The organism is Pseudomonas sp. MM213 (assembly GCF_020423045.1).
GTDB lineage: Bacteria > Pseudomonadota > Gammaproteobacteria > Pseudomonadales > Pseudomonadaceae > Aquipseudomonas > Aquipseudomonas migulae.
Genome location: NZ_CP081943.1, coordinates 5,844,309 through 5,959,199, shown reverse-complemented (window position 1 = coordinate 5,959,199; position 114,891 = coordinate 5,844,309). Strand labels below are relative to the sequence as shown.

Sequence of the window (114,891 nt, the reverse complement as noted above, 5' to 3'; positions counted from 1 at the left end):
TGGCTCGGCGCGGCTCTGGGCCCGTGCACCGATTGGGTTCAGAAAGGTCAGACCTACAAGTGCAAGGCCGGCAACGTGCCAGTGACCTGGCTGCCGAAAGCGGTAGGAAAATGGAACAGCCTGTACCTGGAAAGCGACCAGACCCCGTGGGAAGACGACATCGCCTGCGCCCGCGCCGCGTTTGCCGCGCTGAACGTAGAAGTACGTTGTGCGCCGGGCAGTTGGGTCGAGGAAGAAGGTGAAGAGACAGCGGATCGCTGGATGCGCATCAGCGCCGATGGCGAAGAAGAGATCACCTGGAAAACTGCTTAACCCATCACACCACGAACCTGTAGGAGCGTGGCTTGCCCGCGAAGCTTTTAGCGTCAGTGATGACGCCTTCGCGGGCAAGCCTCGCTCCTACAGTGGGTTTTGGGTGATCTGGAGGGTGGGTTTACAGCCCCACCACATCCTCAGCCTGCAAACCCTTCTCCCCCGTCACAACGCCGTACTCGACCTGCTGGCCTTCAGTCAGCGAACGATGCCCCTCACCGCGAATCGCGCGGTAATGCACGAACACGTCCACCCCGTCCTCGCGCTGGATGAAGCCATAGCCCTTGGCGTCGTTGAACCACTTCACGTTGCCGGTTTCGCGTGTTGCCATTTGTTCATACTCCCTTTTTATTATTGATCGGGCTTTTCGCAGGAAAGCCTCGGGAACGTCAGCCTGCGCATACCGGTCCCATGAGGGTGACGGCGACAGTGCGCCGAGTATATGTCAGACATTTAATCTCTCAATAGCACTTTGATTGCCGCTTTTTTGCCGATTTTCAGTGAATCCGGCACACTATCGACCGCCCGAGCAAACGCTCGGTTTATTCCACTCATGCAGAAGCCGTATGACCCGTTCCCCGTTCCGCCGTCTTGTGTTTGGCACCCTGCGCCGACTGCTCTATCTCTGGGTTCGCTCGGAGACGATCAATCAGTCGTCGTTCACCCTCAACCTCGACCGCAGCCGTCCGGTGTTCTACGTCCTGCAAAACCCTTCGCTGACCGACCTCGCCGTGGTCGACACCGAATGCAGCAAGGCGGGCCTGCCGCGCCCGGTGCTGCCGGTGTCTGTCGGCAATCTGCTGGAGCCTGCCGCGTTCTTTTACCTGACACCTGAGCCCGACTGGCTCGGTCGCCAGGACAAACGCGGCGCGCCACCGACCCTGACCCGACTGGTCAGCGCCCTGAGCCAGAACGCTGCCGAAGACGCGCAGATCATTCCGGTCAGCGTGTTCTGGGGCCAGTCGCCGGACAGCGAATCGAGTCCATGGAAGCTGCTGTTCGCCGATAGCTGGGCGGTTACCGGGCGCCTGCGCCGCTTGCTGAGCATCATCGTGCTGGGGCGCAAGACCCGCGTGCAATTCTCTGCGCCGATCCACCTGCGTGAACTGATCGAGCACAACAAGGGCCACGAGCGCACCGTGCGCATGGCCCAACGGATTCTGCGGGTGCACTTCCGCAACCTCAAAGCCGCGGTGATCGGCCCGGACATTTCCCACCGTCGCAACCTGGTCAAAGGCCTGCTCAACCAGCCGCTGGTCAAGCAAGCGATCCTCGACGAAGCCGAACGCGGGAATATCCCCCCCGAGAAAGCCAAGGCCCAGGCCCTGCGTTACGGCAACGAGATCGCCTCGGACTACACCTACACCGCGATCCGCTTCATGGAAGTGGTGCTGAGCTGGTTCTGGAACAAGATCTACGACGGCATCAAGGTCAACAACATCGAAGGCGTGCAGAAGGTCGCACCGGGTTACGAAGTGATCTATGTGCCGTGCCACCGCAGCCACATCGACTATCTGCTGCTCTCGTACCTGCTGTTCCGCAACGGCCTGACCCCGCCGCACATCGCCGCCGGGATCAACCTCAACATGCCAGGGATCGGCGGCCTGCTGCGTCGCGGCGGTGCGTTCTTCATGCGCCGTACCTTCAAGGGCAACCCGCTGTACACCTCGGTGTTCAACGAATACCTGCACACCCTGTTCACCAAAGGTTTTCCGGTCGAGTATTTCGTCGAGGGCGGCCGCTCGCGCACCGGGCGCATGCTGCAACCGAAAACCGGGATGCTCGCGATCACCCTGCGCAGCTTCCTGCGCTCCTCGCGCATGCCGATCGTGTTCGTGCCGGTGTACATCGGTTATGAACGCGTGCTGGAAGGCCGGACTTACCTTGGCGAACTGCGTGGTGCGAGCAAGAAGAAAGAATCGATCTTCGACATTTTCAAAGTCATCGGCGCCCTGAAGCAGCGTTTCGGCCAGGTGGCGGTGAACTTCGGCGAGCCGATCAAACTGGCGGAATTCCTCGACAGCGAACAGCCAGACTGGCGTCAACAGGAACTCGGCCCGCAGTTCAAACCGGCCTGGCTTAACGAAACCACCAACCGCCTCGGCGAGAAAGTGGCGCAGCACCTGAACGAAGCGGCGGCGATCAACCCGGTCAACCTCGTGGCGTTGGCATTGCTGTCCACCAGTCGTTTGGCACTGGACGATCGCGCCATGGCGCGGGTGCTGGATCTGTATCTGGCGCTGCTGCGCAAGGTTCCGTACTCGCCGCACACCACGCTGCCGGAAGGTGACGGACGTGCGTTGATCGAGCATGTGAAGGACATGGACCTGCTGTCCGAGCAAAGCGATGCGCTGGGCAAAATCCTCTATCTGGATGAGCAAAACGCCGTCCTGATGACTTACTACCGCAACAACGTGCTGCACATTTTCGCGTTGCCGGCGTTGCTCGCGAGTTTCTTCCAGAGTGCGTCGCGCATGAGCCGCGAGCAGATCCTGCGCTACACCCGCGCACTGTATCCGTACCTGCAATCGGAGCTGTTCATTCGCTGGTCGCTGGACGAACTGGATGCCGTGATCGATCAATGGCTCGAAGCGTTCGTCGAGCAAGGTCTGCTGCGTTTCGAGAACGACGTTTACCTGCGTCCGGCACCAAGCTCGCGACATTTCGTGTTGCTGACGCTGCTGTCGAAGAGCATCGCCCAGACCTTGCAGCGCTTCTACATGACGGTTTCGCTGCTGCTCAACAGCGGCCAGAACAGTATCAGTGCCGAAGAACTGGAAGACCTCTGCACCGTCATGGCCCAGCGCCTGTCGATCCTGCATGGCCTGAACGCGCCGGAGTTTTTCGACAAGAGCCTGTTCCGCCACTTCATCCAGACGATGCTCGACCTCGACGTGCTCAAGCGTGACGAGGCCGGCAAGCTGAGCTATCACGAACTGCTCGGCGAACTGGCCGAAGGCGCGGCGAAACGGGTGTTGTCGGCGGAAATCCGCTTGTCGATCCGTCAGGTGGCGTTGCATCGCAGCGAAGATGCGGCGGATCTGGTCGCCACACAGCCCGAGACATAACGCAAAACCCCTGTAGGAGCGAGACCGGCTTGCCGGCGAAAATGGTTCAGTCACCTCATCGCTGACTGACACACCGCAATCGCCGGCAAGCCGGTCTCACTCCTACATTAGATTGGAGATATTCGATGAAAAAACTCTCTCTATTGGCCATGACCGCTTTGCTGGGGGCCTGCCAGTCCATGCAACCCACCGCCAAAACCAGCCTCGATGGCGAAGTCTTCTACCTGCAACGCATCGCCCTGCCGCCGACTGCCACCCTGAGCGTCAGCTTGCAGGACGTATCGCTGGCCGACGCTCCTGCCGTGGTACTCGACGAGCAGAAAGGCCCGGTCAAAGGCCAGGTGCCACTGCCGTTCCATCTGAGTTACGATCCGGCCCAGGTCAAACCCGGCCATCGTTATTCCGTCAGCGCGCGAATCGAAGTGAATGGCCAACTGATGTTCATCACCACCGAACATCACGCCGTACAACTGAATGGCAGCGACCCGCAGCCACTGAAAATTCGCGTCGACGCCGTCCGCTAATTCTTTTTTGAACAAGGAAGCCGCCATGTTCCGCCCTACCCTTCGCTTTGCCGGCCTGTGTACAGGTTTGATGATTTCCGCCAGTGCCATGGCGCTGTCGCTCAGTGACTTGTCGCAAAAGGACGCTACCGGCGGCCTCAAGGATGCCCTGACCCAAGGCGCGCAACTGGCCGTGAAACAACTCGGTACGCCGGGCGGCTTCAGTAACAACCCGGACGTGAAGATCGAACTGCCGGGCAAACTGGGCAAGGTCGCCAGCAAAATGAAACAATTCGGCATGGGTGATCAGGTCGATCAGCTGGAAACCAGCATGAACAAAGCAGCGGAAACGGCCGTGGTCCAGGCTCAGCCGATCCTCGTGGATGCCGTGAAGAAGATGACGGTCGACGATGCCAAGGGCATTCTCAGCGGCGGTAATGACTCCGCCACGCAATACCTGAACAAAACCAGCCGCGAACAGATCCGCGCCAAGTTCCTGCCGATCGTCAAACAAGCCACCGACCAGGTTGGCCTGGCCAAGCAGTACAACTCGTTCGCCGGACAAGCCGCGACCATGGGCGTGGTGGATGCGAAAAGCGCGAACATCGAAAGCTACGTGACCGAGCAGGCCCTGAACGGTTTGTTCGAGATGATCGGCAAACAGGAAGAAACCATTCGCCAGAACCCTGCGGCGGCGGCGACCAGCTTGGCGAAGAAGGTGTTTGGTTCGCTCTAAGCCTCAACACAACGCCATTGTGGGGGCGAGACCGGCTTGCCGGCGAATACAGAGTATCAGTCGAATTTGATGTCGATTGACACACCGCGTTCGCCGGCAAGCCGGCTCCTACAAAGGCGTGGTACATCCGCGAAAACAGGTCGGCTGTCAGGCCGCCATCGTCGGAACACCGCCCGCAGCGAGCCGGCTCCTACAGGGGATCGGCGTACACTCGCTTCTCACCACTCATCAGGCCGAGCGTTAGCTCGCCTGCAGCTCTTGATCTTGATCCACCCGCCCCTTCGGGAGGCCGAGTGGAGGTTCTGCGCAGTGGGCAACCCGGCATGGATGCCGGGTTAGCCGCCCCCGGCCATGGATGGCCGATGGCGGCGGGCCCACGGAGCAGGACCGGAGCGAGGGTACGCCGAGCCTTAGCGAGGAGCCGGACGCCGGGGCGAGCCTTTTTGGGTACTTTTTTGGCGTTTGAAAAAAGTGCCTCGCCGTAAGGGCGAAACCATAAGCGGCCGTAACCGCAGAAATGGATATGTACTTAATAACCAAGAACCTGGTCGGCCCGAAGGCCGCCAAGACCACACATCAAACCGTTTCTTTCTTGATGCGGAACCATGCCGCATAGAGCGCCGGCAAAAACAGCAACGTCAATGCCGTCGCGACAATCAATCCACCCATGATCGCCACCGCCATCGGCCCGAAGAACACGCTGCGGGACAGCGGGATCATCGCCAATACGGCGGCGAGCGCGGTCAGAACGATCGGCCGAAAACGACGCACCGTGGCTTCGATAATCGCCTGCCACGGTTTGAGCCCGGCGGCGATGTCCTGCTCGATCTGGTCTACCAGAATCACCGAGTTACGCATGATCATCCCGGACAGCGCGATGGTCCCGAGCATGGCCACGAAACCGAACGGCTGGCGGAACACCATCAGGAACAGGGTCACCCCGATCAATCCCAATGGCGCTGTAAGAAACACCATCACCGTGCGTGAGAAGCTTCGCAGTTGCAGCATCAACAACGTCAGCACCACAACGATGAACAGCGGCACACCGGCCTTCACCGAATTCTGCCCACGGGCGGAATCTTCCACGGTGCCGCCGACTTCCAGCAAGTAGCCGTCAGGCAGTTCCGCGCGGATCGGATCGAGCGTCGGCATGATCTGCTGCACCAGCGTCGCCGGTTGTTCCTTGCCATAGATATCGGCGCGGACCGTCACGTTCGGCAAGCGGTTGCGGTGCCAGATGATGCCCTCTTCAAAACCGTATTCCAGCGTCGCGATCTGCGACAACGCCACGCTGCGACCGTTGTCGGTCGGCACCGCCAGGCTCGGCAGCAACGACAGTTCAGTGCGCTCATGCAACGTGCCGCGCAGCAGGATTTCGATCAACTCGTTGTCTTCGCGGTACTGACTGACGCTGGAACCGGTCAGCGAGCTTTGCAGAAACTTCGACAGATTCGCGGTGCTCACGCCGAGCGCGCGGGCGCGGTCCTGATCGACATTCAGATAAACCACTTTGCTCGGCTCTTCCCAGTCCAGGTGGACGTTGGCCACATGGGGATTCTCGCGAACCTTGGCCGCCACTTTTCGAGCCAGGGCGCGGACGTCCTCGATGTGTTCGCCGGTGACCCGGAACTGCACCGGATAGCCCACTGGCGGGCCGTTCTCCAGACGCGTCACCCGCGAACGCAGGGCCGGGAATTGCTCGTTGAGGGTTTCGATCAGCCAGGTGCGCAGGGTCTCGCGGTCCTCGATGGTCTTGGCCAGGACGACAAACTGGGCGAAGCTCGCCGCAGGAAGTTGCTGATCCAGCGGCAGGTAAAAGCGCGGCGAACCGGTACCGACGTAGGCCACGTAATTATCGATGCCGGCGTGATCCTTCAGTAAACCTTCAAGGCGTTTAACCTCGTCGGCGGTGTTGCTCAGCGAAGCGCCTTCGGCCAGTTTCAGATCGACCATCAACTCCAGTCGTCCCGAGGCCGGGAAGAACTGCTGCGGTACAAAACGGAACAACACGATGGAGGCGATAAACAACACCACTGTCAGCGTGATCACCGTTTTGCGCCAGCGCACGCACCATTCCACCAGGCGTCGGACACGTTCATAAAAAGGCGTGGCGTACGGATCAGGCTGACCAATGCCGTGTTTCGCTGCATGAATCTTCGCCAGGTCCGGCAGGAGTTTTTCCCCCAGATACGGTACGAAAACCACAGCGGCAATCCACGACGCCAGCAGCGCGATGGTCACTACCTGGAAGATCGAGCGCGTGTACTCGCCAGTGCCCGATTGCGCAGTGGCAATCGGCAGGAAACCGGCGGCCGTGATCAGCGTGCCGGTGAGCATCGGGAACGCGGTGCTGGTCCAGGCATAACTCGCGGCTTTGATCCGGTCAAAGCCCTGCTCCATTTTGATCGCCATCATTTCCACGGCGATGATCGCGTCGTCCACCAGCAAGCCCAACGCCAGCACCAGCGCGCCAAGGGATATCTTGTGCAGACCGATGCCCAGGTAATACATGCAGGCGAAGGTCATCGCCAACACCAGCGGAATCGCCAGCGCCACCACCATGCCGGTGCGTACGCCGAGGGAGAAGAAGCTCACCAACAGGACGATGGCCAGGGCTTCCACCAGCACTTGGACAAACTCGCCGACACCGGTTTTCACCGCGGCGGGTTGATCGGAAACCTTGCGCAGCTGCATGCCGGCCGGAAGGTTTTTCTGGATCCTGGCGAACTCGATTTCCAGCGCCTTGCCCAGCACCAGAATGTCGCCGCCCTCCTTCATCGCCACGGCCAGACCGATGGCGTCTTCGGCCATGAAGCGCATGCGCGGCGCCGGAGGATCGTTGAAACCACGACGCACGTCCGCGACATCGGAGATACGGAACGTGCGATCACCGACGCGAATCGGGAAGTTTCTGATCTCTTCGACCGTCTGAAAATTCCCCGAAACCCGTAGCTGCAATCGCTCACTGGTGGTTTCAAAGAAACCGGCCGTGGACATCGCGTTCTGCTCTTCAAGTGCCTGCTGCACCGCCGCCAACGGCAAACCGAGGGTGGCGAGCTTGACGTTGGAGAGTTCGATCCAGACCTTCTCGTCCTGCAACCCGAGCAGGTCGACCTTGCCCACATCCTTGACCCGTTGCAGCTGAATCTGGATGCGGTCGGCGTAGTCCTTGAGCACCGCGTAATCAAAACCGTCGCCGGTCAGCGCGTAGATGTTGCCGAAGGTGGTGCCGAATTCGTCGTTGAAGAACGGGCCCTGAATGCCCGGTGGCAAGGTATGACGAATGTCGCCGATCTTCTTGCGGACCTGGTACCAGAGATCCGGAATCTCCACCGAGTGCATGGAGTCACGCGCAACGAACGTCACCTGGGATTCACCCGGTCGAGAGAACGACACGATGCGCTCGTACTCGCCGGTTTCCATCAACTTCTTTTCTATGCGTTCGCTGACCTGGCGTGACACTTCCTCGGCGGTTGCCCCCGGCCAGTTGGTGCGGATCACCATGGCCTTGAAGGTGAACGGAGGGTCTTCGCTCTGGCCCAGTTTGGTGTAGGAAAGTGCGCCGACGATGGCCAGCAACAGCATCAGGAACAGTACGATCTGGCGGTTACGCAGCGCCCATTCGGAAAGATTGAAACCCATCAGGGATTACTCCTTGCCCGCTAGATTGACCACGCGGTTGGAGCGATCCACCGGGCGCACTTGCTGCCCGTCGTGAAGCACATGCACACCGGCCGCCACCACCCAGTCACTGGCGTTCAGGCCTTCGAGTACCGGCACGGTTTTCTCGCCGAACGGGCCGACCCGGACCGGCGCTTTCTTCAGGGTGTTGTTGGCGCTGAGCACCCACACGTAGGTGGCACCGTTTTCGGCGGTAACCGCCGAGAGCGGTACCGACAGCGCCACGACGTCGGCAGTCTGGATAAACACCCGGGCGCTCTGGCCGAGCTCGGCCGGAACCTTGCCGGCGTTGAAGGCAATGCGGGCAGCGAAGGTGCGGGACTTTGGATCAGCGGCGGGTGACAACTCACGGATGCGCCCGGCAAAACGCTGGTCAGGTTGGGTCCAGAGTTCCACCGACACCGGCTGGCCGACCTTGAAACGACCGAAGCTCTGTTCCGGCAGGCTGATCAACACTTCGCGCTCGCCATCGGTGGCGAGGGTAAACACGGTTTGACCGGCGGCGACGACTTGCCCGACTTCCACCGCACGCTTGGCCACGACGCCGTCCTGTGGCGCACGCAGCACGGCGTAGCTGGCCTGGTTGGTCGAGACGTTGAATTCGGCCCTGATCTGCTTCAGGCGCGCTTCACCGGATCTGTATAGATTTTCGGAATTGTCGTACTGCGAGCGGCTGACCATCTGACGATCCATCAGGGTCTTGTAGCGATCGCGCTCGGCACGTACGAGATTGAGATTGGCTTCGGCCGCCGCGACCTGAGCGCGGGTGGCTTCCAGTTGCAGGCGGACGTCCTGGGGATCGAGTTCGGCCAGCGGTTGATCGGCCTTGACCCGCTGTCCTTCTTCGACCAGTCGTCGGCTGACTTTGCCGCCAATGCGAAACGCCAGATCCGGCTCGTAGCGAGCACGGACTTCACCGGGATAGCTTTCCATCGCCTGTGTCGAAGGCTCTGGCTGCACCACCATGGCCGGTCGGACGGTGACTTGCGGTGCCTCTTCGTGACCACACGCAGACAATAAAAGCGCCAGACTGACTGGCAATGCGAGGGGCAAGGCATAGCGGAACATGGTGAAGGACCTTTCGCTAATGGTGCTTGGAATAATTATACTGACCAGTATGTTATTAATAGCAAACTCACCAGTCCAGTATTAAAAGCGAATAATGCCGAACAACTTTTCAGCACCCAATGGTCCGGGCCGCCCCAAGGATCTGGCCAAACGCCAGGCAATCCTCGATGCGGCGAAAATCCTGTTCCTGAGCAATGGCTATGCGAGCACCAGCATGGACGCCGTCGCGGCTGAAGCGGGCGTGTCGAAGCTGACCGTCTACAGCCATTTCAACGACAAGGAGACGCTGTTCTCCGCCGCCGTTGTCGCCAAATGCGAAGAGCAATTGCCTACGCTGTTTTTCGAATTGCCTGACGGCATTTCAGTGGAGACGGTGTTGTTGAATATCGCACGCGGCTTTCATCACCTGATCAACAGCGATGAATCGGTGAACCTGCACCGGTTGATGATGACGCTGGGCAGCCAGGACCCGAAACTCTCGCAGATCTTCTTCGAGGCCGGGCCGGAACGCATGCTGCATGGCATGGAACGGCTGCTGACCAAGGCTGATCAGAGCGGTGTGTTGAGCATCGACAAGCCACGTAACGCGGCGGAGCATTTCTTTTGCCTGCTCAAGGGCGCGGGGAATTTTCGGTTGTTGTATGGCTGTGGCGAACCGTTGACCGGGGATGCGGCGGAGGAACATGTGCGGGAAGTGGTGGAGTTGTTTATGCGGGCTTATCGACCCGAGACAGCCTGATAATTATTGGTTGTCTGGTTTGGCCTCTTCGCGGGCAAGCCTCGCTCCTACAGGGGCCGCGGTGCTTTTGTAGGAGCGAGGCTTGCCCGCGAAGGGCGCGACTCGGTTTTAAGGCTTGAGCGCCTTCTTCGGATAAATGTCATACCGACTGGATTTCCCGTCCAGCGCATGACTCGGCTTCGGCCCGGCAATGCACGGTGCCTTGCGCGGACGCTTCACCACCACCCGGTGGCTGGCCAATGCCAACGCCGCTTCGAGCAACGCCGGTGCATCCGGATCATCCCCCACCAACGGCCGGAACAGGCGCATTTCCTTCTTCACCAGCGCAGTTTTCTCACGATGGGGAAACATCGGGTCGAGGTAGATGACCTGCGGCGGCTCGCCTTCCCAGTTGCGCATGACTTCGATCGAGTTGCCCTTGAGCAATCGCATGCGCGCCACAATCGACGCCACGTCGAAATCTTCCGCGCCGCGTGCCAGGCCATCTTCAAGCAAGGCGCCGATCAGCGGCTGACGTTCGATCAGGCTCATCTCACAACCCAGGCTCGCCAGCACGAACGCGTCCTTGCCCAGCCCCGCCGTAGCGTCCAGCACCCGCGGACGCACGCCCTGGGCGATGCCGACCGCCTTGGCGATCATCTGACCGGTGCCACCGCCGAACAGGCGGCGATGGGCGGCTCCGCCCTCGACGAAGTCCACCCGCACCGGTCCCGGTGCGTCCGGGCCGAGCTGTTGCAGTTGCAAACCCTGTTCACCCACCTGCAAGGCAAACTCGCCGTCATCGACCTGCAAAGGCAGGCCCAGGCGCTCGGCCCATTGCTCGGCCTGTGGCTGAAAAGCCGTGCCCAGGGCCTCGACATGGATGCGGCAAGCCGCCGGTTGCTCAATCATGGGAAAACACGCTCAAAAAAATTAATGATCGGCAGAAACGGCCGATAACAAAGCTAACGAGCATTTTGCCAGAGCTGAGCGTCGACCGAGAGAAATGTCAGACATTCAACGCACATCGATAGGTTACATCTCGCCCCACGGCGATTTTGGCCTGCGAAACTCCCAAGCACTGAGCGGCGTCAGTCACCTGTGGCAGGATTTCTTTGCCCAGGCCCTGGCCGATCAGTCGGGCGATGTCGTGCCGGCGTCTCTCAACTTTCCACCGGTCGATCTCGAAAGCCCGGAAGAACCCACGGTTGGCAGCGAACTGCTGGCGCACATCGTTTCCCAGCGCGAATGCGATGTGAAGGAAACCCAGGTCAAGCCACCCGAGCCGCTGTTCCTGCCGATCGCCGAGTTCGAAATGGACCTGGCCGACAAACCATTCCCACCGTTCCCACCGGAAGAAATCGCTGCCCAGCAAAAGCAGCAGAACTTCGAAAGCGGCTGGGTTCGCCCGATCGTACTGACGGCAGGGCAACCCGTGCCAGAAGCCGGCCCGGCGCCGCAACCACGCCCACTGCACCTGCCAATCGCCGAATTCGAAATGGACCTGCTGGACAAGCCATTCCCGCCGTTCCCGCCGGAAGAGCTGGCGGAACAACAGAAAAACTTCGATTTCGATATCGGCTGGGCGCGCCCGATCGTGCTGCAGAACCTGCGCATCGCCGCCTGACCCTCAGCGACACCCTCTCCTCACGCAGCCGCATCAGCTTGTAGCGGGTGAGCGATCACCCGCAAAAACCGCGTTGTCAGCCTTTGAACAATTGATTGGCCTGTGCGTACGGCATCGACCGCGAGGTAAAGCCGAACGTGCCCGAGGTCTTGATCTCTTCGGCTGCTCGGTAGAATTCACCAAGCGCTGCCAACGCAAGCGCCGAACCGACGCTGATGCGCTTGACGCCCATTTCGCTCAACTGCTCGACCGTCAGTTTCAACCCGCCGGACATCAACACATTGACCGGTTTCGGCGCCACGGCGCGCACCACCGCCAACACGTCTTCAGCACTGCGCAATCCCGGCGCATAGAGCACGTCGGCGCCCGCTTCGGCAAAGGCCTGCAAGCGGCGAATGGTGTCGTCCAGATCGGGATTGCCATGCAGAAAATTCTCGGCCCGGGCCGTCAGCGTGAACGGGAACGGCAAACTGCGGGCGGCGGCGACGGCGGCTTCGATTCGCGCCACTGCATGCTCGAAGCAGTAAATCGGCGCGTCTGCACGTCCCGTGGCGTCTTCGATCGAACCACCGACAGCGCCTGCTGCAGCGGCTCGCAGAATGCTTTGGGCGCATTCGGCGGGATCGTCGGCAAAACCGTTTTCCAGATCGACCGCAACCGGCAGGTCCGTCGCCGCGACAATCGCCCGAACGTTCGCCAGGGTATCGTCCAGCGTCAGCCCGCCATCGGGTCGCCCCTGAGAAAAGGCAAAACCGGCACTGGTGGTCGCCAGCGCCTCGAAGCCCAGGTTGGCGAGCATTTTCGCCGAGCCGGCGTCCCACGGGTTGGGAATGACAAAAGCCCCGGCGCGTTCATGCAGTGCTTTGAAGGCTTGGGCTCGAAGGGTTTGCGCATCCATTGGCAGGCTCCTGAAAAAGGCAGGGAATCCGCCTCAGAGCAGGCCAAGTTGCTCGGCGGCGGGCTCTCTGTATAGCTCAGGCAGCGGCGGCAAGCCAGGTAAACGCAGCATCAGCTTTGCGTGAAAACGTTGCGCCAGTTTCGCCGCCAGCAGGTTGTCGGCGGTGTGCAGAAAGATATACGGCGTGCGCCCCTCTTCGATCCACAGGGCGATTTTCTCGACCCAGGGCACCAGGAACGGGTCGTTGGCTTCCAGTTGCGGATGGCCAATGAAGCGCACTTGCGGGAATTGCGTGAAGGCCGCCGGACGTGGCGGAACCCTGGGTTTCTTCGATTGGGCGTGGAGCACCGAAGGATCGGTGGACGTGCAACTGAACAACGCCCGCGGATCGAGGCAGATGCGTTCGACCCCGCGATCCAGCAGCAGGCGATTGAGCGAGCGCTCGGCCTCACCCTTGGCGAAGAAATCGTCATGCCGCACTTCGATGGCCAGCGGCCGGTCCACTGCGTCGATAAAACCCGCCAGCTCGTGCAATCGTTGCGGCGTGAAGCTTTTCGACAACTGCAACCACAGCGGCGACACCCGCTCCCCCAAAGGGCTGAGCAATTGCAGGAAGGTTTCGGTGGCGGTCAATTGTTCGCGCAGGTCACCGCCGTGGCTGATGTCGCCGGGAAATTTGGCGGTGAAGCGAAAGTGTTCGGGCATGGTCTCGGCCCAACGCTGCACGGTGCTGGCAGCCGGGCTCGCGTAGAAGGTCGTGTTGCCTTCCACGGCGTTGAACACTTGAGAATACAGATTGAGAAATTCGGAGGTTTTCGCGTCTTGCGGATAAAGATAATCGCGCCAGGCGTTTTCACTCCAGGACGGGCAGCCAAGGTAGTAAGGCAGCCGCATCAGATATACAGGTCGAGACCCATCACATCCGAATCCCAATCGACAAAATTGGCGGTGCTGAGGTAGCTGGCCAGGGCCATCGCGACGCTTTTGCTCATGGCGCGGTGGTAAATCATGTCTTGTTGGCGCGCCGGTAGATTGCTCAGGCGTTGCGCGGAGGCTTTGGCGGCGCGGGCGGCCATTTGCTCTTCCGAAGGGAACTCCAGCTCGCCCTCGATATCGACGGAATCGTCCTCAACCACATGCCCTTTGCGAGGCTTGCGCTTGATGGGGTAGGACTGAGAGGAAAGGCCGTCTATGCGCATAATGTCATGCTCGGTATCAGTGATGGCAGTTTAGTGGCGCATAGCCCACTTCGCAAACCGCTTGGTGATAACTAGAACACAGAATTGCGAAAAGGTTTAAAGGCGGGGGGATAAAACGACGATTGGTTACATCCCCTAAATCGCCTTCGCGGGCAAGTCGGACCGCCGCACCGCTCGCTCCTACAGGGGCCGCGCAAACCCTGTAGGAGCGAGGCTTGCCCGCGAAGGAGACAACTCGGTATCGCTGATTAACGCGCCTTGGGCGTCGCAACCTTGTCCCGCAGATAAACCGGCTGCGCCTCGTCCGCCACAATCGCTTCACCCCGTTCCCAGGCAAATCGCGCCAGGGTCAGCAGGTCTTCGGCGTGAGGCAGCATGCCTGCGTCCTGACCGCTCAGGCTGACGGCGATGCGATCGGCATAACCCCAACCGGTGCCGGCGCCAAACCAGTCACCGCTGGCATCCGCCGGCAACGCCGCCACTTCCGGCGGCAGCACGGCTTCGTTGCCGACCAGACGCATCTCACCCACCGTTTCGCGGTAGCAGCCCCAATACACTTCATCCATGCGCGCATCGATGGCGGCCGCGACCTGGCTCACACCGTGTTCGCGATACGCCCGCTGCGCCAGCACCGCCAGGTTCGACACCGGCAGGACCGGGCGATCCAGGGCAAACGCCAGGCCCTGTACCACGCCGATGGCGATACGCACGCCAGTGAATGCGCCCGGCCCACGGCCAAAAGCGATGGCATCGACCGCTTGCAAGGTGGTCCCGGCATCGGCGAGCAATTGCTGGATCATCGGCAACAGCTTCTGCGCATGCAGGCGCGGGATCACCTCGTAATGGCTCGTCACTTTGCCGTCATGCAGCAAGGCAACGGAGCAAGCTTCAGTCGCGGTGTCCAGGGCCAGCAAGGTGCTCATCGATGTTTCCGTAAGAGAGGTCAGAAAAAGTGCGCCAGTATAAACAACTACGGCCCGCAAGCGGGCCGTAGAAGATGAAGCGGTTCAGACTTTTCAGCTCAGCGCTTCAAGCACCTTGCCGGTGATCGCTTCAACCGAACCGACGCCAGCAATGTGGCTGTACTTCGGTTTGCCTTGAGCCGCCGACAGCTTCTGGTAGAAATCCACCAGTGGCTTGGTCTGCGAGTGGTAGACCGACAGGCGATGACGCACGGTTTCTTCAGTGTCGTCCTTGCGCTGCACCAGATCTTCACCGGTGATGTCGTCTTTACCAGCAATTTTTGGCGGGTTGTAGACGGTGTGGTACACGCGGCCGCTGGCCTCGTGAACACGACGACCAGCAATACGCTGAACGATTTCTTCGTCATCGACCGCGATTTCGACCACGTGGTCCAGCTCGACGCCGGCCTTCACCAGGGCTTCAGCCTGAGGAATGGTGCGCGGGAAACCGTCGAACAGGAAACCGTTGGCGCAATCCGCCTGGCTGATGCGTTCCTTGACCAGATTGATGATCAGGTCATCGGAAACCAGGCCACCGCTGTCCATGACGCTCTTGGCGATCAGGCCCAGCTCGGTGCCGGCCTTGACCGCAGCACGCAGCATGTCGCCGGTGGAGATTTGCGGGATGCCGAACTTTTCGGTGATGAACTTAGCCTGAGTACCTTTACCGGCCCCGGGAGCTCCCAGCAGAATGACGCGCATCGATGTGCTCCTCAATTTTTATATAGATAACAAAGGATTCGCCTCGTGGGGCCAATCTCAAAACAGGGTCGTGACCGCCCAAACGGCCAAAGGCTGATCAAGATACACAGCAGATCCTACGCACACAAGCCGTCGAAAGTCGGAGAAACCCGCGCCTTGCGTGACCTTGCAACGGGGTACCCCAAGTCGCAACCCCATCATTAAGTGTCGCCTTGCAGCACTTTCCAACCCCGCGCAAACCGGCACTCGACGCCCGCGTCGAGTGCCCGAACCCACGACGAAAACCTTAGCCGGTATTTCGCAAACCGGCGGCAATCCCCGCCACAGACACCAGCAACGCCTGTTCTACCGGGCTGCCCTGCGCCACTTCCTGCAGGCGCGAACGTGCCAGCAACTCCGCCTGCAATAGATGAAGCGGGTCGAGGTAGGTGTTGCGCAAGCGGATGAATTCGAGGGTAGCTGGGCTATGTGCCAGTAGCTGCGACTGACCGGTCAACCCCAGAACAATCGAACACGCCTGCGACAATAGGTCGCGTAAGTGCGCACCCAAAGGCAGCAGATCCGGCTCGACCAGCCGCTCATCGTAGGAGCGGGCAATATCCGCGTCGGCCTTGGCCAGGACCATCTCCAGCATGTCGATGCGCGTACGAAAGAACGGCCACTGCTCGCGCATTTGCCCCAGCAGCTCGCCTTCGCCGCGCGCCAGCGCCTTGCTTAACGCGGCTTCCCAGCCGAGCCAGGCCGGCAACATCAAGCGTGTCTGGGTCCAACCGAAGATCCACGGGATCGCCCGCAGGCTTTCGATCCCGCCGGCGCGGCGCTTGGCCGGGCGACTGCCCAGTGGCAGGCGCCCCAACTCCTGCTCCGGGGTGGACTGGCGGAAATACTCGACGAATTGCGGATTTTCCCGCACCACGGCGCGGTAAGCACTGACACCGTCTGCCGCCAATTCGTCCATCAAATGGCGCCAGGCGGGTTGCGGTGGTGGCGGTGGCAACAACGTCGCCTCCAGCACCGCCGCCAGGTACAGGTTGAGATTTTGCTCGGCGATGTCCGGCAGGCCGAATTTGAAACGAATCATTTCCCCCTGCTCGGTGGTGCGGAAACGCCCCGCCACCGAGCCCGGCGGCTGCGACAGAATCGCCGCGTGCGCCGGACCGCCACCACGCCCCACGGTGCCACCGCGACCGTGGAACAACAGCAGTTCCACTTGCTGCTCGCGGCAGATGTCGACCAGACGCTCCTGCGCCCGATATTGCGCCCAGGCTGCCGCCGTGGTGCCGGCGTCCTTGGCTGAGTCGGAATAGCCGATCATCACTTCCTGCGGGCCTTGCAGGCGCGCGCGATAACCCGGCAGCAGCAACAGTTTTTCAATCACCGGGCCGGCGTTATCAAGGTCGGCAAGGGTTTCGAACAGCGGCACCACGCGCATCGGCCGCAAAACACCAGACTCTTTGAGCAGCAGTTGCACAGCCAGCACGTCGGAAGCGGCGCCGGCCATGGAGATTACATACGAACCAAGCGAAGCGCCCGGCGCGGCGGCGATTTCCCGGCACGTGGCGAGCACTTCAGCGGTGTCGGCGGAGGGTTTGAAGTAAGTCGGCAACAACGGCCGACGGTTGTTCAACTCGCGCATCAGGAAGGCGATGCGCTCCTCTTCGCTCCAGTCTTCGTAGCGACCGAGGCCGAGGTAATCGGTGATTTCCGTCATCGCCGCCGTGTGACGGGACGAGTCCTGACGCACATCGAGGCGCACCAGGAACAAGCCGAAGGTCACCGCACGGCGCAGGCAATCGAGCAGCGGCCCATCAGCGATCACGCCCATGCCGCACTCATGCAGCGACTGGTAGCAGAGCTCCAGCGGGTCGAGCAAATCGCGGTTGTTTTGCAGCACATCGGCGGGGGCCGGCGTGGCGGTCGTCAAGGAAGTGTGGGCCCAGCTTCGAGTGGCGCGCAGGCGTTCGCGCAGCTGTTTAAGGACGGCACGATAGGGTTCGGCGCTGTCGCCTGCCTTGGCTTTCAGCGCGTCGTTGGCCTGTTGCATCGACAGCTCGGCGGCGAGGTGATCGACATCGCGCACGTACAGATCGGCGGCCATCCAGCGTGCCAGCAGCAACACCTCACGGGTCACGGCAGCCGTGACGTTGGGGTTGCCATCGCGGTCGCCGCCCATCCACGAAGCAAAGCGAATCGGCGCGGCTTCCAGCGGCAAATGCAGGCCGGTGGCGTCATGCAGGGCTTTATCGGCCTTGCGCAAATAGTTCGGGATCGCTTGCCACAGCGAATGTTCGATAACCGCGAAGCCCCATTTGGCTTCGTCCACCGGGGTCGGGCGGGTGCGACGGATTTCTTCGGTGTGCCAGGCTTCAGCGATCAGGCGCTGCAATTTCGATTGAATCTGCTCGCGCTCGGCGCTGGTCAGGTCGCGGTGATCCTGAGCGGCAAGTTGCGCGGCGATGGCGTCGTATTTCTGGATCAGCGTGCGGCGCGCGACTTCGGTCGGGTGCGCAGTCAACACCAGTTCGATTTCCAGGCGCCCCAACTGTCGTGCCAGGGATTCGGCCGCATGACCTTCGGCCAGCAGGCGCGTTAGCAACTCCGGCAATACGCGCGCCTCGAACGGCGCGGGCTGGGATTCTTCGCGGCGATGGATCAGTTGATATTGTTCGGCGATGTTGGCCAGGTTGAGAAACTGGTTGAACGCCCGCGCCACCGGCAGCAACTCGTCTTCGCTCAGTTGATTGAGGCTGGCGCTCAGTTCGGCGTCCATCGAACCGCGACGGTCGGCCTTGGCGCCTTTGCGGATCTGCTCGATCTTGTCGAGAAAATCGTCCCCGTACTGTTCACGAATGGTATTGCCCAACAGCTCACCCAACAGGTGAACATCCTCGCGCAAGCGTGCATCAATATCGGTCATCAGCCGTTCTCCAGCGAAAAATCCGGGGTGCCTTGTGGTTCAAGAGTGCCGCCGTAAAGCGCTTCTTACAAGCACACGACGAAGGGACTTTAAACCCCGGGCACGCAAGCTAGTCTGAAGAGTAAGCCGCACAACGGCTTTCGCCGGCCATGGCCGGACACTTACCCGCCCTGCCATGAGCAGGCGTGCCATGAGGTTTTTATGAAAATCCGCGAGCTTGCCCATCATTGGGAAGAAAACGCCAAGGGTCGCCTGACCGACACCGGCTACTCGATTCATCTGGATGTGGAGGCCGCCGCGCGCTTGGCGGCGATCATCGAGATGTACCCCAAGCGGCACCCTGAAGAACTGCTCGGCGAGTTGATCGGCGCGGCGCTCGAAGAGCTGGAAAAGAGCTTCCCGTACGTGAAAGGCTCGACCATCGTGGCCACCGACGAAGAAGGCGATCCACTGTACGAAGACATCGGCCCGACCCCGCGTTTTCTCGCGTTGTCCCGGCGGCATTTGCATGATTTGTCGTCTGGTGAGGACAAGCAGAAACACTGAATTCACCGCAGAACCTGTGGGAGCGAGCTTGCTCGCGATAGCGGTGTGTCAGGCAACATCAATGTTGAATGTTAAGCCGCCATCGCGAGCAGGCTCGCTCCCACATTTGACCTGCGTGACTTTCAACAATTGCGTGTTTCCGCCCTTGGAATACCCCCTCCTATCGCCAAAGTTCCCGATTTAGAGCCTTGTCCGTTCGGTCAAAGTTTTTTCGGGCGACAGGCCATATTCTCTGAACTTTTAAAAAATGCCTCGGGTCGTAACCAGTAACCACGCCTGGGACGGCCGTTTCAAAACGCTTCGGAAATTGATGGTTGCGGCTCCTTGCCCAGGATGGATGTTCAGTTTTTCAGGAGTTATTCCAATGGAGTTGAAGACCATGAAGATCAACACTGCCAAGCCCGCTTCCACCCCCCTGCGCAGCCTGAAACTGGCCGCCCTGGCCATCGGCAGCAGCTTCGTTCTGGCCGGTTGCGCCGGTAACCCACCGACTGAGCAATACGCCGTGACCCAATCGGCCGTGAACAGCGCCGTCAGCGCGGGCGGCACCGAATTCTCGGCGGTTGAGATGAAGTCAGCCCAGGACAAGCTCAAACAAGCCGAAATCGCGATGCACGACAAAAAGTACGACGAAGCCCGAGTGCTCGCCGAACAGGCCGAGTGGGACGCGCGCGTCGCCGAACGCAAAGCCCAGGCGATTAAAGCCGAACAGGCCGTGAAGGACTCTCGGATAGGGGTTCAGGAACTGCGTCAAGAAAGCCGGCGCACCGTGCAATAAGCGCCGCCACGACGTACTTCTTACTCGACTTAAAAGGACGATACCCACATGCGCAATCAATTGATGATCCCTGCCCTGCTGGCCGCAAGCGTTGCACTGGCTGCCTGCTCCACGCCGCCTAATGCGAACCTGGAACAGGCCCGCACCAACTACAGCGGCCTGCAAGCCAACCCACAGGCGAGCAAAGTCGCGGCGCTGGAAACCAAGGACGCCAGCGATTATCTGGACAAGGCCGACAAGGCCTATCTGGACAAGCGAGACGCGAACGAGGTCGATCAACTGGCCTACCTGACCAATCAGCGTGTTGAAGTGGCGAAGCAAACCATCGCCCTGCGCACCGCTGAAGCCAATCTGAAGAACGCTGCCGCACAGCGCGCCCAGGCACGTCTGGATGCTCGCGACGCGCAGATCAAACAGTTGCAGGACAGCCTGAACGCCAAGCAGACCGATCGCGGTACGCTGGTAACCTTTGGTGATGTGTTGTTCGCAACCGACCGTGCCGACCTGAAGTCCAGCGGCCTGGCGAACATCAACAAACTGGCGCAGTTCCTTCAGGAAAACCCGGACCGCAAAGTGATCGTCGAAGGCTACACCGACAGCACCGGCACGGCGTCGCACAACCAGTCGCTGTCCGAGCGTCGCGCCGGTTCCGTGCGCACGGCACTGGTGAAAATGGGCGTTGATCCTGCGCGCATCGTTGCCCAGGGTTATGGCAAGGAATACCCGGTTGCGGAAAACGGCGACGCTTCGGGTCGTGCCATGAACCGCCGTGTAGAAGTGACCATCTCCAACGACAACCAGCCGGTGATCCCGCGTTCGGCGGTGAGCGCCAACTAAGCTTCATGCCTGAACGCAAAAGCCCCGCCTGATCGGATCAGGCGGGGCTTTTTTGTTTTCGCGGTTTGGCAGAACACCGCGTCGCGTCCATCGCCAGCAAGCCGGCTCCTACAGGATCAACGCAAACCTGTAGGAGCCGGCTTGCTGGCGATGAAGGCAACGCGGTCTGTGTGATTTAACCGCGTTACAGTTACTGCTCCAGCTTCTGCGGGGTTTCCTGGCCCATGCAGCGCACGGCTTTTTTCTTGTTGTTGACCAATACGCCGGTCAGGCCTTTCTGTTCGGTGTCGAACATCACCAGCACGCCATCGATGCACTGGGCCACTTGTGGAGCCGGTTCCAGGGAGACTTTGTAATCTTCGCCCGGCACGGTCTTGAGCATGGTGAAGTCGCTGAGCAGCAGCGCATCTTCGGGTTTGGCGAAGTGCAGGTAACCGTAGTACCACAGGGCCCCGACGGTGCCGAGGATGCTGCAGATACCGGTGATGATCAGCGGGATGGCGTTACGTTCTTCACTCATTGCGGACTCTCTGGTGGTTCATCTTCTGAATTCGGGGGTGCCGGGTAGTTGGGAATTTCACCCAAGCGGCGCAGACCGTTGAAATGCTGCGGGTCATCAAGGTATCGCAGCATGACCTTGCGCCAGACCGGGTCGGCAAACGTCTGCACATGACCGCCACGGGTCAGTTGCAGCACTCGCGGCGGCGGCGCAGCTTGATACAGACGGATGCCGTTGGAAAGGGGCACGATCGGATCGTCGATGCTGTGATAGATCAGTTTCGGCACGTCGTTGAGCTGCGTCATCGAGTGAATCGCACTGTCACCGTCCGGCACCAGCCACGAAAGCGGCACCTGGAACGCCCATGTCAGCCAGGAATTGCTCAAGGCGAATTGGCCGATGCTGCGATAACTGGCGGGCACGCCATCGAGGACGAAGGCCTTGAGTTGTTTCTGGCGTTCGGGATGCTGAACCAGGTAATGCACGGCCATTGAGCCGCCCAGACTTTGCCCGAGCAGGATTAACGGTTTGCCTTTGACCTCCGGCGCCTGGTCGAGCCATTTGAACGCGGCGTCGATGTCCTGATAGATCGCCGGCAAACTCGGTTCGCCTTCGGACAAACCGTAACCGCGATAATCGATCAGCAGCACTTGATAGCCTTCCTCCGGCAACCACCAGCTGCCACCCAGATGCATCGGCAGATTGCCGCCGTTGCCGTGCAGGTGCAGCACCGTGCCTTTGACTTCGACGCCTTTTTTCGCCGGCAGCCACCAGCCATGCAGCTTGAGGCCATCGGCCGTGGTGAGGGTGACGTCGCGGTATTCGAGTTTAGCTTTTTCCGGGGTGAACAACTGTCCGGGCTCGGGGTAGAACAGCAAAGAGCTGCACCCGCCGAGGGTTAGAAGCAGGAAGAGGATGCCGAGGATTCTCATCCGTTGAAACCTCGCTTTTAGGATTGATAGCAAGTCCTGTAGGAGCGAGGCTTGCCCGCGAAGGCGGTATAACATTCAACAGGCATGTTGACTGACACAACGCCTTCGCGGGCAAGCCTCGCTCCTACAAGGTATGCGGTGATTACAAAATGTTGGAGTAATCCGCTTCGATCCGGTCCAGGCTCAGGTGGTTCAGGAAGTTGGAGAAGCACATCCACGCCGACAGCGCGTTCATGTCACGGAACTGTTCCGGCAGGTATTTCGGCGGTACCACCAAGCCTTCATCGACCAACTGGCGCAAGGTGCGCATGTCTTCCAGCGTGGTCTTGCCGCAAAACAGCAGCGGCACTTGCTCAAGCTTGCCTTTACGCACGGCCAACTGAATGTAGTTGTAAACCATGATAAAGCCCTTGAGGTAGGACAAGTCTTTGGTAAATGGCAGACCATTCGGCACCGAACCACGGAAAACCCGACTGGCGTTGCCGTAGCTTTCCGCCATTTCAAAGCCCTGCTCGCGGAAGAACTCGAAGATCTGCAGGAAGTCCGCGCCCTCCTCCACCATGTGAATGGCGCGGGTGCGGTTGGTCAGTTTGCGCAGGCGGCTCGGGTAGGAGGCGAAGGTGATGATTTCCATCAGGATCGCCAGCCCTTCCTGGGTCACCGTCGACGAGGGCGGCCCCTTGGACAGGAAAGTGCAGATCGGCTGGTTCAGACCGTTGAGCGTAGTGCCGACATGCACCAGCCCTTCGTGGACTTCCAGCGCACGCACATCGCGCTCGTTGAACATCGCGTCGGTGCGGATCTTGATGTAGTCGGCGCCTGCCGCCGCATCGGCTACGATGCCGTCGGACTCGAACACCCGAATGGTTTCCTCGGCCTCGCCAAACACTTTGCTCAGCCGGGTCTGCAACAGATGCACGGCGTCCTTGGCGGTGAGGATTTTCGGCTCGTCCTTCAGGTCACCACGGCCATCGATGTTATTCAGATAGTCGGAGAGCATCAGGCCGAGGTCGGACAGGGTCGGGTCACCGGCGTGAAACGCATCGGATGCCGCGCCATACAACTCTTGGGAAATCAGGCCGAAATCCTCGGTGCCGCGCGCTTCAAGCATGCGCACCACCATCCGGTATTCCTTGCACATGCGCCGCATGATCTGGCCGACCGGGTTGAACTGGCCAAGCTGACGGGTGATGTCGCGCTCGATGTTCTGGAATTCCAGTTTCACTTTGCTGGAGTCGAAGGACAGCGGCCGGTTCAGGTAGTAATCACGGTCCACCGCCGGCATTTCCTTGCCCTTGGCCTTGAGGAAACCCTTGCGGATGCTGTCGTCCCACTTCACTGCATCCAGGACGCGAATCGGCGTCTGCGCCAGCACAATGCGATCGGACAACATGCGTATCGTCTGCTGGTAATCGTCCACCCGAAACTCCTGTAGAAAAACCGTTATGTGCTGGGTTTATTTGGCTTTGGCCAGGCGCTGATAGCGCACGGCTTCGACGAAGACATCGGAATTGGCCGGATCGTCGAGGTAAGCGAAGACCTGGTCCATGCGTGTGTTGATCAGCACGCCGTCACCGTCGTCGGTCTGGAAACCTTCGCCGCTGAGGATTTTTTGCCCCAGGGCCTGGTTGATCTGCTCGAGGTCGAGGTTGTAGACCACCAGTTCATGCTTGTCGGTGAGTTCGAAACCGGCAATGGTGAAATGCCCGCCAAACTGCGCCGGGACTTTTGCCGACAGGTACCAACGGTTGCCATGGCGCGAGACGGTGAAGGGATAGGCTTCGCGTTCCTTGGGTTTGGCCTTGAAGTAGCTGACCGCCTGATAGCGATTGTCGCCGATGCGCGTCAGCTCCAGATTCAGCGGCTCGCCCCAGGCGTTGGTGCTGGTCCATTTGCCGAGTAATCCTTTGGGCGCGGGGTCGCTCGTGGGCAATGGCTCCCTGAAGGTCACCAGACAGCCACTGAGCAGCAGGATCGACAAGGCGATCACAACGACGCGCCAGGCTTTCATTCAATACTCCCTATGAACACAGTCCCCCGATTGCTCACTGTCCCTGTAGGAGCGTGGCTTGCCCGCGAAGGCGATGCGTCAGTCAACACATCATCTGTTGAATGTTAAATCGCCTTCGCGGGCAAGCCTCGCTCCTACAGGTTCATCGCAGGATCACACCGACGCCAGTACCAAGTGCATATACCGCGTCAGGATACCGAGCATTTCAGCTTCGGCGTCAGGCTCGGCGTCGTTGAGCAGCCCCTGATATTCCATCCGTCCGATAATCGCCGTCAACACTTTGGCATCCTGGTGTGGTTCACGGGAACCCAAAACCTGGAAAAGCTGACACGTACCCTGCAGGAGAATCTGCTGATGCGAGCGCACCAGCTCCGCCAGGCGCGGGTTCAGCAGCGCTTCCTGACGGAACGCCTGTTCGGCCATCAGGTGTTCGCGACGGTTGATCAGTTGCCGGTGAACATAGTCCGCCATCAACCGTGCAATGTCGTCCGCCAGTTGCGAGCGCGACTCGGGGCTGCCGTCGCCGCTGACGACCATCTCGCGCAGCAACCCTTCATTGTTCACCCACAACTTGGCCATGAACGCCGCGCTGCGTTCCACATATTGGGCAAAGGTATCGGTGAGCAAGTCATCGATGTCCTTGAAATAGTAAGTGGTGGCCGACAGTGGCACACCCGCTTCTGCGGCAACCGCACGGTGACGCACGGCCCGCACGCCATCGCGCACGACAATGCGCATGGCCGCATCGAGAATCTCCTGTCGACGCTGCTCGCTGCCCTGACGGCTGGCCTTGCGGCCCTGGTACTGAACACTTTCAGCGACCGCAGTGGCGATACCCGCTGCACCTTCTTGAGCCATTGCACGGTTCACGACAGGAATTCCTCTCTCATTTCAAAAGTAACCAATTGATACGTTTGTACCAGACAGGCAATAAAAAGCCGCCTGTTATAGGCGGCTTTTTAATTGAAACATTTACGCTTGCGGCCGCATGTGCGGGAACAGGATCACGTCGCGGATCGACGGGGAGTTGGTCAGCAGCATCACCAGACGGTCGATACCGATGCCTTCACCGGCCGTTGGCGGCATGCCGTACTCCAGCGCGCGAACGAAGTCGGCGTCGTAGTGCATGGCTTCGTCGTCGCCGGCGTCCTTGTCGGCCACCTGCGCCATGAAGCGCTCGGCCTGGTCTTCCGCGTCGTTCAACTCGGAGTAGGCGTTGGCGATTTCACGGCCACCGATGAACAATTCGAAACGGTCGGTGACGTTCGGGTTGTCGTCGTTGCGACGGGCCAGCGGCGACACTTCGAACGGGTACTGGGTAATGAAGTGCGGCTGCTCCAGCTTGTGCTCGACCAGCTCTTCGAAAATCATCACCTGCAATTTGCCCAGGCCTTCGAAGCCCAACACCTTGGCGCCGGCTTTCTTGGCGATGGCACGGGCCTTGTCGATGTCATTCAGATCATCGGCAGTCAGCTCAGGGTTGTACTTGAGGATCGAATCGAACACCGACAGACGCACGAACGGTTCGCCGAAGTGGAACACCTTGTCGCCGTAAGGCACGTCGGTGCTGCCCAGAACCAGCTGCGCCAGCTCGCGGAACAGTTCCTCGGTCAGGTCCATGTTGTCTTCATAGTCGGCGTAAGCCTGGTAGAACTCCAACATGGTGAATTCAGGGTTGTGACGAGTCGAAACGCCTTCGTTACGGAAGTTGCGGTTGATCTCGAACACTTTCTCGAAGCCGCCAACCACCAGACGCTTGAGGTACAGCTCCGGCGCGATACGCAGGAACATTTCCATGTCCAGCGCATTGTGGTGCGTTTCGAACGGCTTGGCCGCTGCGCCGCCCGGAATGGTTTGCAGCATCGGCGTTTCCACTTCCAGGAAGTCACGTTGCATCAGGAAGCTGCGGATGTGGGCGATGACTTGCGAACGCACGCGGAAGGTCTGGCGCACGTCTTCGTTGACGATCAGGTCAACGTAACGCTGACGATAGCGCTGTTCGGTGTCGGTCAGGCCGTGGTGCTTGTCCGGCAGCGGGCGCAGGGATTTGGTCAGCAGGCGCACGCTGGTCATTTCAACGTACAGGTCGCCCTTGCCGGAACGGGCCAGGGTGCCTTCGGCGGCAATGATGTCGCCCATGTCCCAGGTTTTCACCGCGGCCAGGGTTTCTTCGGACAGGGTCTTGCGGTTGACGTAGACCTGGATGCGACCGGTCATGTCCTGGATCACCATGAACGAGCCACGGTTGAGCATGATGCGACCGGCAACCTTGACCGGGATTGCAGCCTCTGCGAGCTCTTCCTTGGTCTTGTCCACGTACTGTTTCTGCAAGTCTTCGCAGTAGTTTTCGCGGCGGAAGTCGTTCGGGAAGGCATTGCCCTTGGCGCGCTCGGCAGCAAGCTTTTCCTTGCGCAGGGCGATCAGGGAGTTTTCTTCCTGTTGCAGGGCTTGCGGGTCGAGTTCTAGGTCGCTCATGTCTTTAGATATTCCATCTGGTTCGTTGCCCCCGGCCTGCGGCCGGGGATCGCCAGCGAGCTGGCTCCTACAGGGGATCGGGGGGTGTCAGCCGATCCCGTATTGCATTGCTTACAAGCCCGACTTCAGGCTCGCTTCGAGGTATTCATCGATATCACCGTCGAGTACCTTGTCGCAGTCACTGCGCTCGATGTTAGTGCGCAGATCCTTGATGCGCGAGGCATCGAGTACATAAGAACGGATCTGATGACCCCAGCCGATATCGGACTTGGTGTCTTCCAGCGCCTGGGACGCCGCGTTGCGCTTCTGCATTTCCTGCTCGTACAACTTGGCCCGCAGCATTTTCATGGCGGTGTCCTTGTTGGCGTGCTGGGAACGTTCGTTCTGGCAGCTGACCACGGTGTTGGTCGGTACGTGGGTGATACGTACGGCCGAGTCGGTGGTGTTTACGTGCTGACCACCGGCACCGGAGGAGCGATAGGTGTCGATCCGCAAGTCTGCCGGGTTGATTTCGATTTCCACCTTGTCATCGATCTCTGGCGAGACGAAAACCGCCGAGAACGAAGTGTGACGACGGTTGCCGGAGTCGAACGGGCTCTTGCGCACCAGACGGTGTACGCCGATTTCGGTACGCAGCCAGCCGAAGGCGTATTCGCCCTTGATGTGCACGGTGGCGCCCTTGATACCGGCGACTTCACCGGCCGACAGTTCCATGATGGTGGCGTCGAAGCCGCGTTTGTCAGCCCAGCGCAGGTACATGCGCAGCAGGATGTTGGCCCAGTCCTGGGCCTCGGTGCCACCGGAGCCGGCCTGGATGTCCAGGTAGGCGTTATTCGGGTCCATTTCATGGCTGAACATGCGGCGGAATTCAAGCTTGGCGAGGTTTTCCTCGAGACGGGCCAGCTCGGCGACGACATCGCCCACTGCGCCTTCGTCGTTTTCTTCGACGGCCATGTCCAGCAGGTCGCGGCAATCGGCCAGACCGGTGTTCAGCTCGTCCAGGGTATCGACGATCTGTGCCAGCGCAGAGCGCTCGCGGCCCAACTCCTGGGCATATTCAGGTTTGTTCCAGACGCTCGGATCTTCAAGCTCGCGATTGACTTCGGTCAGACGCTCGTGCTTTTGATCGTAGTCAAAGATACCCCCGAATAGTTTCGGAGCGCTCGGACAGGTCCTTGATGGTGTTAAGGATCGGGTTGATTTCCATGGCGGGCAGCACTCGTTGGCGAACTTTTGAAAGCCGGCGAGTATAACGGCAAACGGCCGGAAACGGCAGCCCGCTTGGCCGAAAAGGCCCGATGCGTTTTCGGAGCGGCCGTACACCGATCAACTGTAGGAGCCGGCTTGCTGGCGATGGCGGACTGATAGCCGGCCTGTGTTTTCGGTCGGAGTACATATCCGTTCTTTTGGTGACGGCGGCTATTGGTTTCGCCCTTACGGCGAGTCACTTGGAAGAGCCCCAAGTAACCAAGGGCTCTTGCCCCTTTCGTTCGGTGCCTCGCCATGGCTCGGCATGCCCTCGCTCCGGTCCTGCTCCGTGGGCCCGCCGCCATCGGCCATCCATGGCCGGGGGCGGCTAACCCGGCATCCATGCCGGGTTGCCCACTACGCAGAACCTCCACTCGGCCTCTCGAGGGGGCGCTCAGATCAAAAGCGGAAGGCGAGCTAACGCTCGGCCTGATGAGTGGTGGGAATCAAAAGCGTACGCGATTTCCTGTAGGAGCCGGCTTGCTGCGGGCGGCGTTCCGACGATAGCGGTGGGTCAGTCAACCTGTTTATTGGCTGGACGGACGCTATCGTCGGAACGCCGCCCGCAGCAAGCCGGCTCCTACAGGGGATGAAGTCCCTGTTACTCGATACCCACCTGATTGCGCCCATTGTTCTTCGCCAGATACAGCCCCTTGTCAGCCGCCGAGATCAATTGACGGCAATCGGCGCCCGGTTGCGGGGTCATGGTCGACAGGCCGATGCTGATGGTCAGGCTTGAGCCTTCGCTCGGTGAAATGTGCGGGATTTTCAGTGCCGCCACGGTCTGGCGCAGTTTTTCCGCCACCAGTCGCGCACCGCCCGGTGATGTATTGGGCAGGACCAGCGCGAATTCTTCACCGCCATAACGGGCCGGCAAGTCAGAAGGTCGGGCGCTGGCGTCGCGGATGGCCGTGGCGACTTTGCGCAGGGCTTCGTCGCCTTCGAGGTGGCCAAAGTTGTCGTTGTAGGACTTGAAGTAGTCCACATCGATCATCAGCAACGACAATTGGCTCTGGTCGCGCAAAGAACGTCGCCATTCCAGTTCCAGGTACTCGTCGAAGTGACGACGGTTCGACAGTCCGGTCAGGCCGTCCGAGTTCATCAGGCGTTGCAGCACCAGGTTGGTGTCGAGCAACTGCTGCTGGCTGACCCGCAACGCGCGGTACGCCGCGTCACGCTGCAACAGGGTCATGTAGGAGCGCGAGTGATAGCGGATGCGCGCCACCAGTTCGATGTTGTCCGGCAGTTTGACCAGGTAATCATTGGCCCCGGCCGCGAATGCCGCGCTTTTGATCAGCGGGTCTTCCTTGGTCGACAGCACAATGATCGGAATGTCCTTGGTGGCCGGGTGATTGCGGTATTCGCGCACCAGGCTCAGGCCGTCGAGACCGGGCATGACCAGGTCCTGGAGGATCACCGTCGGCTTGATCCGGATCGCCTGCGCAATCGCCTGATGCGGGTCGGCGCAGAAGTGGAAGTCGATGTTTTCTTCATTCGACAAACCGCGGCGCACCGCTTCGCCGATCATGGCCTGATCGTCCACCAACAACACCATGGCGGCGTTTTCGTCGGTTTTGAAGCCGTCGAGCTGTAAGTCATTCATGTGCGGTCACCTGAGTACTGCCTGGGCCAGGATTGCTGCTGAGCATAGTCATTTGGCAAAAATCTCCAGCAATCGTGGCGCTATCTTTTCCAGCGGGCGAATTTCTACAGCGGCGTCGATGGCCGCTGCCGCTTTCGGCATGCCATACACCGCGCTGCTTTGTTGGTCCTGAGCGATGGTCAGGTAACCCTGTTGGCGCATGAGTTTAAGCCCCTGCGCGCCATCGCGTCCCATGCCGGTCAATAAAACCCCTACGGCATCGCCATTCCAGTAACTGGCCACACTCTCGAAAAACACATCGATCGAGGGCCGATAGATCTCGTTGACCGGCTCGGCGGTGTACGCCAGCGTGCCGTTTTTCAATAAACGAATATGGTGGTTGGTGCCGGCCAGCAGCACGGTGCCCGCCTGCGGTGGCTCGCCTTCCTGGGCCAGGCGCACGTTCAGGCCGCTGGCGCCGCTGAGCCACTCGGCCATGCCAGCGGCGAACACCTGGTCAACGTGTTGCACCAGCACAATGGCGGCGGAAAAATTTATCGGCAGTCCTTTGAGCAGTATCTCCAGGGCTGCCGGCCCGCCTGCGGAGGAACCGATGGCGATCAGTTTTTGCCGGGAACCTGAGTGGCGCAACGGGCCCGGCGCAGGTCGCACGCGATTGCCCTTGTCGCCGATCAGCCAACCGATGTTGAGGATTTTGCGCAGCAGCGGTGCCGCTGCTTCCTGGGCATTGCCGGCACCGATTGCCGGCGTATCGACCACATCCAGAGCGCCGTGGCCCATGGCCTCGAACACCCGGTGCACGTTCTGCTGGCGGTCGACCGTGACGATCACGATGGCACACGGCGTCTCGGCCATGATTCGCCGCGTCGCCTCGACGCCATCCATCACCGGCATGATCAGGTCCATCAGGATCAGGTCCGGGGTGTTTTCCACGCAACGCTGCACCGCCTCGGCACCGTTGCTGGCGACCCAGATCACTTGATGCTCCGGCTCAAACGCCAAGGCGCGACGCAGGGCCTCCACCGCCATGGGCATGTCGTTGACGATTGCGATTTTCATGCCCGCGCTCCTCCTATGAGCTCAACCACTGCATCAAGCAGGGCGTCGTCGTGAAAACTGGCTTTGGCTAGATAATAGTCGGCCCCGGCGTCCAGTCCACGACGACGGTCTTCTTCGCGATCCTTGTAGGACACCACCATCACCGGCAGCGATTGCAGGCGGTTGTCACGGCGCAACAAAGACACCAGTTCGATACCGTCCATGCGCGGCATATCGATGTCGGTGATCAGCAGATCGAAATCCTCGGAACGCAGGGCATTCCAGCCATCCATACCGTCCACCGCCACGGCCACGTCGTAGCCGCGATTGAGCAACAGTTTGCGTTGCAACTCGCGGACGGTCAGCGAATCGTCGACCACCAGAACCCGTTTGCGCGCAGCTTCAGCCGCCTGATTGCTGTGGCGGGCAATCCGCTCCAGACGCCCGGTATTGAGCAGTTTGTCCACCGACCGCAACATGTCTTCGACATCGACGATCAGCACCACCGAACCATCGTCGAGCAAGGCGCCTGCGGAAATGTCCTGCACTTTGCCCAGACGCTCGTCCAGCGGCAAGACCACCAGCGTGCGCTCGCCGACAAACCGCTCGACCGCCACACCGTAGATCGCATCTCGCTCGCGGATGACCGCGACCTTGAGGGTTTGCTGACTGTTGGTGCTCGCCGGACGCTGAAGCAATTGGCTGGCCGCAACCAATCCGACATGCCGGCCTTCGTACCAGAAATGCTGACGGCCTTCGACCTGCACGATGTCTGCCGGCTCCAGGTCGCACATGCGCTCGATGTGGGCCAGCGGAAACGCATACGCCTCTTCGCCGACCTCCACCACCAGGCTGCGCACCACCGACAGGGTCAGCGGCACTTCGAGATGGAAGCGGCTGCCCTCGCCCGCCGTCTGCTCCAGCACCACCGCGCCGCGCAACTGGCGGACCATGTGCTGAACCGCGTCGAGGCCGACGCCACGTCCGGACACTTCAGTGACCGCGTCGCGCAGGCTGAAACCCGGCAGGAACAGGAACGTCAGCAACTCCTCTTCGCTCAACTGCGCGGCGGTGTCGGCCGGGGACAACTGACGTTCGATGATGCTGCGGCGGACCTTTTCCAGGTCGACGCCGTTGCCGTCATCGCTCAGTTCCAGCATCAGCAGACCGGCCTGATGCGAGGCGCGCAGGCGGATCACACCTTCTTCCGGTTTACCGGCCAGTAGCCGTTGCTCCGGGGATTCGATGCCGTGGTCGACGGCGTTGCGCAGCAGATGCGTCAGCGGCGCTTCGAGTTTTTCCAGGACGTCGCGATCGACCTGGGTTTTCTCGCCCTCGATCTCCAGCCGCACCTGTTTACCGAGGCTGCGCCCCAAGTCGCGGACCATGCGCACTTGCCCGCTCAGCACATCGGCAAACGGCCGCATGCGACAGGCCAGCGCGGTGTCGTACAGGACTTGCGCGCGTTGACTGGCCTGCCAGGCGAACTCGTCCAGCTCGACGTTTTTTTCCACCAGCAATTGCTGGGACTCCGCCAGCAACCGACGCGCATCGTCGAGGGCTTCCCGGGCTTCCAGGCTCAAGGTTTGATCCTTGAGATGGACATTGAGGTTTTCCAGCGCCCGCAAGCCGTTGTTCTGCATGCGCTTGAGGCGTTGCATGGTGGCCAGATGCGGTTTGAGCCGCAGGGTTTCCACCAGGGATTTGCTCGACAGGTCGAGCAGGCTGTTCAAGCGTTCGGCCGTAACGCGCAATACGCGCTCGCCACTTTCGGTGGTGCGTTTGGTCTTGGGCGAGGGCTCGGCGGCAGCTGCCGAAGGGGCTTGCGTGGCGGCCGGCATGGGCGACTCAACCGTGGCCGTCGGCGGCTCCAGCTGCAGTTCTGCCATCGGCGGCGCGATGGGGGCAACCGTCGCCATGTGAACAAGCAGCCGTCCCATCAAGACGACATAAGCTTCGATATCCGCAGGCGCCGGTGCGTTGTTCGGCGTCGCGATGCGCATCAGCAAATCGGTGCCCTGCAGCAAGGCATCAATGTGCTCGGGCCGCAGATACAACCGGCCTTCCTGGGCGCTGACCAGGTAATCTTCCATCACATGGGCAACGCTGACGCCGGCATCGACGCCAACAATTCGCGCCGCGCCTTTGAGCGAGTGAGCCGCGCGCATGCACGATTCAAGGTAATCGGCCTGGGTCGGATCGCGTTCAAGCGCCAGCAGCCCCGTGCTCAACACCAGGGTCTGGGCCTCGGCTTCGAGGCTGAACAGTTCCAGCAAAGAGGCGTCGCGCATTTGCTCGGGGGTCATGTGAGGCTCCGGGTCACGGCGGACAGCAGCTGTTCTTCATCCAGCCAACGCAGGCTGCGACCTTTGAATTGCAATACGCCACGGGTGTATTTGGCGCTGGCCTGCGTACCGGAACGCGATGCGGCCTCAAGGAGGCGCTCGTCGATGGCATGGATCCCGTCGACTTCGTCCACTGGCACCACCACCGGCCCGCCGTGGGCCGCGATGATCAACATGCGCGGCATCACGCGCGCACCAGGCGCCACGCTGCTCACGCCGTCGAGCCCGAGCAGTTCCACCAACGACAGGCACGCCACCAGCGCGCCGCGCACATTCGCCACGCCGAGCAAGGCCCGGGAGCGCTGGTGCGGCAAGGAATGAATCGCTTGCAGCGGCGCCACTTCCACCAGGCTGCGGGTGGCCAGGCCCAACCATTCTTCGCCGAGGCGGAACATTAGCAGCGAGCGGGTTTTCACCTCGCTTTCGACCGCGACCGAGACTTGTCCGCGGTCTTCCTGTTGCAACGCATAACGGTCGAGCAAACGCGTAGCGGCCGCCGAGTACACCGCGCAATTGCGGCAATGAATGTGTTCGATCAGCAGCGGGCAGGACTTGTCGCCGTGGATACCGATACGGTTCCAGCAATCGTCGATGGCCTGGGCATCTTCATGGGTGAGGCTAAAGCTGTCGGCGGCATTCATCGTTTGCGCTCACTGTTTGCGCGCTCGCTGCGGGCGGCGCGGTCCTGCAATCGTTTGGCGCCCGCCGTGTCACCCTGTGATTGCAGCAAGGCCGCCAGGTGCATCAACGCGTCGGGATGTTGCGGTTCGAGGTACAACGCCTTGCGATAAAAGCCCTGGGCTTCGAGAGCGCTGCCGGCGACATCGCTGAGCAGTCCCAGCCAGTAAAACACCTGGGCTACCGGTTCATGGCTGCGCAAATAACTTTCGCACGCGGCGCGGGCTTCGGCGCTTTTGCCTTCATTGGCCAGTGCGGCGATGTTTGCCAGCAACGTAGCGGCGTCGGGACTGGCGGCTTTTGTCGCCACCGGCAGCGGCGTCACCGTTGCGAAGGGCCGCAGGCGTACTGGCGCCGGTGTGACGTTGCGCACCGGTTGGCGCACTGGCAACGGCGTCGGCACGAAGGCCGCAAAAGGCTCGGGCTCTGGCGCGCTCTGGCGACTGAACGCAAATGACTGTGGAATACCAATCGAACGCATGCCCAAGCGCCCCAGCAAACTGCCCTCGGCCGGGCCGATAAACAGCACACCCTCGACATGGGTCAGGCGCTTGAGCACTTCGAACACTTGTTGTTGCGTCGGCTGATCGAAATAGATCAGCAGGTTGCGGCAGAACACGAAGTCATAAGGCGATTCGTTGGCCAGCAACGACGGATCCAGCAGGTTGCCGACCTGTAAACGCACCTGTTCCAGCACGCGCTCGCTGAGGCGATAGCTGTCGTCCTCGGCGGTGAAATGCCGCTCGCGAAACGCGATGTCCTGGCCGCGAAACGAATTCTTGCCGTACTGCGCGCGCCTGGCTTTCTCCACCGACAGCGGGCTGACGTCCATGCCTTCGACTTTGAACTGATGTGGTTTGAACCCGGCATCGAGCAAGGCCATAGCAATGGAATAGGGTTCTTCGCCGGTGGAACACGGCAGGCTGAGAATCCGCAATGCGCGCATGTTGTTGATATCGGTCAGGCGCTTGGCCGCCAGTTTTGCCAGGGCGGCGAAGGATTCCGGGTAACGGAAAAACCAGGTTTCGGGAACGATCACCGCTTCGATCAACGCTTGCTGCTCATCCTGCGAGCCCTGCAAGGTGTGCCAATACTCATCGGCCGTCAGCGCGCTGGACGCCGTGCTGCGCTGGCGCACCGCACGTTCAATGATCGCGGGGCCCACCGAGGTGACGTCGAGGCCGATGCGCTCTTTGAGGAAATCGAAGAAACGCTGATCGCTGCTCATGGCTGCACCTCAAGCTGCGCCAGGTCCAGCGGGGGTGACGGAAACAGCAGCGCCCGAACCTGCTCGTCCAGCAGATCGGCGACGCGCACCCATTGCAGCAAACCTTGCGCGTCTTCACGCACCGGTCCGAGGTACGGCGCCTGGCGATTATCGAGGCCGTACGGCTGAAAATCCGCCGGGTTGCAGCGCAGCGTGTCGGTGGCCTGCTCCAGGATCAGCCCGAGCAATTGCGCCTCGGCGGTTTCATCCGCACGGTAATTGACCAGCACCAGGCGCGTGCTGGTGCGCGCCTGGGCCGGTACGCCAAAAGTCAGTGCACTGAGGTCAATTACCGGCACTACCGCGCCGCGATAGGCGAACACCCCGGCGACCCAGTCCGGCGCGCGGGGTATCGGCTTCAATGGCAGGCGCGGCAGCACTTCCGCCACCTCGATCGCTTGCAAGGCATAGCGCTCGCTGCCGATGCGAAACACCAGAAACAATGCATGCATCGCCGGCTTCACGGCGGTGCGTTTGGCCGTGAGTTCGCTCATCAGACTTTGAATCGCGAAACGCCACCGCGCAGCCCGACGGCCACTTGGCTCAGTTCGTCGATGGCAAAACTGGCCTGACGCAAGGACTCGACGGTCTGGCTGCTGGCATCGCCCAACTGCACCAGCGCATGGTTGATCTGCTCGGCACCGGTGGCCTGGGCCTGCATGCCTTCGTTGACCATCAACACCCGCGGCGCCAGCGCCTGAACCTGATGGATGATCTGCGACAGCTGCTCGCCGACCTGCTGCACCTCGGACATGCCGCGACGCACTTCTTCAGAGAACTTGTCCATGCCCATGACCCCGGCCGACACCGCCGACTGGATCTCGCGCACCATCTGCTCGATGTCGTACGTGGCCACGGCGGTCTGGTCCGCCAGGCGCCGCACTTCGGTGGCAACCACAGCAAATCCACGACCGTATTCACCGGCCTTCTCGGCTTCGATGGCAGCGTTCAGCGACAGCAGGTTGGTCTGGTCCGCGACCTTGACGATGGTCACCACCACTTGATTGATGTTGCCGGCCTTCTCGTTGAGGATCGCCAGTTTGGCGTTGACCAGATCCGCGGCGCCCATCACCGAGTGCATGGTCTCTTCCATTCGCGCCAGGCCCTGCTGCCCGGAACCGGCAGCTACCGAGGCCTGATCGGCAGCGGTGGAGACTTCGGTCATGGTCCGCACCAGGTCACGCGAGGTGGCGGCGATTTCACGGGAAGTGGCACCGATTTCGGTGGTGGTGGCGGCGGTTTCAGTAGCAGTGGCTTGCTGCTGTTTAGAGGTGGCGGCGATTTCGGTCACGGACGTGGTGACCTGCACCGACGAGCGCTGCGCCTGAGACACCAACGAAGTGAGCTCGGCCATCATGTCGTTGAAGCCGGTTTCCACGGCGCCGAATTCGTCCTTGCGCTCCAGGTTCAAGCGGCCGCTGAGGTCGCCGGTACGCATGACTTCGAGGATCTGCACGATGCGGTTCATGGGCGCCATGATCGCGCGCATCAGCAGCAGGCCGCAGAGACCGGCGGCCAATACCGCCACCAGCAGGGAAATGCCCATGATGACTTTCGCGGTGAACACCGCATCATCAATGTAGGCCATGTCCTGATCCGCCACGGCTTTGTTTTCGCGCAGGATGTCATTGAGCTTCATGCGCCCCGCCGTCCAGGTCGGGGTCAGTTGTTCATTGAACAACTTGATGGCCTCGGCTTCCTGATTGCGCTTATGCAAGTCGAGCACTGCGGCCAGGATCTTGCCGTAATTCTCATGGAATTTTTCGAAGGCTGCGAATTCGAGCTTGTCTTCATCCGTGGTGACGGTGGCGCGATAGCTATTCATCGCGTCCTGCACGCGCGCTTCAAAATTCTTGAAGTCTGCGGCGTCCTCGGCACTGATGCCCTGCCCTTCCTTCAAGCCCAGCATTTCCTGGGTCTGGAGATAGCTGTCGACCCAGGCGCCACGAATCATCGAGCTGTAATACACCCCGGGGAGCGCATCGTCACGAACGCTGACTTCGCTGGCCTCGATCTTCAACAGCCGGGAATACGAGACGACGACCATCAGCAACATGATGGCGATAATTACCGCAAAGCTCGCCAAAATGCGTTGGCGCAACGTCCAGTTCTTCACAGTCAGTCCTCGGGGCCATTTCAAATGCTGCGCAGTATAGCCGAGGGCGGTGTTTCATTTATAAGACGGATGCGCGGCGGTTCACATCTCGGCGAATGAGGGTTGTGGCGGGGCTGAAAAGGCTATCGCCAGCAAGCTGGCTCCTACAGGTGATCGGTGTCGGGCACGAATGTTGTGCGCACCGATATTCCCTTGTAGGAGCTGGCTTGCCGGCGATGGCGGCCTTGAGGGCGGTGCAGGATTTTAGGGCCTCATCGCCAGCAAGCTGGCTCCTACAGGGGATCGGTGTCGGGCATGCATGCTGTGCGCACCGCAGTTCCCTTGTAGGAGCTGGCTTGCCGGCGATGGCGGTCTTGAGGGCGTGCTGGATTTTAGGGCCTCATCGCCGGCAAGCCGGCTCCTACAGGGGATCGGTGTCGGGCACGAATGTTGTGTGCACCGCAATTCCCTTGTAGGAGCTGGCTTGCCGGCGATGGCGGTCATGAGGGCGGTGCAGGATTTTAGAGCCTCATCGCCAGCAAGCTGGCTCCTACAGGGGATCGGTGTCGGGCACGAATGTTGTGCGCGCCGCAATTCCCTTGTAGGAGCTGGCTTGCCGGCGATGGCGGTCATGAGGGCGGTGCTGGATTTTAGGGCCTCATCGCCGGCAAGCCGGCTCCTACAGGGGGGCGGTGTCGGGCACGAGTGTTGTGCGCACCGAAGTTCCCTTGTAGGAGCCGGCTTGCCGGCGATGGCGGTCTTGAGGGCGGGGCAGGATTTGAGGGCCTCATCGCCGGCAAGCCGGCTCCTACAGGTGGTCGGCGGCGGGCACGAATGCTGTGCGCGCCGAAAATCCTTTGTAGGAGCCGGCTTGCTGGCGATGGCGGTCTAGGGAGCGAAACAGGATTTGAAGTCGGTTTCTACATGGAGGCCTGGCGCACCTGTTTTTCCAGCTCGACCTTCAACGCTGGCTCAAGCTTGAGTTGGCGCGCCAGTTCGTCCAGGTAAGACTTCTCCATGAAGTTCTCCTCGTCCACCAGCATCACGCTCGCGATGTACATCTCGGCCGCCATTTCCGGCGTGCTGGCGGCGCGCGCAACATCGGTTGGATCGAGGGGTTTGTTCAGTTCGGCGTGCAGCCAGTGTTGGAGTTCCTGATCATTGTCGAGTTTGGTGAACTCACCTTCGATCAACGCACGCTCGCGCTCGTCGACATGACCATCAGCCTTGGCCGCCGCCACCAGCGCCTTGAGAATCGCCTGGCTGTGTTGCTCGACCTGCGCCGTCGGCACGCGGTCCACGGTTTGCGGCTCTTGCTTCGGTGCAGTGCCCTGCTGGGCCTGCCAGTTGCCGTAAGCCTTGTAGGCAATCACGCCCAATGCCGCGAGGCCGCCGTAGACAGCGACTTTGCCGCCGACTTTGCGAGCCTTCTTGTTACCCATCAACAGGCCCATCGCGCCAGCGGCCAATGCACCGCCACCCGCGCCTGACAACAAACTGCCAAGGCCGCCCGAACCACCGCCACCACCAAGCAATCCGCCCAATCCACCGCTGGACGCCTTGTTCTGCGCGCCACCGGTCTTGTTCTGCAACAGGTCCTGGCCGGATTTGAGTAATTGATCGAGCAATCCACGGGTATTCATTCTTGCCGCCTCCACAAAAGGGGTTAACCGGACACATAAGGCCACCAGCCTAGATCGAAAGTGCCCAGCCCTTCCCGGCGAGAGTGCTTCCAGATGTTGCTCACCTTCTGTAACGCTAAAAAGCCCATCGATTAAAAAGATATACACTCAAGCGAATCTATAAAAACCGCCCACCGGGTACTTCTTCATGATGACTTTGCGTCAAATTCGTCATTTCATCGCCGTGGCCGAGACCGGCTCGATCTCTGCCGCCGCGCAAACCGCGTTCATTTCCCAATCGACATTGACCCTGGCCATCCAGCAACTGGAGCAGGAAATCGGCGTCGGGCTGTTCAACCGCCATGCCAAGGGCATGACGCTGACCCACCAGGGCCATCAATTCCTACGCCAGGCACACCTGATTCTGGCAACGGTGGACAACGCCAAACGCAGCCTGCAACAAAGCACCGATCAGGTCGCCGGGCAGTTGATCGTCGGTGTAACCAGTCTCGTCGCCGGTTATTACCTCGCGGACCTCCTCACCCGCTTTCAACGCGCCTACCCCAACGTCGAGATCCGCGTGATGGAGGACGAACGCCCGTACATCGAGCATTTGCTGGTCAGCGGCGAGATCGATGTCGGTGTGCTGATCCTCTCCAACCTCGAAGACCGCCACGCCCTGCAAACGGAAGTGCTGACCCATTCGCCCCATCGTTTATGGCTGCCGGCCCAGCATCCGCTGCTGGAACACGACAGCATCAACCTGGCCGACGTCGCCCGTGAACCGCTGATTCAACTGAACGTTGATGAAATGGACCGCAACGCCCAGCGCATGTGGTCGGCGGCGTCGCTTCAACCGCGCATCACCCTTAAAACCGCTTCGACCGAAGCGGTACGAAGCCTGGTGGCCGCAGGGTTGGGCGTGTCGATCCAGCCCGACATGACCTATCGCCCCTGGTCATTGGAGGGCGACATCATCGAAGCGCGGCCGATTGCCGACCTGAGCCAGACCCTCGATGTCGGCCTGGCCTGGCGCCGCGGTACGGCACGTCCGGCACTGGTCGACCCGTTCCTGACCGTCGCGCGCGAGCAGCCCCACGGCGGGCGCAAGCCATCTATTTAATCGAACGCCACCTTCAGTATTTAGTATTTGTCGACCTCGGATCCGGGCACTAGTCTTGGAACATCTATAAGACGGCCGGGCCCCAGTCACAGGGAGCAGCATGGCCACACAAGAAAAGAGAACCCGAAAAATGGCTGGCGCGCAGACCCCGTTGTTCACCGCGTTGTTGATCGATGGCGAACTGGTCGCGGGTCAGGGTTTTGTCGAGCCGATCCTCAACCCGGCCACCGGTGAGGTGATAACGCACATTGCCGAAGCCAGCACCGAACAAGTCGAAACCGCGATCCTCTCCGCGCACCGTGCGTTCGCCAGTTGGTCGCGGACCACGCCGCAGCAGCGCTCGAACCTGCTGCTGGACATCGCCAACGCCATCGAAAAACAAGCCGACCTGCTCGCCCGCCTCGAATCCCTGAACTGCGGCAAACCGTTGCACCTGGCGCGTCAGGACGACTTGAGCGCGACGGTCGACGTGTTCCGCTTTTTCGCCGGTGCGGTGCGCTGCCAGACCGGTCAGCTCAGCGGCGAATACCTGCCGGGTTATACCAGCATGGTGCGTCGCGATCCGATTGGCGTGGTCGCCTCGATTGCACCGTGGAACTACCCGATCATGATGGCCGCGTGGAAAATCGCCCCGGCCCTGGCTGCCGGCAACACGCTGGTGTTCAAGCCTTCCGAGCACACGCCGCTGTCGATCCTGGCCCTGGCGCCCGCGCTGGCCGAGATCCTCCCACGCGGCGTGATCAACATTATTTGCGGCGGCGGTGAAGGCGTGGGCAGCCACTTGGTCAGCCACCCGAAAATCCGCATGGTGTCGCTGACCGGCGATATCGTCACCGGGCAAAAAATCCTCCAGGCCGCAGCGAAAACCCTGAAACGCACGCACCTCGAACTCGGCGGCAAGGCCCCGGTGATCGTCTGCAACGATGCCGACATTCAGGCGGTGGTCGAAGGCGTGCGCACGTACGGTTACTACAACGCCGGCCAGGATTGCACCGCCGCCTGCCGCATTTATGCACAGGCCGGCATTCATGACCGCCTGGTGGCCGAACTCGGCGCGGCGGTCAGCAGCCTGCGCTTCGCTGGTAAACGCGATGCCGACAACGAAATCGGGCCGCTGATCACCACCCGCCAGCGCGACCGCGTGGCCAGTTTCGTCGAACGCGCCCTGGGTCAGCCGCACATCGAGCGCGTGACCGGCGCGGCCGTGCATTCCGGCGCCGGCTTCTATTACCAACCGACGCTGCTGGCCGGCTGCAAGCAGAGCGATGAAATCGTCCAGCGCGAAGTGTTCGGGCCGGTGGTCACCGTGACCCGCTTCGATGGGCTCGAACAAGCGGTGGACTGGGCCAACGATTCGGAATACGGCCTGGCTTCCTCGATCTGGACCCAGAACCTGGACAAGGCGATGCAGGTCGCCGCGCGCTTGCAGTACGGCTGCACCTGGATCAACAGCCATTTCATGCTGGTCAGCGAAATGCCCCATGGCGGCCTGAAACGCTCGGGCTACGGCAAAGACCTGTCCAGCGATTCGCTTCAGGACTACAGCGTGGTGCGGCACATCATGGCGCGCCACGGACAGCATTTATAAAAGCGCACTACGCTAACAATTAGCCGTAAAGGCATTAGCGCAGAAACGCTGGAACACCGCGAATCCTGTAGGAGCCTGGCTTGCCAGCGAAGGCGTCCGTCCAGTTGACCATCAGGTTGACTGACCCACCGCTATCGCCAGCAAGCCGGCTCCTACAGGATCGTGTTTACAACGCTGAACCACGTTCAAAACTGCCCCGACCATAATTTAAAGAAGAGGGAATTCCCATGTTCGTGCACAAGACCGCACTGCTCAGTGCAATCACCACAGCGCTGTTGGCCAGCGCCAGTATCCAGGCCGCCGAACCGCTGAAAGCCGTCGGTGCCGGCGAAGGTCAGCTGGATATCGTGGCTTGGCCCGGCTACATCGAACGTGGCGAAAGCGACAAGGCCTACGACTGGGTGACCAGTTTCGAGAAGGAAACCGGCTGCAAGGTCAACGTCAAAACAGCCGCCACTTCCGATGAGATGGTCAGCCTGATGTCCAAGGGCGGTTACGACCTGGTGACCGCATCGGGCGACGCGTCGCTGCGGCTGATCGTTGGCAAACGCGTGCAGCCGATCAACACCGCGTTGATTCCGAACTGGAAGAACATCGACCCGCGCCTGAAGGATGGCCAGTGGTACGTCGTCAACAAACAAACCTACGGCACCCCGTATCAGTGGGGCCCGAACGTGTTGATGTACAACACCAACGTCTTCAAGACCGCCCCGGACAGCTGGGGCGTGGTGTTCGAGGAACAGAACCTGCCGGACGGCAAGTCCAACAAGGGCCGGGTCCAGGCCTACGACGGTCCGATCTACATCGCCGATGCAGCGCTCTATCTCAAGGCGAAACGGCCGGAACTGGGGATCAAGGACCCGTACCAGCTCAACGAAGAACAGTACAAGGCCGCGCTGGACCTGCTTCGCAAGCAACAGCCTCTGATCCACCGCTACTGGCATGACGCGACCGTGCAGATGAGTGACGTCAAGAACGAAGGCGTCGTGGCGTCCAGCACCTGGGGCTACATGGTCAACGGCCTGGTGGCGGACAAACAGCCGGTGGCCTCGGTCATTCCGAAAGAAGGCGCAACAGGCTGGGCCGACACCACCATGCTGCACGCCGACGCCAAGCACCCGAACTGCGCTTACAAGTGGATGGACCATTCGCTGCAACCGAAAGTCCAGGGTGACCTGGCCGCCTGGTTCGGTTCGTTGCCGTCGGTTCCGGCGGGATGCAAAGAGAGCGAACTGCTCGGTGCCGAAGGCTGCAAGACCAACGGCTTCGACCAGTTCGACAAGATCGCCTTCTGGAAAACCCCGCAGGCTGAAGGCGGCAAGTTCGTGCCGTACAGCCGCTGGACCCAGGACTACATCGCGATCATGGGCGGTCGCTGACGCCTGAAGGTCCTTCGGACCTTATCGCCGGCAAGCCGGCTCCTACAAAGTACGCGTACCCGCTGTAGGAGCTGGCTTGCCAGCGATGCTTTTCAGATTTGATATTTCGGAGCACCGCACCATGACGCTTGCAGTCCAGTTCACCAACGTTTCCCGTCTGTTCGGCGAAGTGAAAGCCGTAGACCGGGTTTCCATCGACATCCAGGACGGCGAGTTCTTCTCCATGCTGGGCCCTTCCGGCTCGGGCAAAACCACGTGTTTGCGCCTGATCGCCGGTTTCGAACAACCGAGCGCAGGCTCGATCCGGATTCACGGCAACGAAGCCGCCGGGCTGCCGCCGTATGAGCGTGACGTCAACACGGTGTTTCAGGATTACGCCCTGTTCCCGCACATGAACGTACTCGACAACGTCGCCTACGGTTTGAAAGTCAAAGGCGTCGGCAAAGCTGAACGCCAGAAACGCGCTGAAGAAGCCCTCGACATGGTCGCCCTCGGCGGCTACGGCGCACGCAAACCGGTGCAACTGTCGGGCGGTCAGCGTCAGCGTGTGGCCCTGGCCCGCGCATTGGTCAATCGCCCACGGGTGCTGCTGCTCGACGAACCGCTGGGCGCCCTCGACTTGAAGCTTCGCGAGCAAATGCAGAGCGAGCTGAAAAAGCTGCAACGCCAGCTCGGCATCACCTTCATCTTCGTCACCCACGACCAGACCGAAGCCTTGTCGATGTCCGACCGCGTGGCGGTGTTCAACAAGGGGCGCATCGAACAAGTCGATACCCCGCGCAACCTCTACATGAAACCGGCGACCACCTTTGTCGCGGAATTCGTCGGCACCTCCAACGTGATTCGCGGCGATCTGGCGCAGCAGCTCAGCGGCAATCCGCAGCCGTTTTCGATTCGCCCGGAACACGTGCGTTTCGCCGACGGCCCGTTGGCCAGCCACGAAATCGAAGTCAGTGGTTTGCTCCACGACGTTCAGTACCAGGGCAGCGCCACCCGTTATGAACTGAAGCTGGAAAACGGCCAGACCCTGAACATCAGCCAGGCCAACAATCAATGGCTGGACGTCAGCGCGCAACATCAGACCGGGCAACGCATCAGCGCACGCTGGGCACGGGAAGCGATGATCCCGCTGCACGACACCGTTGCCGGCGGGGTGTGAGATGACCAGCGTGGCTCTCCCTCAATCCCCGGCCAGCGGCTCGCCACTGCGCAGGTTTTCCAACCTGCTGTATCGCCGGCCGAACTTTTACCTGTCGCTGCTGCTGGTGCCGCCGCTGTTGTGGTTCGGCGCGATCTACCTCGGTTCGCTGCTGGTGCTGTTGTGGCAAGGCTTCTACACCTTCGACGACTTCACCATGGCGGTCACGCCCGACCTGACCCTGGCGAACTTCACCGCGCTGTTCCAGCCGTCGAACTTCGACATCATCCTGCGCACCCTGAGCATGGCTGTCGTGGTGTCGATCGCCAGCGCCATTGTCGCGTTCCCGATCGCCTACTACATGGCGCGCTACACCACCGGCAAGACCAAGGCGTTTTTCTACATCGCGGTGATGATGCCGATGTGGGCCAGTTACATCGTCAAGGCGTATGCGTGGACGTTGCTGCTGGCCAAGGGCGGCGTGGCGCAGTGGTTCGTTCAACACCTGGGACTGGAGCCTGTCTTGCAGTTTGTGCTGGGCATTCCGGGCGTGGGTGGCAGCACCTTGTCGACCTCGCACCTGGGGCGCTTCATGGTGTTCGTCTACATCTGGCTGCCGTTCATGATCCTGCCGATTCAGGCCTCGCTGGAACGCCTGCCGCCGTCGTTGCTGCAAGCCTCCGCCGACCTCGGCGCCAAGCCGCGCCAGACCTTTATGCAAGTGATTCTGCCGTTGTCGATTCCGGGCATCGCCGCCGGGTCGATCTTCACGTTTTCGCTGACCCTGGGCGACTTCATCGTGCCGCAACTGGTGGGCCCGCCGGGGTACTTCGTCGGCAGCATGGTGTACGCCCAACAAGGCGCGATCGGCAACATGCCAATGGCCGCGGCGTTCACGCTGGTGCCGATTGTGTTGATCGCCATTTACCTGACCATCGTCAAACGACTGGGGGCCTTCGATGCACTCTGAGAAAGCTTCTTTGGGTCTGCGCATCGCAGCCTGGGGCGGGTTGGTGTTTCTGCACTTCCCGATCCTGATCATCTTCCTCTACGCGTTCAACACCGAAGACGCGGCGTTCAGCTTTCCGCCCAAGGGCTTCACCCTGAAGTGGATCAGCGTGGCGTTCGCGCGGCCGGACGTGCTGGAAGCGATCAAGCTGTCGCTGCAGATCGCCTCCGTCGCGACGTTGATCGCGTTGGTGCTCGGCACGCTGGCGTCGGCGGCGTTGTACCGGCGGGATTTCTTCGGCAAGCAAGGCATCTCGCTGATGCTGATTTTGCCGATCGCGTTGCCGGGGATCATCACCGGGATCGCGCTGTTGGCGACCTTCAAGACGCTGGGCATCGAGCCGGGGATGTTCACCATCATCGTCGGCCACGCGACCTTCTGTGTGGTGATCGTCTACAACAACGTCATCGCCCGGTTGCGCCGCACTTCGCACAGTTTGATCGAAGCCTCGATGGACCTCGGCGCCGATGGCTGGCAGACCTTCCGCTACATCGTCCTGCCGAACCTCGGCTCGGCGTTGCTGGCCGGCGGCATGCTCGCGTTTGCGCTGTCGTTCGACGAAATCATCGTCACCACCTTCACCGCCGGCCATGAACGCACCCTGCCGCTGTGGCTGCTCAACCAGCTCAGCCGCCCACGGGACGTGCCCGTGACCAACGTCGTCGCGATGCTGGTGATGATGGTGACCATGCTGCCGATTCTCGGCGCCTATTACCTGACCCGTGGCGGTGAAAGCGTGGCGGGGAGTGGCGGGAAGTAACGAACAACTCAATATCCACTGTAGAAACCGAATCCTGTGTAGGAGCGAGGCTTGCCCGCGAAGGCGTCCTCGAGAGCGCCAAAAGCTTCGCGGGCAAGCCTCGCTCCTACACAGGATCCGGTTTCGGCAGAAAAATAATAGATTCAAAGAGGACAACGCCATGCAAACCAAACTCTTGATCAACGGCCAACTGCTCGACGGCGAAGGCCCCGCCCAACCGGTGTTCAACCCGGCCCTCGGTCGTGTGCTCGTGGAAATCAACGAAGCCAGCGAAGCCCAGGTCGATGCTGCCGTACGCGCTGCCGATGCCGCGTTTGAAAGCTGGTCGCACACCCCGCCGAAAGAGCGCTCGCTGTTACTGCTCAAACTTGCCGACGCCATCGAAGCACACGGCGAAGAGCTGGCCAAACTCGAATCCGACAACTGCGGCAAACCCTACAGCGCTGCGCTGAACGACGAGATCCCGGCGATTGCCGACGTGTTCCGTTTCTTCGCCGGCGCCAGCCGCTGCATGAGCGGTTCGGCAGGCGGTGAATACCTGGCCGGGCACACCTCGATGATCCGCCGCGACCCGGTGGGCGTGATCGCCTCCATTGCGCCGTGGAACTACCCGTTGATGATGGTCGCCTGGAAAATCGCCCCGGCCCTCGCCGCCGGTAATACCGTGGTGCTCAAGCCGTCGGAACAAACCCCGCTGACCGCGCTGCGCCTGGCACAACTGGCGTCGGAAATCTTCCCGGCCGGCGTACTCAACCTGGTATTCGGCCGTGGTCCTACCGTAGGCAGCCCGCTGGTCACCCACCCTAAAGTGCGCATGGTGTCGTTGACCGGCTCCATCGCCACCGGCTCGAACATCATTTCCAGCACCGCCGCCAGCGTCAAACGCATGCACATGGAATTGGGCGGCAAGGCCCCGGTGATCATCTTCGACGACGCCGACATTGATGCCGCAGTTGAAGGTATTCGCACCTTCGGTTTCTACAACGCCGGCCAGGACTGCACCGCCGCATGCCGCATCTACGCACAGGCCGGCATCTACGAAAAATTCGTCGAGAAGCTCGGCGCGGCAGTCAGCAGCATCAAGTACGGCGTGCAGGATGATCCGTCGACCGAACTTGGCCCGCTGATCACCGCGCAGCATCGCGACCGGGTAGCCGGGTTCGTCGACCGCGCCGTGGCGCAACCGCACATTCGCCTGATCACTGGCGGCAAGGCAGTTGAAGGCAACGGTTTCTTCTTCGAACCAACGGTGCTGGCCGATGCACAGCAGGACGACGAAATCGTCCGCCGCGAGGTGTTCGGGCCGGTCGTGTCGGTGACCAAGTTCATCGATGAAGCACAGGTGCTCGGTTGGGCCAACGATTCGGACTACGGCCTGGCGTCGTCGGTGTGGACCTCGGACGTCGGCCGCGCACATCGCCTGTCGGCACGCTTGCAGTACGGCTGCACCTGGGTGAACACGCACTTCATGCTGGTCAGCGAAATGCCCCATGGCGGTCAGAAACTGTCCGGGTACGGGAAGGACATGTCGATGTATGGGTTGGAGGATTACACCGTTGTGCGGCATGTGATGTTCAAGCACTAAAAGCATCGCGAGCAGGCTCGCTCCCACAGGGGAATGCGATCAACTGTAGGAGCGAGGCTTGCCCGCGAAGGTGTCACCTCGGTTTCAAGGTAGAAACCGTCAATACGCACCACCAGGCTTCAACGCCAGACCAAAAAAACAATAACCACCGATCCGGGCAGCGCCATCACGGCCCTGTCACGGTTTCGGACATCCGAAATCTGCCGATTTTCCGGAGCTAACACACCATGAGTGCACTACCTGAATTCTCCGCAGCCGTTGCCGACAGCGATGCCGAGCAACTCCGAAAGCTGGGTTACACCTCCAACTTCAACCGCAGCATGAGCCTGTGGGAAAACTTCGCCCTGGGCTTCACTTACCTCTCACCGGTCGTAGGGGTTTATACCCTCTTCGGCCTGTGCCTGGCCGCCGGTGGACCACCGATGTTCTGGGCGTATTTGCTGGTCGGTTGCGGCCAATTGCTGGTGTGCCTGATCTTCGGTGAAGTGGTCTCGCAGTTCCCGATTTCCGGTGGTGTTTACCCATGGGCTCGCCGCTTGGTGGGCAAACGCTGGGCGTGGATGGTCGGCTGGATCTACTCCATCGCCCTGTGCGTGACCATCGCCGCCGTTGCGGTTGGTGCCGGGCCTTACCTTGCCGCGATGATGGGCTTCGAACCGAGCAACAACACCAACATCGTCATCGCCCTGGTGCTGACCCTGTTCGCCACGCTGGTCAACCTCAGCGGCACCAAAGTGCTGGCGCGAATCGCCATGTTCGGCTTCCTCTGCGAACTGGTCGGCGCGGTGATCGTCGGCATGTACCTGCTGATTTTCGAACGTCATCAATCGATCAGCGTGTTGTTCAACACCTTCGACATCAGCGTTGACGGCTCTTATCTGCCGGCCTTCCTCACCGCCTCGCTGGCGGGGATGTTCCTGTACTACGGCTTCGAGGCCTGCGGCGACGTGGCCGAAGAAACCCCGAACCCGAGCAAGAAAATTCCGGTGGCCATGCGCATGACCATCTACATCGGCGGCGTTGCGGCGATGTTTGCTTGCCTGGCACTGATCCTCGCCGTGCCGGACATGCAAGCGGTGATCAACGGCACCGACAAAGACCCGGTCGGCACCATCCTCAACAACGCCTTCGGCCCGGTCGGTTCGAAAATGGTCATGGGCGTGGTGATGATTTCCTTCATCTCCTGCGTCATCAGCCTGCAAGCGGCGGCGAGTCGTCTGCTGTATTCCTACGCCCGGGACGAAATGGTCATCGGCAGCTCACTGCTGAAAAAGATTTCGCCTACAACCCAGGTTCCGGTTGCTGCGCTGTTCGTCTCCGGCGTTCTGCCGGCGCTGATCATTATTCTGGGCTTCTTCCTGCAAGACGCCGTGGCCACCATCGTCAGCTTCGCAGCAATCGGCATCTACCTCGCGTTCCAGATGATCGTGCTTGCAGCCCTTTATGCCCGCCTGAAAGGCTGGAAACCGAGCGGCAAATTCACCCTCGGCGCCTGGGGCTGGGCGGTGAACATCGGCGCGCTGGTCTACGGCGTCGGCGCCATCATCAACATGGCCTGGCCGCGCACGCCGGATGCGGCGTGGTACATCAACTACGCGATGGTGTTGAGTACGGCGATCGTGATTGGCTTGGGGCTGGTTTATATGTGGATTGCCAAGCCGTATGACCATGGTACGGCGCCTGCTGGGGATGCCTGGAAGGTTAGTCACTAAGGCATTTGCTCTTCAATCGACAGCCTGCCCGCAGCAATGTGGGCAGGCTTCATGTTGCTAGAGAGTCTGCGGTTTGGAGAGTGCTTCGAATTCATCCATCAGCAAATGAATCTCGGTGCTGGGGTTGGGTTCGCCACTAACCGCGACGTCCTCAAGAACCTTGGGGGCCAGGGTTCTCGCCTTTTGGAACGGCTCGCCCAGTAGTTGAGCGAAATAGTTGGTGTCTTTGCCCTTCTCGTATTTATCCATACTTGGTTTTTCTCTGAGGCTCCTGGTCACCAAGTCGCCCGGAGAGTTTTTCCCAACAGCTCTGAACGGCTTTCGATTGAATCCAAAGTGCAGAAGTAGCCAAAACTCAAAACAGGGGTATGAGGCAATAACGTGGATTTTTGGATGTGCCTTCGCCATATCGATGGCTCGTTCAAAGCATGGGTGCGTATCGCGATCCAGTGCACAAAACACCCTGTCGAACCACTTCTGACGTGCAATGGCTCTTTCCACGATGCCGCTTGGGTGTGTGACTCCGCAGTGGACGATCTCAACCAGGGCGTTGGCGCGAAAATAAAATGCGGCCTCTTGCAGATATCGTTTTCCTGACTGGCTGTCCTCACAGAGCACCAACACTTTAGGTTGAGGTTTAAATCGCGGAGCCTTTCGATCAAATGATCTTGCCGAGCGCACCATGGTCATCCCCGCCTTATCAGCGGTAGACCGCGGTATCGACCCTCAAAATAGAGTTTCTCGACGTCCTCGCCTTCTCGCCCCTCAAAATCGTGAACCGAAAACAGATCGGTTGAACCATTGGCATCGCGTTCGGTGATCCAGTACTGATCGCGTCGAAGCGTCTTGGCATCCATCAAGTGTGTGTCGTGAGTAGTGAAAATCAACTGAGTGTCCCGCCCGCTGTCCAGGTGTTTCTCAATCAACTCCGCGACGATGGCGGGATGAAGGCTGCTGTCCAGTTCATCGACAGACAGCACCCCGCTCCCGTCTGCGTGATTGATCATGAACCACGGTAACCAGAACCCAATCAGGTTTTTGGTGCCGCCCGACTCCTCCGAAAAATCGAAATCGGCTCTTCCCAAAAGACTTGTATGCGTCAGGGTCACTTTGTCTTTTTGTGCCGCAGCGAAAAACTCCTTAAGCGTGAGTTTTTTGTCAGTCGGGACGGAGTCCGCGTCGGTATTGAGCTGAATATTGGTCACCGGGATATCCACTGCTTTTAGAAAGTCTCGTAAGTCGCACGTGTAATTCGACGCCATCTGCAGAAACCTGATCGATGCGGCAGACAGGCCAATCATGTTGTTCTGCTCAATCACGAGAAGGCCGGTTTGAAACCAGCTGAACGGCCGACGCAACTGCGTCAGCTCTTCGCTGCTGTTTGCAACGGCCTGCGAAATAAAAAGCATCTTGGGGCTGGTCAGGCGTTGCCAGGCTTTATGCACTTCTTTGCCGCCCTCAAGGCTTGGGCCGAAAACATACTTCTCACCCTCCTCATCGAAACGACGTTCATACAGCAGCGTTTCTTTGCCTTTTGGGTATGAAACCAATTGCTCTTCGGTTATCCGCTGTGCCGTCATCCGCAGAACAAACCGATAGCGAAGCCCACTCTGGATGAAGTTGTATTCAAAGAAGCTGGGGGCGTTTTTGAGTTGCGAGTCGAAACGAAACGGTGATACCGGGAGAGCTTCGTCATTTGACGAGCCTGAAAAAGCGAGCAAATGGCCCATGATTCCCATGGCCCGGACCAGCGAAGATTTGCCTGACGCGTTGGGTCCGTAAATAGCGGCCACTTTCAACAAGTCAGGAAGCTTTTCTCCCTCTACGGGAGGCTTGAACACGTTACGTTTTTTACTCAGGCGCGGCGTTGCGGCCATGGATAAGGTTTTCTTCTCACGGAAGGAGCGGTAATTGGCCACTGAAAATTCGATCAACATGCAGTAAACCCGCAGTTCATGACTGAAAGCGGAAAACCTATAGGAAAAACTAGCTGTGCGGCGAGGTGCCTCTGCACTTCAAGTAAAAACAGGAAATTCCTACAGATCGAGCCTCCCTGAAAAGACTCTGATTCCTACGACAAGCGTCGCCAGAGTAGACTTGTCGCCGCGAGCGCCTGACCGATAGGCTTTGTCCCGTCGCTGCAAAATCAGCGATCCGGAGTCGAAGCCGGGAAATGTCAGAACGGTGCTTACGCGCCCCCATAGAACTGTGGCTGCTTTTCTATCCCCAGTTCTGCTTTATGGCGGGCCGTGTGGCGCGGGCCTTTCGGCTTCCGTTTTGACCTGGAAGTGTCCCGACTTCGAACGCCACTCGGTTCGCCACCCAACCTGTCGAAGGGTTGGTGGTGACTTTCCATTTCAAAACGGAATTCAAGTCATGTCAGAGCACACAAAAAACACACCCGCCTCCTGCTTCACCCCAACCATCTTCCCCCGCCACAACCGCTTCCTCCACGCCATCATCCAAGCCAACCAAGCCTGGTTCTGCGTCCATGACCTGGGACGTTTGATGGGCCGCCCGCTGGACCAACGACTCACCCATAAACTCGATCCCGATCAACGCCGATATGTCTGGCTGCTGAAGAACGGCAAAACGGTCGAATCGCTCATGGTCAGCGAGTCCGGAATGTACGCATTGCTGGTCCACCATTTCATCCCGGAAAACCGCAACCTGCGCCAATGGCTGAGCAACGAAGTCATACCTGCGCTACGCGAGTCGAACGCGGCATCCGTCGAAAACATTCCAAGCTTGAGTTCGTTGCAATGGGGCGGCCTCTCGGTGCCGCTGCTGCACTGGCAAGATTCGGCGTGGATCAAGTGGCGGGATATGCCGGATCTGGTGCAGGCGCAACGACCGTTTCCGATCATGGGCATTTGCAGTTGAAGGCAGGCTGAGACATGAAAAAGGCCCGTTCTGACTGACTGATGGGCCTTTTTTTTGCCTTCATTTCCCCCTCGGTATCAGCCAATCGCACTGCGCTACGACCTTGCCTGCACCGCTCACCCACCTGCCTTTCTACAGCTTTTGCACCCATGGTTTTTTTTAAAATCATGGCACTTTGGTTTGATTGAACTACCGTCAAACAATAAGAAGTCATAACGGCTCCAGTTTCCAAGTTAGCTTCAATGATCAGATTGGCAAAAGGAGTTAGCTCACTATGATCATGGCAGGCGTATTCCGGCTCTGTACCTACATGGCCGTTTACTTTTCGGGGGGGCAGGTCGGCGGACAGTAGCGTCCGTAACTGCCAGCGTCACTCTGGCGCGCAGTCCAGGTAACCGCCTCACTAAAAACCGTTTTAGCAAAGGTCGCTCGCTGTTCAGCCCGGTCAGCGAACTGCGCCCGCTCGTGTGTTGCACGCAAGGAATAACGCCAAAGCCATCGATAAGTGGTGTGGCGCATTGGGGGGGATAGTCCGATCCCCGTGAAGTGATCAGAGACAACTTTGTCTGCCTATAGATGGCCTATCCAGTGAGGATGCATTAAATGAGCCTTCGTCCCGCGCCCGCTTTCAAGAAAATTATCCATGGCCTGTTCTGGACGGGCCTCAGCGTGAATGCGGCTCAGGCCGCACCTGCCAATTGTTCGCAACTGGACAGTTGGTCGACAACGTTCGAGGTCGGTCAGGGGTTGCAGAATGAACTGCGCAGCCCCGTTCCGGTAACGCAACTGGCGGTGGGTGACCCGAAAATTGCCGACGTGCAACCCAGCGGCAACAACGCGTTCATACTCACGGGCATTGCACCGGGGACCACCAGCCTGATGGTCTGGACTGCCTGTTCGAAAACGCCGCGCCAAAGCATGGTGTTCGTCAAAGGTAAAGCCACATCGGCACTGACCAGCGTGCCGTCGGTGCCCTCCGACGACCCGCTGCTGCCGAGCCAGGTACAGACCGATATCCGTTTCGTCGAAGTCAGCCGGACCAAGCTCAAGGAAGCCTCCGCCTCGATTTTCGGCATCCGTGGCAACTTCCTGTTCGGCTCGCCGAGAACCTTGCCCACCATCGGCGGCATTGTCACGCCCGCGATACCGGTGAACAACAACAACTTCAACCTCACGTTTGCTACCGGCAGTACCCTGGTGGCACTCAACGCGCTGGAAGGCAGTGGTTTCGCCTACACCCTGGCGCGGCCAAGCCTGGTAGCGCTCAGCGGGCAGAGTGCGAGCTTCCTGGCCGGCGGTGAAATACCGATTCCGGTGCCCAGTTCAGGCAGCGATAACGTGTCCATCGAGTACAAGGAATTCGGTATCCGCCTGACGCTGACGCCGACCATCGTCGGGAAAAATCGTATCGCGCTGAAGGTGGCGCCGGAAGTCAGTGAACTGGACTTCACCAACGCCGTGAGCATCGCCGGCACGATAGTCCCGGCCCTGAGCGTGCGCCGTACCGATACCAGCATCTCCCTGGCCGACGGCGAAAGCTTCGTCATCAGCGGCCTGATCAGCTCCCGCAACAATTCCCAGGTGAACAAGTTTCCGGGGCTGGGCGATATCCCGGTTCTGGGCGCATTTTTCCGCGACAACACCATCAACCGTGAAGAGCGCGAACTGCTGATGATCGTCACCCCCCATCTGGTCCAGCCACTGGCTGCCAATGCAACACTACCGTCATTGCCTGGCGAACAGCTGCGCAATTACGACCCGAACTTCTACCGCATGTTTTTCCTGGAAAATGGCGACTTCGACAGTCTCAGCGGTCTCTCGCAATGATCCGGAGCCTGAACCAGACTCGCCTCGCCCTCACTCGTAACGGTGACGTTGAACGCCTGCCGGGCCAGCTTCATTGCCATTGGCCGGGCGTTCAACATGTTGTAGCCAGAGGACATACGATGAAAGCAGTCATTGCAATAGCGACGACGTTAATGCTCGCAGGTTGCGCCAGTAATGGCCTGACTTCGCGACCGCCCAGCTGTGCCAAGCCCGGTTCGGAGCAGGAACTGGCCCTGAACCTGGCCGACAACATGGCCGACGAAGGCCGTTTGTATGCCAGCCTGGCGAATCTGGAAGGTTTGCCCGATGACCTGGTCCAGGTTCGCCTGCGCAAGGCTCGGGTGTTGCGCATGATGGGGCGTAGCGGCGACGCGCAGCCGTTGTACGAAAGCTTGCTCGGCACCTGTCTGACGGCTGAAGGGGAACATGGCCTGGGCCAGTTGGCCGCCGCCAAAAATGATAACGCCTCCGCTGCCACTCACCTTGAGCGTGCGGTGAAGATGGCCCCCACCGACGACAGGATGCGAAATGACCTGGGGGTCGTCTACCTCAATCAGCGACGGATCCCTGAAGCACGCTTTGAGTTCATGACCGCCATGGAGCTCAAGCAGGCAAACACATTGGCGGCACTCAATATGGTGACGCTGCTGATCTACCAGGATAACTGGAAGTCGGCTGCTGACCTGGTGACCCGCGCCGACTTGAGCCCCAAGCAAGTCGCCGAAGCTCAAACCCGCGCGGAAAAACTCAAGGCCTCCGCCAAAAAAGTGGTGGCTACCGAGGGGAATCGCAAGACGGAAGTAGCCGATGCCTCTTCCAGTGCGAACAAGTAGAACGTACGAGGAATCGAGATGAAGACCAAAAGGCTGTTGATCGTGTGCATGGCTTGCCTGTCCACCACTGCCTGGGCTATTGAGCCGGGCCCCTCTTCGCCGTACCAACAAGGCACCGAACAGTGGTTGCAGTTGCAGATTCGAGGTGTGGTTGCCTCCCCTAATCTGCAAACCGCTTCGGCCGCCGAACGTGAACTGGCCATGCAGCGCTGGCTGAATAGCTTCAACTTCCCGATTCCGATGTTTTTTGAACAGGATGCTGGGGGAGATATGAGTAGCGGCAACTGAGGCATGTCGATGGGTGATCAGCCTCTGGCGTAGTCCAGAGTAGCCTGGCTGCAAAGCCGGGCTTGATGTCGTGTTCAGGAAAGTAGTCTCTACACATTATCCAACCCTGGTTGGATGATCCCGCGGCGGGAAATGTGTGGGTCCATGACAGGAAAGTGCAGATCAGGCTCGGGGGGCAAGGCCATCGCACTCGATAGCCTCCGCCCGTTTGACCTCACCCGAATACTTTGAGTACACCGATCATGGCCGGGCCGATAGCGACCAGAAAGAAGCTCGGCCACAGGCAGAAAATCAGCGGGAATATCAGCTTGGTACCAATTTTCGCCCCCATCTCTTCGGCGGCCTGCGTACGCCGGTCACGGAATTCATCGGCATAGATGCGCAGGGTATCGGCCACGCTGGTACCAAAGCGGATACTCTGCGCCAACAGGCTGACCAGCCCTTGTACGTCATCCAGGCCAGTGCGCACAGCCAGTTGTTTGAGCGCCGCGGTACTGGAAATGCCCGCGCGGATTTGCGCATTGACCAGGGCCAGTTCTTCAGCCAGTTCGACCTGACTGACCGACATCTCCTCAGCCACCCGTTCGATCGTCGTAGGCAAGGCAAGGCCCGACTCCACGCACACGACCATCAGATCCAGCGCATCCGGAAACGCGGCACGCAACCGACCTTGTCGCAACTGCTTGCGCTTGGCGACATACAGCGCTGGCAGCAACCATCCGATACCGGCTGCCAAGACCACCACCAGCAACCCCATGGCCAGGGAAACCCTGGGAATCATCGGCAATAGCAGCAACGTAATACCGACTAATAACAGCGGCGTCATCAAGCGCACAGCCCAGTACATCTGCACCGCTGAAGAGGAACGGTACCCAGCATGCGTCAATAAAGTCTGGGTGACTGAGGTCTGAGCCGATTCGGCCGAGGCAAAGCGCTGGCCGACCCGTTCCAGTAACAGTTGCAGATTACCCGGGGCTTCTTGCCCGGCGGTGTTGCCTAAATGACCACGCTTGATCAGCGCCAGACGACGCTGCACCGGATCCTGAAGCCCCAAAATCAGCAAGCTCACGGCGACAACTGCAAGCACCGTACTCAAACCGATCGCGCCGAGGAACAACAGGCGCGCCACCTCCTCGCTTCCCGTGACCCGACTGAACAACCCGAGCAAAAAGTCCATGACCTGTACCTCCCGGTAGCGAAAACCGCTTAAACCTGAATCCGAATGATTTTGCGTATCCAGAAAATCCCGAGCAGCATGGCGAAAAACGCCCCGATGATCAGTTTGTGGCCTATGGGATCATTGAGCAGCACAGGCATGTAGGTGGGGCTTGTGACAACGATCGCAATCGCCAGCACGAACGGAATCGACACCAGCACCCAGGCTGACATCCGCCCTTCGGCCGACAGGGTCCTGACCTTGCGCTGGAAGCGAAAACGCCCGCGGATCAGGCGACTCAAACGCTCCAGCACCTCGGTCAGATTACCGCCGGTCTCGCGATGGATGAGGATTGAGGTCACCAGCATCATCACCGTCATGCTCGGCATCCTTTCCAGCAGGCCGAGCATGGCCCGACGTACATCGTTGCCATAGTTGATGTCCGCGAAAGTCAGGCCAAACTCCTGAGCGACCGGCCCCTTATGCTCCTCGCCGACCAGGCGCAGGGTTTCGTTGAACGGGTGCCCGGCGCGCAGGGCACGGCAGATTGCATCCAGTGCATCCGGCAGGCCTTCCTCAAACCCGGCGAAGCGTTTGCCACGGTCACGAGAAATTTTCAGCAGTGGTAGCCAGAACGCTCCGAAGCCCGCCAGCAACGCCATCCACAGGACTGACGAGATCATCCAGATCGAGAAACCTGCACAGGCGCCCAGGAACAGCCCGAGCAACAACACCCGATAAGCACGATATTCATGACCGGACTGCTCGATCATCTGGGTCAGGCTCGCCATAAAGGGCAACTGCTCGAGCATGGCCTCCAGCGGCGTCAAGCGCGTCAGGTACTTCTGTCGCAACACCGTCTGCATATTGGGCAGGTTGTTGGCTTTCTCCAGAACGTGCAAACGGCCGCGGATACGCTTGCGCATCTTGCCGGCCTCGCCGAACACCGGCACCACCACCCCCTGAGACAGGAGGAACACAGCGATAAACACCATGCCGAGGAACATCAGAATGAATTCACCAGGAATATTGTTCATGACTGCCGTGCCTCCATCCATTCAGGCCTGAACATCGTAAGCGGCAACTCGATGCCGCGCTTGGCCAGCACATCGCGGAACGCGGGGATCATGCCGCTGGGCCGGTAATCACCAAGCACTTCGCCGTTTTCGCCCATGCCATGGCGCACGAAGGAAAAGATTTCGGTCATGGTGATGATCTCGCCTTCCATGCCGTTGATTTCCTGCACGCTGACCAGTCTGCGCTTGCCATCCTCTTGGCGTTCCAATTGGATCACCACATCAATGGCCGAAGCGATCTGCTGCCGCATGGCCTTGATCGGAAAGGTCGCCCCGGTCATCGACACCATGTTCTCGACTCGCCCCAACGCATCGCGTGCGGTGTTGGCGTGGATCGTGGTCAACGAGCCGTCGTGGCCGGTGTTCATCGCAGTCAGCATGTCCAGCGCCTCGACGCCGCGCACTTCGCCGATCACTATGCGGTCCGGACGCATCCTCAGGCTGTTGCGCACCAACTCCCGCTGGCTCACTTCGCCACGGCCCTCGATGTTCGAAGGCCGGGTTTCCAGGCGCACCACATGGGGTTGCTGCAATTGCAGTTCGGCCGAATCTTCGATGGTGACAATCCGCTCGTTTTGCGGAATGAAACTGGACAGCACATTGAGCATGGTGGTCTTGCCGCTGCCGGTACCGCCGGAAATCAGCACGTTCAAGCGCCCACGGACAATCGCCTTGAGCAGCAGGGCAATGGCCGGGGTCAACGTCCCCACCTGGATCAGACTGTCGGTATTGAGCAGGTCCACCGCAAAGCGCCGAATCGACATGCTCGGGCCATCGATGGCCAGCGGCGGGATAATCGCGTTGACCCGCGAACCGTCCTTGAGCCGGGCATCCACCAACGGCGAGGACTCGTCGATACGCCGACCCAGGCTTGAGACGATACGGTCGATGATGTTCAACAAATGCTGATCATCGCGAAAACGCACATCGGTCCGTTGCAGTTTGCCGAAGCGCTCGACATAGACCGAGGCAGAGCCGTTGACCAGAATGTCGGACACGCTGTGATCGGCCAGCAACGGTTCCAGAGGCCCGAGGCCGAGCACCTCGTCGGTGATCTGCTTGATGATCAACTGACGGCTGACGGTACTCACCGGTGCCGAATGCTCATCGAGCAGGCGCTGGCAAATATCGCGAATCTGCCGAGCAGCCTCGGCCTGTTCAAGGGAGTCCAGCAAGGACAGGTCCATGACTTTGAGCAACTGCTGGTAGATCTTTTCCCGCCACTCCGCCTCCACCGGGGTGACCTGGCTTTTGGTTTCGTAAAGAACGTCTGGTGCCACACGTTCCCACGCCATTATTTCCTCTGGCGGATCCAGCAGATCGTCGCCCGGTTGGGCAGCGGCGGGTTTACCAGACTGTTTGCGCAAGCGGTTACGAAAGTCGCTGATCATGGTTCATCCCCCGAAAACACGGTTGAAGGCGCGTTTGAACAAGCCTTTGTTGCCGGCTACTTGCTGACCGACCAGGTCCTCGGTCATGTCGCGCAGTGCAGTAGTAATTGCTGCCCTCGGCGCATGCAGCCCCAACGGCACGCCAGTGTTCTGACTCTGGCTGACCAGATTGAAGTCGTTGGGTAATTTCGACAGATTGGTGCAGCGTAACGCCTCGCCGACATCTTTAAGGCTGATCGCTGCGGCCTTGTCATAACGGTTGACCACGATCTGCAATTGATCCCCGCGCACACCCAGGTCATCGCGAAGAATCCGCACCAGAGAGCTGGCATCGCGCAGATGACTGACGCTCTGTTGCACCACCACGTACACCCGATCCACCTGCTCCAGCACAGAACCGGTGAGGTGATCGATTTGCCGCGGCAGGTCGACCACCACCCAGCCATAGCTGGCGCGGGCCAACTGCAACAGGGTGTCAAGTTGCTCGGGTTGGGCATCCTGTGGCAAACACAGCTCACCGGCCCGACCGCCCAGCACATGCAAGGTCGGGCTGAAGTGACTGCAAAAACCGCGTAACGCGACGCTGTCCATGCCGTTGACCTGATGCAACACCTCCAGATGGCTGTGCGTCTGCGCCACATCCAGATAATGCGTCACGCTGCCAAATTGCAGGTCCATATCCAGCAGCAGGGTACTGCCGCCTTTCATGCTGAGCTGTTGTGCCAGGTTGCAGGCCACCAGGGTTCCGCCGGAACCGCCCTTTGCGCTCATCACGGCGATCAATTTTCCGTCAGCCCCACTGCCGCTCCGAACCTCCGTGACCAGCCGATTCATGGCAGCGACCAGTTCGGTCTCGGCGATGGGCTCCGGCAGCACGTCCCGGGCACCGGCCTGCATCGCCAGGCGCATGGCTTCCTGTTCGCTCAGCAGCCCACACACCAACATCGGCGGACGCTCATGGGCCGGGTGTTGCAACAGTGCCGACAATTCCTCGCGCCACAGGTGGCTGACGCGCAACAGCAACAGATCGGGCATACGGTCCAGACTGTAGAGCGGGTCAACATGCCCATTGCTCACCAGGCGAGTGCTTACCTCCAGGCCAGGCATGCGCTGACAGACACTCTGCAGATCGCGTAAAGAGTTGGCATCACGGCTGCTGATCAGCAACCGCAACCCGGTTTTGCCAGTCGAACTGGCAATCGGCGTTTCCTTCATATTCAGCATGGTGTGATCTCCCCGGAATCAGAGTGACGCCCGAGACTTTCGCGTGGCAACGTTGCCCTGAATGCAGGCAAGGTAATGGGCACGCCGAACCCGGGAATAAACAGATTGAAAACGAAGTTTTGCAGACTCAACTGGACATAGCGGATGGCACGAAAGCCGTTTGCGCTGACCAGGTCAGCTGGGTTGGCCACCAGGGCGCCATTTGCGTCCAGGTAGGTCAACGTCAGATTAGTGGTGGCCAGATTGCTGATCAGCTGGCTCGTACCTGCGTCGGTCGCAGCATTGAAGATTGCCCGCCGCAACACCACCGGATCGCTGATATTGCAGACGGCTGCCAGGCGCGCACCACGGCGCGCGGCCTCATCCAGTGCGTTGACCGTGAAGTACAGGCGGCCCATTTCCAACACGCCGAACAACAGCGTGAACACCAGCAGACCAACGAAGGCGAACTCCACCGTATAGATTCCGCGCATGTGTTTTCTATTCATCACAGTGCCCTCATCACGGTAGTGGCAACCAGGGGAATGTTCAGCGCAATCTGATTGCCAAAAAAACCCGGAATCGAGCCGGCACAATTGCCACTGCCAATCACCGGGCAGAACGTATAGGTGATGGTGACTCGCACATGGTCGGTGCCCACCGCGGCGACGACCACGTTGTCAGGCGTCAACCCGGACAACACAGCGGTGCCGGTGTTGGCAGGCACGCCATACACCGCAACGTTTTTCGTCTGGGTCTGCAGCGCATTGCTCAGAGAGACCGCACCCAGCGTCGAGTCCCAGGCGTGGTTTGCGACAAAACGGTCGGCATCACGGCTGGCCTGCAGCAATACGTTGTACTGATAGAGCATGCGGCCGATCTCACCGAGGCTCAGTAACAGCAGCAACAACACCGGCAGGACGAGGGTGAATTCCACCATGGCCAGGCCTTGCTGGCGCTTCGGATGTTTAAACGCGTGAAGTCTCATGACGCCTCCTATGAGTCAGTGCTCGGAGTACCGCTGCCGTTGAGATAGGTTTTGTAGAGCTGAATGATCTGTGGGCCGGAATCGGTTGACGGCGTAGGGCCGGCCACGTTGTCGCCTTCGCACTCCTTCACGAACTGCCCGAAGATCTGAGCGTCCCCGCCACCGCCATCCATTGGTTGCACCACGTAATAGCAGCCAAAACCGAGGACAGGGATCGAGGTTGAACCGCCTTGTTTGCCAGTGCAGTTGCCCACCACAATTTTCATCATCCGGCGCTCGAACACGCCATGGCTCTCACAACCACTGCCAGACCCTGCCACACACCCGGCAACGCTCGTGCGCCAGTCGTTGTAGTCAAATATCGCGTCGCCGCCCGCCGTGAGATTGCCGTTGCTCGAGGTGACGGTTTTCCCTTTGTACTTCGCCTGTGCCGGTGTGACCGAGTCGTCGTAAGTGATCGCGGGGTTGCTGGACTCGGTCACCATGTCCGGCGGATAGTCCGAGGCACTGACCGGGCCGTTGTAGATGCCGAAGCGTGTGTTCAAGCCTTGGGAGGTAGGGCCGACCTTGTTGCCAGGTGCGGTCTGGACGTTGTCCCCCACAGTGCGGCAGACCTTGCCACCTCCGGCCAGATCCTCCCTGACCGTACTGCCGCCCGAACCAAAATCGAGCAACTGAAAATTGCCTGGACCAATGGGCGACGAATTGCCGGCAGCCGTCTTCAATACCTGCAAATCACCAAACTGGAAGCCCCAGAACACGCCGGCGCCAGGGTTGTATTGAGTCGGGTCGCCACAGACCATCAAAGGTGCGAGATCACAAGGACTGGTAGGGCTGGGTCCGGCAGTGGCGATTGCCGCCACCGCTTTGGCCCCCAGACCGCCAGAACCGAATACCTGGGCGAAGTTCCAGAAAAAACCGGTCAGGTTATAGCTCGGTACCGATACCCGAACGTATTTGGCATTCGCTGGCCCGGGATAGGAGAACGGCCCATAGACACTGCTTGCCAGTTCCACCACCGCGAATGTGGCTGCGTTGCCACCAACTGCCGTTGCCAATTCTGTGTTGCCCGTGGCATTCGCATTTTGCGTCAGCGTATTGAGTGCGGCAGTGCGCGTCGTACTGGCAATATTGACTCCACCTTCCACCTGACTCAGGGTTTTGGCACCACTCAGGGCCGCGGCGTCCACCGCATTCTGCAAGCGCGTTTTGTTCAGCATCATGTGCCCGCCGTCCAAAGCCAGTGCGGCCACCATGCCAATCATCGCCAACGCGATCACCATCAATACACTCACCGATCCTTTCTGGCGCCTTGGCGTCGCAGTGAACGGCTGCTGAATACGACGATTCATCATCAAGCCCTCATTTGCCAATACTGATGCGGATCGGCTCCGCCAAGACCTGGTGTCCAGGACCTGTTACGCCCTGTCAGCGAATGTTGACTACTTTGGTTTCGACCCCGCGGATGACGGTGACAGCCCCACCACTTTCGCCGCCGCTGCGTTGCACCACGCGTTTTGGCACCGTGGCGGTGGCCACCGTCATGACCGGTGCGACAGGCGCAACAGGTGCAACGGCCGCGATTTTTTTCTCGGAGTTCAGCGGATTGCGCAAGGTCAATTGCAGTTTCCCTTCCGTTTGCGCCGTGACCAGGGTTTCAGCCTCTGCGGTCGTCATTTCCAGCGTCACTGCACGCACCACCACCGGTTGGGTCTTGTCGGTACCTGCCGTCTGGTCCACCGCCAATACCCGCAAGTTCTCGAGGATGGTCCTGGACACGGCGCTATTGCTGCCGGCACTGGTGGTTTTGGTCGCGAGTACATCGACCCGGTTACCCGGCAACAGGAACCCGCCCACACCGACCACATCGTCCACCCGTACCGAGATGGCACGCTTGTCTGTCGCAATCAGCGAAGCCAGGGTGCTGCCACCCAAGTGCTCACTCAGACGCGCACCGCGCACAATGTCGCCCTTCAGAATGTCGAACGTTGCGATCTTGCCCACAGCCTTTTCGCTCAAGTCGAAGGCGTCTTCCGGGATCGTATCCATGGGCATGCGTACGGTCGTGACCTGCTGAGCCTCGACCATCTGCCCGAATGGAATCTCTACTGTGGCGACCACTACGCTTCGAAGGTGATCATCCGGGCTGGCATTGAGCCGGGCGCTCAGCCAGGAGTCGGCCATCCATGCAGCACCAAGGCCCATGACCAGGGAAACGCCTATCAGGGAAAGAGTACGAGAGCTCATGTCAGTATCTCCGTATCAAAGAAAGTCGAGCTGGACGAAGTAGTTGTGCCAGGCCCATTCCAACTCTTGCGGTGACAGTGGTCCGGAACCGCCCATGTAACGTTGACGATCGAGCGCCATGCTCAGGAGATCGCGGGGATGGCAAGGCACCAGAGGCATGCCTTCACTTGCATAAAGCCTTTGCAGCACATAACGCACCAGCAACTGGTCATAAGGCACGCCCAGACGCTCGCTTTCCTGACGCCAGATCTTTTCGTACTCCTCAGGCTTCAGATAACCGAATTGCAGCTTGTAGCCAATCCGGCGAAGAAAGGCCTCATCGGCCAACTCCAGGGGATTGAGGTTGGTGGAAAACACCAGAATCAGATCGAACGGCAGCTCGCAATGCCGACCGCCGCCCAGGTTGAGGAAATCGCACTTCTCTTCCATCGGGACGATCCAGCGATTCAACAGCTCGGCGGGTGCCATGCGCTGACGCCCCATGTCATCGATGATGAACAGGCCATTGCTGGCCTTGAGCTGCAAAGAAGCCTGGTATTGACGGGTGTTAGTGTCATAGCGAACGTCCAGTTGCTCCATGCTCAACTCACCGCCAGTGACGACGATCGGGCGTTTGCAGCGCAGCAATCGACGGTCGATCCCTTCGCTGAGCATCAGATTGTTCTGTTGAACGTTATCTTCGAACCGCTGATGCACTTGCGGGTCATAGATCTCGATCACGGACTCGTTGATGACGATGGCATGAGGTACCCAGATGGCCTCGGTGAACAGACGGATCAACCGACGGCTGATGTAGGTCTTGCCAGTACCCGCGGGGCCATAAATCATAATGGCGCGCCCGGAGTTCATCGCCACACCTAACTGATCGAGCATGCTGTCGGTAAGCACTACGCCAGCAAAGGCATTGCGCATATCGTTGGCGTTGATGCGACCATGGTGAATGGTTTGCAGTTTGATCAGGGACCGGTAGGTGTCCACCGGGAAGGGTGCCGCACCGATATAGCCACTGCGGGACAAGGCATCGCGGGCGGCGCTGCGACCGCGTTCGGTCAGGCCATAACGCAGCATTTGCCCACTTGTCGTTTGCGACCCCAACTGGCCAAGCACTTCGACACGACCGTCCTTGCGCAGAAACGCCAGGACTTCATCAAGTACGGCGCCGGTCAGCGCCAGGCGCTCCACCAGCCGCGGCATGTCCAGCACGCCAGCGTCATACAAGTGCTTGCATACCAACTCACCGAGGAAACTGTCTGTCAGTCCAGTTTCGCGGATTGTGCACGGCTGGGGAGCCAGTCGTTGCACCGCGCCCCGAGCGCTGGGGTAGGCATCACTATCGACAATGATGTGCATGACTAGCCTCCGAATCCACCGGCAACCAGTTGCCAGTAGACGCTGATTAAAGTGCCTATCAATATTGCAATCGAATAAGGGAAAGGCTTGCTGGCTACTTCATCTGAAGTTGGCGCCAGATAGGCCTGCGCCTTCAGAATCAACCAATAACGTCCCAGGGTCTGAAGCAGCTGGCCGCGATACAGCACAATCAAAAAACCGCACACGCCACCGGCTATCAGGCTGAACAAGGCAGCCCACAATGCAAAATGGAAGGGTAAAAAGCTGCCGACCATGGCCATTAACTTGACGTCGCCGGCGGCCATGCCACCCAAGGCGTACATCGGCAGAAACAGTGCAAAACAGACCAGGATGCCCAACAGGCTGTCACCCAACCCGCTGACGCCACCTAAATACATTTGACCGCCCAGTCCCAGGGCAAGGCCCAACAGGACCAGCATGTTGGGAATGCGGTGGCGACGCAGATCGCTCACCACCGCCACGCCCAATAGTCCTAGCAGTAAAACAGTCATTACCAACAATTCCATGGACATGGCGCGTCCCCCCCTAACCGGGATTTTCGTTAGCAGGCAGCACCTTTGACCGCTGCGCAAAGTGCTGTAATCCTGGTGTTCACCTCGGCACCCAAAAGAATAAACATTGCGGCAACCGCTACCGTCACTAATCCACCGGCCACGGCGTATTCCACAATTGTCAGGCCATCTTCATCTTTGGCGAACTTTGTGATTGAAGTTCTGATTGTTAGCAGGTTCATTTTTGTATACCTCGCTTCAGCCGTGATATGGATCAGAAAGTACGTTGGCGGGGACAGCGTGAAGTCTATTGAGTTGCCCGGTCTATCAGAGGAACTGTAAAACTGGTTGCTCTATGGATATCACCGCGCCCCCACCACAACGAGTGGTTGTCATCAGCAGGCGGCACCTTTGACCGCAGCGCACAGTGCTGTGATCCTGGTGTTCACGGCGCCACCCAAAAGAATAAACATTGCGGCAACAGCTACCGTAATTAAGCCACCGGCTACCGCGTACTCCACAATGGTCAGGCCATCTTCATCTTTGGCGAACTTGGTGATTGAAGTTCTGATTGTTTGCATATCCATTTTTTTGTACCTCGTTTCAGCGGTCATACGACTCAGAAAATACATTGGCGGGGTCTGCGCGAAGTTCATTGAGTTGCCGGTCGATCAGAGAAACTGCAAAACCGGCTGCTCCGTGGATATCACCGCGCCCCACCACAGTGGGTTACTGTCATCAGCAGGCAGCGCCTTTGACCGCAGCGCACAGCGCTGTGATTCTGGTGTTCACCGCGCCACCCAAAAGAGTGAACATTGCGGCAACAGCTACCGTGATTAATCCGCCGGCCACCGCGTATTCCACAATGGTCAGACCGTCTTCGTCTTTGGCGAACTTCACTACCGAAGCCTTGATTGTTTGCATGATCATTTTGGCCACCTCACTCAAATGTTGTGTTTCTGAGGCAGAACTTTCTGTGCTGCCTGATGCAACCCTAGTCAGTAAGCAGGCATAGGCGTTAGGAGGATTTTGCACATCGTTAGGACTTTTTTGCGCAGCGGCCGGATACGGTTCATTGGCCTTTGCAGAAGTCGCGAGAGGGGTAAACAAGGCATTGAAACGCAACGGCAATTGCCATTGATTCAGAAGCGACAAGTGGTTAAACCCGGGTTCGTCGACAACACACCCGCAAACACTCGGCCCGGGCAGCCTTCCAGGAAACACATAGATCGAACAGATCTGTAATTCGTCGTTTTTATAAGGATTCAATCTGCAAAGTGATGGCGTATTGGCAATACTAGCGAGTAGAGAGTCAATCAGACCTGCCGAGTAGAGACATGACGTCCAATTTGACCAAAAGGCCATCGCTCCTATGGTTCGATCTGACTCATGATCGATCCACGAAAGAACTCATCGCACAGTTCGAGGGTACCTGCGACTGCAAACTGGCGAAAAACTCCGCGCTGCCCATCGGGGAACAGGCGGACATGATCTGCATGCATTTCGATCGCCCCGACACACCAGGCTTGAGGCTGTTGCTGGAGATCAAACGCAGCACACCGGGCATCCCGATCACCATGTTCACCGTGCAACACTCAGAGGAACTGGCCGTCTGGGCCATGCGTTCCAGCGTCTGGGAATACATGGTGCTCCCGCTCTCGCTCACAGAGAAGAGTCGTTACCTGACTGCTGTAGTTCAGCTCTGCGAGCTGCGCCGAAATGTGACCGACCTGCGCAAGACGATGCTGATCGACCACTCCCCAACCCTGCCGGACAGCATCCGGCTGACCTCAGGGCACCAAAAACACCAGGCGCTGAGCAATGTCATGCTGTACATCGAACAGCACTTTCGAGACAGCATCGATCAAAGGGATTTGGCGCAGCGCTGCGGCATGACGACATTTCGCTTCAGCCGCCTGTTCAAGGAAGCCAATGGACTTGGCTTCACGGATTACATCTTGAACAAGCGCATGAACTTCGCCAAAGAGCTGCTCGACAACAGCCAGATGCCTATTACCAGCATCGGCTATGAGGCCGGCTTCAAGGATCCGTCCTACTTCGCTCGTGCCTTCAAGCAGTTCGCAAACTGCACGCCCAGTGAATACCGCTTGGCACGTCAAGTCAGAGTGACTGCAGCAGCGCAACTGGCGCAGGATGAAAATATCACTGAAGCGCTCGAAAGCCTGATCGAAAGCCTCAGCGGTTGATCGGCACCCGCAAGATTGCGCCCATGCCGGGCGCACATGAAAAAGGGGCAGACTTCACAGTCCGCCCCTCGGCTTCTTACTCAAAACCGCGAAACACTGCGCATCGCATCCACCAGATACCGCATCGCAATCCGGTCGTTCTCCGACAACTCGCGATACCGCTCCACCAGCTTCAACTCCTCGGAGTTAAGCCGACGCCTTCGCCGCCCCATACCCAGGCACGGAAAGATCCCCAACATTTCAGTGATGCCTTGTACTTTCGACATGGACGATGTCCCTCTCTACGTCAAAAAGAAAACTGCAAAAACCGCATCGCCCTACCCTTTTTCAGCGGTCACCTCGTGCCAACTGAATCCCACCGGCCTGAGGGCAGAAACCGGTTATGCCCATAGAATAGGAAGTAAATTGGCGCTGAAAAGCTGTTTTTAGAGTAATTAGTCAAAAAAAGCAGAAATGCCGCATAAATCAGAAATCTCTGTGGGAAACGTTTACCGGAAATGTCTTGTTTCATAGCGGTGCCACTGCCACGCCATCAATCATTTTTGCTCTGCCACCGAACGGTTTAAGCTATTTGGCATCTGTTTAAAGTCCGTTGCGTTTGGCCGAAGGCATGTCCGAACCTCCATTTCTGATCCAGCACGTGCCAGGAACGGCGCGGGATTGTTCACGACAGGTTGTACTTATGCACCGCAGGAATTTGCTCAAAGCGTCCATGGCCATCGCTGCCTACACCGGTTTGTCCGCCTCCGGCCTGTTGGCTGCGCGGGCCTGGGCCGGAAATGGCACGGCTGACGGCGAGGCACAGGCGTTCGATTTCGAAGCCCTGAAAATCCAGGCCAAGCAGCTTGCCGGCAACCGCTATCAGGACACCAAGCAGGTGCTGCCGCCGACCCTGGCGACCATGACCCCACAAAATTTCAACGCGATCCGCTACGACGGCAATCATTCGCTGTGGAAGGATTTGAAAGGTCAGCTGGACGTGCAGTTTTTCCACGTCGGCATGGGTTTCAAGCAGCCGGTGCGCATGTACAGCGTCGACCCCAAGACACGTCAGGCGCGGGAGGTGCATTTCCGCCCTTCGCTGTTCAACTATGAAAAAACCACGGTCGATACCAAGCAGCTCACGGGCGACCTGGGTTTCTCCGGATTCAAGCTGTTCAAGGCCCCGGAACTGGACCGGCACGACGTGCTGTCTTTCCTCGGCGCCAGTTATTTCCGTGCGGTAGACGCCACTGGCCAATACGGCCTGTCGGCGCGCGGTCTGGCGGTCGATACCTACGCCAAGAAGCGCGAAGAATTCCCCGACTTCACCAAGTTCTGGTTCGAAACCCCGGACAAGGACAGCACCCGTTTCGTGGTCTACGCCCTGCTGGACTCGCCGAGTGCCACCGGTGCCTACCGTTTCGATATCGATTGCCAGGCCAGTCAGGTCGTCATGGCCGTCGACGCCCACATCAATGCGCGTGCCGCCATCGAACAACTGGGCATCGCACCGATGACCAGCATGTTCAGCTGCGGCACCCACGAGCGGCGCATGTGCGACACCATCCACCCGCAGATCCACGATTCGGATCGCCTGGCGATGTGGCGTGGCAACGGCGAGTGGATCTGCCGTCCGCTGAACAACCCGGCGACCCTGCAATTCAATGCCTTCGCCGACACCGACCCGAAAGGTTTCGGCCTGGTGCAGACCGACCACGAGTTCGCCAGTTATCAGGACACCGTCGACTGGTACAGCAAGCGGCCGAGCCTGTGGGTAGAACCTACAACCGCATGGGGCGAAGGCTCTATCGATCTGTTGGAAATTCCTACAACCGGCGAAACCCTGGATAACATCGTCGCGTTCTGGACCCCGAAGAAACCGGTCGCTGCCGGTGATTCCCTGAACTACGGCTACAAGCTGTACTGGAGCGCTTTGCCGCCGGTCGGCACGCCGCTGGCGCGGGTCAACGCAACCCGTTCGGGCATGGGCGGCTTCACTGAAGGTTGGGCCCCGGGCGAGCATTACCCGCCAGTCTGGGCGCGCCGGTTTGCGGTGGACTTCACCGGCGGCGGGCTGGATCGCTTGCCGCAAGGTACGGGCATTGAACCGGTGGTGACGTGCTCCAACGGCCAGGTCAAGGATTTCAACGTGCTGGTGCTGGATGACATCAAGGGCTACCGGATTACCTTTGACTGGTTCCCGACCAATGACAGTGTGGCCCCGGTGGAGCTGCGGTTGTTTATTCGCACCAATGACCGGACGTTGAGCGAGACCTGGTTGTATCAGTATTTCCCGCCGGCGCCGGAGAAGCGTAAGTACACCTGAGGGCGAAGACTGCAGCACAGTCAATGAATATCCCTCAGACAAACAAAAGCCCCGATCACATCGATCGGGGCTTTTTGTTTTCACAACGCTACTCAGTCACGCAAATCCGACTCATGAATCGGCTGATCCCGATGCGTCGCGCGTTGATACTGCGCTGGCCAGATGGCCTTGTGTCCACCCAAATCATCATCCGCATGCAATGGCCAGTACGGGTCGCGCAGCAGCTCACGGGCGAGGAAGATAATGTCCGCCTGACAGGTGCGCAGAATGTGCTCGGCCTGGGCTGGCTCGGTGATCATTCCTACGGTGCCGGTGGCGATGCCTGACTCCTTGCGCACTCGTTCGGCGAAGCGGGTTTGATAACCGGGGCCTGTAGGAATTTCCGCGTTGACCGCCGTGCCGCCCGACGACACATCGATCAGGTCCACGCCCAAATCTTTGAGGCGACGCGCCAGTTCAACGGTTTCATCCGGATTCCAGCCGTCTTCCACCCAATCGGTGGCCGAGACCCGTACGAACACCGGCAATTCCTCAGGCCACACCGCACGCACCGCTTCGGTGACTTGCAGCACCAACCTAATTCGATTCTCGAACGAACTACCGTATTGATCGCGTCGCTGATTGCTCAAGGGCGATAGAAATTGATGCAACAGGTAACCATGAGCCGCGTGAACTTCGACGACTTTGAAACCGGCGATCAGCGCCCGTTTCGCTGAATCAACGAACGCCTGGATGACCTCGGCAATTTCACTCTCATTCAGCTGCTTCGGTGGTGTGTGCTGTGGGTCGAACGCAATGGGCGAAGGACCGACCGGCGTCCAGCCGCCATCTTCAGGTTTGACGCTACCGTGCTTGCCGATCCACGGCCGATGGGTGCTGGCCTTGCGCCCGGCGTGGGCCAGTTGAATACCGGCGACAGCGCCTTGGGCGGCGATGAAACGCGTGATGCGTTGCAGGGGTTCGATCTGTTCGTCATTCCACAAGCCGAGGTCTTCGGCGGTGATGCGTCCATCGGCGGTCACCGCCGTGGCTTCAGTAAAAACCAGACCGGCCCCGCCGACAGCACGGCTACCGAGATGGACCAGGTGCCAGTCATTGGCCAGGCCATCGACACTCGAATACTGGCACATCGGTGACACCGCGATGCGGTTGAGCAGGGTCAATTGGCGAAGGGTATAGGGTTCAAGCAGCAGACTCATGGGGCACCTCTCGAATCAGTGGGCAGGCTCCAGGGTTCTGTTTGAAAGTCGACGAGTGACAGGAAAAAGGTGCAGCACCCGCCCCCGCGGGCAAAAAATTCGACAAGACGTCACAAGGAAAATCAAGCAGTGCTTAGAGCCTAGTCGACATTGACGGTTGAGGGAGGGTTCCGAGAGATTCGTCGTGAGGGACATCGCCTTCGCGGGCAAGCCTCGCTCCTACAGCGATAGCGTCAACGCGGTTCTATGTGAGCAATCATCAGTTGAACCGTCTCATTCCCGCGAAACTCGTTAAGGTCGAGTTTGTAGGCCAGTTCCACCCATTTGATGGTCGGGTTCGGCCAGATATCGCGGTCGATTCCAAACGCGATGCCGTCCAGTTTCACCGAACCGCATTCGCTTTTCAGCACAACTTTGAGGTGCCGTTCGCCAACAACCCGCTGTTCGACCAACTGGAATACGCCATGGAACAACGGCTCCGGGAAGTGTTGCCCCCAAGGACCGGCATGCCGCAACGCACGCGCCAGCTCGAGGTGAAATTCTTCGACGGCCAAAGTCCCGTCCGACAGCAGTCGCCCGGTCAGGTCTTCTTCGCGCAATTGCCTACGCACTTCAGCGTCAAAGGCTTCGGCGAACAGCGGAAAATTCGCTTCCGGCAAGGTCAAGCCTGCCGCCATGGCGTGGCCACCGTACTTGCTGATCAAATTTGGGTGCTGAGCCGCCACCACGCTCAATGCGTCGCGAATATGGAAGCCCTGCACCGAACGCCCCGAGCCCTTGAGCATGCCATCGCCTGCATCGGCAAAGGCGATGGTCGGACGGAAATAGCGCTCTTTCATACGCGAGGCGAGGATGCCGATGACACCCTGGTGCCACTCGGGATCGAACAGGCACAGGCCGAACGGCATCGATTCCACCGGCAAATCCTTGAGCTGGGCCAGCGCCTCGCGCTGCATGCCCTGCTCGATGGATTTGCGATCCTGGTTCATGCCGTCCAGTTGGATAGCCATTTCCCGAGCGAGCCCGGCGTCTTCGGTGAGCAGGCATTCGATGCCCAGGCTCATGTCATCCAGTCGCCCCGCCGCGTTCAGGCGCGGGCCGACAATGAACCCAAGATCCGTGGACGTGATACGCGCATGATCACGCTTCGCCACTTCGAGGATCGCCTTGATCCCCGGCCGCGCACGTCCGGCGCGGATTCGCTCCAGGCCTTGGTGGACGAGAATCCGGTTGTTGGCGTCCAGTGGCACCACGTCAGCGACGCTGCCGAGGGCCACCAGGTCCAGCAATTCGCCGATGTTCGGCTGCGGCCTGCTCTCGTACCAGCCGAGGCTGCGCAGGCGCGCGCGCAGGGCCATCAGCACGTAGAAGATCACCCCGACGCCGGCGAGTGCCTTGCTCGGAAAACCACAGCCTGGCTGGTTGGGATTGACGATGGCATCGGCCAGCGGCAATTCATCGCCCGGCAAGTGGTGGTCGGTGACCAGCACGTTGAGGCCAGCCTTTTTCGCCGCGGCCACGCCTTCAACGCTGGAGATGCCGTTGTCCACGGTGATCAGCAGCTGCGGCGTGCGGGTCAGCGCCACCTCAACGATTTCAGGCGTAAGGCCGTAGCCATACTCAAATCGGTTCGGCACCAGATAATCAACGTGAGCCGCGCCCAGCAAGCGCAAGCCCAACATGCCCACGGTACTGGCCGTCGCGCCGTCGGCGTCGAAGTCGCCGACGATCAGAATCCGCTGACGCTGCTCCAGCGCGGTCACCAGCAAATCCACCGCGGCATCGATGCCCTTGAGCTGCTGGAACGGAATCAGCCGCGCCAGGCTCTTGTCCAGTTCAGCCTCTGAAACCACGCCCCGCGCCGCGTACAGACGGGTCAGCAGCGGCGGCAGGTCACCGAGGAATGGCAGGGTGTCGGGCAACAGGCGAGGTTCGATGCGCATGGGGTGACAGGTACTTCTCTTGAATACGTAGGATAAAACCGGATGACGTGGCGAAAAATCAGCCGCGTTCGCCGCTCAGCCACTGCAACTGGACTTCGTGCTGACCACGGTCGTCGGTGACGAAAATCGTCCCTTCGCTGATCATCACGTCCCACTTGATAACGCGCGGCATGTCTTTGGCCAGGGTTTCGAGGACTTCCTGCGGCACAGCAGCGATGTGCACGTTTTTCAGGTTCTTGATCGCCGGGATCACTTTGGTTTCCCAGACGCGCAAGCTGCCATAGGCCAGCAGGCTGGTGCGTTCGGTGCGACGCGAGCACCACGTCAGGCGGTCGGCGTCGGGCTGACCGACTTCGATCCAGTGCAGGACGCGATCATCCAGGCTTTTTTCCCACAGGGCGGGTTCATCCACGTCTGACAGACCACGGCCAAACGACAGCTGCTCGTTGTACCAGAAGGCGTAGGCCAGCAGCCGCACGGTCATGCGCTCTTCGGTTTCCGAAGGGTGACGGGCGATGGTCTGCTTCACCGTCTCGTAAACGCTGCGGTCGAGGTCGGTAAGGTTCAGTTCAAACTTGTAGGTCGTGGACGGCTGGGCCATGAACGGGCTTCTTGATACGTGGAAAGGCGGCAAGTCTAACCGATGCGGCAGGCTTCGCGGCCATCAACCTTGAGCGACTGACGGCGGGCTGTGCTAAAACGCTCTATCAGCCAAGCCTTTGTCCTACAGGATCCAGCATGCCGTTCACTGCCAAACCCCTCTCAGGTCTGAAAGTCATCGAATTGGGCACGTTGATCGCCGGGCCGTTTGCCTCGCGCATTTGCGGCGAATTCGGTGCCGACGTCATCAAGATCGAATCCCCCGACGGTGGTGATCCGTTGCGCAAATGGCGCAAGTTGTATGAAGGCACGTCGCTGTGGTGGTTCGTTCAGGCACGCAACAAGAAGTCCCTGACCTTGAACCTGAAACACCCGGACGGCCTGGCAATCCTGAAAAAGCTGCTCAGTGAAGCGGACATCCTCATCGAGAATTTTCGCCCCGGCGTGCTGGAAAAACTCGGTCTGGGTTGGGACGTCTTGCACGCACTGAATCCAAAACTGGTGATGGTGCGCCTTTCGGGTTTCGGCCAGACCGGGCCGATGAAGGATCAACCAGGTTTTGGTGCGGTCGGTGAATCCATGGGCGGCCTGCGCTACATCACCGGGTTTGAGGACCGACCGCCGGTACGCACCGGGATTTCCATCGGCGACTCGATTGCGGCGCTCTGGGGCGTGATCGGTGCGCTGATGGCTTTGCGTCATCGCGAGGTCAATGGAGGCCTGGGCCAAGTGGTGGATGTGGCGCTGTACGAAGCGATCTTCGCCATGATGGAAAGCATGGTCCCGGAGTTCGACGTGTTCGGCTTCATTCGCGAACGCACCGGCAACATCATGCCCGGCATCACGCCCTCCTCGATCCACACCAGCGCTGACGGCAAACATGTGCAGATCGGCGCCAATGGCGATGCGATTTTCAAACGATTCATGCTGATCATCGGCCGTGAAGACCTGGCCAACGACCCGGCGCTGGCCAGCAATGACGGGCGTGACAGCCGTCGCGACGAGATTTATGGGGTGATTGATCGCTGGGTCAATGCGCTGCCGCTGGACACCGTCATCGAGCAGTTGAATCAGGCTGATGTCCCCGCCAGCCGGATCTTCAGCGCCGAAGACATGTTCAGTGATCCGCAGTACCTGGCTCGGGAAATGTTCCTGAAGGCTAAGCTGCCGGACGGCAAAGATTTCAAGATGCCGGGAATTGTGCCGAAACTCTCAGAGACACCCGGCAGTTCGCAATGGGTCGGGCCGCAGTTGGGCGAACACAATGCGCAGGTACTCAACGATCTTGGCTACGACAAGGAACAGATCGCAAAGCTGCGTGAAGACGGGGCCATCTAAGCTGAAACGCCTGCTTTCGCTGCTCATCACAGACTGCCTGTCGCACGGCAGGAGGGTGATGTGCGCGCTCGCGGCGACAGCCTTGCTCATCGGTCCGACCTCGTCGGCGATGGCGCAGCCCAAGGAAACCATGATCTGGCTGTTGCGGGATCTGCCACCGCTGACGATTTTCGAAGGACCGAAAAAGGGCCTGGGCGTCATCGACCAACTGTTGCCGCTGTTGATCGCCGGCATGCCGCAATACGAACACACCTTGATGCGAGTCAACCGTGCTCGCGCCTTGCAAATGCTCCACGAGCCGTCCCTTACCTGCGATGCGGCGCTGAACCGGAGCAAGGAACGCGAACGCTGGATCGCGTTTTCCATTCCGGTGTTTCGGGCCATGAGTAACGGCGTGGCCGTAAGGCGCGTTGACCGTGAGACGCTTGCCCCCTTCATCCAGGACGGTGAACTGGACCTGGCGGCCTTCCTGGCGAGCGGCGGCGAGAAATTGGGCATTATCGCCGAGCGTAACTACGGTGATTACCTCGACGCGCTGCTCAAACAGGCACCACCTGACTCGCTGACCCCGCACTACGGCAACGACGCCTTGGGCAGCCTGTTGCAGATGCAACGCCTGGGGCGCTTGCGGCTGCTGTTGGGCTACCGCCCGGAAATCCGCTATCAGGCCCAACAGCAAGGGATCGCCGAGGATGAATTGCAGTTCTACCCGATTCGCGGCGCCGAGAAATTCTTGTCCGGTTACATCGGCTGCACCGACACGCCCAAAGGCCGGCAGGCGATTGTCGAGATCAATCAATTGCTGCGCAAAATGCCCCACGATCGCTTGAGCGAGGCGTACGCCGCGTGGCTCGACCCGGAAAGTCGCGATGCCTATCTGGAAGAATCCAGGAAGTATTTCGAGCAACAGGCGCTGGAATGACAAATCGCGGGCAAAAAGAAACCCCGAGAAGTGGGGAGACATCTCGGGGTTAAACGTGGTCTAAAAAAAGACCAGTGGCAGCACGACTACAAGCACCGGAGCACAATGCTTGATCCTGCTGTTACATGCTCTGACTTACCTTGGCCCGGGAAGGTTCCCACAAAAGACAATTCAATTACGGCTGGCCACGACCTTGTCCTGTGCAGCATTGCGCAATGCCGCGATAACGCAGGGTTCCAGGCGTCCTTCGGCAATCATCAGATCGCGATGCAAGCCGTCGACCACATCCGTGAGCAGACGTTTGTCGGTCAGTTGGGCCTGATTGAACTCCCGCTCGACCACGATGGCGCCGGTCGTGCCCTTCAGTGTCACCAGGCATTCGCCGTGAGCGCCCGAGGGGGTCAACGTTACCTGGTACGGGCTCAGAGCCTCACCGAGCAATAGATTGATACTTTCCATCTCGATCACCACTCAATAGTCCGAAAACAAAGTGCCTGGGGCGTGTTCACATTAAGTGACCATTGGCCCGAGAAGAAAGTTCTGGATTCCAGGTGCAGGCGCGTCGGCGTCTCTGGTGGGTAGAGCATGCATGGGGTAGATGACAGGTTTGTGTATGGCCTGGGTTTTGGTGGTGGATTGGGATTGGGATTGGGTGAATATCCGGTTCTTCGGTGAGGGCGGCTATTGGTTTCGCCCTTACGGCGAGTCACTTGGAAGAGCCCCAAGTAACCAAGGGCTCTTGCCCCTTTCGTTCGGTGCCTCGCTGTGGCTCGGCATACCCTCGCTCCGGTCCTGCTCCGTGGGCCCGCCGCCATCGGCCATCCCTGGCCGGGGGCGGCTAACCCGGCATCCATGCCGGGTTGCCCACTGCGCAGAACCTCCACTCGGCCTCTCGAGGGGGCGTGTACCTCAAGATCAAAAGCGGAAGGCGAGCTAACGCTCGGCCTGATGAGTGGTGAGAAGCAAAAGCGTACGCGATTTCCTGTAGGAGCCGGCTTGCCGGCGAAAAGCGTTTGGACGACGCGTTGATTCAGACAGCCCGCGTTATCGTTGACGCCCATCGCCAGCAAGCTGGCTCCTACAATTTCGAACTGTGTGAACCCAATCCCTGTAGGAGCCGGCTTGCTGGCGATAGCGTCCGTTCAGTCAATAAATGCGTCGACTGACCCACCGCTATCGCCAGCAAGCCGGCTCCTACAGGGGAGCGGTGTACATGTCCGGAATGAGTGAGTGCAGCAGAGAAAGATAATGCGGTCGACCAAAGAGCCAGGTCGGCTTTCAGGCCGCCTCGGCGGCTGTGGCGGTAGTCGCCCCCTCGAGAGGCCGAGTGGAGGTTCTGCGCAGTGGGCACCGCGGCAGGGATGCCGCGGTAGCCGCCCCCGGCCATGGATGGCCGATGGCGGCGGGCCCACGGAGCAGGACCGGAGCGAGGGCATGCCGAGCATTAGCGAGGCACCGAACGAAAGGGGCAAAAGCGCTTTGGTTACTTTCGCGCTTTTCGAAAGTGACTCGCTGTAAGAGCGAAACCAATAGTGGCCGTTACCGCAGCAACGGATATGCCCCCCAACCGATTACAACGGCTTCCCACGATTCCCATGCTGACTGACAAACGCCTGTACAGCCTTAAGGTCATTCGGCAACACCGTGCAACGCTCATCCCGCTCAAACAGATCGGCAAGGTGAACAGGCAACTCCAGCGCTTTACCCACACCCGCCTTCTCAACCGCATCCGGGAATTTAACCGGATGGGCAGTCCCGAGAATAACCATAGGAATATCCAGACTACGACGGCATTCACGCGCAGCCTTCACACCGATAGCCGTATGCGGATCCAGCAACTCACCCGTCTGCTCGTAAACCTCAGCAATCGTTTCGCAGGTTTGCGCATCATCCACAGCCAGCGAATCGAACAGCTTGCGCGCTTCGGTCCAACGCTCCTGTTCAACGCTGAAACCGCCGCCCTGCTTGAACGAATCCATCAACCCGGCAATCGCCGCGCCGTTGCGACCGTGCAGGTCGAACAGCAGACGCTCGAAGTTCGACGACACCATGATGTCCATCGACGGCGACAGCGTGGCGTGCAGGGTTTCCTTGACGTACTGATTGCCGCTCATGAAGCGGTGCAGGATGTCGTTGCGGTTGGTGGCGACGATCAACTGATTGATCGGCAGGCCCATGTTGCGCGCCAGGTAACCGGCGAAGATGTCGCCGAAGTTACCGGTCGGCACCGAGAACGACACCGAACGCGCCGGGCCGCCCAGTTGCAGGGCTGCGTGGAAGTAGTAGACGATCTGGGCCATGATCCGCGCCCAGTTGATCGAGTTCACCGCCACCAGACGCGTGCCCTTGAGGAAGCTTTGGTCGGCGAAGCTCGCCTTGACCATTTCCTGGCAGTCATCGAAGTTGCCTTCGATAGCGATGTTGTGGATGTTCTCGCCGAAGATCGTGGTCATCTGCCGACGCTGCACTTCAGACACGCGGTTGTGCGGGTGCAGGATGAAGATGTCGACGTTTTCGCAGTGTTTGCAGCCTTCGATGGCGGCCGAACCGGTATCACCGGAAGTGGCGCCGACGATCACCACGCGCTCACCGCGTTTTTCCAGCACGTAATCGAGCAGGCGACCGAGCAGTTGCAGGGCGAAGTCCTTGAACGCCAGGGTCGGGCCGTGGAACAGCTCCAGCACCCACTCATTGCCGTTCAGTTGACGCAACGGTGCCACGGCGTTGTGCGAGAACACGCCGTAGGTTTCTTCAAGAATCTTTTTGAAATCGGCATCAGGAATGCTGCCGGTAACGAACGGGCGCATCACCCGGAATGCCAGCTCGTGATATGGCAGGCCGGCCCAGGAAGCGATTTCTTCCTGGGTGAAACGTGGCAGGTTTTCCGGGACGTACAGACCGCCGTCAGTGGCCAGACCGGCCAGCAGGACGTCTTCGAAATTCAGGGCCGGTGCCTGGCCGCGGGTGCTGATATAACGCATGACTGACTCCAATGGACAGTGTTCGCAAACCCGGGCCCGCACGCAGGCCCGGTGAACGATAACGGCTTAGTTCAGGTGCTCGACGCGGATCCGTACGACCGGACCGACCACGCCCGTGAGGGCTTCGAGGGCGGCAATCGCGTCGTTCATGTGCTGTTCCAGCACACGGTGGGTCAGCAGGATCATCGGCACCAGGCCGTCATGCTCTTCGACTTCTTTCTGCATGATCGATTCGATGTTGATGCCGCGCTCCGACAGGATGCTCGCAACCTGAGCCAGCACGCCCGGATGGTCCTTGGCCTGAATGCGCAGGTAGTAGGCGCTTTCGCAGGCTTCGATCGGCAGGATCGGATGAGCCGACAGCGAATCCGGCTGGAAGGCCAGGTGCGGCACGCGGTTTTCCGGATCGGAAGTCATGGCGCGAACCACATCTACCAGGTCGGCGATCACCGACGAAGCGGTCGGCTCCATGCCGGCACCGGCACCGTAGAACAGGGTCGAACCGGCAGCGTCACCGTTGACCATCACCGCGTTCATCACGCCGTTGACGTTGGCGATCAGGCGATCGGCCGGGATCAGCGTCGGGTGCACGCGCAACTCGATGCCAGCCGCCGTGCTGCGAGCGACGCCCAGGTGCTTGATGCGATAGCCCAGCGCTTCGGCGTAGTTCACGTCAGCCGTGGTCAGCTTGGTGATGCCTTCGGTGTAGGCCTTGTCGAATTGCAGCGGAATGCCGAACGCGATGGAGGCCAGGATCGTCAGCTTGTGGGCCGCGTCGATGCCTTCAACGTCGAAGGTCGGATCGGCTTCGGCGTAACCCAGGGCCTGCGCCTCGGCGAGTACGTCTTCGAAGGTGCGACCCTTCTCGCGCATCTCGGTGAGGATGAAGTTGCCGGTGCCGTTGATGATGCCGGCGACCCAGTTAATCCGGTTGGCGGACAGGCCTTCACGGATCGCCTTGATCACCGGAATGCCACCGGCCACGGCCGCTTCGAACGCAACGATCACGCCCTTCTCGCGAGCCTTGGCGAAAATTTCATTGCCGTGAACGGCGATAAGCGCCTTGTTCGCGGTGACCACATGCTTGCCATTCTCGATGGCCTTGAGTACCAGCTCGCGGGCAACGGTGTAGCCGCCCATCAGCTCTATAACGATGTCGATCTCAGGGTTCGTGGCCACTTCGAAGACATCGTTGGTAATCGCAATACCGGTCGTTTGGAACTGAGGCTTTGGCGTGCGAATGGCAATTTGTGCCACTTCGATTCCACGCCCGGCACGACGAGCAATTTCCTCGGCGTTGCGCTGAAGTACGTTGAAGGTACCGCCACCGACGGTCCCTAACCCACAGATGCCTACTTTGACCGGTTTCACTGTGAACTCCCCATAAAACGGCCGACTCAAGGCCGGCCGTGAAAACAGCCGCATGCTCGCGGCTCTCTATTAATGGCCCGGCAAATGTTGCCGCCGGACCATGATCGTCAAAGGCTGGCCGTGACGATGCGAATTTACTTCGCGCCCAGCGCCAGTTTGGCGACTTGTGGCGCAGGCTGGTAGCCCGGAATGACCTGACCGTCGGCCAAAACGATGGCCGGTGTGCCGTTCACGCCAATCGACTGACCGAGGGCGAACTGTTTGGAAACCGGGTTATCGCACTTGGCGGCCTTGATTTCCTTGCCGTCGACCATTTTGTCCATGGCCGCTTTCTTGTCTTTCGAGCACCAGACCGCTTGCAGCTGTTCGTCACCCGGCGAGCCCAGGCCCTGGCGTGGGAACGCGACGTAGCGCACTTCGATGCCGCGCTTGTTCAGCTCAGGCACTTCGGCATGCAGTTTGTGGCAGTACGGGCAGGTGGTGTCGGTAAACACGGTGATGTGCGATTTGGTTTCGCCGATGGCCGGGTAGACCACGGTTTCCGCAACAGGAATGGCGTTGACCAGCTTGGAAATGCCCAGGCGTTCGGCTTTTTCGGTCAGGTTGACCGGCTTGCCGTCCTTGAGCTGAAACATGTAGCCCTGAACCACGTATTGGCCGTCGGCACTGGCATACAGCACGCGGCTGCCCTGCAGTTTGACTTCATACAGGCCCGGCAGCGGACTGGCGGAAATGCTTTCTACCGGCACTTCGAGCTGGAGGGTTTCCAGGCTCTTACGAATGGCTTTGTCGGCCGCGTCATCGGCGACGGCAAGGGTGCTGACCAACGCAATGGCTGCGGCGGCGAAAATCTGGGTCAGACGCATGAGAACTCCTGAAGGCGGACAAATGGGACGACCAGAACGCCCGTGCCGAAACACCGGGTCATAACCGCCCATCGTACAAACCGACAAAGCCTACCACATAAGGGCTGTGTGGCCGAATGTGGGGTGACAAGACAACACCGCGATCCCTGTAGGAGCGAAGCTTGCTCGCGAAGGAGGTCAGGACAACACGTTCATCCAGACAGCACGCGTTATCGTTGACGTTCTTCGCGAGCAAGCTTCGCTCCTACAGGGATCGCGCAGCAGGGAATGTGATCATCCGCGCGGGTGGTGTTTGGCGTGCAGGTCCTGCAAGCGTGCCCGGGCGACATGGGTGTAGATCTGAGTGGTCGACAGGTCGCTATGGCCGAGCAGCATCTGCACCACTCGCAAATCCGCGCCGTGGTTGAGCAGGTGCGTGGCGAAGGCATGGCGCAAAGTGTGCGGCGACAGCGATTTGCCGATCCCGGCGACCTTGGCCTGATGCTTGATACGGTGCCAGAAGGTCTGGCGCGTCATCTGCTCGCCACGCTGACTGGGGAACAGTACATCACTGGGACGCCCGCCGAGCAGCTCGCCACGGGCGTCGCGCATGTAACGCTCGACCCAGACAATCGCCTCCTCGCCCATCGGCACCAGCCGCTCCTTGCTGCCCTTGCCCATCACCCGCAGCACGCCCTGGCGCAGGTTGACCTGCTCCAGCGTCAGGCTGATCAGTTCCGTCACCCGCAAACCGCAGGCGTACAGCACTTCGAGCATGGCGCGGTCACGCTGGCCGATCGCTTCACTCAGATCCGGCGCCTTCAGCAGTGCTTCCACATCGGCTTCCGACAAGGATTTTGGCAACGGCCTACCGAGTTGAGGCATATCAACGCGTAACGTCGGATCGACCGCGATCAACTTTTCCCGCAACAGATAGCGATAAAAGCCACGCACACCCGAGAGAAATCGCGCAGTGGAACGGGGTTTGTAGTTCTGTTCCAGACGCCAGGCCAGGTGATCGAGAATCAACTCCCGACCGGCGTTGATCAACTCCAGCCCCTTCTCCTGCAGCCAGCCATTGAACAAGGCCAGGTCACTGCGATAGGCATCGCGAGTGTTGTCGGAAAGGCCTTTCTCCAGCCATAACGCGTCGAGGAATTGGTCTATCAGTGGATGATCGATGGCAGGCATGGGCACTCGAAACATGCAGTCTTGAGACTGCGCGCGAAAAAAAGGTGAACAGTAAAAACCACCGCTAGTCTTTCATAGCCCGCTACTTCAAGGAACAGGAAGACTCAATGAACGAGCAACAGATTCTGTTGGCTTTTGGCGGTATTGGTGCGGCGGCACTGGGGTGTCAGTGGCTGGCGTGGCGACTGAAATTGCCGGCGATCCTGTTTCTGTTGCTGAGCGGGATTCTGGTCGGTCCGATCCTGGGCTGGCTCGACCCACAGGAAATGTTCGGCCCACTTTTAATGCCACTGGTGTCGCTGGCGGTGGCGCTGATTCTGTTTGAAGGCAGCCTGACGCTGCACCTCTCGGAGTGGCGCGAAATCGGCAGCGTCGTACGCCGGCTGGTGACGATTGGCGCGATCTCGACCTGGGTGGTCATTGCTGTCGCCACGCATTGGCTGCTGGGTTTCGACTGGTCGCTCGCGATACTGTTCGGCAGCCTGACGCTGGTCACCGGGCCCACGGTCATCGTACCGATGCTGCGCGTGGTACGCCCCAAAGCCTCGATTGCCAACATCCTGCGCTGGGAAGGCATCGTCATCGACCCGATCGGCGCCCTCCTCGCCGTGGTGGTCTACAGCTTCATCATCGCCCGTACGTCAGATGACGGCTTGAGCCAAAGCCTGCTGACCTTCGGCGGAGTGATTCTGTGCGGCACCGCATTCGGGATTGCCGGCGGCTGGGTGCTCGGCACGATCATTCGGCGCCAATGGTTGCCGGAATACCTGCACAACCTGGCGGCGTTGGCGGCGGTACTGGGGATTTTCATTACCGCCAATCAAGTCATGCACGAATCCGGTTTGCTGGCCGTGACCTTGATGGGGATCTGGCTGGCCAACATGAAGGACGTGGATGTGCGGGACATCTTGCACTTCAAGGAGAACCTCAGCGTGCTGCTGATCTCCGGGCTGTTCATTTTGCTGGCGGCGCGACTCGATCTGAACGCCTTGATCGGCCTCGGGCCGCTGGTGCTGATTCTGCTGCTGATCATTCAGTTCATTGCACGGCCATTGAACGTGATGCTTTCCACGGCGGGCTCGAGTTTGAGCTGGCGCGAGCGGGCGCTGCTGTCGTGGATCGCACCTCGCGGAATCGTGGCGGCGGCGGTTTCGGCGATTTTCGCCGTTCGCCTGAATGAGGCCGGACTCGAAGGCGCGTTGCTGCTGGTGCCGCTGACGTTTGCGGTGATCATCGGCACGGTGGTGCTGCAAAGTGCCACGGCCCGGCCATTGGCGCGCTTGCTGAAAGTCGCCGAACCGGCGCCCAGCGGCTTTCTGATCGTCGGCGCCAACGCCCCGGCACGTACCTTGGGCAAAGCCCTGCAACAGCTGGGCTGTCGAGTGCTGCTGACGGATTCGAGCTGGGAGAATATTCGCGCGGCGCGCATGGACGGTTTGCCGACGTACTTTGGTAACCCGGCGTCGCAGCATGCCGATGCTCATCTGGATCTGGTCGGGCTTGGGCATTTGCTGACATTGTCGCCGTCCGGCGAATTGAATGCGTTGGCGTCGATGCGTTTTCGACACGATTTCGGCCATCAGCGACTGTTTGGTCTCGCCAGTGGTCAGGAAAGCCATCGCACTGACAAGCACCGCGCCAGCCATGAACATCGCGGGCGTTTGCTGGGCAATGAGGAACTGACCTACAACAAACTGGCTAATCTGCTGCACCAGGGGGCCGAGCTGTACAGCACAACTCTGACGGAGGGGTTCGGCTGGGAGGATTACAGGACGCTGCATGGGGAACGCGCGACATTGCTGTTCGCTCGCGATGACAGCGGATGGGTGCATGTGGCGACGCCGGACAGTGCGTTGAAGCCTTCGGCGGGGTGGACTCTGCTGGCGTTGATTCAACCGCAGGTCGGCGGCGCTTGATAGATCGATTCGCGGGCAAGCCACGCTCCTACAAGGGTCTACTTAATACCTGTAGGAGCGAGGCTTGCCCGCGAAGGCCGCACCTCGGTCCCGCGTCAGGCGGCAAACCCAGGCAACACCGGCACCGGCCGCTTGTCTTCATCAATCGCCACAAAACTGAACTGCCCATGAATCGCCTTCTCGCGACCATCACAGCTCATGCTTTCAACAAACACTTCAACCTCAACCTTGAGGCTGGTGTTGCCGACCTTGATCACCCGCCCAACCAGTTCAACGATGGAGCCGGCAGGGATTGCATGATTGAAGTCGATACGGTCCGTGGAAACGGTCACCAACGGTAGCCGGCAAAAGCGGGTGGCGGTGATGAATGACACTTCATCCATCCAGGCCAGCGCAGTGCCGCCGAACAGGGTGTTGTGGTGGTTGGTGGTCGACGGGAAAACCGCCTTGGTCACGCGGCTCACCGAGAGTTCGGTGCGGCGTTCGATTTCTTGCTCACGAGCGGTCATGGGTCTACAGCCTGAAACGAAATTCCGGGTTAAATGGCGGGCAACAAAAAAGCAGCCCGTAGGCTGCTTTTTTCTGCATCGGAAGCTGGACTTAAGCCAGTTTTTCCTTGATGCGAGCTGCTTTACCGGACAGGTCACGCAGGTAGTACAGCTTGGCTTTACGTACGTCACCGCGACGTTTAACGGCCATGCTGTCGATTTGCGGGCTGTAGGTCTGGAAAGTACGCTCTACGCCAACACCGTTGGAGATTTTACGAACGGTGAAAGCACTGTTTACGCCGCGGTTACGCTTGGCGATAACAACACCTTCGAACGCTTGCAGACGCGAACGGTCGCCTTCCTTCACTTTCACCTGAACGACAATGGTGTCGCCCGGGGCAAAGGTAGGGATCTCTTTGGTCATCTGCTCTGCTTCGAGTGCAAGGATGATTTTGTTAGTCATGCTGTGCTCCTAAGGTAAATCAACGGACTTACCATCGATACGTTGTTAACTATCGTCCCGCTCGCGGATGTATTCCTCGAGCAGCTTCTTCTCTTCTCCAGAAAGCGAGCGGCTTTCCAGAAGATCGGCGCGTCGTTCAAAGGTCCTACCAAGGGACTGCTGTAAACGCCAACGCCGGATGTGCGCGTGATTGCCACTTAGCAATACGTCGGGAACACGCTGATCCGCATACACCTCCGGTCGGGTGTAGTGCGGGCAATCCAGCAAACCATCCGTAAAGGAATCTTCCTCGGCGGAGTCCGCATGCCCTAAAGCTCCAGGCAGCAGTCGTGTAACCGCATCGATCAGGACCATCGCCGGCAGCTCGCCGCCAGACAGTACATAGTCGCCAATCGACCACTCTTCATCGACATGAGCATCAATAAAACGCTCGTCAATGCCTTCATAGCGGCCGGCAATCAGGATCAATGCATCCAGATTCGCCAACTCGCGTACCGCCGACTGAGTCAGTTGACGGCCTTGGGGGGACAGGTAAATCACCTTCGCCGCCTCCCCGGCTGCTGCCTTGGCCTGAACCAGAGCATCTTCCAGGGGCTTGATCTTCATCACCATGCCCGGGCCACCGCCAAATGGGCGATCGTCCACAGTGTGATGTCGATCCGTCGTGTAGTCTCGCGGATTCCAACAGGTGAGCTGCAAGAGCCCCTGTTTCACCGCCCGACTGGTGATGCCGTACTCGCTGATGGCGGAGAACATCTCGGGAAACAAACTGATCACTTCTACGCGCAAGTTAGCCACGCTTAGAAGTCCGCGTCCCAATCCACCTTCATCTCGCCTGCGGCAAGGTCGACAGCCAACACGCATTGCTCCGTATAGGGCAACAGGCGTTCGCGATCATCCAGGCTGCCAGCGCAAGGCTTGACCACCATTACATCATTGGCGCCGGTTTCCAGAAGATGATCGATTTTCCCGAGCAATTGCCCAAGGTGATCAATAACCTTCAGACCTTCCAGCTGGTACCAGTAGTACTCGCCGTCGGTCAATTCAGGGAACAGGTTGCGCGGCACGCAGATCTCATAACCGGCCAGAAGACGAGCTTCTTCACGATCATCAAGACCCTTGAGCTTTGCGACCAGGAACTTGTCGCTCCCGCGTCCGCTGACCAGCTCGACCTGTTTCACATTGCCTTCGCGCTTGAGCGTCCAGGTTTTGTACTGCAACAGGTTTTCAGTCGGATCAGTAAAGGAATACACCTTCACTTCGCCGCGAACGCCATGAACAGAATAAATCTTGCCGATAACGATCAAATCATCAGCAATGGCTGGCGTCGCGTTCATATTGCTCAGGCCGCAGCCTTAGCAGCGTCCTTCAACAACTGAGCAACACGCTCAGAAGGTTGTGCACCAACGCTCAGCCAGTAGGCTACGCGCTCTTGGTTCACGGACAGACGGACTTCTTGACCACGAGCAACAGGGTTGAAGAAACCAACCTGTTCCTTGTGCGAACCGTCGCGCGGGTTGCGGCTGTCGGTTACGGTCAAGTGGTAAAACGGGCGCTTTTTGGAGCCGCCAAGGGCAAGACGGATTGTTAGCATGTGAACATCGTTCCTGTAGTCGGTGCTGCAAATCTAAAGGCACAGCGGGCATAGGTGCCCGAAAGGCCGCATATTCTAAGGAATATCCGGACTTTTGCAAATGTCTTTTTCCGGCGGCCTATCGGACGCCATCCAGATTTGCTATAGAGCCGTCGTTGAAAACGGCCAGTCAGCTCCCGCCAAGTGCGGGTTTGCTGGAGATCCCACTTCCGTGTGGGCTGCGCAAGAGCAAGCCCCTGCGCGAATTCTTGTGTCCAGTCTCACCAATAATGCTCATATTTTGGCGAGTGATTGTTGAACTCAGGCAAGGCGCCGCGACGAGTCATAGCTGGCTATGGCGAGGAGCGGCAACGCAGCATGAGGTCAACAGGCACCGCCAAAATTGAGCAGTATTGGTGTGACTGGACACTATATTTTCGGCATGCCGCCGCCGGGCAACATACCGCCCATGCCGCGCATCATTTTGGCCATTCCGCCTTTCGCGGAGAATTTCTTCATCATCTTCTGCATCTGCTTGTGCTGCTTGATCAAGCGACCGATGTCCTGCACCTGGGTGCCGGAACCCATCGCGATCCGGCGTTTGCGCGAACCGCTGATCAGCTCAGGGTCGCGGCGCTCGGCCGGGGTCATGGAATTGATGATGGCTTCCATCTGCTTGAATTGTTTCTCTGCCGCGCCCTGGGCATTGCCCATTTGCGCCAGGTTCACACCGCCGATGTTCGGCAGTTTGTCCATGAGGCCACCGAGGCCGCCCATGTTCTTCATCTGTTGCAGCTGATCGCGGAAGTCTTCGAGGTCGAAGCCCTTGCCCTTCTTCAGCTTCTTGGCCAGCTTGTCGGCCTTGTCCTTGTCGAGTGTCGCTTCGGCCTGTTCGATCAGGCTGAGCACGTCGCCCATGCCGAGGATCCGCGAAGCGATACGCTCCGGGTGGAACGGCTCAAGGGCTTCGGTCTTCTCGCCCATACCGATGAACTTGATCGGCTTGCCGGTGATGGCACGAACGGACAGTGCGGCACCGCCACGGGCGTCACCGTCGACCTTGGTCAGGATCACACCGGTCAGCGGCAGCGCATCGCCGAAGGCCTTGGCCGTGTTGGCGGCATCCTGGCCGGTCATGGCGTCGACCACGAACAGCGTTTCGACCGGGTTGATCGCGGCGTGCAACGCCTTGATCTCGCCCATCATCTCTTCGTCGATGTGCAGTCGACCGGCGGTATCGACGATGACCACATCAATAAACTTAAGCTTTGCTTCTTTTATAGCCGCTTGTGCGATGTCGACCGGCTTCTGGCTCAGGTCGGACGGGAAGAACGTCACGCCGATGTCGTTGGCCAGGGTTTCCAGCTGCTTGATCGCCGCCGGACGGTAAACGTCCGCGGACACCACCATCACCGACTTCTTCTTGCGCTCTTTAAGGAAGCGCGCAAGTTTACCGGCGGTGGTGGTTTTACCGGCGCCCTGCAAACCGGCCATCAATACGACGGCAGGCGGAACGGCGCTCAGGTTCAGGTCTTCGTTGGCCGCGCCCATCAGGCTTTCGAGTTCGGCCTGGACGATCTTCACGAAGGCCTGGCCCGGCGTCAGGCTGCGCGACACCTCGGTGCCGACGGCGCGTTCCTTGACCGAATTGACGAAATCCTTCACCACCGGCAAGGCGACGTCGGCTTCGAGCAACGCCATGCGCACTTCGCGCAGGGTGTCTTTGATGTTGTCCTCGGTCAGTTTGGCCTTGCCGGTGACATGGCGCAGCGTCTGCGAGAGACGGTCGGTTAAGTTTTCAAACATTGCGCGATCCTTTCAGGCCCTGTGTAGACCGGGATAATGGCGGCCCAGACCGGAATCAACATGTGCTCGGCGAGCCTGCGGCGTGGGCAGGTCGCGGATTATAGCGAAGACTGCGACTGGCGGACACCTCGCACTTTCGTGGTGTGTGGGTTCTATGCCAAACTCAGCGCCTTTCGGGCTTGCCTAACAGGATTTATGCTCCCCTTGTCACCCAGTTTGCTGACCACTCTCGCCGCCGCCTGCTTATATGCCGCTGCGACCATCTATCAGGGCTCTCGCCTGGCCACCGGCGCCAAGGCGAACAAACGCCTGCTGGTCACGCTCGGCGTGCTCGCCGTGCTGGCTCACAGCGCCAGCCTGTTCACCCACCTGCTGACACCGATTGGCCTGGGCCTGGACTTTTTCAGCGCCGCCAGCCTGATCGCCGCAGCGGTCATTGCCCTGACGCTGCTGGCCTGCTCGCGGATCCCGGTGGAAAACCTGCTGATATTGCTGTTCCCGCTGGGCGCCGCCACCGTGCTGCTGGCACAGTTCGCCCCGGCCGGCACGGTGCAGATCATCGACGAAGAGCCGGGCATCCTCGCGCATATCCTGTTGTCGATCCTGGCTTACGGCATGTTCACCATCGCGGTGTTCCAGGCCTTGCTGCTGCTGGTTCAGGACCATCAGCTCAAGCACAAGCACCCGTCCGGACTGATCAAGAACTTCCCGCCGCTGCAAACCATGGAAAGCCTGCTGTTCAGTTTCCTGTGGGCCGGCTGGACCTTGCTGTCGTTGTCGCTGATCTCTGGCTGGCTGTTCGTCGACAATCTGTTCGCCCAGCACCTGGTGCACAAAACCTTGCTGGCGTGCCTGGCCTGGATCGTTTTCAGCGTGCTGCTCTGGGGCCGCAACCGCCTCGGCTGGCGCGGACACAAGGCCATTCGCTGGACCCTCGCCGGTTTCTGCCTGTTGATGCTCGCGTATTTCGGCAGCAAGCTGGTCCGTGAATACATCCTGCACATCTGACGGGCGGCATAAATGGACGACTTGCCCATAGGGCCGATGCTCGCCGTAGTGGCCCTGCTGATTTTATGGTCGGGGCTGTTCACCGCCATTGAAGCGGCACACCAGCACTTGCTGGCCCAGCGCACCGCCTCGCGTGCAAGCGACAAACCGGTGGCAAAGCTGAGTTTTCCGCTCAACAGCCTGATTTTCTGCAACACCCTGTGTCGTGCGCTGGTAGTGGTCATCAGCACCTTGCTGGCGATTTTCACCTGGGCTGAAAACGGTCCATGGGCCGCGTGCCTGGGGGCCGGCGCGATTCTGCTGGTGTTTGCCGACTACCTCCCACGCACCCTGGCCGCCCGCTATCCCGACGCGGTTCTCGCGCTGGGCAACACCCTGCTCCGCGCGCCGCTGAAAATCATCTACCCGGCCGCCTGGCTGCTCAATGGCATCAGCCAGTTGCTGATGCGGCCGTTTGCCCGCAAGGCCAAAGTGGTGCAGCAGAGCGAGGACGAGACACCGAAGGATCGTCACGACGACCAACAACCGGTTTGCCGTCCGCACGCGGTGTCCGGCATCCACGCGCTGGATAACATCACGGTCAACGACATTCTGGTGCCGCGCAGCGATGTCGACGGGATCAACCTCGACGACTCCATCGAAGAAATCCTCGAACAGCTTCGGGCCAACCGGCGCACGCGCCTGCCGGTGTTCCACAGTGACATCAACCAGGTCGAGGCGGTGCTCAACACCCGGCAGATTCGCCACCTGCTGCCCGACGGCCAACTCACTCGCGAAGCACTGCTGGCCGCGTGTCACGACCCGTATTTCGTACCGGAAAGCACACCGTTGCAGCTGCAACTGCTGAACTTTCACAAACAGCAGCGGCGCCTGGGCATGGTGGTCGACGAGTATGGCGAAGTGCTCGGCATCGTCACGCTGGAAGACATTCTCGAAGAAATCGTCGGCGAATTCGAAAGCCAGCACAGCCTGGACAACCCGCACATCCATCCGCAGGCTGATGGACGCCTGGTGATCGACGGTGCGGCGTCGATTCGCGACCTGAACAAAAGCCTCGGCTGGCATTTGCCCAGCGATGGCCCGAAAACCCTTAACGGGCTGGTGACCGAAGCGCTGGAGACGATTCCGGACAGCGCGGTGTGCCTGAAGATCGGGCGTTATCGGCTGGAGATTCTGGAGACCGAAGACAACCGCGTGACCCGCGTGTTGATCTGGCATACGGCTGCAACCCCCACAACTGTCTGACACCACCCATTCTTTGTAGGAGCCAGGCTTGCCGGCGAAGGCGGTCTCAAGTACGCCTTCGCCGGCAAGCCTGGCTCCTACAGTACGGTGTTGTCAGACCGTGGCATAATCGAGCCCGCTTACCCAAGCCCCGCCCCACCCCCGTGCTACCCGCACCCCCGCATCAAACCCACATCCCTGGGTGTTCGACCATAATAATTCGCTCCACTGGGGCACATGACTGTCAGGGATTACCGCATGACTACCAGCACGACCTATACCGAAACCACGCCTGCGCAACCGACGAACTCCGCCACCCGCGTGGCGACTGCGAGTTTCATCGGCACCGCCATCGAGTTCTACGACTTCTACGTGTACGCCACTGCCGCCGCGCTGGTGATCGGTCCGGTGTTTTTTCCGCAGACCTCCGGCACAGCCCAGATGCTCTCGGCGTTTCTCACGTTCGGCATCGCGTTCCTCGCCAGGCCGCTGGGCTCGGCACTGTTCGGCCACTTCGGTGACCGCATCGGGCGCAAATCGACCCTGGTTGCCTCTTTGCTGCTGATGGGCGTGTGCACCACGCTGATCGGCGTGCTGCCGGGTTACGACAGCATCGGGGCCTGGGCGCCGATCCTGCTCTGCGTGCTGCGCTTCGGCCAGGGTTTGGGCCTGGGCGGCGAATGGGGCGGCGCGGCATTGCTGGCGACGGAAAACGCGCCCAAGGGCAAGCGCGCCTGGTTCGGCATGTTCCCGCAGCTTGGCCCGTCGATCGGCTTTCTCGCGGCCAACGGGCTGTTTTTGACGCTGGCAATGACACTGGACGACGAACAGTTCCGTTCGTGGGGCTGGCGGATCCCGTTCCTGCTCAGCGCCGCGCTGGTGATGGTCGGCCTGTACGTGCGCCTCAAGCTGCACGAAACCCCGGTGTTCGCCAATGCCATGGCCCGTCAGGAGCGAGTGAAGATCCCGCTGGTCGAGCTGTTCAGCCAGTATTGGGCGCCGATGCTGCTGGGCGCCGGTTCGATGGTGGTGTGCTACGCGCTGTTCTACATCTCGACGGTGTTTTCGCTGAGTTATGGCGTGTCGACGCTGGGCTACACCCGCGAAACCTTCCTCGCGCTGCTGTGTTTTGCGGTGCTGTTCATGGCCGCCGCGACACCGTTGTCGGCCTGGGCCAGTGACCGTTACGGGCGCAAACCGGTGCTGATCATCGGCGGCGTGCTGGCGATTCTGTCCGGGTTCTTGATGGAGCCGCTGCTGACCCAGGGTTCGACCTGGGGCGTGGCGCTGTTCCTGTGCATCGAGTTGTTTCTGATGGGCGTGACGTTTGCACCAATGGGTGCGCTGCTGCCGGAGCTGTTTCCGACACACGTGCGTTATACCGGTGCGTCAGCGGCCTACAACCTGGGCGGCATTGTCGGAGCCTCGGCGGCGCCGTTCTTTGCGCAGAAGCTGGTGGCGATGGGTGGTTTGAGTTATGTCGGCGGATATGTGTCGGGGGCGGCGGTGCTGAGTTTGATTGCGGTGCTGTGCCTGAAAGAGACGCGTCACAACGATTTGAATCGGGTGGCCTGAACCAGAAGCATCGCCAGCAGGCTGGCTCCCACAGGGTTATTGGGTGTACACAAAATCTGTGACCGCCCAATAACCCTGTGGGAGCTAGCCTGCTAGCGATTGCCGCGCCTCGGTTACAGCTCGACTACGACCGCCTGAGAAGCGCGGGTCGCCTTGGCCCGGGCAGCCTCGATCGACTCGTCCCGCGCCAGCGCCACACCCATCCGGCGCTGACCATTCACTTCAGGTTTGCCGAACAGACGCAACGCCGTGTCTGGCTCGCTCAATGCCGCGCCGAGATTGGCGAAAGCCGTCTGGGTCGACTGCCCTTCCACCAGAATTACCGCCGAAGCCGAAGGCGCGAACTGACGGATCAACGGAATCGGCAGCCCCAGAATGGCCCGTGCGTGCAGTGCGAACTGCGACAGGTCCTGAGAAATCAGGGTCACCAGGCCGGTGTCGTGCGGGCGTGGCGAGACTTCGCTGAACCACACCTGATCGCCTTTGATGAACAGTTCGACGCCAAACAGACCACGACCGCCCAAGGCTTCGGTGACCGCTTTGGCCACACGCTCGGATTCCGCCAGGGCAACCGGGCTCATGGCTTGTGGCTGCCAGGATTCCTGGTAGTCGCCCTTCTCCTGACGGTGACCGACCGGAGCGCAGAACGTGGTGCCGCCGACGTGGCGCACAGTCAGCAAGGTGATTTCGTAGTCGAAGTCGATGAAGCCCTCGACGATCACCCGACCTTTACCGGCACGGCCGCCTTCTTGCGCGTAATCCCACGCGGTTTTCACGTCATCGACACTGCGCAGCAGGCTCTGGCCCTTGCCCGACGAACTCATCACCGGCTTGACCACGCACGGGAAGCCCAGGTCCTGAACGGCTTTGCTGTAATCCTCAAAGGTGTCGGCAAAGTGGTACGGCGAGGTCGGCAGGTCCAGCTCTTCAGCGGCCAGGCGACGGATGCCTTCACGGTTCATGGTCAGTTGCGCGGCGCGTGCGGTCGGGATCACGGTGAAGCCTTCGGCTTCCAGTTCGACCAGGGTCGCGGTGGCGATGGCTTCGATTTCCGGCACGATGAAGTGCGGCTTCTCGGCTTCGATCACGGCACGCAGGGCAGCGCCGTCGAGCATGTTGATCACGTGGCTGCGGTGAGCGACTTGCATGGCCGGCGCGTTGGCGTAACGGTCAACGGCAATCACTTCAACGCCCAGGCGTTGCAGCTCGATCACCACTTCCTTGCCCAACTCACCACAGCCACACATCAATACGCGGGTCGCGGTTGGCGACAATGGAGTTCCGATACGGGTCATCTCAGGTCCTCAAAGGAGCGGATCATCGAGGGTCGCTGTGCCTGGCACGCTTCCCATGGGGAGAAAGCGCGGCATTTTACATGAACCTGAGGGTTTGGCTTCAGCCGGCGATGGCCAGTTTACGCAAGCGCCACGCCATGATCAGCCACACGACGGTCACGCCGGCGAACTTCGAGCCCATGGCGGTGAGGATCACGGCCGGGGTGAACGCGTCGATCATGCCGAAGAAGATGAAGGTATCGAGGGGAATGCTCAGGGCCGAACTTATCCACAGGCGGTCGTGCAGCGGGCGTTTGGTGATGCTGAACACCAGCCAGTCAATGCATTCGGAGACCGCGAACGCGGTGGCGCTGGCCAGGGCGATGGACGGATCGGAGGTGACATAGGAGAGCACCAGCGCTGCCAGCATCGCCGCGATGGCACCGTGGCCGAAGCGGGTTTGCACCATGTCGCGCAGGACAAAGACCAAACCGCCCCAGGCGGACCAGATGATGTCCAGGTGCGGCGCGGTGGAAAAGGCGTAGTTGATCAGCACGACGCTGCTGATGTAGGCGATCAGGAAAAGCATGGAGGTACCTGTCAAATTGGCGCACAGGTTACTTCAGAGGTGGCGGTGGTGTCAGCGCTGACGCTTTCGCGAGCAGGCTCGCTCCCACATTTGATCGCATTCCCCTGTGGGAGCGAGCCTGCTCGCGATGGCCGCGCCTCAATTTCCCGGTTTCGCCTCAATCATCCAGATCAACCCGCTGGATTTCGCCCGTTCGTGACACAGTCCCAGGACCGTTCGGCGCTCGTCATTACTCATCCGGCTCCAGCCCGTGATTTCCGCCACGGTGCGCTGGCACCCGGTGCAGATGTCATCGTCGTCCAGCGCACAGATATTCACGCAGGGCGATAGCACCGGGCGTTCGGGCGTGTTCATTCTTCCTGCTCTGCCAGATCGCGGGCATAACGCTGAGAGTTATGCACATAGTGCGCAGCGCTGGCCTCGAGCATTTTCTTCTGCGGCTCGGTCAGCTCGCGCACCACCTTGCCGGGTGAGCCCATGACCAGCGAACCGTCCGGAATCTCCTTGCCTTCGCCGATCAGCGAGTTGGCGCCGATGATGCAGTTCTTGCCGATTTTTGCGCCGTTGAGGATCACTGCATTAATACCGATCAGGCTGTAGTCACCGACGGTGCAGCCGTGGAGCATGGCGTTGTGGCCGATGGTCACGCCGGTGCCGATGGTCAGCGGGTAGCCCATGTCGGTGTGCATCACGGTGCCGTCCTGGACGTTGCTGTTCTTGCCGATCAGGATCAGTTCGTTGTCGCCACGCAACACGGCGTTGAACCAGACGTTGGCGCCCTCTTCCAGTTTGACCTTGCCCACCAGCACGGCGTTGGGGGCAACCCAGCTTTGCGGATGGGTGTCGACGCGGGCGTCGCCCAGGCGGTATTTCATCGTGTTGTCCTCAGGCTCAGGCAGCCGCGGCTTCACGCCATACGAGCGATGGCTTCAGGTGTTGATAAAACTCTTGGGCGGCTGGTGCAGGCTGATTTTGGCGTCATAGAGCAAGTTGATCAACTCGACGATCATGATCGCGGTCAAACCCCAGATCTTGTATTCGCCATAACGATAACTCGGCACGTACCAGCTGCGGCCCTGGTAATCGATGCGATGGGTATGTTCACGCGGGTCCTTGCGGAAGAACTCCAGGGGAACGCTGAACACCGCAGCGATCTCGGCGTCGTTGGCCAGGTACTCGACAAAATCCGGGATCACGCCGACATAAGGCGTGACCTTGATGCCGTGCAGGGAAATCAGCGGGCTCAACGGCCCGATCACTTCGACCAGCCCCGGCGGCAGGCCGATTTCTTCTTCGGCCTCGCGTAGTGCGGTGAAAATCAGGTCCGGGTCTTCCGGGTCGCGGCGTCCGCCGGGGAAGGCCACTTCGCCGCCATGGGTCGAGAGCCCGCTGGCGCGCAGGGTCAGAACCAGTTCCGGTTCATCACTGCGAGTGATGGGCACCAGAACCGCGGCCTCCGGGAAACGCTTGTCGGTTTCCAGTGTGCGTGGGATGTGGTTGCTTACTCGATGCAGTAGCTCGTCCAGCATGAGTCTTCTCGATTTATTCGCTACCTCGCATCATGCACCAATCACATCGACCGCCCAAGCCCCCGAACTGCGGAGTGTCGCTAAACGACAACTTGCCGACAGACACCGCCGCACGCCAAGATAGGCGCAGCATTCAGGAACCCAAGCATGAAATTTTGCAGTCAGTGCGGCAACCCGGTCACCCAGCGCATTCCCGAAGGCGATTCGCGTCTGCGTTTTGTCTGTGACAGCTGTCAGGCGATTCACTACCAGAACCCCAATATCGTCGCCGGCTGCGTGGCGACCTGGGGCTCGAAAGTGTTGCTGTGCCGGCGCGCCATCGAGCCACGGCTCGGTTACTGGACCCTGCCCGCCGGTTTCATGGAAAACGGTGAAACCATCGAGCAGGCAGCCATTCGCGAAACGGCCGAAGAAGCCTGCGCGCGGGTGCGTAACTTGAGCATCTATACGTTGATCGATGTACCGCACATCAGTCAGGTGCATGTGTTCTTTCGCGCAGAGCTGGTGGACCTGGATTTTTCCGCCGGCCCCGAGAGCCTGGAAGTGGCACTTTTCGACGAAGCCGACATCCCGTGGTCCGACCTGGCTTTCCGCACGGTGGGCCGTACCTTAGAATGCTTCTTCGCTGACCGGCGGACCGAGGTCTACCCCGTGAGATCCGAGTCGATCCCGCCGCTTGCTCAGCCTGCCATCACCTAAAAAACATCTATAAATAAAATAGCCGCGACACCTCTTAGGGATATCGTTTCAATGCGCTGGTTGCTTGCCCTGTTTTGCTTGTCGTTCGTCGCTATCTCCCAGGCTTCCGTTGCGGAAACGCTGGACGGCAAAGTCATCGACAAAGTCCTGGTTCTCAAGTCCGCCCACCAATTGCAATTGATCAACGACGGCAAGCCGCTGAAGACCTATCGCATCTCCCTGGGCAAACGCCCCAAGGGGCCGAAACTGATGGAAGGCGACAAACGCACGCCTGAAGGTTTCTATTGGCTGGACTGGCGCAAGGTCAGCGATAAATTCAACCTGGCGATGCACATCTCCTACCCGAACATCAGCGACTCTGCACGCGCCCGGCGCGAAGGCGTCGAGCCCGGCGGCATGATCATGATCCACGGCACGCCGGACACCGAAGAAAACCCTGAAAACCTGTTCCACACCCTGGACTGGACCGACGGCTGCATCGCCATGCGCAACATGGACATGCGCGAGGTATGGGGCCTGGTGCCGGACGGCACGATGATCGAAATCCGCCCGTAACACCGACCTTCGGTCGCCTGTCACAAAATAAATTCTAAAGATCGCAGCCTTTGGCGGCGCCTGCTGGGTTGATACCACTCCCACCCGCAGGCACTGCCAAACGCTGCGTTTTTTGCTTGCAACGCCCTCTCCGCTAATACCACTTAAAACCAACAACCCTGTATGCCATCCGCAAAGGCAGGTTTTCCCGCGCCAACAGCAAAGTGGTCTCATTGACATGGTATTCAAGTGGTATTAGTTTTCGCTGCACTACCGGGCGACAACACTCCAATATCCGCATCGGACACCCAACATGAATGACCTCCAGGCCCTGCGCCCTGACGACACCCAACCCACGCCGCTGTACCTGCAACTGGCGCGTAATCTGGAAGCGGCGATCCACGCCGGCCAGTGGAAAGCCGAGCAGGCGATGCCGTCGGAACGCAACCTCAGCGAAATACTGGGCATCTCCCGCGTCACCGCCCGCAAGGCGTTGGAAGTGCTGTTCGATCAAGGCTTGATCCGGCGCAATCAAGGGTCCGGCACCTTCATCACCCCGCGCCTGGAACAACCACTGTCGCGCCTCTCGGGTTTCAGCGAGATGCTGCGGCTGAAAGGCTTCGTCCCCGGCTCGCAATGGCTGGAACGGGAAATCACCCCGCCGACCCACGAAGAACTGATTCGCCTCGGCCTGTCGCCAAACGACAAGGTCGCCCGGCTCAAACGCCTGCGCAAAGCCGACGACACGGTAATGGCCATCGAGATGAGCACCCTGCCCGCCTCGATCATTCCCAAGCCGCAAGCGGTGGGCGATTCCCTCTACGAATACCTCGACGGCATCGGCAAACCGGTGGTCCGCGCCTTGCAGCACATCCAGGCGATCAACGCCTCGGACGAATTCGCCGCACTGGTCGGCATCGCCCCCGGCACCGCCATGTTGCTGATGACCCGGGTCGGCTACCTCGAAGACAACACGCCGATCGAAGTCACCGACACCTATTGCCGCAACGACTACTACGACTTTGTCGCAGAGCTTCGTAGATAAAGAGCTTCGTAGATAAAGAGCTTCGTTGATAAAGAGCTTCGCCGCTAAGAACCGAGACCCCATCATGTCCGAAGACAACATCCTCACCGCCGGCGGCTGGATACGCGGCCGGCTGGTTCACGAACACGGCAAGATCCTGTCGATCGAAGGCGTGCCGTGCGATCCGGCAGATAACGACCTGCCTTACTTGCTGCCCGGTTTCATCGACCTGCACGTTCACGGCGGCGGTGGCAAAGACATCATGGAAGGCGCGACCGCCTTCGAAACCATCACCCGAACCCACGTGCGTTTCGGCACCACCTCGTTGCTGGCGACCACCATGACCGCGCCGAGCGAAGAGATTTCCAGTGTGCTCAAAGCCGTCGGCGAGTTCTGCGAACAACGCCCGAGCGGCAGCGCCCGCGTGCTCGGTGTGCACCTGGAAGGCCCGTACATCAACCCTGGCAAACTTGGCGCACAACCGAATTTCGCCCATACCGCGTTGATGGCCGAAGTCGAGGAATACCTGGCCCTGGCGCCGATCCGCGTCATCACCATTGCTCCGGAAATCGCTGGCCACGATGCCTTGATCCGCGCCCTCAGTTCGCGTGGCGTGCGCATGCAGATCGGCCACACCCTTGGCAGTTACGAGGAAGGTGTGGCCGCACTGGCCGCCGGCGCGAGCAGTTTTACCCACCTCTACAACGCCATGAGCCCGCTGCATCATCGCGAGCCTGGCATCGTCGGCGCAGCGCTGGCGCATGCGAAATACGCGGAACTGATTCCGGACTTGCTGCACGTGCACCCCGGCGCGATGCGCGTAGCCCTGCGCTCGATTCCGTGCCTGTATTGCGTCACGGATTCCACCGCCGCCGCCGGCATGCCGGACGGTGAATACAAGCTCGGTAGCCACACGGTGACCAAATGCCTGGGCGGTGTGCGCCTGCCCGACGGCACCCTGGCCGGCAGCACGCTGACCATGGATCAGGCGTTGCGCAACCTGGTGAAGATCGGTTTGCCGATCGCCGAGGCTTCGCAACGTCTTTCGCAATTCCCCGCCGACTACCTCGGCATCACCGAACGCGGACGCCTGCAACCCGGCGCCTGGGCCGACTGCGTGCGGCTGGATCGCTCACTCACACTGACCGCCGTCATGGTCGAAGGAGAAGACATTGACTTCAAAATGCTTGAAGAGGCGCTGTCCTCGTTCGAAGCCGTGCAGGCGCAGTTGCAGCAACTCGACCCGCAGATGATCGAAATTGCCGGGCGTCTGCGCCGTCAGCCGCCGCAAGTGGCGATGACCGTCGCGCGCGGCAGTTCCGACCATGCCGCCAGCTACTTCGCCTACCTGACCATGCAGCAACTGGGGATTCCCGTGGCGTCGCTGCCGATGTCGGTGGTGACCATGCAACAAGCGCCGTTGAAGGTCAGCGGTCAGGTGGCATTCGCTTTCTCACAATCAGGGCAAAGCCCGGATCTGGTGAACAGCCTGCGCCTGTTGCGCAAACGCGGCGCCTTGAGCATTTCCATGGTCAACGCCGAAAGTTCGCCGCTGGAAGCCGCGTGTGAATTCAGCCTGCCGCTGTGCGCGGGGACGGAAAGCAGCGTCGCCGCGACCAAGAGTTTTATCGCCACCCTCAGCGCCAGCGCCCGCCTGATCGCGCACTGGAAAGAAGACGAGCAATTGCTTGAAGCCGGCCACGCCTTGCCGGAAGGTCTGCGCGAAGCGGCGCAGCAGGACTGGAGCCTGGCCATCGACGCCTTGCGCGATTGCCAACGCCTGATGGTGATCGGCCGTGGCGCCGGTTTCGCCATCGCCCAGGAAGCGGCGCTCAAATTCAAGGAGACCTCGGCGATTCAGGCCGAAGCCTTCAGCAGTGCCGAAGTCCGTCACGGCCCGATGGCGTTGATCGGCGAGCACTATCCGTTGCTGGTGTTCGCCCCACGCGGTGCCGAGCAGGCTGGCCTGATCAGTCTCGCCGCCGACATGCGTCTGCGGGGGGCACGCGTATTGCTGGCCGCGCCGGATGACATCGCCGAACGCGACCTCACCCTGACCCGCGCCGAACACTCGGCCCTCGATCCGATTCTGGCGATCCAGAGTTTCTACGTCATGGCCGCTGGTCTGGCGGTGGCGCGCGGCATGGACCCGGACCAGCCACGGCACCTGAGCAAAGTCACGCGAACGCATTGATTCGAATGGTGAATGCATACCCCAGCAGGAGCCGAGCTTGCTCGCGAAGACGTTGGTACATCCGACGCATCATCTGCGGCTGAAATGCCGCCTTCGCGAGCAAGCTCGGCTCCTACAGGGGACGGCGTTGATACGAACTGTTGTTTTTTGATGAGACCGAGCCATGCACAACAATAATAAAGAGCTGACCCTCAGCGCCCCGCTCAGCGGCCCGGTGCTCACACTCGCCAAGGTCCCGGACCCGGTGTTCGCCAGCGGCGCGATGGGCGACGGGATCGCCATCGATCCGCTGAACGATACCCTGCACGCGCCGTGCGCCGGCGTGGTGGTGCACGTCGCCCGCACCGGCCACGCCATCACCTTGCGCGCCGACAACGGCGCCGAATTGCTGCTGCACCTGGGCCTGGACACCGTCGAGTTGCAGGGCAACGGGTTCTCGATGCTGGTCAAGGAAGGGGCGCGCGTCGCCAATGGCCAGCCACTGCTGCGCTATGACCTGGACAAGGTCGCGCAGCAGTGCAAAAGCCTGGTCAGCCTGATGATCCTGACCAACAGCGAGGACTTTCAGGCGCGGCCAATCACGCTGAAATCGGTGAAGGTCGGTGAACCGTTGCTGCACATCATTCGTCGACAGGCGTCTGGCGCGCAGGCAGAAGCGGACCTGTCCGGGGAAGCGTTTGTCGGCCACATCCGTATCGCCCACCGGGGTGGTTTGCACGCTCGGCCGGCAGCGCTGATCCGCCAGACCGCACAAGGCTTCAAAAGCAAATCGCAGCTGCACTTCGCCGGCAAATCGGCGCGCTGCGACAGCCTGATCGGGTTGATGGGGCTGGCCATCGGTGAGCAGGACGAGGTTCAGGTCAGCTGTCAGGGCACGGATGCCGAAGCGGCGCTGCAAGCATTGTTGACGGCATTGTCCACCGCGCTGACCGAAGACAGTCACGCCATCGCGCCAACACCGATTGCCCAGCGTCGGCGTGCAGCCGAAGCGGGTGTACTTCATGGTGTGTGCGCTGCGCCCGGCCTGGTCGGCGGACCGCTATTTCGCTTGAACACGATCAGCTTGCCGGAGGACGCCGGCAACCACGTTCCGGAGCAACAGCGCCATGCCCTTGATACCGCGCTGAACGCCGTGCGCCACGAAATCGATACCACGCTGGCCCAGGCCAGGAAGCACAAGGACACCGACGAAGAAGCGATCTTCGCCGCGCACCTCGCCCTGCTCGAAGACCCGGCGCTGTTGGATGCAGCACACGCCGCCATCGACCGGGGCGTGGCCGCGACTCACGCCTGGAGCCAATCGATCGATGTGCAATGCGACGTGCTGCAGCAACTCGGCAGCCCATTGCTGGCCGAACGCGCCAACGACTTGCGCGACCTCAAGCAACGGGTATTGCGCGCGCTGCTCGGTGAGCGCTGGCACTACGACCTGCCGGCCGGCGCCATCGTCGCCGCGCATGAACTGACCCCGTCCGACCTGCTGCAACTCAGCCAGCAAGGGGTCGCCGGGCTGTGCATGGCCGAGGGCGGCGCGACGTCCCACGTGGCGATTCTCGCTCGCGGCAAAGGCTTGCCGTGCATGGTCGCGCTGGGGTCGGCGCTGCTGGATCAGCAACAGGGCCAGGCGGTGGTGCTGGATGCCGACGGTGGGCGTCTCGAACTCGCGCCTTCTGCCCAGCGCATGGCCGACGTGCATCAGGCGCAACGGGACCACCAGCAACGTCGAGCGCTGCAACAATCTCAGGCGCATACCCAGGCGCTGACGCTCGACGGGGTGCAGATCGAAGTCGCCGCCAATGTCGCCTCCAGCGCTGAGGCAGCCGATGCGCTGGCCAACGGCGCCGATGGCGTCGGCCTGCTGCGCACCGAGTTCCTGTTCGTCGACCGCCACACTGCGCCGGACGAAGAGGAACAGCGTGTCGCCTATCAAGCGGTGCTCGACGCCATGGGCGACAAGTCGGTGATTATCCGCACCATCGACGTCGGCGGCGACAAGCAGCTCGATTACCTGCCATTGCCGACCGAGGCCAATCCGGTGCTCGGCTTGCGCGGGATTCGCCTGGCTCAGGCCCGTCCGGAAATTCTCGATCAGCAACTGCGCGCCCTGCTGCACGTCAGCCCGTTGTCGCGCTGCCGGATCCTGCTGCCGATGGTCACCGAAGTCGACGAGCTGTTGCACGTCCGCCAGCGTCTCGAGGCCTTGTGCGCGGAGCTCGGTGTCAGCGAGCGCCCGGAGTTGGGGGTGATGATCGAAGTCCCGGCCGCCGCGTTGCTGGCCGAGCAACTGGCCGAGCACGCGGACTTCCTGTCCATCGGCACCAACGATTTGTCCCAGTACACCCTGGCGATGGACCGCGACCACGCCGGCCTCGCGTCGCGGGTCGATGCCATGCACCCGGCGCTGCTGCGGCTGATCGCCCAGACCTGCTCCGGTGCCGCCGTGCATGGCCGCTGGGTCGGCGTGTGCGGCGCGCTCGCCTCCGATCCGCTGGCGACGCCGGTCCTGATTGGCCTGGGCATCAGCGAGTTGTCGGTCAGCCCGGTGCAAATCGGCGAAATCAAGGACCGCGTGCGCCACCTCGACGCCAGCGAATGCCGACGCATCAGCCACGGCCTGCTCAAGCTGAGCAGCGCCAGCGCGGTGCGTCACGCCTGTCACCAACATTGGCCTCTGAGCTGAACAACTAATAACAAGAATCCAGGGAGATCCGCCATGTACCAATACTTCATCGAAGGCCTGCAGCGCCTCGGCCGTGCGCTGATGCTGCCGATCGCGATCCTGCCGATTGCCGGGTTGTTGCTGCGCCTGGGCGACACCGACCTGCTGGACATCGCGATCATCCACGATGCCGGTCAGGTCATCTTCGCCAACCTGGCGATGATCTTCGCCATCGGCATCGCGGTCGGCTTCGCCAAGGACAACAACGGCACCGCAGGCCTCGCTGGAGTGATTGGCTACCTGGTGATGATCTCCACCCTCAAGGTGCTCGACGCGAGCATCAACATGGGCATGCTCGCGGGGATCGTCAGCGGCTTGATGGCCGGTGCGCTGTACAACCGTTTCAAAGACATCAAGCTCCCGGAATACCTGGCGTTCTTCGGCGGCCGGCGCTTTGTGCCGATCATCACCGGGTTCGCCGCAGTCGGCCTGGGCGTGGTGTTCGGCCTGATCTGGCCGCCGATCCAGCACGGCATCAACAGCTTCGGCGTGTTGATGCTGGAAAGCGGCAGCGTGGGCGCCTTCATTTTCGGCGTGCTCAACCGCCTGCTGATCGTGACCGGCCTGCACCACATCATCAACAACATGGCGTGGTTCGTCTTCGGCAACTTCACTGACCCGGCCACCGGCGCACTGGTGACCGGCGATATCTCGCGCTACTTCGCCGGTGACCCCAAGGGCGGCCAATTCACTACCGGCATGTTCCCGGTGATGCTCTTCGGCCTGCCAGCGGCGTGCCTGGCAATGTACCGCAATGCGTTGCCGGAACGGCGCAAAGTGATGGGCGGGATCTTCCTGTCGATGGCGCTGACCTCGTTCCTGACTGGGGTGACCGAGCCGATCGAATTCGCCTTCATGTTTCTCGCGCCGCTGCTGTATCTGCTGCACGCGCTGCTGACGGGCCTGTCGATGGCTGTCACCAACCTTCTGAACATCCACCTCGGTTTCACCTTCTCCGGCGGCTTCATCGACATGATTCTCGGTTGGGGCAAATCCACTAATGGGTGGCGGGTGATCCCGGTGGGGCTGGCCTATGCGGTGATTTATTACACGGTGTTCAATTTCTGCATTCGCCGGTTCAACCTGAAGACGCCTGGGCGTGAAGACGTGGCCACGACCGAGAAAGCGCGGGTGGCGGAAAACCAACGGGCCGGGGCGTACATCAAGGCGCTGGGCGGCGCGCAGAATTTGCTCACCGTCGGTGCCTGCACCACGCGACTGCGACTGGACATGGTGGATCGCAACAAGGCCAACGATGCCGAGCTGAAAGCGCTGGGCGCGATGGCTGTGGTGCGTCCGGGCAAGGGCGGGAGTTTGCAGGTGGTCGTCGGGCCCATGGCCGACAGTATTGCCGACGAAATCCGCCTGGCGATGCCGGCAGTCAGCCGTGCGGCGGTGTCGACACCGGCGGTTGCGATTGATACGCCTGCGCCTGCCGTCGTGGCGCACCCGGAAGCACAGCGCTGGCTGAATGCGTTGGGTGGCAGGGAAAACGTCTTGCAGATGGATTGCGTGGCCATGACCCGGATTCGTCTGCAACTGGCCGACGGCAAGACCTTGTCGGAATGTGAATTGAAGGCACTGGGTTGTCAGGGAGTCAGTCAGCTGGACGGTGGCATCTGGCATCTGTTGGTCGGCGACAAAGCGCCGAGCCTGACCGATGCGCTGGAGGCGTTGGTCAATCGCAGTGAGGTGAGTGCCAAGGTCTGAGGCCGGAATTGCCACAGATAATCGTCCACTTGGCTTGAGTCAAGTAACAAGACAAATAGTAAAACACCGCTGTGGGTAGTTTCAGCGGTGTTTTAGAAGTTCAGGCAGCGGGTACGAACTTCACCCTAACAGTACTTCGAAAAATAGTTCTTTTTCTTCTTTCAGATGCTCGAATTTTACCCTCGTGTGATAAGAACCTGGTTTCAAGTAAAGTGTGACCCTGCCGAAATGGTCACCGGCCGAACTTACGGTAAACCTAGGATCTTTTTCATTATTAAAGAAAATCTCGACAAGCTTATTGGCAGGCGTAGTACCAAAAAACGTCAACGCCTCTCCTGTTACTTTTGTGCCGTCAACAACCTCATTACCCGCAGAATCATGGATCACAATTGTATTGTCGATAGTCATGTTATTGGTCCTTCAAAGCGTTATTTACGGAAGCCTTATCCAATCTGAAACGGCATTTTCCGACAACTGTCAGAACTAACAGGTGCACGGCGATATCAGACCAACGGTAAATTCGAATCTCGATCTCTACGCTGATCAGCTGGTTGGAAAAAGCGTCGCCTGCTGGAATGCGCTACAACTGCAGGAGTCGATTGCCAGCGATGTGGTCCGCACAAACACCAAAAATCCCCCAACCCTGTCGAAAACCTGAACGCACATCACGAAACACCCCCAGCCATTGAAACCACCCCCCACCTGCCCCATCTAAGACCCATACCCCATTGCGCAGGTGCCCCATGAGCGACCAGCAAGAATTCCCCGAAGACCCGAGCGACTACGCCGACCCCGAAAACGCCCCGCACCACTCCACCGGCAAAGGCCTCGCCCTGCCCGGCCAGAACCTGCCGGACAAGGTCTACATCATCCCGATCCACAATCGCCCGTTCTTCCCGGCCCAAGTGCTGCCGGTGATCGTCAATGAAGAACCGTGGGCTGAAACGCTGGATCTGGTGAGCAAATCCGATCACCACTCCCTGGCCCTGTTCTACATGGACACGCCCCAGGAAGACCCGCGCCATTTCGACACCTCGGCCCTGCCGCTCTACGGCACGCTGGTCAAGGTGCACCACGCCAGCCGCGAAAACGGCAAGCTGCAATTCGTCGCCCAGGGCCTGACCCGCGTACGCCTCAAGACCTGGCTCAAGCACCATCGCCCGCCGTACCTGGTGGAAGTCGAGTACCCGCACCAGCCCACCGAGCCGACCGACGAGGTCAAGGCCTACGGCATGGCGCTGATCAACGCGATCAAGGAACTGCTGCCGCTCAACCCGCTGTACAGCGAAGAGCTGAAGAACTACCTCAACCGCTTCAGCCCCAACGATCCGTCGCCGCTGACCGACTTCGCCGCCGCCCTGACGTCGGCGACCGGCAGCGAGCTGCAAGAAGTGCTCGACTGCGTGCCGATGCTCAAGCGCATGGAAAAAGTCCTGCCGATGCTGCGCAAGGAAGTTGAAGTTGCGCGGCTGCAAAAAGAAATTTCCGCCGAAGTTAACCGCAAGATCGGCGAGCATCAGCGCGAGTTCTTCCTCAAAGAACAGTTAAAAGTCATCCAGCAAGAGCTGGGCCTGACCAAGGACGACCGCAGCGCCGACATCGAGCAGTTCGAACAGCGCCTGGTCGGCAAGGTGTTGTCGACGCAGGCACAGAAACGCATTGAAGAGGAAATGAACAAGCTGTCGATCCTCGAGACCGGATCGCCGGAGTACGCGGTCACGCGCAACTACCTCGACTGGGCGACCTCGGTGCCGTGGGGCGTGTATGGCGAGGACAAACTCGACCTCAAACATGCCCGCAAGGTGCTGGACAAACACCACGCGGGCCTCGATGACATCAAGGACCGCATTCTCGAGTTCCTCGCCGTGGGAGCCTACAAAGGTGAGATCAGCGGCTCCATCGTGCTGCTGGTCGGCCCGCCGGGCGTGGGTAAAACCAGCGTCGGCAAATCCATCGCCGAATCCTTGGGCCGACCGTTCTATCGTTTCAGCCTCGGCGGCATGCGCGACGAAGCCGAGATCAAGGGCCACCGTCGCACCTACATTGGTGCGATGCCGGGCAAACTCGTGCAAGCGTTGAAAGACGTCGAAGTGATGAACCCGGTGATCATGCTCGACGAAATCGACAAGATGGGCCAGAGCTACCAGGGCGATCCGGCCTCGGCGCTGCTGGAAACCCTCGACCCGGAACAGAACGTCGAATTCCTCGACCATTACCTGGACCTGCGTCTGGACCTGTCGAAAGTGCTGTTCGTCTGCACCGCCAACACCCTCGATTCAATCCCCGGCCCGTTGCTCGACCGGATGGAAGTGATTCGCCTGTCGGGTTACATCACCGAAGAAAAAATCGCCATCGCCAAGCGTCATCTGTGGCCCAAGCAGCTTGAGAAGGCGGGCGTGTCGAAAGGCAGCCTGAGCATCAGCGACACCGCGTTGAAGGCGCTGATCGACGGTTACGCCCGTGAAGCCGGGGTGCGGCAGTTGGAAAAACAACTGGGCAAACTGGTGCGCAAGGCGGTGATGAAGTTGATCGATGAGCCAAAAGCGGTGATCAAGCTCGGCCCGAAAGACCTCGAAGCCTCACTCGGCCACCCGGTGTTCCGCAACGAGCAAGTGCTGTCCGGTACCGGCGTGATCACCGGGCTGGCCTGGACCAGTATGGGCGGCGCGACACTGCCGATTGAAGCGACGCGGATTCACACGCTCAACCGTGGTTTCAAACTCACCGGGCAATTGGGTGACGTGATGAAGGAGTCGGCGGAAATTGCCTACAGCTACGTCAGCTCGAATCTGAAGTCGTTTGGCGGCGATCCGAAGTTCTTCGACGAGGCTTTCGTCCACCTGCACGTACCGGAAGGCGCCACCCCGAAAGACGGCCCGAGCGCCGGCGTGACCATGGCCAGCGCCCTGCTCTCGCTGGCACGCAATCAGCCGCCGAAAAAAGGCGTGGCCATGACCGGCGAACTGACGCTGACGGGGCATGTTTTACCGATTGGCGGAGTGCGCGAGAAGGTGATTGCGGCGCGGCGGCAGAAGATTTTTGAATTGATTCTGCCGGAGCCTAACCGTGGGAGCTTTGATGAATTGCCGGATTATCTGAAGGAAGGGATTACCGTGCATTTTGCCAAGCGCTTTGCGGATGTGGCGAAGGTGTTGTTCTGATCGTCATGTAGTGGCTGCACGATTGCTATCGCGAGCAGGCTCGCTCCCACAGTGGTTGGTGGTGTTCACAAATCTCGTGTCCACTGCGAATCCCCTGTGGGAGCGAGCCTGCTCGCGATGGCGTCAGCACTGACAGCGCCGGCTTCCGCAGCTGTCACAATTTGTCTCATCTCGGTTATGCTCGCCGTTCGTCGTGAATGCCGGAGCCACTGCCCCCATGTCCCCCACCCGCCTGTTTGTCCCTCTCGCCCTCGCCTTGCTGGCCGCGTGCGCCACGCAACCGAAACAGAACGTGACCGTGGAAAAACAAAGCGAATGCCCCGTGCAACTGCACAACGGGCAAAACCTGATCCTGTCCCTGCCGAGCAACCCGACCACGGGTTACCGCTGGGCGATCCAGGATTCGGCCGGTGGCGTATTACGCGCTCTGGGGCCAGAAGTTTATCGAAACCCGGAAGATGCCGGTGTCGTGGGCGCAGCCGGTGTGTCGACCTGGCGCTTTCAGGCGTTCGCGGCCGGTTCGGGGCGCTTGCGCCTGACTTCGCAACAACCCTGGGCGCCGGAAGTGCCGGCGGTGGAAACCTTCGACTGCGCGATCTCGGTTAACTGATCATGGGCTGGCTGATTCTGGCGCTGATGGGCGCGGTGACCTTTCTTTACGGCCTGAGCGTGCACGCCGCGCTGCTCTGCCTGCTGGTCAAACCGTTGCCCGTGCTGGCCTTGCTCGGCTGGCTGCACGATGCGCCGCCCAGCGAATATCGACGCTGGATCAGCCTGGGCTTGATCTTTTCCCTGCTCGGCGATGTCTTGCTCGCGTGGCCGGGGGATTTGTTTGTGTTCGGCCTCGGGGCGTTTTTGGTCGCGCACCTTGCCTATCTGAAAGCTTATTTGAGTGATTGCCGGCGGTTGGCGGTGCTGCCGTTGATCCTCGCGCTGGGCGTCGGCGCGGTGCTGTTGGGGATTTTGATTGCCAATGGTTTGGGCCCCCTGCTGATCCCGGTGATTGTCTACGGCCTGGCCATCAGCGCCATGCTTTGGCGGGCACTGGCTCGCCTGGGCACCGATGTACCGAAGCGCTCTGCGCTGCTGGCGGCGGGCGGCGCGCTGGCGTTTGTGTTTTCAGATAGCGTGATTGGTATCAATCGGTTTGTTGCGCCGTTTCATGCCGCGCCTTACGTCATCATCCTCAGTTACTGGCTGGGGCAATGGGGGATTGCGGCGTCGGCGTTCGGCACCAAACCGCGCTGAACTCATCGCGAGCAGGCTCGCTCCCACAGGTACAGCGCAATCCCTGTAGGAGCGAGCCTGCTCGCGAAGCAATGTCCCTGAACACGAATATCTAAAAGCCTGCCCACCGCTTTATCAGACAACCCGCGCATCCCCGCGCCAAGTTGGCTAAAATGCCGGCCTTTTCCACATACGCCGCTGGAACCGCCGTGAGCAAAGAACCCGATCGCCTTTTCGCCCAGCCTTTGGCCCAGGTGCCCGACTTCGCCTTTAACGAGGACGTGGTGCGGGTGTTCCCGGACATGATCAAGCGCTCGGTGCCAGGTTATCCGACCATTGTCGAAAACCTCGGCGTGCTCGCCGCGCAATTCGCCCAGCCCAACAGCGTGCTCTACGACCTCGGCTCGTCCCTCGGCGCCGTGACCCAGGCGTTGCGCCGTCACGTGCGCACCGATGGCTGCCGCGTCATCGCTGTGGATAACTCGGCGGCGATGGTCGAACGCTGCCGCGAATACCTCAACGGTCAGGATTCGATGTTCCAGGAGTTGCTGCCGGTGGAAGTGATCGAAGGCGACATCCTCGCCCTCGACTTTCAGCCAGCCTCCGTAGTGGCGCTGAACTTCACGTTGCAATTCATTGCTCCCGAGCAGCGCACCGCGTTGCTGAGTCGCATCCGTCAATCGCTGCTGCCTGGCGGTGCGTTGATCCTCTCGGAAAAGCTGCGCTTCAACGACCCCGAAGAACATGCGCTGCTCACCGACCTGCACGTCGCCTTCAAACGCGCCAACGGCTACAGCGAACTGGAAATCGCCCAGAAGCGCAGCGCCATCGAAAACGTCATGAAGCCCGACAGCCTCGAAGAACACCGCGAGCGCCTGTTGGCCGCCGGGTTCTCGAAAGTCGTGCCGTGGTTCCAGTGTCTTAACTTTGCCTCGTTGATTGCCTTGCCATGATTGATCTGTCCCCCCTCGCCCGCCGTCTGGCCGGTACACCGCTGGCCGAATGGGCCAACACCCTGCAAGCGCAACTCGACAAGAAAATGGAAAAGGGTCACGGCGACCTGGAGCGCTGGCAGAACGCGCTGGACGCCTTGCCGAAGATCCAGCCGAGCGAAGTCGACCTGCTCAACGGCCTGACCCTGGACACCGATTGCGACGCTGAGACCCGCGCGCAAATGCGTACCGCATTGATGGGGTTGTCGCCGTGGCGCAAAGGCCCGTTCGATCTGTTCGGCGTGCACGTCGATACCGAATGGCGCTCGGACTGGAAATGGTCGCGAGTCGCGCCACATCTGAACCTGAAGGGCAAACGCATCCTCGATGTCGGCTGCGGCAATGGTTACTACATGTGGCGCATGCTCGGTGCCGGCGCGGACAGCGTGATCGGTGTCGACCCGAACTGGCTGTTCTTCTGTCAGTTCCAGGCGGTTCAGCGTTATTTGTCCGAGCCCAATGCCTGGCACCTGCCGTTTCCTTTTGAAGACCTGCCACCGGAACTCGAAGGCTTCGACACAGTGTTTTCCATGGGCGTGTTCTACCACCGCCGCTCGCCGATCGAGCATCTGTTGGCGCTGAAGGATTGCCTGGTCAAGGGCGGCGAACTGGTGCTGGAGACGCTGGTGATCGAAGGCGATCAGCAGCAGGTGCTGGTGCCGGAAGATCGTTATGCGCAGATGCGTAACGTGTGGTTCCTGCCATCGGTGCCGGCACTGATGCTTTGGTTGCGGCGTGCCGGTTTCACGGACGTGAAGTGCGTGGATGTCAGCGTGACGACCGTCGAGGAACAGCGCGGGACGGAGTGGATGAAGTATCAGTCGTTGTGTGATTTCCTCGATCCCGAGGATCACAGCAAGACGATTGAAGGGTTGCCGGCGCCGATGCGTGCCGTCATCGTCGCCCGTAAGTAAAAGCTTCGCGGGCAAGCCTCGCTCCTACAGGTTATGCGTCGGTCGCGGAATTGGCGTACGACACAACCCCGTAGGAGCGAGGCTTGCCCGCGAGGGCTGCTTCATTGTCGCCTCTAGTCTGCGGGTTTGGCGCGCCGGGCCTTGAAGAATTCGCTGAGCACCGCCCCGCATTCCTCGGCCAACACCCCACCTTCATACAGCACCCGGTGATTCAAAAAGCCCTGGGTAAAGAACTGCCCCTGACTCTGCACAATCCCCGCCTTGGGCTCCAGCGCGCCGTACACCACCCGCGCAATGCGCGAATGCACGATCAGCCCGGCGCACATACTGCACGGCTCAAGCGTCACGTACAGCGTACTGCCGGGTAAACGGTAATTACTGGCGGCCAATGCCGCTGCGCGGATCGCGACCATCTCCGCATGCGCGCTCGGGTCGTTGCCGCTGATCGGGCAATTGAAGCCACGGCCGATGATTTCACCGTCCTGCACCAACACCGCGCCCACCGGCACTTCACCCAGCGCAGCGCCTTGTGCGGCCAGCGCCAGCGCTTCGCGCATGAAGTCACGATCACGGCTGCGGTCGATGATCGCGGCGGGACGAATCTGACGCATCACGCCACCTCGATCGCGGCCATCAGGCCGGTTTCCATGTGGTCGATCACATGGCAATGGAACATCCACACCCCAGGGTTATCCGCTACCAGCGCCACTTGCGCCCGCTCGTTCTTGCCCAGCAAATAGGTGTCGGTGAAATACGGGATGACCTTGTGCCGGTTCGAGGCAATGACCTTGAAGCTCATGCCATGCAGGTGAATCGGGTGCTGATACTGAGTCATGTTCTTCAATTCGAAAATGTAGCTTTTGCCCTTCTCGAGCTTGGCAATCGGGCGATCGGCGCAGGTCTTGTCGGTGATGTCCCAGGCCTTGCCGTTGATCTGCCACAGGCTCGGCGGCCGACCGTTGTCGACGTTCACCGAGACTGAACCCACCCATTCGAAATTGAAGTTGAGTTTCTCGGCATTGGCCAGGTCCGGCTCGGCCACCGGGTTGGCGGGCAGCGCGGGCGGCCACTCGGTTGGGGCATCGGTGTTCGCCACAGAGCGGAACGTGCCCAAGCGTACCGGGCCGTTGCGCAGGGATAATTCTTCACCGGCCGCAGGTGCCTTGATTGCCAGGCAAATGCGCATGCCTGGCCCCAGCCAGTATTCCTTGCCCAATGGACACGGCTCGACGGGATTGCCGTCCAACGCGTAGATCTGCGCCTCGACACCGGGAATGTTGAGGCGATAGGTCAAGGTGTTATCGAGATTGAGCAGGCGCACGCGGGTGATCTGCCCGGCCGGCAAATCGATGACCGCTTGCGGCACACCGTTGATCGTCGCCAGACGCCCCGCCGTGCCGCCCCGGGCCGCTTCCCGGGGAATGCTGAACTCGACGAAATTGCCCACCTCGTCGACATGCCAGCTCTTGAGGCTCAAGGTTTTCTCGTACTTAAAACCGGTCGGCTCACGCTCTTCGACAATCAACGGCCCCACCAGACCACGGCCCAGTTCTTCGCTGCTGTTCACATGCGGGTGATACCAGTAGCTGCCGGCATCGGGCACGCGGAATTTGTAGTCGAAGTATTCACCCGGCAGCACCGGCAACTGCGAGACGTAGGGCACGCCGTCCATCTCCAGCGGCAGGCGGATGCCGTGCCAGTGAATGGTGGTCGCCACCGGCAAGTGGTTGATGAACCGCACCCGCAACCATTCACCCTGACGCACGCGCAACTCGGTGCCCGGTGCCGACGGGCCGAACGCCCAGGCTTGGGTCTTGTGCCCGGCCACCAGTTCGACGTCCAGCGGCGCCGCAATCAGCTCATAGTCGTGGCCCGCATCGGCGTCGGCCATCTTGCCCAGCCAGTAACGCGATGCGCCCCCCGCACCGACGCCAACGACAACAAGACCGGCCAGGCCACCGAGGATTTGGCGACGGGTAAAGGACATGAACTCAACTACCTCACGTATCAGCGACAGGTCCGGGGACCTGGAAAAGGCGAATACGATACACCTGCGGTTGAGAAACGGTAAGGGCGACCGAGAGACGCACATCATCTGTGTCGAGGGATCGGTTATGGCTGAAGGCCAGTGATCAGGTGCACCACGCCGCCCTCCAGCATCATGACGCCTGGCACACCTGCCAGATTCAAAGCCTGTCGATTCATCCGCCCCACATCGCGCAATTCCACCCGAACCCGGGTCAGCGCCACAGGCTGCTGCGACTTGAGGTTATCCACACCCCCCAACGCAGCCACCACATTCGCTGCCAGGCCAGGCGCCGATGGCGCAGCCACCTTCGGTTCATCCACGATCAGATCCGGCGTCAAGGCTTTCCAGAACGCTCGCTGCATTTTCTCGAACATGTTCAGTTCTCCATAACCAGTGAAGTTTCGACCGTCGCGTCGCGATACAGCCTCAAGACCTCGCGTACTTGCCCGGCACTTTCCAGACCCAGGATCTGTTGGGCGATGGCCTGGCAATCCGCCAGGTCCACCGTGCGAACCGCCGCTTTGACCGCCGGAATCAACGGCACACTCACCGACAACTCATCCACGCCCAGCCCCAGCAAAAGCGGCGTGGCCAGGGTTTCGGAGGCCAGGGCGCCGCACACGCCCACCCACTTGCCGTGGCTATGGGCGGCTTTCACGGTGCTGGCGATCAATCGCAGCACCGCAGGATGAAAACTGTCAGCCTGACTGGCCAGCCGCGGATGATCGCGGTCCATGGCCAAGGTGTATTGGGTCAGGTCATTGGTGCCGATGGAGAAAAAATCCACTTCGGGCGCAAACAGATCAGCCATCAGCGCCGCTGCTGGCACCTCGATCATGATCCCCAGCTTCGGCAGTTCCGTGAGGCCCAGGGCCAGCGCCTCCTCTTCGAGCAGTTGACGAGCCACTCGCAACTCCGACAGCTGCGTCACCATCGGCAGCATGATGTGCAAACGCGTCAGTCCCGCACAGCTCAGGATTGCCTTGAATTGATCGCGCAACAGCTGCGGACGCTCCAGGCACAGACGAATCCCGCGCACGCCCAGAAAGGGGTTGGTTTCACTGTCCATCGGGACATAGGCCAAAGGCTTGTCACCGCCAACATCCAGCGTGCGCACCACCAGATTACGCACAGGCCCGAGAGCTCGGGCGATGGCGCTGTAGGTGGAGGCCTGCTCGTCCTGGCTCGGCGCATGATGACGATCCAGATATAGAAACTCCGAACGCAGCAAACCTACACCCGCACCTCCCAACGCCATGGCCTGTTCGGCTTCAGCCAGCGAAGCGATGTTGGCTGTCACCTCGACATGATGTCCGTCGCGAGTACAGGCAGCCAGCGACGCCTGCGCCAATTCATGGTGCTGACGTTGCTGCGCAAGCGCGCGCCTGGCTTGAAGTTCTTCAATGGCGGCCAGATCCGGGTCGAGCTGCAACTCCCCCTTATCGGCATCGAGCAACACCTGGGTACCGTTGACCAGCGCCAGCACTTGCACCGGTAACCCACAGATCGCCGGCAAACCAAACGCCCGCGCCAGGATCGCGACATGGCTGGTGGCGCCACCGCCGACCGTGGCAAAACCCAGCACCTTATGGGTATCGAGCCCGGCGGTCTGGGACGGTGTCAGTTGTTCAGCAATCAGAATGGCGCCTTCAGGCAACTCCAGCTCGCGGTCCCGCACGCCGAGTAGCAACTTGAGCACTCTCTGACTGACATCGGCCAGGTCTGCCGCTCGTTCGGCCAGCAGCGCATTGCCCAAGCCTTTGAATAAGGTTGCCGTCGACCCGGTGGCCGCACGCCAGGCGAATCCGGCGCTTTTGCCTTCGTCGATCAGCACATGAGCCACCTCTAACAAACCCGGGTCTTCGAGCAGTTCCTGATGCGCCCTGAAGATCTCTGCCTGAGCATCGCCCGTGGCGTTATCACGCATCTGCTGCAACGCTGAAATTGCCTCGGTCAACGCTGCGGACAGATGATCGCGCTCAACCCGCGAACTCTCACCCCATTCGCTGACATCAAGGACCTGCTCGGCGATCTGCACCACTTGGCCAAATGCCGAACCCGCCGAAGCACATACCCCACGCAGCACCTTGGGCGATGATGCCTCCAGGGGCTGCGGGGCAACATCCGCCGTCACGGACACAGTCTCGCCGCATCCGGCGGTCAGCAGCTCGGCCAGTGCCTTGATCGCCTCCTCAGCATCCGGGCCGACCGCACTGACTTGCACAACATCATCGTGAACGGTCTGCAATGCCATGATCGCCACCAGGGATTTCGCATTCGCACTCTCCTGCTGTTTATGCAGGTGAATGCTTGCCGAGAAACCTTTCGCCGCTTGGGCGAACACCGCCGCAGGACGGGCGTGCAAGCCGTTCGGGTTGGGCAACGTCACCGGTTTGGAGAACAGCGCCTCGCCCTCTTTAGCCACAGACTCATCCGTTGTCAGCTCGACAGAATTCAAACCGAGCAACGGCTGACCACTGTCTACCCACCCGGTTTCCGCCGTCAGCCAAGTGAACGGCTCACCGCTGACCACCAGCATCAAGGTCAGCAGGCTGCGTGCATTCAACGCAACAAAATCAGCATCGAACTCAATCAGCGACTGCCCGACGGCAACCTGCTGCCCCTCCTCCACCAACCGCGTGAACCCCTTTCCTGCAAGGTTCACCGTGTCGAGCCCAATGTGCATCAACACCTGCACGCCATTTTCATCGGTGATGCTGACCGCATGCCCACTGGCCTGCACATTGCTGACAACCCCTGCCAGCGGCGCGCACAACGTTGTTGACGTCGGATCGATGCATAGCCCATCGCCGATGATCCGGCTGGAAAAAACTCGATCGGGCACAAGGTCCAAGGGCATCAATACGCCGGACAGGGGTGCGTGAAGCTGCAATTGTTGGGGTGTGGCCATGACTTCACCTGCTG

Annotated in this window: 105 protein-coding genes and 1 pseudogene (1 of these 106 cut by a window edge); 41 read left to right on the top strand and 65 right to left on the bottom strand. The window is 60.1% G+C overall.

Going from position 1 to position 114,891, the window contains the following annotated elements; all coding sequences use genetic code 11:
- Positions 1-312, top strand: the 3' portion of a protein-coding gene (locus K5R88_RS27050) for a hypothetical protein (RefSeq protein WP_008035469.1). It extends 66 nt beyond the left edge of the window; the window shows 312 of its 378 coding nt (coding positions 67-378); its start codon lies beyond the left edge, outside the window; the stop codon is at positions 310-312.
- A gap of 121 nt (positions 313-433) precedes the next feature.
- On the opposite strand, the gene K5R88_RS27045 is transcribed toward K5R88_RS27050, so the two are convergent.
- Positions 434-643: a cold-shock protein gene (locus K5R88_RS27045; RefSeq protein ID WP_008035470.1), complete on the bottom strand. Its 210-nt coding sequence runs from the start codon at positions 641-643 to the stop codon at positions 434-436.
- Between the two features lie 235 nt (positions 644-878).
- Between K5R88_RS27045 and plsB the strand changes: the two genes are divergently transcribed.
- The 3 genes from plsB (at position 879) to K5R88_RS27030 (ending at position 4,619) form a co-directional block, all read left to right on the top strand.
- A complete protein-coding gene (plsB, locus tag K5R88_RS27040) occupies positions 879-3,380 on the top strand; it encodes a glycerol-3-phosphate 1-O-acyltransferase PlsB (RefSeq protein ID WP_226298696.1) in 2,502 nt (833 codons plus the stop codon).
- A 125-nt stretch (positions 3,381-3,505) separates the two neighbouring features.
- The gene (locus K5R88_RS27035) at positions 3,506-3,904 is read left to right on the top strand and encodes a YbaY family lipoprotein (protein WP_226298695.1); all 399 of its coding nucleotides are present in this window, start codon (positions 3,506-3,508) and stop codon (positions 3,902-3,904) included.
- Positions 3,905-3,929: 25 nt separating this feature from the next.
- Entirely contained in the window at positions 3,930-4,619 is a 690-nt protein-coding gene (locus K5R88_RS27030; protein WP_226298694.1) for a DUF4197 domain-containing protein, read from the top strand.
- A 576-nt stretch (positions 4,620-5,195) separates the two neighbouring features.
- Here K5R88_RS27030 and K5R88_RS27025 read toward each other — a convergent pair.
- Positions 5,196-8,261: an efflux RND transporter permease subunit gene (locus K5R88_RS27025; RefSeq protein ID WP_223435934.1), complete on the bottom strand. Its 3,066-nt coding sequence runs from the start codon at positions 8,259-8,261 to the stop codon at positions 5,196-5,198.
- Between the two features lie 6 nt (positions 8,262-8,267).
- The gene (locus K5R88_RS27020; protein ID WP_226298693.1) at positions 8,268-9,368 is read right to left on the bottom strand and encodes an efflux RND transporter periplasmic adaptor subunit; all 1,101 of its coding nucleotides are present in this window, start codon (positions 9,366-9,368) and stop codon (positions 8,268-8,270) included.
- Between the two features lie 94 nt (positions 9,369-9,462).
- Between K5R88_RS27020 and K5R88_RS27015 the strand changes: the two genes are divergently transcribed.
- Complete coding sequence (locus tag K5R88_RS27015) at positions 9,463-10,107, top strand: TetR/AcrR family transcriptional regulator (RefSeq protein WP_226298692.1); 645 nt, start codon at positions 9,463-9,465, stop codon at positions 10,105-10,107.
- A 108-nt stretch (positions 10,108-10,215) separates the two neighbouring features.
- Here the strand turns inward: K5R88_RS27015 and K5R88_RS27010 are convergent, their stop codons facing one another.
- Positions 10,216-10,998, bottom strand: a complete 783-nt coding sequence (locus K5R88_RS27010) for a class I SAM-dependent methyltransferase (protein ID WP_008035485.1) — start codon at positions 10,996-10,998, stop codon at positions 10,216-10,218.
- Between the two features lie 94 nt (positions 10,999-11,092).
- Here K5R88_RS27010 and K5R88_RS27005 point away from each other — a divergent pair, with 94 nt between their 5' ends.
- The gene (locus tag K5R88_RS27005; RefSeq protein WP_008035487.1) at positions 11,093-11,713 is read left to right on the top strand and encodes a hypothetical protein; all 621 of its coding nucleotides are present in this window, start codon (positions 11,093-11,095) and stop codon (positions 11,711-11,713) included.
- Positions 11,714-11,789: 76 nt separating this feature from the next.
- Here the strand turns inward: K5R88_RS27005 and K5R88_RS27000 are convergent, their stop codons facing one another.
- The 6 genes from K5R88_RS27000 to ppc all read right to left on the bottom strand — a co-directional run bounded on the left by K5R88_RS27000 (position 11,790) and on the right by ppc (position 18,391).
- On the bottom strand, positions 11,790-12,611 hold the full coding sequence (locus K5R88_RS27000) for an isocitrate lyase/PEP mutase family protein (RefSeq protein WP_192228484.1): 822 nt from the start codon (positions 12,609-12,611) through the stop codon (positions 11,790-11,792).
- A 33-nt stretch (positions 12,612-12,644) separates the two neighbouring features.
- The gene (locus tag K5R88_RS26995; protein WP_008039350.1) at positions 12,645-13,505 is read right to left on the bottom strand and encodes a DUF72 domain-containing protein; all 861 of its coding nucleotides are present in this window, start codon (positions 13,503-13,505) and stop codon (positions 12,645-12,647) included.
- On the bottom strand, positions 13,505-13,810 hold the full coding sequence (locus K5R88_RS26990; RefSeq protein WP_008035498.1) for a hypothetical protein: 306 nt from the start codon (positions 13,808-13,810) through the stop codon (positions 13,505-13,507). Before K5R88_RS26990 ends, K5R88_RS26995 begins: the two co-directional genes overlap by 1 nt.
- A gap of 248 nt (positions 13,811-14,058) precedes the next feature.
- Entirely contained in the window at positions 14,059-14,733 is a 675-nt protein-coding gene (gene tsaB, locus K5R88_RS26985; protein WP_226298691.1) for a tRNA (adenosine(37)-N6)-threonylcarbamoyltransferase complex dimerization subunit type 1 TsaB, read from the bottom strand.
- Positions 14,734-14,826: 93 nt separating this feature from the next.
- Positions 14,827-15,474 (bottom strand): adenylate kinase, encoded by a 648-nt coding sequence (gene adk, locus K5R88_RS26980; RefSeq protein WP_084321936.1) that lies wholly within the window; start codon positions 15,472-15,474, stop codon positions 14,827-14,829.
- Positions 15,475-15,760: 286 nt separating this feature from the next.
- Entirely contained in the window at positions 15,761-18,391 is a 2,631-nt protein-coding gene (gene ppc, locus K5R88_RS26975; RefSeq protein WP_226298690.1) for a phosphoenolpyruvate carboxylase, read from the bottom strand.
- A 201-nt stretch (positions 18,392-18,592) separates the two neighbouring features.
- Between ppc and K5R88_RS26970 the strand changes: the two genes are divergently transcribed.
- From K5R88_RS26970 to K5R88_RS26960, 3 genes are all read left to right on the top strand, one after another.
- Positions 18,593-18,937 (top strand): hypothetical protein, encoded by a 345-nt coding sequence (locus K5R88_RS26970; RefSeq protein WP_008024664.1) that lies wholly within the window; start codon positions 18,593-18,595, stop codon positions 18,935-18,937.
- Positions 18,938-19,301: 364 nt separating this feature from the next.
- Positions 19,302-19,715 (top strand): DUF4398 domain-containing protein, encoded by a 414-nt coding sequence (locus K5R88_RS26965; RefSeq protein WP_192228481.1) that lies wholly within the window; start codon positions 19,302-19,304, stop codon positions 19,713-19,715.
- Between the two features lie 48 nt (positions 19,716-19,763).
- A complete protein-coding gene (locus K5R88_RS26960; protein ID WP_008039336.1) occupies positions 19,764-20,552 on the top strand; it encodes an OmpA family protein in 789 nt (262 codons plus the stop codon).
- Between the two features lie 190 nt (positions 20,553-20,742).
- On the opposite strand, the gene K5R88_RS26955 is transcribed toward K5R88_RS26960, so the two are convergent.
- From K5R88_RS26955 to K5R88_RS26885, 15 genes are all read right to left on the bottom strand, one after another.
- Entirely contained in the window at positions 20,743-21,072 is a 330-nt protein-coding gene (locus tag K5R88_RS26955) for a hypothetical protein (protein WP_008039335.1), read from the bottom strand.
- Positions 21,069-21,983 (bottom strand): alpha/beta hydrolase, encoded by a 915-nt coding sequence (locus K5R88_RS26950; RefSeq protein WP_226298689.1) that lies wholly within the window; start codon positions 21,981-21,983, stop codon positions 21,069-21,071. Before K5R88_RS26950 ends, K5R88_RS26955 begins: the two co-directional genes overlap by 4 nt.
- A 142-nt stretch (positions 21,984-22,125) precedes the next feature.
- Positions 22,126-23,376 carry a flavohemoglobin expression-modulating QEGLA motif protein gene (locus K5R88_RS26945; protein WP_177318173.1) on the bottom strand — a complete coding sequence of 417 codons (1,251 nt, stop codon included), beginning with the start codon at positions 23,374-23,376 and terminating at the stop codon, positions 22,126-22,128.
- 63 nt (positions 23,377-23,439) lie between these two features.
- A complete protein-coding gene (locus K5R88_RS26940; RefSeq protein WP_008039333.1) occupies positions 23,440-23,994 on the bottom strand; it encodes a hypothetical protein in 555 nt (184 codons plus the stop codon).
- Between the two features lie 153 nt (positions 23,995-24,147).
- A complete protein-coding gene (locus K5R88_RS26935; protein ID WP_223416511.1) occupies positions 24,148-24,864 on the bottom strand; it encodes a TetR/AcrR family transcriptional regulator in 717 nt (238 codons plus the stop codon).
- Between the two features lie 102 nt (positions 24,865-24,966).
- A complete protein-coding gene (gene lysS / locus K5R88_RS26930) occupies positions 24,967-26,469 on the bottom strand; it encodes a lysine--tRNA ligase (RefSeq protein ID WP_008034198.1) in 1,503 nt (500 codons plus the stop codon).
- A gap of 111 nt (positions 26,470-26,580) precedes the next feature.
- Positions 26,581-27,676, bottom strand: a protein-coding gene (gene prfB / locus K5R88_RS26925) for a peptide chain release factor 2 (RefSeq protein WP_157214382.1) whose coding sequence is annotated in 2 segments (ribosomal slippage) — positions 26,581-27,603 and positions 27,605-27,676 — 1,095 coding nt in all. Because the reading frame shifts where the segments join, the coding sequence is not laid out codon by codon here.
- A 642-nt stretch (positions 27,677-28,318) separates the two neighbouring features.
- A complete protein-coding gene (locus tag K5R88_RS26920) occupies positions 28,319-29,320 on the bottom strand; it encodes a response regulator (RefSeq protein ID WP_008043779.1) in 1,002 nt (333 codons plus the stop codon).
- Positions 29,321-29,368: 48 nt separating this feature from the next.
- Positions 29,369-30,379 (bottom strand): chemotaxis response regulator protein-glutamate methylesterase, encoded by a 1,011-nt coding sequence (locus K5R88_RS26915; RefSeq protein WP_008043780.1) that lies wholly within the window; start codon positions 30,377-30,379, stop codon positions 29,369-29,371.
- On the bottom strand, positions 30,376-32,664 hold the full coding sequence (locus K5R88_RS26910; protein WP_226298688.1) for a hybrid sensor histidine kinase/response regulator: 2,289 nt from the start codon (positions 32,662-32,664) through the stop codon (positions 30,376-30,378). Before K5R88_RS26910 ends, K5R88_RS26915 begins: the two co-directional genes overlap by 4 nt.
- Positions 32,661-33,344, bottom strand: a complete 684-nt coding sequence (locus K5R88_RS26905) for a chemotaxis protein CheW (RefSeq protein ID WP_008029751.1) — start codon at positions 33,342-33,344, stop codon at positions 32,661-32,663. Before K5R88_RS26905 ends, K5R88_RS26910 begins: the two co-directional genes overlap by 4 nt.
- A complete protein-coding gene (locus tag K5R88_RS26900; RefSeq protein WP_226298687.1) occupies positions 33,341-34,609 on the bottom strand; it encodes a CheR family methyltransferase in 1,269 nt (422 codons plus the stop codon). Before K5R88_RS26900 ends, K5R88_RS26905 begins: the two co-directional genes overlap by 4 nt.
- Entirely contained in the window at positions 34,606-35,142 is a 537-nt protein-coding gene (locus K5R88_RS26895; RefSeq protein WP_226298686.1) for a chemotaxis protein CheW, read from the bottom strand. The genes K5R88_RS26900 and K5R88_RS26895 overlap by 4 nt, the downstream gene beginning before the upstream one ends.
- Positions 35,142-36,704 carry a methyl-accepting chemotaxis protein gene (locus tag K5R88_RS26890; RefSeq protein ID WP_404943262.1) on the bottom strand — a complete coding sequence of 521 codons (1,563 nt, stop codon included), beginning with the start codon at positions 36,702-36,704 and terminating at the stop codon, positions 35,142-35,144. Before K5R88_RS26890 ends, K5R88_RS26895 begins: the two co-directional genes overlap by 1 nt.
- A 959-nt stretch (positions 36,705-37,663) precedes the next feature.
- Complete coding sequence (locus K5R88_RS26885; protein WP_223556719.1) at positions 37,664-38,386, bottom strand: tellurite resistance TerB family protein; 723 nt, start codon at positions 38,384-38,386, stop codon at positions 37,664-37,666.
- Between the two features lie 187 nt (positions 38,387-38,573).
- On the opposite strand from K5R88_RS26885, the gene K5R88_RS26880 reads away from it, so the two are divergent.
- From K5R88_RS26880 to K5R88_RS26845, 8 genes are all read left to right on the top strand, one after another.
- Positions 38,574-39,488 carry a LysR family transcriptional regulator gene (locus K5R88_RS26880; RefSeq protein WP_008029741.1) on the top strand — a complete coding sequence of 305 codons (915 nt, stop codon included), beginning with the start codon at positions 38,574-38,576 and terminating at the stop codon, positions 39,486-39,488.
- A gap of 100 nt (positions 39,489-39,588) precedes the next feature.
- Positions 39,589-41,076: a gamma-aminobutyraldehyde dehydrogenase gene (locus tag K5R88_RS26875; RefSeq protein WP_226298685.1), complete on the top strand. Its 1,488-nt coding sequence runs from the start codon at positions 39,589-39,591 to the stop codon at positions 41,074-41,076.
- A 227-nt stretch (positions 41,077-41,303) separates the two neighbouring features.
- Positions 41,304-42,455: a putative ABC transporter substrate-binding protein YdcS gene (ydcS, locus tag K5R88_RS26870; RefSeq protein ID WP_008029736.1), complete on the top strand. Its 1,152-nt coding sequence runs from the start codon at positions 41,304-41,306 to the stop codon at positions 42,453-42,455.
- Positions 42,456-42,576: 121 nt separating this feature from the next.
- The gene (locus K5R88_RS26865; RefSeq protein WP_008029734.1) at positions 42,577-43,614 is read left to right on the top strand and encodes an ABC transporter ATP-binding protein; all 1,038 of its coding nucleotides are present in this window, start codon (positions 42,577-42,579) and stop codon (positions 43,612-43,614) included.
- Position 43,615: 1 nt separating this feature from the next.
- A complete protein-coding gene (locus tag K5R88_RS26860; RefSeq protein WP_192417881.1) occupies positions 43,616-44,563 on the top strand; it encodes an ABC transporter permease in 948 nt (315 codons plus the stop codon).
- Positions 44,553-45,362: an ABC transporter permease gene (locus K5R88_RS26855; protein ID WP_223435955.1), complete on the top strand. Its 810-nt coding sequence runs from the start codon at positions 44,553-44,555 to the stop codon at positions 45,360-45,362. Before K5R88_RS26860 ends, K5R88_RS26855 begins: the two co-directional genes overlap by 11 nt.
- Before the next feature lie 160 nt (positions 45,363-45,522).
- Positions 45,523-46,947, top strand: a complete 1,425-nt coding sequence (locus K5R88_RS26850; RefSeq protein ID WP_226298684.1) for a gamma-aminobutyraldehyde dehydrogenase — start codon at positions 45,523-45,525, stop codon at positions 46,945-46,947.
- Positions 46,948-47,174: 227 nt separating this feature from the next.
- The gene (locus tag K5R88_RS26845; RefSeq protein WP_223416221.1) at positions 47,175-48,659 is read left to right on the top strand and encodes an APC family permease; all 1,485 of its coding nucleotides are present in this window, start codon (positions 47,175-47,177) and stop codon (positions 48,657-48,659) included.
- 57 nt (positions 48,660-48,716) lie between these two features.
- Here K5R88_RS26845 and K5R88_RS26840 read toward each other — a convergent pair whose 3' ends face one another.
- Complete coding sequence (locus K5R88_RS26840) at positions 48,717-49,343, bottom strand: RloB family protein (protein WP_223435972.1); 627 nt, start codon at positions 49,341-49,343, stop codon at positions 48,717-48,719.
- A gap of 2 nt (positions 49,344-49,345) precedes the next feature.
- Positions 49,346-50,596 (bottom strand): AAA family ATPase, encoded by a 1,251-nt coding sequence (locus tag K5R88_RS26835; protein WP_223453182.1) that lies wholly within the window; start codon positions 50,594-50,596, stop codon positions 49,346-49,348.
- Between the two features lie 439 nt (positions 50,597-51,035).
- Between K5R88_RS26835 and K5R88_RS26830 the strand changes: the two genes are divergently transcribed.
- The 4 genes from K5R88_RS26830 (at position 51,036) to K5R88_RS26815 (ending at position 54,490) form a co-directional block, all read left to right on the top strand.
- Positions 51,036-51,542 (top strand): BRO-N domain-containing protein, encoded by a 507-nt coding sequence (locus K5R88_RS26830; protein WP_223453181.1) that lies wholly within the window; start codon positions 51,036-51,038, stop codon positions 51,540-51,542.
- Between the two features lie 603 nt (positions 51,543-52,145).
- Positions 52,146-53,369 carry a type II and III secretion system protein family protein gene (locus K5R88_RS26825; protein WP_223435962.1) on the top strand — a complete coding sequence of 408 codons (1,224 nt, stop codon included), beginning with the start codon at positions 52,146-52,148 and terminating at the stop codon, positions 53,367-53,369.
- A 119-nt stretch (positions 53,370-53,488) separates the two neighbouring features.
- Positions 53,489-54,202: a tetratricopeptide repeat protein gene (locus tag K5R88_RS26820; RefSeq protein ID WP_008029716.1), complete on the top strand. Its 714-nt coding sequence runs from the start codon at positions 53,489-53,491 to the stop codon at positions 54,200-54,202.
- A gap of 18 nt (positions 54,203-54,220) precedes the next feature.
- Positions 54,221-54,490, top strand: coding sequence for a DUF3613 domain-containing protein (locus tag K5R88_RS26815; RefSeq protein WP_008042349.1), 270 nt, complete (start codon positions 54,221-54,223; stop codon positions 54,488-54,490).
- A 214-nt stretch (positions 54,491-54,704) separates the two neighbouring features.
- Here K5R88_RS26815 and K5R88_RS26810 read toward each other — a convergent pair whose 3' ends face one another.
- From K5R88_RS26810 to K5R88_RS26750, 13 genes are all read right to left on the bottom strand, one after another.
- The gene (locus K5R88_RS26810; RefSeq protein WP_008042350.1) at positions 54,705-55,667 is read right to left on the bottom strand and encodes a type II secretion system F family protein; all 963 of its coding nucleotides are present in this window, start codon (positions 55,665-55,667) and stop codon (positions 54,705-54,707) included.
- A gap of 29 nt (positions 55,668-55,696) precedes the next feature.
- Complete coding sequence (locus K5R88_RS26805) at positions 55,697-56,683, bottom strand: type II secretion system F family protein (RefSeq protein ID WP_226298683.1); 987 nt, start codon at positions 56,681-56,683, stop codon at positions 55,697-55,699.
- Positions 56,680-58,113 (bottom strand): CpaF family protein, encoded by a 1,434-nt coding sequence (locus K5R88_RS26800; RefSeq protein WP_008029707.1) that lies wholly within the window; start codon positions 58,111-58,113, stop codon positions 56,680-56,682. The genes K5R88_RS26805 and K5R88_RS26800 overlap by 4 nt, the downstream gene beginning before the upstream one ends.
- 3 nt (positions 58,114-58,116) lie before the next feature.
- A complete protein-coding gene (locus tag K5R88_RS26795) occupies positions 58,117-59,337 on the bottom strand; it encodes an AAA family ATPase (RefSeq protein WP_226298682.1) in 1,221 nt (406 codons plus the stop codon).
- Positions 59,331-59,825, bottom strand: a complete 495-nt coding sequence (locus tag K5R88_RS26790) for a TadE family protein (RefSeq protein ID WP_008029703.1) — start codon at positions 59,823-59,825, stop codon at positions 59,331-59,333. Before K5R88_RS26790 ends, K5R88_RS26795 begins: the two co-directional genes overlap by 7 nt.
- Positions 59,825-60,304, bottom strand: coding sequence for a TadE/TadG family type IV pilus assembly protein (locus K5R88_RS26785; RefSeq protein ID WP_008042353.1), 480 nt, complete (start codon positions 60,302-60,304; stop codon positions 59,825-59,827). Before K5R88_RS26785 ends, K5R88_RS26790 begins: the two co-directional genes overlap by 1 nt.
- An 8-nt stretch (positions 60,305-60,312) precedes the next feature.
- Positions 60,313-61,659, bottom strand: a complete 1,347-nt coding sequence (locus K5R88_RS26780) for a TadE/TadG family type IV pilus assembly protein (RefSeq protein WP_226298681.1) — start codon at positions 61,657-61,659, stop codon at positions 60,313-60,315.
- A 73-nt stretch (positions 61,660-61,732) separates the two neighbouring features.
- Complete coding sequence (gene cpaB, locus K5R88_RS26775; protein ID WP_226298680.1) at positions 61,733-62,551, bottom strand: Flp pilus assembly protein CpaB; 819 nt, start codon at positions 62,549-62,551, stop codon at positions 61,733-61,735.
- A gap of 15 nt (positions 62,552-62,566) precedes the next feature.
- Entirely contained in the window at positions 62,567-63,901 is a 1,335-nt protein-coding gene (locus K5R88_RS26770) for an AAA family ATPase (RefSeq protein WP_226298679.1), read from the bottom strand.
- A 2-nt stretch (positions 63,902-63,903) separates the two neighbouring features.
- Positions 63,904-64,434, bottom strand: a complete 531-nt coding sequence (locus K5R88_RS26765) for an A24 family peptidase (RefSeq protein ID WP_008029694.1) — start codon at positions 64,432-64,434, stop codon at positions 63,904-63,906.
- A gap of 29 nt (positions 64,435-64,463) precedes the next feature.
- The gene (locus K5R88_RS26760; protein WP_223435968.1) at positions 64,464-64,655 is read right to left on the bottom strand and encodes a Flp family type IVb pilin; all 192 of its coding nucleotides are present in this window, start codon (positions 64,653-64,655) and stop codon (positions 64,464-64,466) included.
- A 153-nt stretch (positions 64,656-64,808) separates the two neighbouring features.
- Entirely contained in the window at positions 64,809-65,000 is a 192-nt protein-coding gene (locus tag K5R88_RS26755; RefSeq protein WP_226298678.1) for a Flp family type IVb pilin, read from the bottom strand.
- 151 nt (positions 65,001-65,151) lie between these two features.
- Positions 65,152-65,343, bottom strand: coding sequence for a Flp family type IVb pilin (locus K5R88_RS26750; RefSeq protein ID WP_008042358.1), 192 nt, complete (start codon positions 65,341-65,343; stop codon positions 65,152-65,154).
- Between the two features lie 407 nt (positions 65,344-65,750).
- Here K5R88_RS26750 and K5R88_RS26745 point away from each other — a divergent pair, with 407 nt between their 5' ends.
- Positions 65,751-66,620, top strand: a complete 870-nt coding sequence (locus tag K5R88_RS26745) for a response regulator transcription factor (protein ID WP_226298677.1) — start codon at positions 65,751-65,753, stop codon at positions 66,618-66,620.
- Between the two features lie 80 nt (positions 66,621-66,700).
- On the opposite strand, the gene K5R88_RS26740 is transcribed toward K5R88_RS26745, so the two are convergent.
- The gene (locus K5R88_RS26740) at positions 66,701-66,886 is read right to left on the bottom strand and encodes a hypothetical protein (protein ID WP_008029684.1); all 186 of its coding nucleotides are present in this window, start codon (positions 66,884-66,886) and stop codon (positions 66,701-66,703) included.
- A 416-nt stretch (positions 66,887-67,302) separates the two neighbouring features.
- Here K5R88_RS26740 and K5R88_RS26735 point away from each other — a divergent pair, with 416 nt between their 5' ends.
- Complete coding sequence (locus K5R88_RS26735; protein ID WP_226298676.1) at positions 67,303-68,928, top strand: glucan biosynthesis protein D; 1,626 nt, start codon at positions 67,303-67,305, stop codon at positions 68,926-68,928.
- A gap of 92 nt (positions 68,929-69,020) precedes the next feature.
- On the opposite strand, the gene K5R88_RS26730 is transcribed toward K5R88_RS26735, so the two are convergent.
- The 3 genes from K5R88_RS26730 to K5R88_RS26720 all read right to left on the bottom strand — a co-directional run bounded on the left by K5R88_RS26730 (position 69,021) and on the right by K5R88_RS26720 (position 72,671).
- Positions 69,021-70,127 (bottom strand): NADH:flavin oxidoreductase/NADH oxidase, encoded by a 1,107-nt coding sequence (locus K5R88_RS26730; protein WP_008029680.1) that lies wholly within the window; start codon positions 70,125-70,127, stop codon positions 69,021-69,023.
- A gap of 233 nt (positions 70,128-70,360) precedes the next feature.
- Positions 70,361-72,070, bottom strand: a complete 1,710-nt coding sequence (gene recJ / locus K5R88_RS26725; RefSeq protein ID WP_226298675.1) for a single-stranded-DNA-specific exonuclease RecJ — start codon at positions 72,068-72,070, stop codon at positions 70,361-70,363.
- 58 nt (positions 72,071-72,128) lie between these two features.
- Positions 72,129-72,671, bottom strand: a complete 543-nt coding sequence (locus K5R88_RS26720) for a YaeQ family protein (protein ID WP_007944886.1) — start codon at positions 72,669-72,671, stop codon at positions 72,129-72,131.
- Between the two features lie 137 nt (positions 72,672-72,808).
- On the opposite strand from K5R88_RS26720, the gene K5R88_RS26715 reads away from it, so the two are divergent.
- Both K5R88_RS26715 and K5R88_RS26710 read left to right on the top strand, forming a co-directional pair.
- The gene (locus K5R88_RS26715; RefSeq protein WP_008042361.1) at positions 72,809-74,008 is read left to right on the top strand and encodes a CaiB/BaiF CoA transferase family protein; all 1,200 of its coding nucleotides are present in this window, start codon (positions 72,809-72,811) and stop codon (positions 74,006-74,008) included.
- 58 nt (positions 74,009-74,066) lie between these two features.
- Complete coding sequence (locus K5R88_RS26710; protein WP_008042362.1) at positions 74,067-74,930, top strand: TIGR02285 family protein; 864 nt, start codon at positions 74,067-74,069, stop codon at positions 74,928-74,930.
- A gap of 171 nt (positions 74,931-75,101) precedes the next feature.
- On the opposite strand, the gene K5R88_RS26705 is transcribed toward K5R88_RS26710, so the two are convergent.
- The 5 genes from K5R88_RS26705 to xerD form a co-directional block, all read right to left on the bottom strand.
- On the bottom strand, positions 75,102-75,389 hold the full coding sequence (locus K5R88_RS26705) for a DUF3509 domain-containing protein (protein WP_192228459.1): 288 nt from the start codon (positions 75,387-75,389) through the stop codon (positions 75,102-75,104).
- A 1,112-nt stretch (positions 75,390-76,501) separates the two neighbouring features.
- Positions 76,502-77,911 (bottom strand): threonine synthase, encoded by a 1,410-nt coding sequence (gene thrC, locus K5R88_RS26700; protein ID WP_008025609.1) that lies wholly within the window; start codon positions 77,909-77,911, stop codon positions 76,502-76,504.
- 66 nt (positions 77,912-77,977) lie between these two features.
- Positions 77,978-79,282, bottom strand: coding sequence for a homoserine dehydrogenase (locus K5R88_RS26695; protein ID WP_032828598.1), 1,305 nt, complete (start codon positions 79,280-79,282; stop codon positions 77,978-77,980).
- 134 nt (positions 79,283-79,416) lie between these two features.
- A complete protein-coding gene (dsbC, locus tag K5R88_RS26690) occupies positions 79,417-80,148 on the bottom strand; it encodes a bifunctional protein-disulfide isomerase/oxidoreductase DsbC (protein ID WP_192228458.1) in 732 nt (243 codons plus the stop codon).
- 273 nt (positions 80,149-80,421) lie between these two features.
- On the bottom strand, positions 80,422-81,318 hold the full coding sequence (gene xerD / locus K5R88_RS26685; RefSeq protein WP_008025604.1) for a site-specific tyrosine recombinase XerD: 897 nt from the start codon (positions 81,316-81,318) through the stop codon (positions 80,422-80,424).
- A 107-nt stretch (positions 81,319-81,425) separates the two neighbouring features.
- Between xerD and K5R88_RS26680 the strand changes: the two genes are divergently transcribed.
- On the top strand, positions 81,426-83,234 hold the full coding sequence (locus K5R88_RS26680; RefSeq protein WP_223453177.1) for a cation:proton antiporter: 1,809 nt from the start codon (positions 81,426-81,428) through the stop codon (positions 83,232-83,234).
- A gap of 95 nt (positions 83,235-83,329) precedes the next feature.
- Here the strand turns inward: K5R88_RS26680 and K5R88_RS26675 are convergent, their stop codons facing one another.
- The 6 genes from K5R88_RS26675 to ffh all read right to left on the bottom strand — a co-directional run bounded on the left by K5R88_RS26675 (position 83,330) and on the right by ffh (position 87,564).
- The gene (locus K5R88_RS26675) at positions 83,330-83,743 is read right to left on the bottom strand and encodes an acyl-CoA thioesterase (RefSeq protein ID WP_008025600.1); all 414 of its coding nucleotides are present in this window, start codon (positions 83,741-83,743) and stop codon (positions 83,330-83,332) included.
- 91 nt (positions 83,744-83,834) lie between these two features.
- On the bottom strand, positions 83,835-84,185 hold the full coding sequence (rplS, locus tag K5R88_RS26670; protein WP_003175895.1) for a 50S ribosomal protein L19: 351 nt from the start codon (positions 84,183-84,185) through the stop codon (positions 83,835-83,837).
- Between the two features lie 45 nt (positions 84,186-84,230).
- Complete coding sequence (gene trmD / locus K5R88_RS26665) at positions 84,231-84,941, bottom strand: tRNA (guanosine(37)-N1)-methyltransferase TrmD (RefSeq protein WP_230427586.1); 711 nt, start codon at positions 84,939-84,941, stop codon at positions 84,231-84,233.
- Between the two features lie 44 nt (positions 84,942-84,985).
- The gene (gene rimM, locus K5R88_RS26660; RefSeq protein ID WP_008025598.1) at positions 84,986-85,522 is read right to left on the bottom strand and encodes a ribosome maturation factor RimM; all 537 of its coding nucleotides are present in this window, start codon (positions 85,520-85,522) and stop codon (positions 84,986-84,988) included.
- Positions 85,523-85,527: 5 nt separating this feature from the next.
- Entirely contained in the window at positions 85,528-85,779 is a 252-nt protein-coding gene (gene rpsP / locus K5R88_RS26655) for a 30S ribosomal protein S16 (RefSeq protein WP_007944872.1), read from the bottom strand.
- Between the two features lie 408 nt (positions 85,780-86,187).
- Entirely contained in the window at positions 86,188-87,564 is a 1,377-nt protein-coding gene (gene ffh / locus K5R88_RS26650) for a signal recognition particle protein (RefSeq protein ID WP_223481670.1), read from the bottom strand.
- Between the two features lie 195 nt (positions 87,565-87,759).
- On the opposite strand from ffh, the gene K5R88_RS26645 reads away from it, so the two are divergent.
- From K5R88_RS26645 to K5R88_RS26635, 3 genes are all read left to right on the top strand, one after another.
- Positions 87,760-88,572 (top strand): cytochrome C assembly family protein, encoded by an 813-nt coding sequence (locus tag K5R88_RS26645; RefSeq protein WP_192420162.1) that lies wholly within the window; start codon positions 87,760-87,762, stop codon positions 88,570-88,572.
- Positions 88,573-88,584: 12 nt separating this feature from the next.
- Positions 88,585-89,817, top strand: a complete 1,233-nt coding sequence (locus K5R88_RS26640) for an HlyC/CorC family transporter (protein ID WP_223437079.1) — start codon at positions 88,585-88,587, stop codon at positions 89,815-89,817.
- A gap of 237 nt (positions 89,818-90,054) precedes the next feature.
- Positions 90,055-91,371: an MFS transporter gene (locus tag K5R88_RS26635; RefSeq protein WP_223437910.1), complete on the top strand. Its 1,317-nt coding sequence runs from the start codon at positions 90,055-90,057 to the stop codon at positions 91,369-91,371.
- Between the two features lie 113 nt (positions 91,372-91,484).
- On the opposite strand, the gene purT is transcribed toward K5R88_RS26635, so the two are convergent.
- The 5 genes from purT to K5R88_RS26610 form a co-directional block, all read right to left on the bottom strand.
- Positions 91,485-92,666 carry a formate-dependent phosphoribosylglycinamide formyltransferase gene (gene purT, locus K5R88_RS26630; RefSeq protein WP_008042382.1) on the bottom strand — a complete coding sequence of 394 codons (1,182 nt, stop codon included), beginning with the start codon at positions 92,664-92,666 and terminating at the stop codon, positions 91,485-91,487.
- A gap of 100 nt (positions 92,667-92,766) precedes the next feature.
- A complete protein-coding gene (locus K5R88_RS26625; protein ID WP_008042383.1) occupies positions 92,767-93,234 on the bottom strand; it encodes a VUT family protein in 468 nt (155 codons plus the stop codon).
- Between the two features lie 138 nt (positions 93,235-93,372).
- The gene (locus tag K5R88_RS26620) at positions 93,373-93,588 is read right to left on the bottom strand and encodes a DUF1289 domain-containing protein (protein WP_223557012.1); all 216 of its coding nucleotides are present in this window, start codon (positions 93,586-93,588) and stop codon (positions 93,373-93,375) included.
- Complete coding sequence (locus tag K5R88_RS26615) at positions 93,585-94,109, bottom strand: gamma carbonic anhydrase family protein (protein WP_008025583.1); 525 nt, start codon at positions 94,107-94,109, stop codon at positions 93,585-93,587. Before K5R88_RS26615 ends, K5R88_RS26620 begins: the two co-directional genes overlap by 4 nt.
- Positions 94,110-94,163: 54 nt before the next feature.
- Positions 94,164-94,763, bottom strand: coding sequence for a CoA pyrophosphatase (locus K5R88_RS26610; protein WP_008025581.1), 600 nt, complete (start codon positions 94,761-94,763; stop codon positions 94,164-94,166).
- A gap of 147 nt (positions 94,764-94,910) precedes the next feature.
- Here K5R88_RS26610 and K5R88_RS26605 point away from each other — a divergent pair, with 147 nt between their 5' ends.
- From K5R88_RS26605 to nagE, 7 genes and pseudogenes are all read left to right on the top strand, one after another.
- Positions 94,911-95,462 (top strand): NUDIX hydrolase, encoded by a 552-nt coding sequence (locus tag K5R88_RS26605; protein WP_008042386.1) that lies wholly within the window; start codon positions 94,911-94,913, stop codon positions 95,460-95,462.
- Between the two features lie 51 nt (positions 95,463-95,513).
- Positions 95,514-96,017, top strand: coding sequence for a L,D-transpeptidase family protein (locus tag K5R88_RS26600; RefSeq protein ID WP_008025576.1), 504 nt, complete (start codon positions 95,514-95,516; stop codon positions 96,015-96,017).
- A gap of 292 nt (positions 96,018-96,309) precedes the next feature.
- Positions 96,310-97,041, top strand: a complete 732-nt coding sequence (locus K5R88_RS26595) for a GntR family transcriptional regulator (protein ID WP_008042387.1) — start codon at positions 96,310-96,312, stop codon at positions 97,039-97,041.
- 64 nt (positions 97,042-97,105) lie between these two features.
- Positions 97,106-98,188: pseudogene (gene nagA / locus K5R88_RS26590) on the top strand (N-acetylglucosamine-6-phosphate deacetylase); the annotation flags it as partial.
- Between the two features lie 15 nt (positions 98,189-98,203).
- Positions 98,204-99,214, top strand: a complete 1,011-nt coding sequence (locus K5R88_RS26585; RefSeq protein WP_442963919.1) for an SIS domain-containing protein — start codon at positions 98,204-98,206, stop codon at positions 99,212-99,214.
- 163 nt (positions 99,215-99,377) lie between these two features.
- Positions 99,378-101,894 carry a phosphoenolpyruvate--protein phosphotransferase gene (gene ptsP, locus K5R88_RS26580; RefSeq protein WP_226298674.1) on the top strand — a complete coding sequence of 839 codons (2,517 nt, stop codon included), beginning with the start codon at positions 99,378-99,380 and terminating at the stop codon, positions 101,892-101,894.
- A gap of 33 nt (positions 101,895-101,927) precedes the next feature.
- The gene (nagE, locus tag K5R88_RS26575) at positions 101,928-103,643 is read left to right on the top strand and encodes an N-acetylglucosamine-specific PTS transporter subunit IIBC (protein WP_226298673.1); all 1,716 of its coding nucleotides are present in this window, start codon (positions 101,928-101,930) and stop codon (positions 103,641-103,643) included.
- Between the two features lie 120 nt (positions 103,644-103,763).
- Here the strand turns inward: nagE and K5R88_RS26570 are convergent, their stop codons facing one another.
- The gene (locus tag K5R88_RS26570; protein ID WP_226298672.1) at positions 103,764-104,051 is read right to left on the bottom strand and encodes a hypothetical protein; all 288 of its coding nucleotides are present in this window, start codon (positions 104,049-104,051) and stop codon (positions 103,764-103,766) included.
- A 335-nt stretch (positions 104,052-104,386) separates the two neighbouring features.
- Here K5R88_RS26570 and lon point away from each other — a divergent pair, with 335 nt between their 5' ends.
- From lon to cmoB, 5 genes are all read left to right on the top strand, one after another.
- A complete protein-coding gene (gene lon / locus K5R88_RS26565) occupies positions 104,387-106,804 on the top strand; it encodes an endopeptidase La (protein ID WP_008042395.1) in 2,418 nt (805 codons plus the stop codon).
- 217 nt (positions 106,805-107,021) lie between these two features.
- Positions 107,022-107,414, top strand: a complete 393-nt coding sequence (locus tag K5R88_RS26560) for a protease inhibitor I42 family protein (RefSeq protein WP_223520672.1) — start codon at positions 107,022-107,024, stop codon at positions 107,412-107,414.
- A 2-nt stretch (positions 107,415-107,416) separates the two neighbouring features.
- Positions 107,417-108,052: a lysoplasmalogenase gene (locus tag K5R88_RS26555; protein WP_192420143.1), complete on the top strand. Its 636-nt coding sequence runs from the start codon at positions 107,417-107,419 to the stop codon at positions 108,050-108,052.
- A 152-nt stretch (positions 108,053-108,204) separates the two neighbouring features.
- Positions 108,205-108,984 (top strand): carboxy-S-adenosyl-L-methionine synthase CmoA, encoded by a 780-nt coding sequence (gene cmoA / locus K5R88_RS26550; protein WP_177318187.1) that lies wholly within the window; start codon positions 108,205-108,207, stop codon positions 108,982-108,984.
- Complete coding sequence (gene cmoB, locus K5R88_RS26545; protein ID WP_226298671.1) at positions 108,981-109,937, top strand: tRNA 5-methoxyuridine(34)/uridine 5-oxyacetic acid(34) synthase CmoB; 957 nt, start codon at positions 108,981-108,983, stop codon at positions 109,935-109,937. The genes cmoA and cmoB overlap by 4 nt, the downstream gene beginning before the upstream one ends.
- Before the next feature lie 113 nt (positions 109,938-110,050).
- Here cmoB and tadA read toward each other — a convergent pair whose 3' ends face one another.
- From tadA to ptsP (K5R88_RS26525), 4 genes are all read right to left on the bottom strand, one after another.
- Positions 110,051-110,548, bottom strand: a complete 498-nt coding sequence (gene tadA, locus K5R88_RS26540; RefSeq protein ID WP_008042399.1) for a tRNA adenosine(34) deaminase TadA — start codon at positions 110,546-110,548, stop codon at positions 110,051-110,053.
- Positions 110,548-111,924, bottom strand: a complete 1,377-nt coding sequence (locus tag K5R88_RS26535; RefSeq protein WP_226298670.1) for a multicopper oxidase family protein — start codon at positions 111,922-111,924, stop codon at positions 110,548-110,550. Before K5R88_RS26535 ends, tadA begins: the two co-directional genes overlap by 1 nt.
- Positions 111,925-112,049: 125 nt before the next feature.
- A complete protein-coding gene (locus K5R88_RS26530; RefSeq protein WP_008042402.1) occupies positions 112,050-112,340 on the bottom strand; it encodes a PTS transporter subunit EIIB in 291 nt (96 codons plus the stop codon).
- A 2-nt stretch (positions 112,341-112,342) separates the two neighbouring features.
- The gene (gene ptsP, locus K5R88_RS26525; RefSeq protein ID WP_226298669.1) at positions 112,343-114,877 is read right to left on the bottom strand and encodes a phosphoenolpyruvate--protein phosphotransferase; all 2,535 of its coding nucleotides are present in this window, start codon (positions 114,875-114,877) and stop codon (positions 112,343-112,345) included.
- Between the last annotated feature and the right edge of the window lie 14 nt (positions 114,878-114,891).

Coding starts and splice junctions, on each gene's coding strand:
- K5R88_RS26860 (WP_192417881.1), top strand. CDS start 43,616: ATGACCAGCGTGGCTCTCCCTCAATCCCCGGCCAGCGGCTCGCCACTG.
- dsbC (WP_192228458.1), bottom strand. CDS start 80,148: ATGCGTCTGACCCAGATTTTCGCCGCCGCAGCCATTGCGTTGGTCAGC.
- K5R88_RS26600 (WP_008025576.1), top strand. CDS start 95,514: ATGCGCTGGTTGCTTGCCCTGTTTTGCTTGTCGTTCGTCGCTATCTCC.
- K5R88_RS26615 (WP_008025583.1), bottom strand. CDS start 94,109: ATGAAATACCGCCTGGGCGACGCCCGCGTCGACACCCATCCGCAAAGC.
- K5R88_RS26765 (WP_008029694.1), bottom strand. CDS start 64,434: ATGTCCATGGAATTGTTGGTAATGACTGTTTTACTGCTAGGACTATTG.
- rplS (WP_003175895.1), bottom strand. CDS start 84,185: ATGACTAACAAAATCATCCTTGCACTCGAAGCAGAGCAGATGACCAAA.
- K5R88_RS26530 (WP_008042402.1), bottom strand. CDS start 112,340: ATGTTCGAGAAAATGCAGCGAGCGTTCTGGAAAGCCTTGACGCCGGAT.
- adk (WP_084321936.1), bottom strand. CDS start 15,474: ATGCGCGTCATTCTGCTGGGAGCTCCCGGGGCCGGTAAAGGTACTCAG.
- K5R88_RS26680 (WP_223453177.1), top strand. CDS start 81,426: ATGAACGAGCAACAGATTCTGTTGGCTTTTGGCGGTATTGGTGCGGCG.
- K5R88_RS26865 (WP_008029734.1), top strand. CDS start 42,577: ATGACGCTTGCAGTCCAGTTCACCAACGTTTCCCGTCTGTTCGGCGAA.
- K5R88_RS26855 (WP_223435955.1), top strand. CDS start 44,553: ATGCACTCTGAGAAAGCTTCTTTGGGTCTGCGCATCGCAGCCTGGGGC.
- ppc (WP_226298690.1), bottom strand. CDS start 18,391: ATGACCGATATTGATGCACGCTTGCGCGAGGATGTTCACCTGTTGGGT.
- tsaB (WP_226298691.1), bottom strand. CDS start 14,733: ATGAGCACCTTGCTGGCCCTGGACACCGCGACTGAAGCTTGCTCCGTT.
- K5R88_RS26790 (WP_008029703.1), bottom strand. CDS start 59,825: ATGAATAGAAAACACATGCGCGGAATCTATACGGTGGAGTTCGCCTTC.
- K5R88_RS26715 (WP_008042361.1), top strand. CDS start 72,809: ATGCCGTTCACTGCCAAACCCCTCTCAGGTCTGAAAGTCATCGAATTG.
- K5R88_RS26735 (WP_226298676.1), top strand. CDS start 67,303: ATGCACCGCAGGAATTTGCTCAAAGCGTCCATGGCCATCGCTGCCTAC.
- K5R88_RS26830 (WP_223453181.1), top strand. CDS start 51,036: ATGTCAGAGCACACAAAAAACACACCCGCCTCCTGCTTCACCCCAACC.
- K5R88_RS26720 (WP_007944886.1), bottom strand. CDS start 72,671: ATGGCCCAGCCGTCCACGACCTACAAGTTTGAACTGAACCTTACCGAC.
- K5R88_RS27020 (WP_226298693.1), bottom strand. CDS start 9,368: ATGTTCCGCTATGCCTTGCCCCTCGCATTGCCAGTCAGTCTGGCGCTT.
- cmoA (WP_177318187.1), top strand. CDS start 108,205: ATGCCGGCCTTTTCCACATACGCCGCTGGAACCGCCGTGAGCAAAGAA.
- ptsP (WP_226298669.1), bottom strand. CDS start 114,877: ATGGCCACACCCCAACAATTGCAGCTTCACGCACCCCTGTCCGGCGTA.
- K5R88_RS26585 (WP_442963919.1), top strand. CDS start 98,204: ATGCTTGAAGAGGCGCTGTCCTCGTTCGAAGCCGTGCAGGCGCAGTTG.
- K5R88_RS26755 (WP_226298678.1), bottom strand. CDS start 65,000: ATGGATATGCAAACAATCAGAACTTCAATCACCAAGTTCGCCAAAGAT.
- K5R88_RS26760 (WP_223435968.1), bottom strand. CDS start 64,655: ATGAACCTGCTAACAATCAGAACTTCAATCACAAAGTTCGCCAAAGAT.
- K5R88_RS26910 (WP_226298688.1), bottom strand. CDS start 32,664: ATGACCCCCGAGCAAATGCGCGACGCCTCTTTGCTGGAACTGTTCAGC.
- K5R88_RS26750 (WP_008042358.1), bottom strand. CDS start 65,343: ATGATCATGCAAACAATCAAGGCTTCGGTAGTGAAGTTCGCCAAAGAC.
- lon (WP_008042395.1), top strand. CDS start 104,387: ATGAGCGACCAGCAAGAATTCCCCGAAGACCCGAGCGACTACGCCGAC.
- K5R88_RS26740 (WP_008029684.1), bottom strand. CDS start 66,886: ATGTCGAAAGTACAAGGCATCACTGAAATGTTGGGGATCTTTCCGTGC.
- K5R88_RS26800 (WP_008029707.1), bottom strand. CDS start 58,113: ATGATCAGCGACTTTCGTAACCGCTTGCGCAAACAGTCTGGTAAACCC.
- K5R88_RS26850 (WP_226298684.1), top strand. CDS start 45,523: ATGCAAACCAAACTCTTGATCAACGGCCAACTGCTCGACGGCGAAGGC.
- K5R88_RS26880 (WP_008029741.1), top strand. CDS start 38,574: ATGATGACTTTGCGTCAAATTCGTCATTTCATCGCCGTGGCCGAGACC.
- K5R88_RS27000 (WP_192228484.1), bottom strand. CDS start 12,611: ATGGATGCGCAAACCCTTCGAGCCCAAGCCTTCAAAGCACTGCATGAA.
- ffh (WP_223481670.1), bottom strand. CDS start 87,564: ATGTTTGAAAACTTAACCGACCGTCTCTCGCAGACGCTGCGCCATGTC.
- purT (WP_008042382.1), bottom strand. CDS start 92,666: ATGACCCGTATCGGAACTCCATTGTCGCCAACCGCGACCCGCGTATTG.
- K5R88_RS26920 (WP_008043779.1), bottom strand. CDS start 29,320: ATGAATGACTTACAGCTCGACGGCTTCAAAACCGACGAAAACGCCGCC.
- K5R88_RS27035 (WP_226298695.1), top strand. CDS start 3,506: ATGAAAAAACTCTCTCTATTGGCCATGACCGCTTTGCTGGGGGCCTGC.
- K5R88_RS26710 (WP_008042362.1), top strand. CDS start 74,067: ATGTGCGCGCTCGCGGCGACAGCCTTGCTCATCGGTCCGACCTCGTCG.
- K5R88_RS26570 (WP_226298672.1), bottom strand. CDS start 104,051: ATGACTATCGACAATACAATTGTGATCCATGATTCTGCGGGTAATGAG.
- K5R88_RS26625 (WP_008042383.1), bottom strand. CDS start 93,234: ATGCTTTTCCTGATCGCCTACATCAGCAGCGTCGTGCTGATCAACTAC.
- K5R88_RS26945 (WP_177318173.1), bottom strand. CDS start 23,376: ATGTTGTCCGATCGCATTGTGCTGGCGCAGACGCCGATTCGCGTCCTG.
- K5R88_RS26995 (WP_008039350.1), bottom strand. CDS start 13,505: ATGCGGCTGCCTTACTACCTTGGCTGCCCGTCCTGGAGTGAAAACGCC.
- K5R88_RS26595 (WP_008042387.1), top strand. CDS start 96,310: ATGAATGACCTCCAGGCCCTGCGCCCTGACGACACCCAACCCACGCCG.
- K5R88_RS26705 (WP_192228459.1), bottom strand. CDS start 75,389: ATGGAAAGTATCAATCTATTGCTCGGTGAGGCTCTGAGCCCGTACCAG.
- K5R88_RS26805 (WP_226298683.1), bottom strand. CDS start 56,683: ATGAACAATATTCCTGGTGAATTCATTCTGATGTTCCTCGGCATGGTG.
- K5R88_RS26535 (WP_226298670.1), bottom strand. CDS start 111,924: ATGTCCTTTACCCGTCGCCAAATCCTCGGTGGCCTGGCCGGTCTTGTT.
- K5R88_RS27045 (WP_008035470.1), bottom strand. CDS start 643: ATGGCAACACGCGAAACCGGCAACGTGAAGTGGTTCAACGACGCCAAG.
- nagE (WP_226298673.1), top strand. CDS start 101,928: ATGTACCAATACTTCATCGAAGGCCTGCAGCGCCTCGGCCGTGCGCTG.
- K5R88_RS26645 (WP_192420162.1), top strand. CDS start 87,760: ATGCTCCCCTTGTCACCCAGTTTGCTGACCACTCTCGCCGCCGCCTGC.
- K5R88_RS26620 (WP_223557012.1), bottom strand. CDS start 93,588: ATGAACACGCCCGAACGCCCGGTGCTATCGCCCTGCGTGAATATCTGT.
- K5R88_RS26990 (WP_008035498.1), bottom strand. CDS start 13,810: ATGCGCATAGACGGCCTTTCCTCTCAGTCCTACCCCATCAAGCGCAAG.
- K5R88_RS26940 (WP_008039333.1), bottom strand. CDS start 23,994: ATGAAAGCCTGGCGCGTCGTTGTGATCGCCTTGTCGATCCTGCTGCTC.
- K5R88_RS26730 (WP_008029680.1), bottom strand. CDS start 70,127: ATGAGTCTGCTGCTTGAACCCTATACCCTTCGCCAATTGACCCTGCTC.
- K5R88_RS26885 (WP_223556719.1), bottom strand. CDS start 38,386: ATGAATACCCGTGGATTGCTCGATCAATTACTCAAATCCGGCCAGGAC.
- ydcS (WP_008029736.1), top strand. CDS start 41,304: ATGTTCGTGCACAAGACCGCACTGCTCAGTGCAATCACCACAGCGCTG.
- K5R88_RS26955 (WP_008039335.1), bottom strand. CDS start 21,072: ATGAGTGAAGAACGTAACGCCATCCCGCTGATCATCACCGGTATCTGC.
- K5R88_RS27005 (WP_008035487.1), top strand. CDS start 11,093: ATGTCAGACATTCAACGCACATCGATAGGTTACATCTCGCCCCACGGC.
- K5R88_RS26965 (WP_192228481.1), top strand. CDS start 19,302: ATGGAGTTGAAGACCATGAAGATCAACACTGCCAAGCCCGCTTCCACC.
- lysS (WP_008034198.1), bottom strand. CDS start 26,469: ATGAGCGACCTAGAACTCGACCCGCAAGCCCTGCAACAGGAAGAAAAC.
- K5R88_RS27025 (WP_223435934.1), bottom strand. CDS start 8,261: ATGGGTTTCAATCTTTCCGAATGGGCGCTGCGTAACCGCCAGATCGTA.
- K5R88_RS26770 (WP_226298679.1), bottom strand. CDS start 63,901: ATGCACATCATTGTCGATAGTGATGCCTACCCCAGCGCTCGGGGCGCG.
- K5R88_RS26745 (WP_226298677.1), top strand. CDS start 65,751: ATGACGTCCAATTTGACCAAAAGGCCATCGCTCCTATGGTTCGATCTG.
- trmD (WP_230427586.1), bottom strand. CDS start 84,941: ATGTTCTCCGCCATCAGCGAGTACGGCATCACCAGTCGGGCGGTGAAA.
- K5R88_RS26970 (WP_008024664.1), top strand. CDS start 18,593: ATGAAAATCCGCGAGCTTGCCCATCATTGGGAAGAAAACGCCAAGGGT.
- K5R88_RS26810 (WP_008042350.1), bottom strand. CDS start 55,667: ATGGACTTTTTGCTCGGGTTGTTCAGTCGGGTCACGGGAAGCGAGGAG.
- rpsP (WP_007944872.1), bottom strand. CDS start 85,779: ATGCTAACAATCCGTCTTGCCCTTGGCGGCTCCAAAAAGCGCCCGTTT.
- K5R88_RS27015 (WP_226298692.1), top strand. CDS start 9,463: ATGCCGAACAACTTTTCAGCACCCAATGGTCCGGGCCGCCCCAAGGAT.
- cmoB (WP_226298671.1), top strand. CDS start 108,981: ATGATTGATCTGTCCCCCCTCGCCCGCCGTCTGGCCGGTACACCGCTG.
- thrC (WP_008025609.1), bottom strand. CDS start 77,911: ATGCGTTATATCAGCACCCGCGGCCAGGCACCGGCCCTGAATTTCGAA.
- K5R88_RS26635 (WP_223437910.1), top strand. CDS start 90,055: ATGACTACCAGCACGACCTATACCGAAACCACGCCTGCGCAACCGACG.
- K5R88_RS26780 (WP_226298681.1), bottom strand. CDS start 61,659: ATGATGAATCGTCGTATTCAGCAGCCGTTCACTGCGACGCCAAGGCGC.
- K5R88_RS26675 (WP_008025600.1), bottom strand. CDS start 83,743: ATGACCGCTCGTGAGCAAGAAATCGAACGCCGCACCGAACTCTCGGTG.
- K5R88_RS27010 (WP_008035485.1), bottom strand. CDS start 10,998: ATGATTGAGCAACCGGCGGCTTGCCGCATCCATGTCGAGGCCCTGGGC.
- ptsP (WP_226298674.1), top strand. CDS start 99,378: ATGCACAACAATAATAAAGAGCTGACCCTCAGCGCCCCGCTCAGCGGC.
- K5R88_RS26905 (WP_008029751.1), bottom strand. CDS start 33,344: ATGAATGCCGCCGACAGCTTTAGCCTCACCCATGAAGATGCCCAGGCC.
- K5R88_RS26915 (WP_008043780.1), bottom strand. CDS start 30,379: ATGAAAATCGCAATCGTCAACGACATGCCCATGGCGGTGGAGGCCCTG.
- K5R88_RS26820 (WP_008029716.1), top strand. CDS start 53,489: ATGAAAGCAGTCATTGCAATAGCGACGACGTTAATGCTCGCAGGTTGC.
- K5R88_RS26610 (WP_008025581.1), bottom strand. CDS start 94,763: ATGCTGGACGAGCTACTGCATCGAGTAAGCAACCACATCCCACGCACA.
- K5R88_RS26875 (WP_226298685.1), top strand. CDS start 39,589: ATGGCCACACAAGAAAAGAGAACCCGAAAAATGGCTGGCGCGCAGACC.
- plsB (WP_226298696.1), top strand. CDS start 879: ATGACCCGTTCCCCGTTCCGCCGTCTTGTGTTTGGCACCCTGCGCCGA.
- K5R88_RS26785 (WP_008042353.1), bottom strand. CDS start 60,304: ATGAGACTTCACGCGTTTAAACATCCGAAGCGCCAGCAAGGCCTGGCC.
- K5R88_RS26845 (WP_223416221.1), top strand. CDS start 47,175: ATGAGTGCACTACCTGAATTCTCCGCAGCCGTTGCCGACAGCGATGCC.
- K5R88_RS26900 (WP_226298687.1), bottom strand. CDS start 34,609: ATGAGCAGCGATCAGCGTTTCTTCGATTTCCTCAAAGAGCGCATCGGC.
- K5R88_RS26605 (WP_008042386.1), top strand. CDS start 94,911: ATGAAATTTTGCAGTCAGTGCGGCAACCCGGTCACCCAGCGCATTCCC.
- K5R88_RS26950 (WP_226298689.1), bottom strand. CDS start 21,983: ATGAGAATCCTCGGCATCCTCTTCCTGCTTCTAACCCTCGGCGGGTGC.
- recJ (WP_226298675.1), bottom strand. CDS start 72,070: ATGCGCATCGAACCTCGCCTGTTGCCCGACACCCTGCCATTCCTCGGT.
- K5R88_RS26640 (WP_223437079.1), top strand. CDS start 88,585: ATGGACGACTTGCCCATAGGGCCGATGCTCGCCGTAGTGGCCCTGCTG.
- K5R88_RS26895 (WP_226298686.1), bottom strand. CDS start 35,142: ATGAGCGAACTCACGGCCAAACGCACCGCCGTGAAGCCGGCGATGCAT.
- K5R88_RS26835 (WP_223453182.1), bottom strand. CDS start 50,596: ATGTTGATCGAATTTTCAGTGGCCAATTACCGCTCCTTCCGTGAGAAG.
- K5R88_RS26555 (WP_192420143.1), top strand. CDS start 107,417: ATGGGCTGGCTGATTCTGGCGCTGATGGGCGCGGTGACCTTTCTTTAC.
- rimM (WP_008025598.1), bottom strand. CDS start 85,522: ATGAACGCGACGCCAGCCATTGCTGATGATTTGATCGTTATCGGCAAG.
- K5R88_RS26795 (WP_226298682.1), bottom strand. CDS start 59,337: ATGCTGAATATGAAGGAAACGCCGATTGCCAGTTCGACTGGCAAAACC.
- K5R88_RS26825 (WP_223435962.1), top strand. CDS start 52,146: ATGAGCCTTCGTCCCGCGCCCGCTTTCAAGAAAATTATCCATGGCCTG.
- xerD (WP_008025604.1), bottom strand. CDS start 81,318: ATGCCTGCCATCGATCATCCACTGATAGACCAATTCCTCGACGCGTTA.
- K5R88_RS26815 (WP_008042349.1), top strand. CDS start 54,221: ATGAAGACCAAAAGGCTGTTGATCGTGTGCATGGCTTGCCTGTCCACC.
- tadA (WP_008042399.1), bottom strand. CDS start 110,548: ATGCGTCAGATTCGTCCCGCCGCGATCATCGACCGCAGCCGTGATCGT.
- K5R88_RS26960 (WP_008039336.1), top strand. CDS start 19,764: ATGCGCAATCAATTGATGATCCCTGCCCTGCTGGCCGCAAGCGTTGCA.
- K5R88_RS26840 (WP_223435972.1), bottom strand. CDS start 49,343: ATGGTGCGCTCGGCAAGATCATTTGATCGAAAGGCTCCGCGATTTAAA.
- K5R88_RS26890 (WP_404943262.1), bottom strand. CDS start 36,704: ATGTTGCTGATGGTCGTCGTCTCGTATTCCCGGCTGTTGAAGATCGAG.
- K5R88_RS26560 (WP_223520672.1), top strand. CDS start 107,022: ATGTCCCCCACCCGCCTGTTTGTCCCTCTCGCCCTCGCCTTGCTGGCC.
- cpaB (WP_226298680.1), bottom strand. CDS start 62,551: ATGAGCTCTCGTACTCTTTCCCTGATAGGCGTTTCCCTGGTCATGGGC.
- K5R88_RS27030 (WP_226298694.1), top strand. CDS start 3,930: ATGTTCCGCCCTACCCTTCGCTTTGCCGGCCTGTGTACAGGTTTGATG.